At 50.5% G+C, this 89125-nt stretch carries 82 protein-coding genes and 5 pseudogenes; 71 read left to right on the top strand and 16 right to left on the bottom strand.

The features are described 5' to 3' along the window. A pseudogene (locus B5F07_RS22860) lies at positions 1-356 on the top strand (PD-(D/E)XK nuclease family transposase); the annotation flags it as partial. 113 nt (positions 357-469) lie between these two features. On the opposite strand, the gene B5F07_RS14640 reads toward B5F07_RS22860, so the two are convergent. Then, entirely contained in the window at positions 470-922 is a 453-nt protein-coding gene (locus tag B5F07_RS14640; protein ID WP_087162024.1) for a helix-turn-helix domain-containing protein, read from the bottom strand. Between the two features lie 169 nt (positions 923-1091). Then, positions 1092-1541: a CYTH domain-containing protein gene (locus B5F07_RS14635; RefSeq protein ID WP_087162023.1), complete on the bottom strand. Its 450-nt coding sequence runs from the start codon at positions 1539-1541 to the stop codon at positions 1092-1094. Between the two features lie 183 nt (positions 1542-1724). Between B5F07_RS14635 and B5F07_RS14630 the strand changes: the two genes are divergently transcribed. The 14 genes from B5F07_RS14630 (at position 1725) to putP (ending at position 16721) form a co-directional block, all read left to right on the top strand. After that, a complete protein-coding gene (locus B5F07_RS14630) occupies positions 1725-2285 on the top strand; it encodes a DJ-1 family glyoxalase III (protein WP_087162022.1) in 561 nt (186 codons plus the stop codon). An 87-nt stretch (positions 2286-2372) separates the two neighbouring features. Then, on the top strand, positions 2373-3662 hold the full coding sequence (gene tig / locus B5F07_RS14625; protein WP_087162021.1) for a trigger factor: 1290 nt from the start codon (positions 2373-2375) through the stop codon (positions 3660-3662). A 71-nt stretch (positions 3663-3733) separates the two neighbouring features. Beyond that, positions 3734-4315: an ATP-dependent Clp endopeptidase proteolytic subunit ClpP gene (gene clpP / locus B5F07_RS14620; RefSeq protein WP_087162020.1), complete on the top strand. Its 582-nt coding sequence runs from the start codon at positions 3734-3736 to the stop codon at positions 4313-4315. A gap of 26 nt (positions 4316-4341) precedes the next feature. Next, positions 4342-5613: an ATP-dependent Clp protease ATP-binding subunit ClpX gene (gene clpX, locus B5F07_RS14615; RefSeq protein WP_087162019.1), complete on the top strand. Its 1272-nt coding sequence runs from the start codon at positions 4342-4344 to the stop codon at positions 5611-5613. Between the two features lie 158 nt (positions 5614-5771). Continuing rightward, on the top strand, positions 5772-8111 hold the full coding sequence (gene lon, locus B5F07_RS14610; RefSeq protein WP_087162018.1) for an endopeptidase La: 2340 nt from the start codon (positions 5772-5774) through the stop codon (positions 8109-8111). 11 nt (positions 8112-8122) lie between these two features. Further along, the gene (yihA, locus tag B5F07_RS14605) at positions 8123-8725 is read left to right on the top strand and encodes a ribosome biogenesis GTP-binding protein YihA/YsxC (RefSeq protein ID WP_087162017.1); all 603 of its coding nucleotides are present in this window, start codon (positions 8123-8125) and stop codon (positions 8723-8725) included. Position 8726: 1 nt separating this feature from the next. Continuing rightward, positions 8727-9857, top strand: a complete 1131-nt coding sequence (ytvI, locus tag B5F07_RS14600; RefSeq protein ID WP_087162016.1) for a sporulation integral membrane protein YtvI — start codon at positions 8727-8729, stop codon at positions 9855-9857. Between the two features lie 152 nt (positions 9858-10009). Next, positions 10010-10171 (top strand): rubredoxin, encoded by a 162-nt coding sequence (rd, locus tag B5F07_RS14595; protein ID WP_087162015.1) that lies wholly within the window; start codon positions 10010-10012, stop codon positions 10169-10171. A gap of 98 nt (positions 10172-10269) precedes the next feature. Continuing rightward, the gene (locus tag B5F07_RS14590; protein WP_087162014.1) at positions 10270-11646 is read left to right on the top strand and encodes an NAD(P)/FAD-dependent oxidoreductase; all 1377 of its coding nucleotides are present in this window, start codon (positions 10270-10272) and stop codon (positions 11644-11646) included. Positions 11647-11688: 42 nt separating this feature from the next. Continuing rightward, positions 11689-12774 (top strand): threonine aldolase family protein, encoded by a 1086-nt coding sequence (locus B5F07_RS14585; protein WP_087162031.1) that lies wholly within the window; start codon positions 11689-11691, stop codon positions 12772-12774. Then, a complete protein-coding gene (locus B5F07_RS23405) occupies positions 12771-13781 on the top strand; it encodes a bifunctional adenosylcobinamide kinase/adenosylcobinamide-phosphate guanylyltransferase (protein WP_330397838.1) in 1011 nt (336 codons plus the stop codon). The genes B5F07_RS14585 and B5F07_RS23405 overlap by 4 nt, the downstream gene beginning before the upstream one ends. A 95-nt stretch (positions 13782-13876) precedes the next feature. Next, positions 13877-14539: a precorrin-8X methylmutase gene (locus tag B5F07_RS14575; RefSeq protein ID WP_087162013.1), complete on the top strand. Its 663-nt coding sequence runs from the start codon at positions 13877-13879 to the stop codon at positions 14537-14539. A gap of 4 nt (positions 14540-14543) precedes the next feature. Beyond that, entirely contained in the window at positions 14544-15026 is a 483-nt protein-coding gene (locus B5F07_RS14570) for a precorrin-2 dehydrogenase/sirohydrochlorin ferrochelatase family protein (RefSeq protein ID WP_087162012.1), read from the top strand. Between the two features lie 141 nt (positions 15027-15167). Continuing rightward, positions 15168-16721: a sodium/proline symporter PutP gene (putP, locus tag B5F07_RS14565; RefSeq protein WP_087162011.1), complete on the top strand. Its 1554-nt coding sequence runs from the start codon at positions 15168-15170 to the stop codon at positions 16719-16721. 140 nt (positions 16722-16861) lie between these two features. On the opposite strand, the gene B5F07_RS14560 is transcribed toward putP, so the two are convergent. The 5 genes from B5F07_RS14560 to B5F07_RS14540 are packed head-to-tail and all read right to left on the bottom strand — an operon-like array spanning position 16862 to position 20188. Then, positions 16862-17584 (bottom strand): PHP domain-containing protein, encoded by a 723-nt coding sequence (locus tag B5F07_RS14560; RefSeq protein ID WP_087162010.1) that lies wholly within the window; start codon positions 17582-17584, stop codon positions 16862-16864. Beyond that, entirely contained in the window at positions 17581-17913 is a 333-nt protein-coding gene (locus B5F07_RS14555; protein ID WP_087162009.1) for a DRTGG domain-containing protein, read from the bottom strand. Before B5F07_RS14555 ends, B5F07_RS14560 begins: the two co-directional genes overlap by 4 nt. Then, a complete protein-coding gene (locus tag B5F07_RS14550; RefSeq protein WP_087162008.1) occupies positions 17910-19379 on the bottom strand; it encodes a [Fe-Fe] hydrogenase large subunit C-terminal domain-containing protein in 1470 nt (489 codons plus the stop codon). The genes B5F07_RS14555 and B5F07_RS14550 overlap by 4 nt, the downstream gene beginning before the upstream one ends. A 35-nt stretch (positions 19380-19414) precedes the next feature. Next, positions 19415-19837, bottom strand: a complete 423-nt coding sequence (locus tag B5F07_RS14545) for an ATP-binding protein (protein ID WP_087162007.1) — start codon at positions 19835-19837, stop codon at positions 19415-19417. Positions 19838-19843: 6 nt separating this feature from the next. Continuing rightward, the gene (locus B5F07_RS14540) at positions 19844-20188 is read right to left on the bottom strand and encodes a DRTGG domain-containing protein (protein ID WP_087162006.1); all 345 of its coding nucleotides are present in this window, start codon (positions 20186-20188) and stop codon (positions 19844-19846) included. A gap of 256 nt (positions 20189-20444) precedes the next feature. Between B5F07_RS14540 and B5F07_RS14535 the strand changes: the two genes are divergently transcribed. The 24 genes and pseudogenes from B5F07_RS14535 (at position 20445) to B5F07_RS23710 (ending at position 55533) form a co-directional block, all read left to right on the top strand. Further along, positions 20445-20939, top strand: coding sequence for an NADH-quinone oxidoreductase subunit NuoE family protein (locus B5F07_RS14535; protein ID WP_087162005.1), 495 nt, complete (start codon positions 20445-20447; stop codon positions 20937-20939). Between the two features lie 5 nt (positions 20940-20944). Then, positions 20945-21502: an ATP-binding protein gene (locus B5F07_RS14530; protein ID WP_087162004.1), complete on the top strand. Its 558-nt coding sequence runs from the start codon at positions 20945-20947 to the stop codon at positions 21500-21502. A 90-nt stretch (positions 21503-21592) separates the two neighbouring features. After that, on the top strand, positions 21593-21976 hold the full coding sequence (locus B5F07_RS14525) for a (2Fe-2S) ferredoxin domain-containing protein (protein WP_087162003.1): 384 nt from the start codon (positions 21593-21595) through the stop codon (positions 21974-21976). 19 nt (positions 21977-21995) lie between these two features. Then, the gene (gene nuoF / locus B5F07_RS14520; protein WP_087162002.1) at positions 21996-23783 is read left to right on the top strand and encodes an NADH-quinone oxidoreductase subunit NuoF; all 1788 of its coding nucleotides are present in this window, start codon (positions 21996-21998) and stop codon (positions 23781-23783) included. 15 nt (positions 23784-23798) lie between these two features. Continuing rightward, positions 23799-25541 (top strand): NADH-dependent [FeFe] hydrogenase, group A6, encoded by a 1743-nt coding sequence (locus B5F07_RS14515; RefSeq protein WP_087162001.1) that lies wholly within the window; start codon positions 23799-23801, stop codon positions 25539-25541. Positions 25542-25739: 198 nt separating this feature from the next. Then, a complete protein-coding gene (gene argS, locus B5F07_RS14510) occupies positions 25740-27506 on the top strand; it encodes an arginine--tRNA ligase (protein ID WP_087162000.1) in 1767 nt (588 codons plus the stop codon). A gap of 9 nt (positions 27507-27515) precedes the next feature. Next, a complete protein-coding gene (locus tag B5F07_RS14505) occupies positions 27516-28718 on the top strand; it encodes an alanyl-tRNA editing protein (RefSeq protein WP_087161999.1) in 1203 nt (400 codons plus the stop codon). Then, the gene (locus B5F07_RS14500; protein WP_087161998.1) at positions 28719-29660 is read left to right on the top strand and encodes a CPBP family intramembrane glutamic endopeptidase; all 942 of its coding nucleotides are present in this window, start codon (positions 28719-28721) and stop codon (positions 29658-29660) included. Positions 29661-30012: 352 nt separating this feature from the next. Next, a complete protein-coding gene (gltB, locus tag B5F07_RS14495; RefSeq protein WP_087161997.1) occupies positions 30013-34545 on the top strand; it encodes a glutamate synthase large subunit in 4533 nt (1510 codons plus the stop codon). Between the two features lie 14 nt (positions 34546-34559). Next, positions 34560-36059, top strand: coding sequence for a glutamate synthase subunit beta (locus B5F07_RS14490; protein WP_087161996.1), 1500 nt, complete (start codon positions 34560-34562; stop codon positions 36057-36059). Between the two features lie 392 nt (positions 36060-36451). Continuing rightward, positions 36452-37645 carry a C40 family peptidase gene (locus tag B5F07_RS14485; protein WP_191404261.1) on the top strand — a complete coding sequence of 398 codons (1194 nt, stop codon included), beginning with the start codon at positions 36452-36454 and terminating at the stop codon, positions 37643-37645. Between the two features lie 305 nt (positions 37646-37950). Continuing rightward, positions 37951-38721, top strand: a complete 771-nt coding sequence (gene rpsB, locus B5F07_RS14480; RefSeq protein ID WP_087161995.1) for a 30S ribosomal protein S2 — start codon at positions 37951-37953, stop codon at positions 38719-38721. Positions 38722-38842: 121 nt separating this feature from the next. Continuing rightward, positions 38843-39766 carry a translation elongation factor Ts gene (gene tsf, locus B5F07_RS14475; RefSeq protein WP_087161994.1) on the top strand — a complete coding sequence of 308 codons (924 nt, stop codon included), beginning with the start codon at positions 38843-38845 and terminating at the stop codon, positions 39764-39766. 577 nt (positions 39767-40343) lie between these two features. Next, positions 40344-40580, top strand: coding sequence for a hypothetical protein (locus B5F07_RS22370; protein ID WP_140398029.1), 237 nt, complete (start codon positions 40344-40346; stop codon positions 40578-40580). Positions 40581-40667: 87 nt separating this feature from the next. Then, positions 40668-44561 (top strand): annotated as a pseudogene (locus B5F07_RS14465) (SpaA isopeptide-forming pilin-related protein); the annotation flags it as partial. Between the two features lie 152 nt (positions 44562-44713). Then, a complete protein-coding gene (locus tag B5F07_RS14460) occupies positions 44714-45052 on the top strand; it encodes a hypothetical protein (protein WP_087161991.1) in 339 nt (112 codons plus the stop codon). Positions 45053-45088: 36 nt separating this feature from the next. Beyond that, positions 45089-45298 (top strand): hypothetical protein, encoded by a 210-nt coding sequence (locus B5F07_RS14455; RefSeq protein WP_087161990.1) that lies wholly within the window; start codon positions 45089-45091, stop codon positions 45296-45298. Beyond that, on the top strand, positions 45295-45573 hold the full coding sequence (locus B5F07_RS14450; protein ID WP_087161989.1) for a hypothetical protein: 279 nt from the start codon (positions 45295-45297) through the stop codon (positions 45571-45573). The genes B5F07_RS14455 and B5F07_RS14450 overlap by 4 nt, the downstream gene beginning before the upstream one ends. 789 nt (positions 45574-46362) lie before the next feature. Continuing rightward, positions 46363-46761 (top strand): TnpV protein, encoded by a 399-nt coding sequence (locus tag B5F07_RS22855; RefSeq protein WP_330397837.1) that lies wholly within the window; start codon positions 46363-46365, stop codon positions 46759-46761. Between the two features lie 1442 nt (positions 46762-48203). Then, positions 48204-53051: pseudogene (locus B5F07_RS14440) on the top strand (Eco57I restriction-modification methylase domain-containing protein); the annotation flags it as partial. 130 nt (positions 53052-53181) lie between these two features. Further along, positions 53182-53379: a hypothetical protein gene (locus tag B5F07_RS14435; RefSeq protein WP_087161988.1), complete on the top strand. Its 198-nt coding sequence runs from the start codon at positions 53182-53184 to the stop codon at positions 53377-53379. Positions 53380-53597: 218 nt separating this feature from the next. After that, complete coding sequence (locus B5F07_RS14430; protein ID WP_087161987.1) at positions 53598-53933, top strand: DUF6664 family protein; 336 nt, start codon at positions 53598-53600, stop codon at positions 53931-53933. Between the two features lie 92 nt (positions 53934-54025). Further along, entirely contained in the window at positions 54026-55189 is a 1164-nt protein-coding gene (locus B5F07_RS14425; RefSeq protein WP_162613138.1) for an ImmA/IrrE family metallo-endopeptidase, read from the top strand. Then, a complete protein-coding gene (locus B5F07_RS23710) occupies positions 55183-55533 on the top strand; it encodes a DUF4411 family protein (protein WP_087161985.1) in 351 nt (116 codons plus the stop codon). Before B5F07_RS14425 ends, B5F07_RS23710 begins: the two co-directional genes overlap by 7 nt. Here the strand turns inward: B5F07_RS23710 and B5F07_RS14415 are convergent. From B5F07_RS14415 to B5F07_RS14405, 3 genes are all read right to left on the bottom strand, one after another. Continuing rightward, positions 55415-56062, bottom strand: a complete 648-nt coding sequence (locus B5F07_RS14415) for an ATP-binding cassette domain-containing protein (protein WP_087161984.1) — start codon at positions 56060-56062, stop codon at positions 55415-55417. The genes B5F07_RS23710 and B5F07_RS14415 overlap by 119 nt on opposite strands. A gap of 339 nt (positions 56063-56401) precedes the next feature. Continuing rightward, entirely contained in the window at positions 56402-57688 is a 1287-nt protein-coding gene (locus tag B5F07_RS14410) for a GHKL domain-containing protein (protein ID WP_087161983.1), read from the bottom strand. Continuing rightward, positions 57685-58404, bottom strand: coding sequence for a LytR/AlgR family response regulator transcription factor (locus B5F07_RS14405; protein WP_087162027.1), 720 nt, complete (start codon positions 58402-58404; stop codon positions 57685-57687). Before B5F07_RS14405 ends, B5F07_RS14410 begins: the two co-directional genes overlap by 4 nt. Positions 58405-58621: 217 nt before the next feature. On the opposite strand from B5F07_RS14405, the pseudogene B5F07_RS14400 reads away from it, so the two are divergent. The 5 genes and pseudogenes from B5F07_RS14400 to B5F07_RS14380 form a co-directional block, all read left to right on the top strand. Beyond that, a pseudogene (locus B5F07_RS14400) lies at positions 58622-58951 on the top strand (VirD4-like conjugal transfer protein, CD1115 family); the annotation flags it as partial. Then, the gene (locus tag B5F07_RS14395) at positions 58935-59276 is read left to right on the top strand and encodes a glutamyl-tRNA amidotransferase (protein WP_087161981.1); all 342 of its coding nucleotides are present in this window, start codon (positions 58935-58937) and stop codon (positions 59274-59276) included. The pseudogene B5F07_RS14400 and the gene B5F07_RS14395, both read left to right, overlap by 17 nt. A gap of 5 nt (positions 59277-59281) precedes the next feature. Next, a complete protein-coding gene (locus tag B5F07_RS14390; RefSeq protein WP_087162026.1) occupies positions 59282-59500 on the top strand; it encodes a hypothetical protein in 219 nt (72 codons plus the stop codon). A 69-nt stretch (positions 59501-59569) separates the two neighbouring features. Then, positions 59570-60406 (top strand): hypothetical protein, encoded by an 837-nt coding sequence (locus B5F07_RS14385; protein ID WP_087161980.1) that lies wholly within the window; start codon positions 59570-59572, stop codon positions 60404-60406. Positions 60407-60422: 16 nt separating this feature from the next. Then, entirely contained in the window at positions 60423-60923 is a 501-nt protein-coding gene (locus tag B5F07_RS14380; protein WP_087161979.1) for a hypothetical protein, read from the top strand. A gap of 49 nt (positions 60924-60972) precedes the next feature. Here the strand turns inward: B5F07_RS14380 and B5F07_RS14375 are convergent, their stop codons facing one another. Next, positions 60973-61353: a hypothetical protein gene (locus B5F07_RS14375; protein ID WP_087161978.1), complete on the bottom strand. Its 381-nt coding sequence runs from the start codon at positions 61351-61353 to the stop codon at positions 60973-60975. 171 nt (positions 61354-61524) lie between these two features. Between B5F07_RS14375 and B5F07_RS14370 the strand changes: the two genes are divergently transcribed. The 8 genes from B5F07_RS14370 (at position 61525) to B5F07_RS14335 (ending at position 68868) form a co-directional block, all read left to right on the top strand. Next, complete coding sequence (locus B5F07_RS14370) at positions 61525-61782, top strand: AbrB/MazE/SpoVT family DNA-binding domain-containing protein (protein WP_087161977.1); 258 nt, start codon at positions 61525-61527, stop codon at positions 61780-61782. A 3-nt stretch (positions 61783-61785) separates the two neighbouring features. After that, complete coding sequence (locus B5F07_RS14365) at positions 61786-62184, top strand: putative toxin-antitoxin system toxin component, PIN family (protein ID WP_087161976.1); 399 nt, start codon at positions 61786-61788, stop codon at positions 62182-62184. A gap of 67 nt (positions 62185-62251) precedes the next feature. Then, complete coding sequence (locus B5F07_RS14360; protein WP_087161975.1) at positions 62252-62659, top strand: PrgI family protein; 408 nt, start codon at positions 62252-62254, stop codon at positions 62657-62659. After that, positions 62610-64973, top strand: a complete 2364-nt coding sequence (locus tag B5F07_RS14355) for a VirB4-like conjugal transfer ATPase, CD1110 family (protein ID WP_087161974.1) — start codon at positions 62610-62612, stop codon at positions 64971-64973. Before B5F07_RS14360 ends, B5F07_RS14355 begins: the two co-directional genes overlap by 50 nt. Before the next feature lie 68 nt (positions 64974-65041). Then, complete coding sequence (locus B5F07_RS14350; RefSeq protein WP_087161973.1) at positions 65042-65449, top strand: DUF6075 family protein; 408 nt, start codon at positions 65042-65044, stop codon at positions 65447-65449. A gap of 12 nt (positions 65450-65461) precedes the next feature. Next, positions 65462-66178, top strand: coding sequence for a DUF6674 family protein (locus tag B5F07_RS14345; protein ID WP_087161972.1), 717 nt, complete (start codon positions 65462-65464; stop codon positions 66176-66178). Between the two features lie 78 nt (positions 66179-66256). Continuing rightward, on the top strand, positions 66257-67036 hold the full coding sequence (gene srtB / locus B5F07_RS14340) for a class B sortase (protein WP_087161971.1): 780 nt from the start codon (positions 66257-66259) through the stop codon (positions 67034-67036). A gap of 29 nt (positions 67037-67065) precedes the next feature. Further along, entirely contained in the window at positions 67066-68868 is a 1803-nt protein-coding gene (locus B5F07_RS14335) for a lysozyme family protein (RefSeq protein WP_087161970.1), read from the top strand. A gap of 192 nt (positions 68869-69060) precedes the next feature. Here the strand turns inward: B5F07_RS14335 and B5F07_RS14330 are convergent, their stop codons facing one another. Together B5F07_RS14330 and B5F07_RS14325 are read right to left on the bottom strand one after the other, a co-directional pair. Further along, the gene (locus B5F07_RS14330; protein ID WP_087161969.1) at positions 69061-69483 is read right to left on the bottom strand and encodes a winged helix-turn-helix domain-containing protein; all 423 of its coding nucleotides are present in this window, start codon (positions 69481-69483) and stop codon (positions 69061-69063) included. A gap of 60 nt (positions 69484-69543) precedes the next feature. Continuing rightward, the gene (locus tag B5F07_RS14325; RefSeq protein WP_087161968.1) at positions 69544-70230 is read right to left on the bottom strand and encodes a M15 family metallopeptidase; all 687 of its coding nucleotides are present in this window, start codon (positions 70228-70230) and stop codon (positions 69544-69546) included. Between the two features lie 226 nt (positions 70231-70456). Here B5F07_RS14325 and B5F07_RS23125 point away from each other — a divergent pair, with 226 nt between their 5' ends. The 4 genes from B5F07_RS23125 to B5F07_RS14315 are packed head-to-tail and all read left to right on the top strand — an operon-like array spanning position 70457 to position 72400. Beyond that, positions 70457-70627 carry a hypothetical protein gene (locus B5F07_RS23125; RefSeq protein WP_242972540.1) on the top strand — a complete coding sequence of 57 codons (171 nt, stop codon included), beginning with the start codon at positions 70457-70459 and terminating at the stop codon, positions 70625-70627. Then, positions 70624-71244 carry a Spy0128 family protein gene (locus tag B5F07_RS14320; protein WP_140398027.1) on the top strand — a complete coding sequence of 207 codons (621 nt, stop codon included), beginning with the start codon at positions 70624-70626 and terminating at the stop codon, positions 71242-71244. Before B5F07_RS23125 ends, B5F07_RS14320 begins: the two co-directional genes overlap by 4 nt. A 33-nt stretch (positions 71245-71277) precedes the next feature. Then, positions 71278-71412, top strand: a complete 135-nt coding sequence (locus B5F07_RS23300) for a hypothetical protein (protein ID WP_275533123.1) — start codon at positions 71278-71280, stop codon at positions 71410-71412. A 25-nt stretch (positions 71413-71437) separates the two neighbouring features. Then, on the top strand, positions 71438-72400 hold the full coding sequence (locus B5F07_RS14315; RefSeq protein WP_087161966.1) for a helix-turn-helix domain-containing protein: 963 nt from the start codon (positions 71438-71440) through the stop codon (positions 72398-72400). 117 nt (positions 72401-72517) lie between these two features. Here B5F07_RS14315 and B5F07_RS14310 read toward each other — a convergent pair whose 3' ends face one another. The 3 genes from B5F07_RS14310 to B5F07_RS14300 all read right to left on the bottom strand — a co-directional run bounded on the left by B5F07_RS14310 (position 72518) and on the right by B5F07_RS14300 (position 75319). Beyond that, a complete protein-coding gene (locus tag B5F07_RS14310; protein WP_087161965.1) occupies positions 72518-72967 on the bottom strand; it encodes a hypothetical protein in 450 nt (149 codons plus the stop codon). Positions 72968-72986: 19 nt separating this feature from the next. Next, on the bottom strand, positions 72987-74279 hold the full coding sequence (locus B5F07_RS14305; protein ID WP_242972539.1) for a response regulator transcription factor: 1293 nt from the start codon (positions 74277-74279) through the stop codon (positions 72987-72989). A gap of 437 nt (positions 74280-74716) precedes the next feature. Continuing rightward, on the bottom strand, positions 74717-75319 hold the full coding sequence (locus B5F07_RS14300; protein WP_140398026.1) for a hypothetical protein: 603 nt from the start codon (positions 75317-75319) through the stop codon (positions 74717-74719). A gap of 432 nt (positions 75320-75751) precedes the next feature. Here B5F07_RS14300 and B5F07_RS14295 point away from each other — a divergent pair, with 432 nt between their 5' ends. The 15 genes and pseudogenes from B5F07_RS14295 to B5F07_RS14230 all read left to right on the top strand — a co-directional run. Then, entirely contained in the window at positions 75752-76261 is a 510-nt protein-coding gene (locus B5F07_RS14295) for a hypothetical protein (protein WP_087161963.1), read from the top strand. A gap of 184 nt (positions 76262-76445) precedes the next feature. Continuing rightward, a complete protein-coding gene (locus B5F07_RS14290; protein WP_007048424.1) occupies positions 76446-76985 on the top strand; it encodes an FHA domain-containing protein in 540 nt (179 codons plus the stop codon). Positions 76986-76988: 3 nt separating this feature from the next. Beyond that, positions 76989-77921, top strand: a complete 933-nt coding sequence (locus tag B5F07_RS14285) for a PP2C family protein-serine/threonine phosphatase (protein WP_087161962.1) — start codon at positions 76989-76991, stop codon at positions 77919-77921. A 71-nt stretch (positions 77922-77992) separates the two neighbouring features. Then, positions 77993-79246: a trypsin-like peptidase domain-containing protein gene (locus tag B5F07_RS14280; RefSeq protein ID WP_162613137.1), complete on the top strand. Its 1254-nt coding sequence runs from the start codon at positions 77993-77995 to the stop codon at positions 79244-79246. Positions 79247-79252: 6 nt separating this feature from the next. Then, positions 79253-79579: a hypothetical protein gene (locus B5F07_RS14275; RefSeq protein ID WP_007048427.1), complete on the top strand. Its 327-nt coding sequence runs from the start codon at positions 79253-79255 to the stop codon at positions 79577-79579. Positions 79580-79605: 26 nt separating this feature from the next. Beyond that, positions 79606-80091: a hypothetical protein gene (locus B5F07_RS14270; protein WP_140398025.1), complete on the top strand. Its 486-nt coding sequence runs from the start codon at positions 79606-79608 to the stop codon at positions 80089-80091. 64 nt (positions 80092-80155) lie between these two features. Then, positions 80156-82417, top strand: a complete 2262-nt coding sequence (locus B5F07_RS14265; protein WP_087161959.1) for a serine/threonine protein kinase — start codon at positions 80156-80158, stop codon at positions 82415-82417. 5 nt (positions 82418-82422) lie between these two features. Then, positions 82423-83055, top strand: coding sequence for a hypothetical protein (locus tag B5F07_RS14260; RefSeq protein ID WP_087161958.1), 633 nt, complete (start codon positions 82423-82425; stop codon positions 83053-83055). Then, positions 83052-83495 (top strand): DUF3592 domain-containing protein, encoded by a 444-nt coding sequence (locus B5F07_RS14255; RefSeq protein WP_087161957.1) that lies wholly within the window; start codon positions 83052-83054, stop codon positions 83493-83495. The genes B5F07_RS14260 and B5F07_RS14255 overlap by 4 nt, the downstream gene beginning before the upstream one ends. 77 nt (positions 83496-83572) lie before the next feature. Beyond that, the gene (locus B5F07_RS23295) at positions 83573-83707 is read left to right on the top strand and encodes a hypothetical protein (protein ID WP_007048431.1); all 135 of its coding nucleotides are present in this window, start codon (positions 83573-83575) and stop codon (positions 83705-83707) included. Then, positions 83704-85866 carry a serine/threonine protein kinase gene (locus tag B5F07_RS14250; RefSeq protein WP_087161956.1) on the top strand — a complete coding sequence of 721 codons (2163 nt, stop codon included), beginning with the start codon at positions 83704-83706 and terminating at the stop codon, positions 85864-85866. The genes B5F07_RS23295 and B5F07_RS14250 overlap by 4 nt, the downstream gene beginning before the upstream one ends. Positions 85867-85901: 35 nt before the next feature. Beyond that, positions 85902-86213, top strand: coding sequence for a hypothetical protein (locus B5F07_RS14245; RefSeq protein ID WP_087161955.1), 312 nt, complete (start codon positions 85902-85904; stop codon positions 86211-86213). 13 nt (positions 86214-86226) lie between these two features. Next, a complete protein-coding gene (locus B5F07_RS14240; RefSeq protein WP_087161954.1) occupies positions 86227-86844 on the top strand; it encodes a zinc ribbon domain-containing protein in 618 nt (205 codons plus the stop codon). Between the two features lie 68 nt (positions 86845-86912). Beyond that, positions 86913-88088 (top strand): hypothetical protein, encoded by a 1176-nt coding sequence (locus tag B5F07_RS14235; protein ID WP_140398024.1) that lies wholly within the window; start codon positions 86913-86915, stop codon positions 88086-88088. Positions 88089-88113: 25 nt separating this feature from the next. Then, positions 88114-89125, top strand: a pseudogene (locus B5F07_RS14230) (hypothetical protein); the annotation flags it as partial.

Below are 89125 nucleotides of genomic sequence, written 5' to 3'. Positions count from 1 at the left end.
CATGGCTTGCTTTCCTCAGTGTGGACGAACCGGAAGTGATTGTAAAGCTGATCGGGGAGTATCCGCAGTTTAAGAAATATTATGAGGAAATCTATACACTGTGCCGGAACATGGAGAAGGTGATGAATATGTTTTCCAAGGAACTGCAGGAACTGGACCGGAATACTGTACAGTATATGATCGATGAGATGCAGGATGAGATTGATGCAAAGGATGCTCTTATCTCGGAAAAGAACAATGCATTGGCGGAGAAGGATGCAGCACTTTCGGATAAGGACGCAGCCCTCTCCGAAAAGGACAGGGAGATCGCGGAATTAAAAGCGCAGCTTGCCAGGCTTTCATCTGACCGCAATTAGTTCACTTGAATGGCAAAGGTTCCCATTCATTCTTAAAAGAAAAAATCATATCCCGCAGAATACCGTGCTTTCCAGCAACAGATTTCTGCGGGATATGATTTTTTCCTATTTATCTACTTTTTAATAACTTCGTTTTTCGGTTTTTTCTTCTTCTGCCTGCTGCTGTTTCCGGAATCAGCGGGAGTTTCCTCCGGAAGCCCGAGCACTTTCTTGACAAGCCTCCTGTCGTCCTGGGAGGCACTGCGGTAGTGGGTCAGAAGCTCCGTCTCTTCCCGCGACAGGTAAATCGTATCGGCGCTCTCGATAACCATACCCGGATAATATGGCCCGTGGCTTTCGTTGATGACGCCTTTCCCGGATAAGGGCTGCAGGATGAGCTGGTCTAACGTTACATGGTAGAAATCAGCGAGAAGGATGACCGTACAGAGGTCGGGAACCCGTAACCCCGTTTCGTAGTTGGAGTATGCCTGCCGGGAGATATTCAGTTTTTTGCTGAGCTGCTGCTGTGTAAGATTGCTGTCTGCACGAAGCCTGCGAAGATTTTCAATCAGTTGGATGTTGGACACCGGTGCACCTCCAAGTACAGGAATGACAAAAAGTTTCCAATATTATATCAATTTTTCCTGTAGTTGGAGTCTTATGCAACAATTTGAAAATTTACATAAAAATGCAACGAAACGTGGCACACAGACTGATCCTCTTTAACCGGAAGGCGGAAAGGGGAGTCGGCTACATCTACATCCGGCTCAGTACGCTGTTGTGGTAGAGTGATGAGAATGTCACGTCCTCGCCGAACCATTCGGGAGGAAGAAAAGCATCCGCACTTTTCCTGTCCGGAAATTCCACCTCTCCGAGAACAAGAGGCGCAAGATCGCCCTCGAAGATATCAAGTTCCAGGTTCAGTCCGTCTTCCAGAGGAATGACATACCGCTTCTTTGTGATCAGCCTGCCGTCGATCTTTTCCCGGAGATGATGATAGGCGCTTTCGGTTAGGGGAAGATTATATTCTTCCCGCACCATAAGCCCCTGGGACTTATAGGTGAGGTAATAACTGTCATTGTCCCTGCGAACTCGCACGACCGGATCCGTGCACAGATACCCCTGCTCAATCAACCTGCAGGGATAATCTTCCTTATCAAAAGGAAGATTATCCAGTTCTATAAGAAATTTACGCTCAATTTCCATTTATCCTGCCTCCTTTATATTCTGTGTCTGTTGTTTTTTCGCACCGAAAAACGGGCACAGGTGAAAAAACACCCACATCCACTATAATATACGAAGAAAAAATTGTAAACCATTGCATTTGCGAACCTGGTCTGCTAAACTTGTTACTGGGTGAAAAATCATGAACGGCAAGGAGGTATTTTCATGAAGAAAGCATGTGTTTTTCTGGCGGACGGCTTTGAGGAGATCGAAGGTCTGACAGTTGTGGATATTTTAAGGCGTGCAGGCGTGGAGACACAGACTGTCTCCGTGATGGGCAGGAAAGAGATCGCCGGTTCCCATGAGATTCCGGTTACGGCGGATCTTCTGTTTGAGGATCTTACAGAAGAGGATGCTTCTTCGGCGGATCTTCTTGTGCTTCCGGGCGGCATGCCGGGGACGTTGAACCTGAAGGCTCACGAGGGGCTGACAAAGCTTCTCCGGGAGTTTGATGAGAAGAAAAAGTATATCGCCGCAATCTGCGCGGCGCCAAGCATTTTAAGCGAACTTGGCATGTTAAAGGGCAGAAAGGCATGCGCATACCCCTCTTTTGAGGAAGCACTGGACTGCGGAGAGGTGCTTCAGGTCCCGGTGGTGACGGAGGGACATATCACAACGGGAAGAGGAATGGGGGCTGCGATCCCCTTTGCACTGCGTCTGACAGAGCTGCTCTGCGGGGCAGAGAAAGCAGAAGAGGTAAGAAAGTCCATCGTATATGAGGTTTAGGTGAAAAAACACTGGAAATATGGGGGCTTGTGTGCTATACTGTCTTAATGACTGCAAAGATAATTTGCGTAATCAAGGAGGAAGAAAATGAGTTTACAGGTAGAAAAATTAGAACATAATATGGCAAAGCTGACGATCGAGGTGTCAGCAGAGGATGTGGAGAAGGCACTTCAGGCAGCATATCTGAAAGAGCGCGGAAAGATCAGTCTTCCGGGATTCCGTAAAGGAAAAGTGCCGCGCCAGCTTATCGAGAAGATGTACGGACCGGAAGTGTTCTATGATGAGGCAGCCAATCATATGATTTCAGAGGCATATGGAAAAGCTTACGACGAGTGCGAACTGGAGATTACATCACAGCCGAAGATCGATGTGGTACAGCTTGAGAAGGGCAAACCGTTTATCTTCACAGCGGAAGTTGCCGTAAAACCGGAAGTGACACTCGGTGAATATAAAGGACTGAAAGTGGACAAAGTTTCCACAGAGGTGACACAGGAAGAAGTTGACGCTGAGATCGACAGAGAGCGCGAGCGCAACGGAAGAACCATCGATGTGACAGACAGGGCAGTTCAGGACAAGGATCAGATCACTCTGGACTTCGAGGGATCTGTAGACGGCGAGCCGTTTGAGGGCGGCAAGGCAGAGGATTACCCGCTGACCATCGGAAGCGGCGCATTCATCCCGGGATTTGAGGATCAGCTGATCGGCGCTGAGATCGGAAAAGAGATGGAAGTCAATGTGACATTCCCGGAAGAGTATCAGGCAAAAGAGCTTGCAGGAAAAGCTGCAGTGTTCAAATGCACAGTCAAGTCCATCAAGGCAAAAGAGCTTCCGGAGCTGGATGACGAATTCGTATCCGACGTATCCGAGAAGAGCGAGACAGTAGATGAGTACAAAGCAGAGGTAGAGGCTAAGCTGAAGGAACGCAAGGAGCGCGAGGCAAAGCAGAAGAAAGAGGATCAGGCTGTAGAGAAGGCTGTGGAGAACGCACAGATTGATATTCCGGAGCCGATGATCGATCTTCAGACAAGACAGATGGCGGATGATTTTGCACGCCGGATTATGCAGCAGGGCCTGACCGTTGAGCAGTACTATCAGTTCACAGGGCTCTCTGAAGAAAAGATGATGGAAGAGATGAAACCGCAGGCAGAGAAGAGAATCCGTACAAGACTGGTTCTCGAGGCTGTAGCGGCTGCAGAGAACATTGAGGTTTCCGACGAGCGTCTGGAAGAAGAACTCAAGAAGATGGCTGACTCCTATCAGATGGAGGTTGACAAACTGAAAGAGTTCATGGGCGAGAATGAGAAGAAGCAGATGAAGGAGGATATCGCAGTTCAGGATGCGGTTACTTTCATCACGGATGCAGCAGTAGAAGAGTAAGAGACATTTTTTTCGAAAGGTGCGCCGTACTGGTGCACCTTTTGTCAGACATCAGGAAGGAAGGATAGAACATGAGTTTAGTACCTTATGTCATTGAACAGACGAGCCGCGGTGAGCGGTCCTATGATATTTATTCAAGACTGTTGAAGGAGAGGATCATTTTCCTCGGTGAAGAGGTAAATGACGTGTCTGCCAGCGTGATCGTGGCGCAGCTCCTTTTCCTGGAAGCGGATGATCCGGATAAGGATATCCAGCTCTATATCAACAGCCCGGGAGGTTCTGTTACGGCAGGACTTGCCATCTATGACACGATGCAGTATATTAAGTGTGACGTGTCTACCGTATGTATCGGTATGGCGGCGAGCATGGGGGCATTCCTGCTCTCAGGCGGAAAGAAGGGAAAGAGATTTGCCCTTCCGAATGCGGAGATCATGATCCATCAGCCGTCCGGCGGTGCTCAGGGCCAGGCCACGGAGATCCAGATCGCAGCAGAGCATATCCTGCGCACAAAGCAGAAATTGAATGAGATTCTGGCTGCAAATACCGGACAGAGCCTGGAGAAGATCAAAGCCGATACAGAGCGTGATAATTTTATGTCCGCTGAAGAGGCGAAGGCATACGGTCTGATCGACGAAGTAATAGTAAGCCACTGATTTAGTGGTGGTATGAGGTGACATATATGGCAGGAAAAATGACAGATGACATCGTAAGATGCTCGTTCTGCAATAAAAGTCAGGCACAGGTGCGCAAGCTGATCGCAGGACCTAACGGCACCTATATCTGCGATGAATGTATCGCCATCTGCTCGGAGATCATCGAGGAAGAGCTTGATTACAACGACAGAGGCGCGCTCGATGAGATCAATCTTCTGACGCCGGAGGAGATGAAGGCGTTTCTGGATGATTATGTGATCGGGCAGGATGAGGCGAAAAAGGTTCTCGCCGTTGCAGTATATAACCATTATAAAAGGATTCTGGCTGAGCAGGATCTGGGCGTGGAGCTTCAGAAGAGCAATATTCTGATGCTCGGACCGACCGGTTGCGGAAAGACGCTTCTGGCACAGACTCTTGCGAAAGTACTGAATGTCCCGTTTGCCATTGCGGATGCGACAGCACTGACGGAGGCGGGATATGTGGGAGAGGATGTGGAGAACATTCTTCTCAAGGTAATACAGGCCGCGGACGGGGATATTGAGCGTGCGGAGCACGGCATCATCTATATCGATGAGATCGACAAGATCACGAGAAAATCGGAGAATCCGTCCATTACCCGCGATGTATCCGGAGAGGGTGTTCAGCAGGCTCTCCTGAAGATCATAGAGGGAACGGTGGCGTCTGTTCCGCCTCAGGGAGGCAGGAAGCATCCCCATCAGGAGCTGATTCAGATCGATACGACGAATATTCTGTTTATCTGCGGAGGAGCATTTGAAGGAATCGACAAGATTATCGAGACCCGGCTGGACAGAAAATCGATTGGTTTTAATGCGGAGATTGCCTCAAAGCATGAATATGATATCGATGTGCTTCTTCACGAGGTACTGCCTCAGGATCTTGTGAAATATGGTCTGATTCCGGAGCTTGTAGGAAGGCTTCCGGTCACGGTATCCCTGGATATGCTTGACGAGGAGGCGCTGATCCGTATTCTGACAGAGCCAAAGAGCGCGATTGTCAAACAGTATCAGAAGCTTCTGGAGTTGGATGGCGTGAAGCTGGAATTTGACCGGGATGCAATGGTGGCGATCGCCGAGACATCACTGGCGAGAAAGACAGGTGCGAGAGGTCTGCGTGCGATCATGGAGAAGATCATGATGGATACGATGTTTACCGTTCCGTCGGACGATACCATCAAGGAATGCCGGATTACGAAGAATACCGTGCTCGGCACAGAAGGACCGAGGTATCTGCGCGACGGCGAGGAGCGAAGGTCATTTCTGACTTCGGAAAGTGCATAGAGAGCGGATCAGGATCCGCTTTGTACAGGGCGGGTGCAATGGATTTCCCATATGTGCCCGCCCTGTGTTTCCATATAAGCAGAGAAGGATGCGGATAATCCGGAGCAGAGAAAGGAAACTTTCTGCAGCGTATTCCGCAGAAATTCAGGAGGAGACAGATGGACAATGAGATAAAGAGCCTGCCCATGGTGGCGCTGCGCGGGATGACAATTCTGCCGGAAATGGTCGTTCACTTTGATGTGAGCCGGGAGAAGTCCATTGCAGCTGTGCAGGAAGCCATGGTGGAGGAACAGAAAATATTCCTTGTGGCCCAGAGAACTGTCAATACGGAGGATCCGGGGCAGAAGGACGTTTACGAGGTCGGCACGGTCGCTTCGGTCAGGCAGATTATCAAGCTGCCAAAGCATATCGTGCGCGTCCTTGTGGCCGGAGAGAGCAGGGCGGTACTCAGGGAGATTGAATTCTCGGCACCGTATCTGCGGGCAAAAGTGGAAGTTGTAGAGGAACCGGAGGAAGAGAATTCCGGGGACGAGGAAAGCCTTCACGAGGATACCGGCACGGAGGCTATGGAACGGAGCCTGAAGGATATGTTCGTTGACTACGCCGCGAGAAACGGCAAGATATCCAAGGAGACAGTGGCGGGAATCCTGGAGATCAGGGGACTGCGCAGGCTGGTGGATGAGATTGCCGCATCAATCCCCCTGCACTATACTGACCAGCAGGAGATCTTAAATGAGATCGATCTGCAGAAACGCTATGAGAAACTTGCGTTTAAGCTGGTGAATGAAGTGCAGATCATGAACATCAAGGAAGAGATCCAGAGAAAAGTGAAGGAGAGGGTGGACAAGCACCAGAGGGAATATATCCTGAGGGAACAGCTCCGGCTGATCCGCGAGGAACTGGGAGAGGAGTCTACCATATCCGACGCCGAAGAGTTCGAACAGGCTGTGCGGAAGCTGAAGGCGCCAAAGGAAGTCAAGGAGAAACTGCAGAAGGAGATCAACCGTTTCAAGAGCTCACTGAACTCCCCGGCGGAGAACGGGGTGATCCGCACGTATATTGAGACTCTCCTGGAGATGCCCTGGAATAAAGCTTCCCAGGACAACAACGATATCGCCTATGCAAAGCAGGTGCTGGATGAGGATCATTACGGACTGGCGCAGGTGAAGGAGCGTATTCTGGAATTCCTGGCTGTGCGGACGCTGACGAAGAAAGGGGAGAGCCCGATTCTCTGTCTGGTGGGACCGCCGGGAACAGGAAAGACTTCCATTGCCAGATCACTTGCCCGCGCAATGAAGAAGAAATATGTCCGGATTTCCCTGGGAGGCGTCCGGGATGAGGCGGAGATCCGCGGACACAGGAAAACCTATGTGGGGGCGATGCCGGGGCGTATCGCCAACGGGATTCGGGCAGCCGGTGTGAAGAACCCGGTAATGCTTCTGGATGAAATCGACAAAGTCAGTACAGACTACAAGGGAGATACGTTTTCCGCTCTCCTGGAGGTACTTGACAGCGAGCAGAACAGCCGGTTCCGGGATCATTATCTGGAAGTGCCCCTGGATCTCTCCGAGGTTCTGTTCATCACCACGGCAAATACGCTTCAGACCATACCCCGTCCGCTTCTGGACCGTATGGAGGTGATTGAGATCAGCAGCTATACGGAGAACGAGAAGCTCCACATTGCGGAGGAGCATCTCATACCAAAGCAGCTGAAGCTCCACGGACTTACGGAGGAACAGCTGACCTTCAGCCGGCATGCGATCTGGAAGATGGCGCGCAATTATACGAAGGAAGCCGGTGTAAGACAGCTGGAGCGGGAGATCGGAAATGTGTGCCGGAAGGCGGCAAAGGAGATCCTGACAGAGGGAAGAAAGAAAGTGGCTGTGACAGACCGCAACATTCACCGGTTCCTCGGAAAGGAGAAATTCACCTATCAGATGGCAAATCCGGCGCCGGAGGTGGGAATTGTAAGAGGCCTTGCCTGGACAAGCGTAGGAGGGGATACCCTGCAGATCGAGGTGAACGTCATGCCGGGAACCGGGGATATCATGCTGACCGGTCAGCTCGGCGACGTGATGAAAGAGTCCGCGCAGACCGGAATCAGCTATATCCGTTCTGTGAGCGGGCGGTACGGGATCGCGGAAGATTTCTTTGCCAAACATGATATCCATGTACATATTCCGGAGGGAGCCGTGCCGAAAGACGGACCGTCTGCCGGGATCACCATGGCGACAGCCATGCTTTCCGCCATCACGGAGAAGAAAGTCCGCGCCGACCTTGCCATGACCGGTGAGGTTACGCTGCGGGGGAGAGTCCTTCCCATCGGAGGCCTCAAGGAGAAACTTCTTGCGGCGAAGAATGCGGGAATCCGCACGGTCCTTGTACCGAAGGAAAACAAGGCGGATGTGGACGAGCTGGCTTCCGAGATTACAAAGGGGCTGGAGATCATTCCGGTTGAGAATATGAACGAAGTGCTGGAAAAGGCACTGGTTGAATAAAGGAGCAGGATATGGTAATTAAAAATGTAAGTCTGGAGACTGTATGCGGGATTACAAGCGTACTGCCGGAGAATGACAAGCCGGAGATTGCATTTGCGGGAAAATCCAATGTGGGAAAATCATCACTGATAAACGCGCTGATGAACCGGAAGTCGCTTGCCCGGATCTCGTCTACGCCGGGCAAGACCCAGACGATCAACTTCTATAATATCAACGATGTGATGTATCTGGTAGATCTCCCGGGATACGGGTATGCAAAAGTGTCGGAAAAGGAGAAAATCCAGTGGGGAAAGCTGATCGAGAAATATCTTCACGGCTCCGCGCAGCTTCGGGCGGTTTTCCTTCTCATCGACATCCGGCATGAGCCGTCGGAGAACGACCGGATCATGTACCGGTGGATTCTGGACCAGGGATTCGAGCCGATTATAATTGCCACGAAGCTGGACAAAATAAAGCGCAGCCAGGTTCAGAAGCATGTGAAAATGTTAAAGGACGGGCTTGCCCTTGTGCCCGGGACGAAGGTCATCCCCTTTTCGTCGCTCACGAAACAGGGGCGGGATGAGATATGGGAACTGGTAGAAACAGAGTATCTGGAGACAGACGGGGAGGAGTAGGATGAAACGGAGACGTCCTTACTGGCAGGTCGCGGTCAGACTGCTGTTCAGTGTCCTTGCAACGGCGGCCTTTATCGTTGCAGGAATCTGGCTGATCGGATTCCTGGCGCCTTTTGTGATCGGGTGGATTATCGCCTCGATTGCGGCGCCCCTTGTAAACTGGCTGGAAAAGAGACTGAAAATAGTAAAGAAACTGGGGTCGGCGCTGATTGTAATCCTCGTTCTGGGCGTGATTGTGCTGGTGATTTACTTTGCAGTCAGCAGACTTGTCGTGGAGATCAGCGGGCTGATCCAGAATTTCCCGGAGATCTATGCGCAGCTTGAGGCAGGGCTGCGGCAGATCGGAGATACGCTGTCCGGCCTGTTTGAGAGGCTGCCGGAAGGTGTGCAGGAAGGATGGAACACGGCGGCGGAAAATCTGGATCACTATATGGGAAATCTGGTTTCGAATATCAGCGAGCCCACTGTGACTGCGGCGGGGAATATCGCCAAGAGCGTGCCGTACTATCTGATCTCTTTCCTTGTCGCCATCCTTTCCGCCTACTTTTTTACCGTGCAGAGAGAGGAAGTCCTTCAGTGGTTTAAGAAGGTATTCCCTGCGGCGGTGACAAAAAGGATGACCCTTGTGGCAGACAACCTGAAATATGCGGTGGGAGGATATTTCAAGGCGCAGTTCAAGATCATGGGAGTTGTGTTCCTGATTCTGCTGGTAGGACTGGGACTCCTGGGGACGGGATATTTTGTCCTGGTGGCTTTCCTGATCGCCTTCCTTGATTTCCTGCCGTTTTTCGGTACGGGAACCGCCATGATTCCCTGGGCGGTCTATACGTTTTTCATGGGAGACTATAAGCTGACGGTGGCGCTGATGGTGATCTATGTAATCACTCAGGCGGTGCATCAGCTCCTTCAGCCGAAACTTGTGGGGGACAGCGTGGGGCTCAATCCCCTTGTGACCCTGCTGCTTCTCTATATCGGCTACCGGATCGGCGGCATTCTTGCCATGATCCTGGCGGTTCCGATCGGGATGGTGCTTATCAATATGTGCCAGTCCGGGGCGTTTGACTATATTTTTGATGATGTAAAAATCCTGATTGACGGAATCCTGGGACTGCGGTCCGATGAAGAAGAGTGACATCCGTGCCGGTATACAATTATTGCCGGCAACTGTTTTGGGCTTGCAATCGTATATGCAGCTGTGATATTATGTGTAATGGAAAAGCAATATCCCGTCCGGGTATAAAACGGAGGGGAAAATAGAACAATAACAGACAGGAGGAAATAAAGATGAAGAAATATGTTTGTGACGTATGTGGATACATTTACGACGAGGAGACTGGCGATCCGGAAAACGGAATCGAACCGGGAACAAAATGGGAAGATGTGCCGGAAGACTTTGTCTGCCCGCTGTGCGGAGTAGGAAAAGATCAGTTTTCTGAAGTAGAGTGATCTTAATTAAGATGCGCCTGGGGACAGCTTTGAGGAGTTGTCCCCGTTTTTATTTTGCAGGGAGATCCTGAAAAAATCGGGAAAGAAGGAAGATGAGAATGAGTAGATATGATGTGATTATAATCGGAGCCGGTCCGGGAGGAATCTTTGCGGCATATGAGCTGACAAAGAAGGCGCCCGGGTTGAAAATAGCGGTGTTTGAGGCAGGAAATCCTCTGGAAAAGAGGAAATGTCCGATTGACGGGAAAAAGATAAAAAGCTGCATTAACTGCCGGACCTGCGCGATCATGAGCGGATTTGGCGGAGCGGGCGCATTTTCAGACGGCAAGTACAATATCACCAACAATTTCGGCGGAACACTCTATGAGTATATTGGCAAGGAAACAGCCACGGAGCTGATGCACTATGTGGATGAGATCAATGTGTCCCACGGCGGGGAGGGGACGAAGATGTATTCCACTTCCGGCACGAAATTCAAGAAGCTCTGTATGCAGCACAAGCTGAACCTTCTGGATGCATCCGTGCGCCACCTCGGGACGGATATTAACTATGTGGTTCTGGAAAATCTTTTTGCGGAGCTCAAAGACAAGGTGGAGTTCCGGTTTAACTGTCATGTGGACAGCCTGGAGCGCACCGGCGACGGGTACTGTGTGATCTGCGGGGAGCAGAGGGACGAGTGTACGGACTGTATCGTTTCCGTGGGGCGAAGCGGAAGCAAATGGATGGAGAAAGTCTGCGGGGAACTGGATATACCCACCAAGTCGAACCGGGTGGACATCGGTGTGCGCGTAGAGCTTCCGGCTGTGATTTTCTCCCATCTGACAGATGAACTCTACGAGAGCAAGATCGTCTACCGCACGGAGAAATTTGAGGATAAGGTGCGGACTTTCTGCATGAACCCGAACGGGATTGTGGTGAATGAGAACACCAACGGAATCGTGACGGTCAACGGACACAGCTACGAGGATCCGGCAAAACAGACAGAGAATACGAATTTTGCCCTGCTGGTGGAGAAACATTTCTCCGAGCCTTTCAAGGACAGCAACGGATACGGTGAGAGTATTGCCCGGCTGTCCAATATGCTGGGCGGGGGAGTGCTGGTTCAGAGATTCGGCGATCTGATCCGGGGGAGAAGAAGCACCCGGGAGAGAATCGAGGAAAGTTTTGTTCGGCCGACCCTTTCGGCGGCGCCCGGCGATTTAAGCCTCGTGCTTCCGAAGAGGATCCTGGACGGGATTATCGAGATGGTCTACGCTCTTGACAAGATTGCGCCGGGAACTGCCAACGACGACACCCTGCTCTATGGCGTTGAAGTCAAGTTCTATAACATGGAAGTTAAGCTTGATGAGAATCTTGAGACGAAATACAAAGGGCTCTATGTGATCGGCGACGGCAGCGGTGTGACTCACTCTCTGTCCCATGCGTCTGCCAGCGGCGTCTACGTGGCGCGCAGGATTGCGGGAAATCACGGATAATACAAAGAAGAAAAACAGATGACTTTGGAGGAACAGACAGCAATGATTTCTTTCGAAAACGACTATATCCAGGGGGCGCACCCGGATGTCCTGAAGCGCCTTCTGGAGACGAATATGGAGCCTCTTTCCGGGTACGGGAGCGATCCGTACTGCGAGAGCGCCAGGGAAAAGATCCGGCGCGCCTGCGGATGCGTGGAGGCAGATGTATTTTTCCTGGTAGGAGGAACACAGACGAACGCCGTGGTGATCGACGGGATGCTTGGAGGCTATGAGGGTGTTGTGGCGGCAGAGACAGGACATGTGGCGGTACACGAGGCGGGCGCCGTGGAGTTTACCGGACACAAGGTACTGACCGTGCCCGGACATAACGGGAAGATCGACGGAGGAGAACTGGCGGAATTCCTGGAAGGCTTTTATCAGGATGAAAACCATGAGCATATGGTGTTCCCGGGCATGGTCTATATCTCCCATCCCACAGAGTATGGAACTCTTTATACGAACGAGGAATTCCGGCAGATATCCGGAATCTGCCGGCGGTACGGAATACCGCTCTTTCTGGACGGCGCGCGTCTCGGTTACGGGCTGATGAGCCGGGGGACGGATGTGACTCTGGAGGATATTGCCGGGTTCTGCGACGTGTTTTACATCGGTGGGACCAAGGTGGGAGCTCTTTGCGGAGAGGCAGTGGTTTTTCCGAAAAAGGCACCGCGGCATTTCCTGACCACCGTGAAACAGCACGGGGCGCTTCTGGCAAAAGGGCGGCTTCTCGGTGTGCAGTTTGACGCGCTTTTTACGGACGATCTGTATTTCCGAATCAGCAGACATGCCGTGGAGATGGCGGATGAACTTCGCAGAGTCCTGGAAAAAAGCGGGCTTACATATGCCTGGGAGTCTCCGACGAACCAGCAGTTTGTCATCATGGAGGATGAACAGGTCAGATACCTGAAGGACAAAGTGGGATTCAGTTTCTGGGAGAAGGCAGATGAGACGCATACGGTTGTCCGGTTTGCTGTAAGCTGGGGAACAGCACCAGAAGAAATCCGGGAACTGGAGCGGCTGCTCGGGGAGATGGATGCAGCGGAGCCGGAAGGCCGGAATGACAGCCGGGAGGCGGAAAAAGAACAGTGAAAAAGAAAATGGAACTGGTGATCGGCGGTAGCGGCAGCGGAAAATCTGCCTATGCGGAGTCGGTGATCTGCCGGGCTTACTGCGAAGCAGCAGAGAACCCGGCAAATTTTCTGCCGAAGCCGGAGTTGTACTATATTGCAGACATGATGCCCTACGGCGCGGAGACAGAGAAAAAGATAGAGAACCACCGGAAGATGAGGGACGGAAAAGGTTTTTCTACTCTGGAGTGGTATCTTGACCTGCCGGGAAAGATCGCTGCCCTGCCGGTGTCCGGAGGCGGCGGGAAAGCGCCATGTCTGGAAGGGGCTTTCGTCCTTCTGGAATGTGTCTCCAATCTGACGGCAAACGAGATGTTTGAGCCGCAGGGGGCAGGAGAGAATACTGTGGAGTCGGTCGTGCGGGGAATCCGTATGCTCCGGGAAAAGTGCAGAGGTCTTGTAGTCGTGACCAATGACGTCTTCGGGGAAACCGGGACAGATTCTCCGGAAATGAGGCTTTACAGGGCGAATCTGGCAGAGATCAACCGGAAACTGGCGGAGATGGCAGATCAGGTGACAGAAGTTGTCTGCGGGGTTCCGGTGCAGGTAAAGCCGGGGAAAGACGAACGGGGAGGACAGACGATGGAAGAAGGAATCCGTCTTGTGACAGGCGGCGCATATCAGGGGAAAAGCAGGTATGCAGAAAAGTTATATCCGGGGATAGAATGGGCTGACGGTGCGACATGTCCTCTGTCGGAGGCGGAACACTGCAGGGGAATGAAGAATTTTCATCTCTTCATAAGACGCTGGCTTCTCTCGGGAGACACGAAAGAAAGACTTCTCGCGATTCTCCTGGAGAAAAACGGAAATCTTGCAGTAGTGTTTGACGAGATCGGATGCGGTCTTGTGCCCGTGGATGCCTTCGAGAGAGAGTACCGGGAAGCGGCAGGCAGAATCTGTACCGGCCTTGCACGGAGTGCGGTGCGGGTAGACCGTGTGGTCTGCGGAATCGGAAGCAGAATCAGATAGCGGACGGACAGCCTGCGGAGCCGGAAAGAGAATCAGATAGCGGACGGGAAGGCCCGCAGAAACGGAAAGAGAATCAGATAAAGGAGAAGACAAGAATGCTGACAGAACTTGAGCAGGTGCTCCCTGCTGACATCGAGAAGAGAAGTTTTGAGATCATCACAGAAGAACTGGGGGACAAACCGCTGATTCCGGGAACAGAACCGATTGTCAAGCGGTGTATCCACACGAGCGCGGATTTCGATTATGCAGACAACCTGTTTTTTTCGGAGGATGTTGTGAAGAAGGCCATCCGGGCAATCCGGGAGGGGGCGTGTATCGTCACGGACACTCAGATGGGAAAGGCCGGAATTAACAAGAAAAGACTGGCGCGTTATGGCGGGGAAGTATTCTGCTTCATGTCCGATGAGGATGTGGCGCGCTCGGCAAAGGAAAACGGCACCACGCGGGCGGCGGCGAGTATGGATAAAGCTGCGGCTCTTGTGCGGGAGGCGGAGAAGAACGGGGAAGCAAAGAAGCTGATATTTGCCATCGGGAATGCCCCGACTGCCCTGGTGCGCCTCCATGAGCTGATTGAAGAGGGAGCTTTGAAACCGGAGCTGATCATCGCCGTTCCCGTGGGCTTTGTCAATGTAGTTCAGTCGAAGGAGATGATCCTGGATCTGAAAGATACGCCGTATATTGTTGCAAGAGGAAGAAAAGGCGGGAGCAACATTGCCGCCTGCATCTGTAATGCCCTGCTCTACATGATGGAGGAATGAGAAAATGGAGAAGCCATATTTTCCCATGTTCATCGATCTTTCCGGAAAGAAGATTCTGATGGTGGGGGGCGGCAGCATTGCCCTGCGCAGAGTACGCACCCTGCTGAAGTTCCGGGTGGACATTCTCGTAGTCGCTCCGGAACTGTGCGGCGGACTTGCAAAGCTTGCACAGGAAGGAAAAATCCGGGCGGAACACCGGGAATACCGGGACAGCGATACTGAGGAAACGGATATCGTGCTTGCCGCTACAGACAGCAGTGAAGTAAACCGCCATGTTTGGGAAGTATGCAGAAAAGCGGGAATTCCGGTGAATGTGGCGGATGACCGGAACCTGTGTGATTTCTATTTCCCTTCTGTGGTCATGAATGAGGAGGTTGTCATCGGCATCAATTCCGGGGGCAGCGACCCGGGGAAGGTGAAAGAGACAAGACAGAAGATTGAGAAGCTTTTTTCCGTATCATCGCCGGGAAAAGTTTTTCCTGCATAATTATTAAGAAAACATTGCCAAAACTGTATATTTTCGGTATAATATTTTTCATGTCATTTTGCCGGAGGAATCTGATATACGGCGGGGACAAAATACAGTGCCGTCTGGTCACGGCATGGAGTACAGAAAGGATTATTTGGAATGGGAGACACAATACAGATACTTGTCGCCATGGTGATTTATATGGCGGCGGTAATCATTCTGGGCGTTACATTTGCGAGAAAAGCCAATGCGAGCTCCGATGCATATTTTCTCGGAGGGAGAAGCCTGGGACCGTGGGTGACAGCGATGAGTGCCGAGGCTTCGGATATGTCCGGATGGCTGCTCATGGGACTGCCGGGCGTGGCTTACTGGTGCGGAATCGCGGACGCGGCATGGACTGCCATCGGTCTTGCCGTGGGAACTTACATTAACTGGCTGATCGTCTCAAAGAGGCTGCGCCGTTACAGCGAGAAAGCGGGAAATGCAATTACGCTTCCGGAATATTTTTCCAACCGGTTTCATGAGCAGAAGAAAGTGATCATGACGATCTCGGCAGTGTTTATTCTTGTTTTCTTTACTGTCTATGCGGCGAGCTGCCTCGTGACATGTGGAAAACTGTTTTCTACTTTGTTTGATATGCCCTACATACCGATGATGATTGTAGGAGCAGTGTTCGTACTGATCTACACGATCATCGGAGGATTCCTTGCAGAGAGTGCATCGGACTTCATGCAGGCCATTGTGATGATCGTGGCGCTGATCGTGATTGTGACGGTGGGGACTGTCTCGGCAGGCGGTCTCGGGGCAGTGCTTGACAATGCGCGGGATATTCCCGGATTTCTGGAGTTCTTCGGAATTGCCACACCCCAGACGGTGGAAGGAGTACAGCAGGCCGCTGACGGAGTTCCGCTCTTTGGAGAAGCGGCGAACTACGGACTGCTCTCGGTTGTCTCCACCATGGCGTGGGGACTGGGATATTTTGGAGTGCCCCAGGTGCTTCTGCGCTTCATGGCAATCCGTGATGAGAGAGAGCTTACACGTTCCCGCCGGATCGCTACGGTGTGGGTGGTGATTTCCCTTACGATTGCCGTATTTATCGGACTGGTGGGAAGAAGCCTTTTCCCAACGGCGCTGACTACATCCGCGGATGCGGAGAATGTGTTTATCCTTCTGGCTACGAATCTTCTGCCGCCTCTTCTGGCAGGATTCGTCATGGCGGGTATTCTTGCGGCGACAATCAGCTCCTCGGATTCTTATCTGCTGATTGCAGCTTCTGCATTTGCAAAGAATATTTACCAGGGGCTGTTCCGCAAAAAGGCTTCCGACAGGGAGGTGCTGAATATCTCCAGGCTGACGCTGCTTTTGATCGCTGTTGTGGCGATTGTCATTGCTCTGGACGAGAACAGTGTTATCTTTACCATCGTAAGCTTTGCCTGGGCAGGATTCGGCGCTACGTTCGGACCGCTGATGCTCTTCAGCCTGTTCTGGAAACGGACTACAAGAGCGGGAGCTGTCGCCGGAATGTTAGGCGGCGCGGGAATGGTGTTCGTATGGAACCTGCTTGTGCGTCCGCTGGGCGGCGTGTGGGATATCTATGAACTGCTTCCGGCATTCATCTTCTCCTGCATCTGCATTGTTGTGGTGTCGCTGCTGACGCCGGAACCGTCGAAAGAGATTCAGAGAGAGTTTGACGAAGTGAAAAAGGGAATATAACAGCAACACAGAGAAAGAAAGGCGCATCCTGTGCCCCGTCTTTGGCGGCGGGTACAGGATGCGTCTTTCTTCTTATGCTGTTCCGGTCAGACCCCGCCGGCAGGCAACGCGGATCCCATCGGCAGAGTCCCGCGAAGGGTTCAGGGCTCTCTCCGGCGGAGTGCTTCCAGAATATCCGGGATCTGGCCGGAGGCGGAATAAATTTGATATTCCGGTTCGTGGATATCTTCCAGATAATGGGCATCGGAGCAGCAGATTACGTTGCACTGCTCAAAGTAGGGGTGTTCCCTGCGGAGCCGGTGCAGGTTCTTAAAATCATGAAACTCGGCGCAGGTGAATGTACTTCCCGGCGGCACAAATCCCAGATTGGAGATCAGGCTTGTGGAAGATTTATCCACATGGGCGGGGTAGGCGATGCCGTGAAATTCTTCCACAAGGGAAAATACTTCATCGAATGAGATGGAAGTCGCGTTGATGAGCAGATATTCTACGGTGCCGGTGACCTCGTCCTTTTCGTTCATGATCTGCTGCTTCCCGAAAATGTCCTCGCGGTTTGGAACGGGCATCAGCTTCCCGTACACAAAAGCGTCAAACGCCATGGCGTCCTCCAGAGAGGAAAAGAGGCAGATTACATGGACCTCCTCTGCCGTGGTCAGTTCCATCCCCGGAAGGACGGTCACGCCGTACCGGGCTCCGTGATACAGGGCAGCGGGGCAGTTTTTGCAGCTGTTGTGGTCTGTCAGGGCGATCACGTCCAGCCCTTTGACCGCAGCCATTCCCACCAGATTGGCGGGTGTCATATCATCATCCCCGCATGGGGAAAGGCAGGAATGGATATGGAAGTCGTAGAAGAGGGGAATCATGCGAATCCTTCCTGATAAATCTTCAGCGCCATGTCAAAGACCGGAAGATCTGTGGCGAGGATGGCGATCCCTTCTTCTTCTGCTTTCCCCAGTGTATCCTCGTCCAGGGTTACTCCCTCCGCCAGTACGATGCACGCCGTCTCGGTCAGGGAAGCGACGGCGAGAGTGTTCCTGTTCCCCATTACCGTGACCCATACGCCGTCTGCAGGAGCACGGCTCATGGCAATGCTCAGAAGATCACAGCAGAAGATTTTCGAGATCTCGCGGTCCGGCTGCCCTTCCACGAGAATGCGGCAGCAGGGCAGGGCAAGAATCTGCTTTAATTTCATGATCGGTTCACCTCATTTCCTGTATGTTTTCCCTCCGGTTCCCCATGGGGACGGAGATGCTCCGGGACGCCGAAAGAGGCCAGCTCCCCGGTCAGTTCCTGAATATACTGCTTCAGGAGAGCCTGGTCCTCCCCGGAGAGCGTCTCTTTGGAAGATGCAGACGGATTCCCGGAGCCTTTCGGCTGCATCAGATGCCGGATCTTCTCGGAGAGATCCGCGATATTGGAGCGAAGCACATAGATGCAGTCGTTTGGCGTGGCGTCGCCCCGGACGATATCCTCTGCCAGAGTCTGGCAGGTGGGAGCGCCGCAGGAACCGCAGTCCAGTCCTGGAAAACGTGCGGTGAGCTTCTCCACCTCGCCCATCATCTGCAGACTTTCCTTGAAGGTATTGCCAAGACGGAAGACCGGTTCGTACTCCACATTGTCCGCCCAGTAAATATTGCCGAGTTCCGGATTGTCTTCCAGATGATTTCTGGAGACCGGCTGGTATTTGACCAGACGTTTCGTCTTGGTTGTGGCAATGTATGCGTTTTCCACAGTGAGGGTTCCGCCCACGCAGCCGCCGTTGCAGGCGTTCAGCTCCACAAAGGTGAGCCCGTGCAGCTTTTCGTCCTCCAGTTCTTCCAGAACCCGCAGAATATTGACGATTCCGTCCGCCGCCAGGTAATTGTCCACAAGGAGACCGCCCACTTCACCCCCTGCGTTGCTCCAGCCGATCCCGATCCTGCCGGAATTGGAAAGGGGGAGAAGCTGGCTGTCGTCGTGCTTCATGTGGGGCAGGAGAAGAGGATAGACGTCTTTGATCGCCACCACGTTGTCGATGTTGCTCTTCTCGATGCCCAGAGGCGCCCGGGCGTAGGAAACTTTTGAGGGACAGGGGGAGATGAAGATGATTCCGATCTCCTCCGGCTTCAGTCCCGTCTTTTTCATGGCTTTTGCCCGTGCCAGCTCCGCGGCTACCTCAACCGGCGCTTTGATGGGAAGCAGACGGGAGATAAGGGAAGGAAACTTCACCCGGATCAGCCGTACTACCGAAGGACAGGCTGAACTGATAAACGGGGCTTCCTCCGCGTGTTCTTTTATGTATTCCCTGGATGCTTCCGATACCAGTTCCGCCGCGGCGCTCACCTCGTAGACATCGTCGAAGCCAAGTTTTAACAGGGCGTTCAGGACGATGTCCACATTGGTCAGGTTGTTGTACTGGGCGTAGAGCGACGGGGCGGGAAGCGCTACCGTGTATTTGAAATTGTTGATCACGGACAGGGGATCATAGACCGCAACCTTTGCATGATGGGGGCAGTAGCGGATGCACCGCCCGCAGTCGATGCAGAACTTGTCGATGATATGTGCCTTCCCGTTATGGACCCGGATGGCCTGGGTGGGGCAGTATTTGATACAGTTGATGCACCCCTGGCAGGCGGATTCCCGCAGGCGCACAGAGCGCATGAATTTGTTCGTGTTCATAAGCCGGCATAACCTCCTTGTCTGCCGCGGTCCGGTCAGATATATACTTTCATGGTAATCGTAGTGCCTTCTCCGATCACGGTGTCGATTTTCATCTCATCCGTGTATCGTTTCATGTTCGGCAGTCCCATGCCGGCGCCAAAGCCCAGGGAGCGGACTTCCGGGCGTGCTGTGGAGAATCCCTCCTGCATGGCCTGGTCCACATCCGGGATCCCCGGACCTCTGTCCGCGAGGATCATGGTGATATCGCTGTCCGAGACGGACACGGTGATTTCTCCGCCGTCGGCGTGGATGACCATATTAATCTCTCCCTCATACATGGCGATGGCTACCTTGCGGATCACATCACTGTCGAGTCCCAGCTGCTTGAGCTTGTTTTTCACGGAGCTGCTGGCCTCACCGGCGCGGGTGAAGTCGTCTCCGTCGATGGTATAGCGAAAAGTCAGAGTGTCATTCATCTTGTGTCACGCACCTCCCCGCAATCCGTGTTCGTAGAGCATGCCGCATGTGGTGAACATATAGTGGTCTGTCGCAAGAACGGCGATCCCTTTTCCCACCGCCAGCGCAAGCATGTTTTCATCCGGCATCTTTCCGCGCACGAAAATGATACAGACAATGTCAAGCATCTCCGCGGTACGCACGACCTGCGGGTTGCAAAGGCCGGTGATGAGGACAGAACATTTGCTGCCGTAGGCGAGGACATCGCTCATCATGTCTGCGGAAAAAACGAACTGTACGTCCAGGTCGGCAAGTTCTTCTCCGTACAGAAACCTGGCGTCCAGGACTTCCTGCATTTCTTTGATCTTCATAGGCTCCTCCGTTAAAAATGAAAATTCATACTGAATAAAAAGTGATGTGTTTAGTATATCATTTACAAATTCAAAAAGCAACGGAGTGGAATTTTCGTGCGCTTTCTTCCGCAAAATAAGAAAAAGAAACGGAAAAACAGAAAAGCGACAAAAAGTATACAAAAAATTAATAATAAACAAGTGGAATTTTGTGTAATCCTATGATATCATATACAGTAATGAGCACAAATTCATCATAAGAAATGGAGGTTGAAGAATGGCAGCTAAGAAAGGAACAGTTCCATTTTCAGGGACAAAAGAACAGGAAGAGGCACTTATGAAGGTTATCGCTGAGCTCAAAGATGAAAAAGGTGCCCTTATGCCGATTCTGCAGAAGGCACAGGATATATATGGATACCTTCCCATAGAAGTCCAGAAAATGATTTCGGATGAGACAGGGATCCCGTTGGAAAAGATTTACGGTGTCGCCACATTTTATTCCCAGTTTACGCTGAGCCCGAAAGGAAAATACAAGATTTCCGTCTGTCTTGGCACGGCGTGCTATGTAAAAGGCTCCGGAGATATCTACAATGCGCTGATGGAAAAGCTTGGCATTGTGGGAGGAGAGTGTACGCCGGACGGTAAGTTTTCTCTGGATGCATGCCGCTGCGTCGGTGCATGCGGGCTTGCACCTGTCATGATGATCAATGACGAAGTCTACGGCCGTCTTACAGTCGATGACATAGACGGCATCCTGGCAAAATACGAGTAAGTCTTATGATGCCGGAAATTTCACTGAACATTCTGGATGTGGCGGAGAATTCCGTGAGGGCAGATGCTACGCTGATCGAGATCACCGTCTCGGTGCAGCCTTCGGAGGATACGCTGAGTGTGACGGTAAAGGACAATGGCTGCGGGATGACGCCGGAACAGGTGGCACGGGTGCAGGATCCGTTTTTTACCACAAGGACGACACGGAAAGTGGGACTCGGTGTTCCTTTTTTCAGACAGGCGGCGGAAAGCACGGGGGGCAGCTTTCAGATTGATTCGGTAAAAGGAAAAGGGACAGAGGTCAGGGCAGTGTTCGGGCTGTCTCACATTGACAGGATGCCCCTTGGCGATATCAGTTCCACCATCCATACACTGGTTGTGTTTAACGGAAACATCGATTTCCGCTATACATATATTTACGGTGAGAAGAGCTTTGTACTGGATACCCGGGAGATGAGGGAGATGCTGGGAGATATTTCCTTTGCGGAGAAAGAAGTGTCGGATTTCATCCGGGATTACCTGGAGACTAACAAGGCGGAGACGGACGGCGGGGCTGACATATAGATGTTGCCGCAGAAACAGAAAAAAGCTCTGACCTGCTGAAGGGCAGCAGGAATCAGAAGGACAGAATATGGAAAGAAATGGAGGAGCTATATGAAATCTCTTGAAGAATTACGTGCGATCAGGGAAAAGATGCAGGGCAGAGTAGGTGTCCGCGCGGAGAATGAAAATCAGATCCGCGTGGTTGTCGGCATGGCGACCTGTGGAATCGCAAGCGGGGCAAGGCCGGTGCTTACGGCGCTCTCGGATGCGGTTCAGGAACAGAACCTGAGCGATAAGATCAACGTGACGCAGACCGGATGCATCGGACTGTGCCAGTATGAACCGATCGTGGAAGTGATGGAACCGGGCAAGGAGAAAGTGACCTACGTAAAGATGACTCCTGAGAAGGCACTGGAGGTGCTGCGCCTTCATCTGCTGGGCGGTCAGGTTGTTACGAAATATACACTGGGCGCTGCGCAGAATACTTTAAACTAGGAAAAGGAGGCGGAAGAATATGTATCGTTCACATGTACTTGTCTGCGGCGGAACCGGATGTACCTCCTCCGGCAGTCAGAGAATTATCGAGAGACTGGAGAAGGAGATCGCCGCAAACGGACTGTCCGAGGAAGTCGGAGTCGTAAAAACAGGATGTTTCGGTCTCTGTGCACTGGGACCGGTTATGATTGTGTACCCGGAAGGAACTTTTTATTCCATGGTTCAGGAGGATGATATTCCGGAGATCGTATCCGAGCATCTTCTGAAGGGAAGAGTTGTCACCCGTCTGCTCTATGACGAGACGACAAAGACTGATAAGATCGTTCCTCTCAATGAGACGAATTTCTATAAAAAGCAGCACCGTGTTGCCCTCAGAAACTGCGGTGTGATCAATCCGGAGAACATCGATGAATATATCGGAACCGGCGGGTATGAGGCGCTTGGAATCGTGCTGACACAGAAGACGCCGGAGGAAGTGATCCAGATCCTTCTGGACAGCGGTCTTCGCGGGCGCGGCGGCGCGGGATTCCCCACAGGACAGAAATGGAAGTTCGCAGCGGCAAACAAAGCAGACCAGAAATATGTCTGCTGCAACGCCGACGAGGGAGACCCGGGAGCATTCATGGACCGTTCCATCCTGGAAGGTGATCCCCATGCAGTGCTTGAGGCCATGGCGATTGCGGGATATGCCATCGGTGCATCCCAGGGGTATATCTATGTGCGCGCGGAGTACCCCATTGCGGTAAAGCGTCTGGAGATCGCCATCGGACAGGCGAGAGAGTACGGCCTGCTCGGTGAAAATATTTTTGACAGCGGATTTAATTTCGATATAGAACTGAGACTCGGTGCAGGAGCATTTGTATGCGGCGAGGAGACGGCTCTCATGACATCCATCGAAGGCAACAGGGGAGAGCCGAGACCTCGCCCGCCGTTCCCGGCACTCAAAGGTCTGTTCCAGAAACCGACCATATTGAACAACGTGGAGACCTACGCGAACATTCCCCAGATCATTGTAAACGGTCCGGAGTGGTTCGCCTCCATGGGAACGGAGAAGTCCAAGGGTACGAAAGTGTTCGCCCTGGGCGGCAAGATTAACAATACCGGTCTGGTGGAGATCCCCATGGGAACAACGCTCCGCGAGATCGTGGAAGAGATTGGCGGCGGCGTGCCCAACGGCAAGAAGTTCAAGGCTGCCCAGACCGGAGGTCCGTCCGGCGGATGTATCCCGGCGGAGCACCTGGACGTCCCCATCGACTATGACAACCTGATCGCCATCGGATCCATGATGGGGTCCGGCGGACTGATTATTATGGATGAAGACACCTGTATGGTGGATATCGCCAAGTTCTTCCTGGAGTTTACGGTAGACGAATCCTGCGGAAAATGTACGCCATGCCGGATCGGCACGCGGCGTATGCTGGAGATCCTGGAGAAGATCACCAAGGGGCAGGCTACCATGGAAGACCTGGATAAACTGGAGGAGCTGTGCTACCATCTGCAGTCCAACTCTCTGTGCGCTCTGGGACAGACGGCTCCGAACCCGGTGCTCTCCACCCTGAGATACTTCAGAGATGAGTATATTGCGCATATTGTCGACAAGAAATGTCCGGCAGGAGTCTGCAAGGATCTTCTGCAGTATAAGATCGATCCGGATAAGTGTAAAGGATGTACGCTGTGTGCGAGAACCTGTCCGGCGGATGCGATCATCGGAAAGGTGAAAGAGCCTCACATGATCAATCCGGAGAAGTGCTTAAAGTGCGGCGCATGTATGGAAAAATGCCGGTTCGGCGCGATTTACAAAGAATAACGGAGGGTAGAGAAGATGGAAAATGTCAATTTAAAGATCAACGGCTTAAATGTTACTGCACCGGCAGGCTCTACAATCCTGGAGGCGGCTCAGGCGGCAGGGATCCGCATTCCCACGCTGTGCTATCTCAAAGATATCAACGAGATCGGCGCCTGCCGTATGTGTGTGGTGGAAGTAAAAGGAGCGAGAAATCTGGTTGCCGCCTGTATGTATCCGGTATCCGAGGGCATGGAAGTGCAGACGAATACCCAGAGGCTGCTTGATTCCAGAAGAAGAACCCTGGAGCTGCTCCTTTCTGTCCATGATAAAAAATGTCTTTCCTGCGTGAGAAGCGGCCACTGCGAGCTGCAGGAACTCTGCCAGGAGCTGGGCGTGACGGATGAAGATCATTTCGCGGGCGAGATGCCTCACTATGAACTGGATGAGAGCGCGGTTCACATGGTCCGCGACAACAATAAATGTATCCTTTGCCGCCGCTGTTCTGCGGTGTGCGAGAAGGTCCAGAGCGTGGGCGTGATCGGTCCGAATAACAGGGGCTTCGCAACATTTATCGGCTCCGCATTTGAGATGGGACTGGGAGATACAAGCTGTGTGGGGTGCGGTCAGTGTATCGCTGCCTGTCCGACCGGCGCGCTCTACGAGAAGAGCAATATCGACGATGTGCTTGCGGCGATCGCCGATGAGACGAAACATGTGGTTGTCCAGACAGCTCCGTCTGTCCGTGCAGCTCTCGGCGAAGAGTTTGGCTATCCCATGGGAACCGACGTGGAAGGAAAGATGGCGGCTGCCCTCAGGAGAATCGGATTCGACAAGGTGTTTGACACTGATTTCGGAGCGGACCTTACGATTATGGAAGAGGCGCATGAATTCATCGACCGCGTGCAGAACGGCGGAGTTCTTCCCATGATGACCTCCTGTTCACCGGGGTGGGTGAAGTACTGTGAACATTATTATCCGGATCAGATCGACCATCTGTCGAGCTGCAAGTCGCCCCAGCAGATGTTCGGCGCGGTGACAAAGACCTATTACGCAGAGAAGATGGGCATTGCCCCGGAAGATATTGTATGTGTCAGCATCATGCCCTGTACGGCGAAGAAATTCGAGCTTCAGAGAGATGACCAGTATGCGGCAGGTGTGCCGGATGTGGATATCTCCCTGACAACAAGAGAACTTGCCCGTCTGATCCGCAAGGTCGGTATCAATTTCCGGACCCTGCCGGATGAAGGCTTCGACGATCCGCTGGGAGAGTCCACAGGTGCAGGCGTGATCTTTGGCGCCACAGGCGGCGTTATGGAGGCGGCGCTCCGCACGGCGGTCGAGACACTGACGGGACAGGAGCTTGAGAAAGTGGAGTTCTCGGAGGTCCGCGGAACCGAAGGCATCAAGGAGGCTACTTACAATGTGGCCGGAATGGATGTGAAGGTTGCGGTGGCTTCGGGCTTAAGCAACGCAAAGATGATCATGGATAAGATCCGTGCCGGCGAGGCGGATTACCACTTCGTGGAGATCATGTGCTGCCCGGGCGGATGCGTAAACGGCGGCGGACAGCCCCAGGTGCATGCGGATGTGAGAAACTTTGAGGACGTCCGTGCGATCCGGGCGAAAGCGCTGTATGACAACGATGCGGCGAAGTCGGTCCGCAAGTCCCACGAGAACCCGTCCATCAAGAAACTGTATGACGAGTATCTGGGACATCCGGGAAGCGAGAAGGCACATCATATCCTGCATACCACATATGTGAAGAGGACTGTGAATTAGGCTCTTCCGCGTGACAGACCGATACGGAAACAAATAAGATATATCTGTACCCTGCTTTTAAAGCGTTTGCATGATTTTTCACACGTTTTTAAGGCAGGGTACAAATTTTACATTGCCGCCGCAAACCATGCATGTTATACTTATTAAGATAGCGTCCGTATACACAGGACGCTCCAGACAAAGGAGAGTGAATGAAATTTGAAGACATTACTGGATCTGATCAGCATAGAGATGAGAGAGGCCTTCCGCAGCGCGGGATATGATGAGGAGCTTGCGAAGGTGACATTGTCCAACCGTCCGGATCTGTGCGAGTACCAGTGCAATGGTGCGATGGCGGGGGCGAAGAAGTATAAGAAAGCTCCGTTTATGATTGCGGAGGAAGTTGTGGCGGGACTGAAAGACAGTGCCTGCTTTGAGTCGGCGGAGGTAGTGAAACCGGGATTTATCAATCTGAAACTGGCGCCGGAATATGTAGCACGCTATCTGAATGACATGGCGAAAGAAGAAAAACTCGGTGTGGAGGAAGAGGAGAATCCCCGCACTGTTATCATTGATTACGGCGGACCGAATGTGGCGAAGCCGCTCCATGTCGGACATCTGCGCTCGGCGATCATCGGAGAGAGCGTCAAGCGCATCATGAGATATAAGGGCAATAAAGTGATCGGAGATATTCACCTGGGAGACTGGGGATACCAGATGGGGCTGATTATCACCGAGCTGAAAAAGCGCAGGCCGGACCTGCCCTATTTTGACGAGAGTTTTGAAGGTGAGTATCCGAAGGAGGCTCCGTTTACGATCAGCGAGCTGGAAGAGATCTATCCCACGGCAAGTGCCTACGCGAAAGAACACGAAGATTACAGAGAGGAAGCATTGCATGCTACCTATCTTCTGCAGAATGGATACCGGGGATACCGGGCGATCTGGAACCATATTATGAATGTATCGGTGACAGACCTGAAGAAAAACTATGAGAAGCTGAACGTGGAGTTCGATCTCTGGAAAGGGGAGGCGGACGCCCAGCAGTACATCCGGGATATGGTGGAACGTCTGAAGAGCGAAGGCTATGCGCGCTACGATGAGGGCGCTCTGGTGGTTGACGTCCAGGAAGAGACGGACAATAAGGAAGTGCCTCCCTGCATGATCCTCAAGTCAGACGGCGCGGCACTGTATGATACAACCGATCTGGCGACTCTTGTGGAACGGGAGCAGGACTATCATCCGGACGAGGTGATCTATGTAGTGGACAAGCGGCAGGAGCTCCATTTCATCCAGGTGTTCCGCTGCGCGAAGAAGACGGGGATTGTCCGCCCGGAGACAGAGCTGAAATTCCTCGGATTCGGAACCATGAACGGGAAAGACGGAAAGCCCTTCAAGACGAGAGAGGGCGGGGTAATGCGTCTGGAGAACCTGATCCGGGAGATCGATGAGGAGATGTACAAGAAGATCATCGACAACCGGACCGTGGAGGAAGAGGATGCGAAGAAGACCGCGGAGACTGTCGGTCTTGCAGCTATCAAGTACGGGGATCTGTCGAACCAGGCTTCCAAGGACTATATTTTCGATGTGGACCGGTTTACATCCTTTGAGGGAAATACAGGACCGTATATTCTGTATACGATTGTCCGGATCAAGTCGATCCTGAATAAATATACGGAAAACGGCGGAAGCCTGGAAAATATCTGCATTACTCCGGCAGCAGATGCATACGAAAAATCATTGATGCTGCAGGTACTCAAGTTCAACGATGTGATTAACACGGTGTATTCCGAGACAGCGCCCCACAAGATCTGCGCCTATATTTACGAACTGGCGAATGAGTTCAACAAGTTCTATCACGAGACAAAGATCCTCTCCGAGGAAGATGAGGAGAAGAAGGCAGGGTATATCGCTCTTCTTGTTCTCGCAAAGCGCGTGCTTGAGACATGTATTGACCTGCTTGGATTCGAAGCTCCGGAAAGGATGTAGAAGAAAGAAATGACAGAAAAATTATTTTACCGGGACAGTCATCTGCGTGAATTTACGGCGGCGGTGACTGCCTGCCGTCCCTGCGGAAAGGACGACGGCCGGGAAAAGGCAGAGAGCGGGGATGCCGGGAAGTACGAGGTGGAGCTGGACCGCACGGCTTTCTTTCCGGAAGGAGGCGGACAGTATTCCGACAAAGGTGTGCTCGGCGGCGCCCGTGTACTGGATGTCCGGGAGAAAGACGGACATATCTTCCATATTACAGATGCTCCTCTGGAAATGGGAGAACAGGTGACAGGGAAGATTGACTGGGAAGAGCGTTTTATGAAGATGCAGCAGCATACCGGAGAGCATATCGTCTCCGGACTGGTGCATGGGAAATATGGCTATAATAATGTAGGGTTCCATCTTGGAAGTGAAGACTGCACCATGGATTTCAACGGAGAACTGACGGAGAAAGATCTGCTCGGGATTGAGCGGGAGGCGAACCGGGCGGTCTGGGAAAATCTGGAAGTGCAGGTGCTTTATCCCACGGAGGAAGAGCTGGAGAAGATGGAATACCGGAGCAAGATCGAGATCGAAGGACAGGTCAGGATCGTTGTGATTCCGGGGTACGATGTCTGCGCCTGCTGTGCGCCCCATGTGAAGTACACCGGTGAGATCGGCGTGATCAAGCTGACAAATGTGCAGAGGTACAAGGGCGGCGTCCGTGTTACCATGCTCTGCGGTATCCGGGCTCTTCTGGATTATGAAAAGAAGCAGCAGGAGGCAGGAAAGATCTCTGCCATGCTCTGCGCAAAGGAAAATGAGATTGCCGGGGCGGTTTCTCATCTGAGGGAAGAATGTTCTGCCCTGAAATATGAACTGGGGGAAAAGGAGAAAAAAATAGTCCTGATGAAAGCGCAGAATATCTCGGATGATGCGGCGGTTGTCTGTGAGTTCGTGGAAGAGGGAAACATGGATTCCATGCGGCTTCTGATGAACTCCGTGCTTGAAAAGGACCGGGTGCTGTGCGCTGTATTCGGCGGAAACGATGAGGATGGCTACCGCTATGTTATCGGAAGCAGAAAGGCGGATGTGCGGGCTCTGGCGAAGGAGTTCAATGCTGCGTTTGACGGAAAAGGCGGAGGCAGGCCGGAGATGGTCCAGGGAACGGCAAATGGAAAGAGCAGTGCTATGAGGGAGTGGATTCTTGAGAAAGCGGGGAATCTGTAGATGAATCAAATTCGCAGAAAAAGTTCATTCTGGTCCCTGGCGGGACCTCTGCTCGGGTACTGGCTGATCCAGATGGCTGTGATTGTGGTGGTGGAGCTTGTGATCGCCGTCCCGACGATGTCGGATATGCTCAGAGAACTGAGTTCGGGCAGTGTCTCTTCACAGAAAGAATTTGCCGAGTTCTATGTATCGGCGATGGAGACGCTGCTGAGGCAGGTGATGAGTTACCAGGCACAGATCACTGCGGCAGCCGCCCTCGGCACTCTGATTATGACGGTGATTCTCTTTCGGAAGGACAGACAGCTGGAAGTCACGTACAACATTCCTCAGTGGAAGAAAGCGCCGGTCTCGAAATACTGGCCGGTGGCGGTTATGGGAATTGTCGGATGCATCGGAGTGACATGCCTGTCGGCAATGGTACAGCTTGTCCTTTATGATCCGCAGTACCAGGACGCGACGGCGGCGGTGTACAGTTCTTCCTTCCCGGTGGAACTGATCTGTCTTGGCATTATTTCGCCGGTTGCGGAGGAAATGATGTTCCGGGGTGTGATGTTCCGCAGGTACAGGGAAAACAGGGGGTTTTTCTACTCGGCGCTCTGGTCTTCGGTGTTCTTTGCACTGATGCATACCAACATGATACAGCTTGTGTACAGCTTCCTTCTGGGAATCCTTCTCTCCTATCTGTATGAGAAGTTCGGCTCGGTGAAAGCACCGGTTTTCCTGCACATCCTGCTGAACAGCGGTTCGGTGGTGTTCACGGAGACCGGCGTGTTCGACTGGCTGGGAGGCGGCGCGGAACGGATGGCGGCAGCGGTGATTGTCAGCGCGTTTATCTGTTCGGCGATGTTTGTCCTGATTCAGAAAATGCGGGACTGGGGGGATCCGAACCCGCCGGAAAAGCCGAAAAAGGAGCAGGACGGCAGTCCTTTCGATTTTATGTGAGCGGTATGCGAATAAACGGATGATACAGCGGATGAAGATGGCATACAGCGGAAACAGAAGAAAAATCAGATTGTACTTATAAAAATACAATTTTAAATTGAGTGCGGCGGAATTAAAAATCCGCCGCTTTTTCTATGCGTGAAAATTGATGTTTTTTCTGGAAATAAAAGGGAAGAGGACAAATATCAGGAAAAATTATTAATGTTTGTTCAGAATTAGAATTATCAGAAAATAAAAAGAAAATTAAAATAAAGTCGAATTATCAGATAATATCAAAGATTTTCCTGTTTACAGGGAAAAGAAAATCATGTATATTTGTAAAAGTAAAAAATGAAAGGAAAGGACAGCGACTATGAAAGATGAGAAGAAAAGTCCGCAGGGACTGTATCGCGAAAGTTTTGAACACGATAACTGTGGGATCGGCGCTATTGTAAATATAAAAGGCGTAAAAAGCCACAGCACTGTCGCGGGCGCTCTCGAGATCGTGGAGCACCTGGAGCACAGGGCAGGAAAAGACGCGGAAGGCAAGACCGGAGACGGTGTGGGAATTCTTCTGCAGGTTTCCCACAGGTTTTTCAAAAAAGTCTGTACCCCTCTCGGCATTGAACTGGGCGGGGAGAGAGACTACGGCGTGGGAATGTTTTTCCTTCCTCAGGATGAGCTGAAGCGCAATCAGGCGAAAAATATTTTCGAAGTGATTGTCAAGAAGGAAGGGTTAAAATTCCTGGGCTGGAGGGAAGTGCCGATTCATCCGGAGATCCTCGGAAAGACCGCAGTGGACTGCATGCCCTGTATTATGCAGGCATTTATCGAGCGGCCGAAGAAGATCGAAAAGGGTCTGCCCTTTGACCGCCGCCTTTATGTGGTAAGACGTGTGTTTGAGCAGAGCAGCGACGATACTTATGTTGTCTCTCTTTCAAGCCGTACGATTGTATATAAGGGAATGTTCCTGGTAGGGCAGCTCCGTCAGTTCTTCGGAGATCTCCAGGATGAGGATTTTGAGTCTGCCATCGCCATGGTACATTCCAGATTCAGTACCAACACGGCACCCAGCTGGCAGAGGGCGCATCCGAACCGTTTCATCGTACATAACGGTGAGATCAACACGATCCGCGGAAATGCGGACAAGATGCGCGCCAGAGAGGAGACCATGGAGGCGGGCTGCTTAAAAGGCGAGCTCCACAAGGTGCTTCCGGCGATCAATACATCCGGTTCCGACTCCGCGATGCTGGACAACGCCCTGGAATTCATGGTGATGAGCGGTATGGAGCTGCCGCTGGCAGTGATGATCGCCATTCCGGAGCCATGGGTAAACAACCGCAGTATGTCCCAGAACAAGAAGGATTTCTATCAGTATTATGCGACCATGATGGAGCCATGGGACGGACCGGCGTCCATCCTGTTCTCCGACGGAGATGTGATGGGAGCGGTTCTGGACAGAAACGGACTCAGACCGTCAAGATACTACATTACAGATGATGACAACCTGATCCTCTCTTCCGAGGTGGGCGTCCTTGACATCGATCCCACGAAGATCCTTGTAAAAGAACGTCTCCATCCGGGCAAGATGCTTCTTGTGGACACTGTCGCAGGAAGAGTGATCGACGATGAGGAACTGAAAGAAAAATATGCAAACGAGGAGCCTTACGGGGAATGGCTGGACCGCAACCTGATCCGCCTGAAAGATCTGAAGATCCCCAACAAGGATATCCCGAAATATACGAAAGAGGAGTGTACCCAGCTTCAGAAAGCTTTCGGATATTCCTATGAGGATGTGAGAGAATCCATCCTTACCATGGCACAGAACGGCGGTGAGGGAATCGCTGCCATGGGAATCGACGCGCCGCTCTCGGTGCTCTCGAGAAAGCGCCAGCCGCTGTTCGGATATTTCAAACAGCTTTTCGCGCAGGTGACAAACCCGCCTATCGACGCGATCCGCGAGGAGATTGTCACATCCACGACGATCTATGTGGGAAAAGACGGAAACCTGCTTGAGAAGAAAGAGGAAAATTGTAAGATGCTGCGGGTGGACAACCCGATCCTTACCAATACAGACCTTCTGAAGATCAAAAACATGAAGGTGGACGGATTCAAGGTGGCGGAGATCCCGATTACCTATTATAAGAACACAAGCCTTGAGAAGGCGATCGAGTATCTGTTTATCGAGGTAGACAGAGTGATCCGTGAGGGAGCCAACATCCTGATCCTTACAGACAGGGATATGGATGAATACCATGTGGCGATCCCGTCCCTTCTGGCGGTATCCGGACTTCAGCAGCACCTGGTGCGCACGAAGAAGAGAACTTCTGTTGCCATGATCCTGGAGAGCGGCGAGCCCAGAGAGGTACACCACTTTGCCACGCTGCTCGGCTACGGCGCATGTGCGATCAACCCCTATCTGGCGCATGAGTCAATCCGTCAGCTGATCGAGGCGAGACTTCTGCACAAGGATTACTATGCAGCAGTAGACGATTACAACAACGCGGTGATTCACGGAATCATCAAGATTGCCTCAAAGATGGGAATCTCTACGATCCAGTCCTACCAGGGCGCGAAGATCTTCGAGGCGATCGGACTGAAAGAAGACTTTATCAGCCGTTACTTTACTGATACGGTGAGCCGTGTGGGCGGAATCGGCATCGAGGAGATCGCCGAGGACTACACCGCATTCCACACAGAGGCATTTGATCCGCTCGGACTGGGCGTTGATATGACGCTGGACAGTGTGGGACAGCACAAATACAAGAGCGGCGGGGAGGAGCATCTCTACAATCCCCAGACCATTCACATGCTGCAGCAGTCCACGAGGCGCGGCGATTACGAGATGTTTAAAGAGTATACCAGGATGGTGGATGAGGAAGGCGAGAAGATCAACTTAAGAGGACAGCTCGACTTCAACTATCCGAAGAAAGGAGTGCCTCTGGAGGAAGTGGAGAGCGTGGATTCCATTGTTACCCGTTTCAAGACGGGAGCCATGTCCTACGGTTCCATTTCCAAGGAAGCCCACGAGACGCTGGCTATTGCCATGAACCGTCTCCATGGAAAGTCCAACTCCGGTGAGGGCGGGGAGGACATTGAACGCCTTGACACAGACCGCTGTTCTGCCATCAAGCAGGTGGCTTCCGGACGTTTCGGCGTGACCAGCAGATATCTGGTGAGCGCCCAGGAGATCCAGATCAAGATGGCCCAGGGAGCAAAACCGGGCGAGGGCGGACACCTTCCGGGAGGAAAGGTATATCCGTGGATTGCAAAGACCCGTCACTCCACGCCGGGTGTGAGCCTGATCTCACCGCCGCCGCACCACGATATCTACTCCATCGAGGACCTGGCACAGCTCATTTACGACTGCAAGAACGCCAATAAAAATGCAAGAATTTCCGTAAAACTTGTGTCCGAGGCAGGCGTGGGAACGGTTGCTGCCGGCGTTGCCAAGGCGGGAGCGGGAGTCATCCTGATCTCCGGATACGACGGAGGAACCGGAGCGGCACCGAGAAGTTCCATCCAGAATGCGGGACTTCCCTGGGAGCTTGGACTTGCGGAGACACACCAGACACTGATTCAGAACGGTCTGCGCGAGCGCGTGCGTATCGAGACGGACGGCAAGCTGATGAGCGGACGCGACGTGGCCATCGCTGCCCTGCTCGGAGCAGAAGAGTTCGGATTTGCCACAGCACCGCTTGTGACCATGGGCTGCGTGATGATGCGTGTCTGCAACCTGGATACCTGTCCGGTGGGCGTAGCCACCCAGAATCCGGAACTGCGGAAACGTTTCACCGGAAAACCGGAATACGTGATAAACTTCATGCGCTTCATCGCGGAAGAATTAAGAGAATATATGGCGAAACTGGGCGTGCGCACGGTGGATGAACTGGTTGGAAGAACCGATCTTCTGAAAGTGAAGGATACTCCGACTTCCAGCCGCGCGGCATCCCTGGATCTGACCAGCGTGCTCTACAATCCGTATGCGGAAGAGAAGAAAGGCATGATTTTCAACCCGAAGAAAGTATATGACTTTGAACTGAACAAGACTCTGGATGAAAGAGTTCTTGTAAAACAGCTCCTTCCGGCTCTGGAGAAAGGACAGAAGAGAAGCCTGGAGGTGGACGTGACCAATACGGACCGTACCTTCGGAACGATCTTCGGTTCAGAGATTACGAGGAGATATCCGGACGGACTGCCGGAGGACAGCTTCGTCATCAAGTGTAAGGGAGCAGGCGGACAGAGCTTCGGCGCATTCATTCCGAAGGGACTGACTCTGGAACTTACCGGCGACAGCAACGATTACTTCGGAAAAGGCCTCTCCGGCGGAAAACTGGTAGTATGCCCGCCGAGCGGAATCAAATTCAAGTCTGATGAGAATATTATAATAGGAAACGTTGCGTTCTACGGAGCGACAAGCGGCAAGGCCTTTATCGGCGGTGTTGCGGGAGAGCGTTTCTGTGTGAGAAATTCCGGTGTCCGCGCAGTTGTGGAAGGCGTCGGCGACCACGGCTGCGAGTACATGACCGGCGGATGCGTGGTGATTCTGGGACAGACCGGAAAGAACTTCGCGGCCGGAATGAGCGGCGGAATCGCCTATGTACTCGATATGGACAGCACTCTTTACAAGAAGGTCAACAAGGCCATGGTAAATATCGAGCGCGTAACGGACAAGTATGATGTCCAGGAACTGAAAAATATGATCCAGGAGCATGTTGCCTATACAAACTCCGAGATCGGCAAGAAGATCCTCGACAACTTTGCAGAGTACCTGCCGAAATTCAAGAAGATCATTCCGGAGGATTATGAGAAGATGATGGCAGCCATCATCCAGATGGAAGAGAAGGGCTTAAGCAGGGAAAAGGCACAGATTGAAGCATTTAACAAGATTAAGAGCGGAAAGTAAGGAGGCGGCCGAAAATGGGAAAACCAACAGGATTTATGGATTATGCAAGACAGGACAAGACGGCGGAGCAGCCTCTTGAGAGGATAAAGCACTTCAATGAGTTTTACACTCCGCTTTCCAAGGAAGAACAGGAGATCCAGGGGGCACGGTGCATGGCGTGCGGCGTGCCGTTCTGCCAGTCCGGCCAGAACCTGATGGGGATGGCCAGCGGGTGTCCGCTGCACAACCTGGTGCCGGAGTGGAACGACCTGATCTATAACGGAAACTGGGAGGAGGCGTATTACCGCCTCGCAAAGACAAACAATTTCCCGGAGTTTACCGCACGGGTATGCCCGGCACTGTGCGAGAATGCATGTACCTGCGGACTGAACGAGGACCCGGTAGCGACGAAGAGCAATGAGTATGCGATCATTGAGAATGCATACGAGACGGGATATGCAAAAGCGCGTCCGCCGAAAGTCCGCACGGGAAAGAAGATCGCGGTGATCGGTTCCGGTCCGGCAGGACTGACTGTGGCAGATATGCTCAACAGCAGAGGACATTCCGTGACTGTTTTCGAGCGGGAGGACAAGCCGGGCGGACTGCTCCGCTACGGTATCCCCAACATGAAGCTGGAGAAACAGTATATTGACCGGAAGATCAAGATCATGGAAGAAGAAGGAATTGAGTTCCGCGTCAGCTGCAATGTGGGAAAAGATGTAAAGCCGGCACAGCTTCTCAAGGACTATGACAGAGTTGTACTTGCCTGCGGCGCATCCAATCCGAGAGACATCAAGGCTCCGGGGCGTGAGGCAGAGGGAATTTACTTTGCCGTGGATTTCCTGAAGTCCACGACGAAAGCTCTCTGGTCAAACAATATGGAGCTGAAAGACGGCGATTACATTTCTGCAAAAGGAAAACACGTCATCGTCATCGGCGGTGGAGACACCGGCAATGACTGCGTGGGAACATCCATCCGCCACGGAGCAAAATCCGTGCTGCAGCTGGAGATGATGCCGAAAGCGCCGGATGAGAGAGCGGAGAACAACCCCTGGCCGGAGTGGCCCAGGATCTGCAAGACGGATTACGGCCAGCAGGAGGCAATCGCGGTGTTCGGCAAGGATCCGAGAGTCTACACAACTACAGTGAAGGAATTTGTCAAGGACAAAAAAGGAAAACTCTGCAAGGCTGTCCTCGTAAAGCTTGAGCCGAAGAAGGACGAGAAGACGGGAAGGACGGTTATGACAGAGATCGCGGGCAGCGAGTATACCGTTCCCGCAGATCTGGTGCTGATTGCGGCAGGTTTCCTGGGAAGCGAGGATTATGTCACGAAAGCTTTCGGCGTGGAAGTGGACGGACGTACAAATGTAAAGACAGCTTCCGGCAAATATTCCACAAATGTAAAGAACGTGTTTACCGCCGGAGATATGCACCGGGGACAGTCCCTTGTAGTGTGGGCAATCCGGGAAGGACGTGAAGCGGCACGCGAGGTGGATGAAAGCCTGATGGGATATACGAACCTGTCTGTTCAGTAAAAGGCATGAAGTTTATTTCCGTGTAAAGCAGATGAAAAACTGTAAGGAATCACATAGAATATAAAATAAGGAAATCACCGGACAGGGGAGTATATCAGGATCCGACCGGTGGTTTCCTTTTTTTCATGGCTCAGGGGGCAATACACAGAGCAGCAGACGGAATCTGGGATTGCCTCAGGAAGAAATTTCCAGATAAAAATATTACAAAAATGTTAAAAATGTGTTGAAATTTCCGCTACTATTTATTATAATTTATTACATATTGAGTTGGAACTTTTTTGTGCCCGAAAAAATGCATTTTTCATGGAATGTTGTTGAAAAAAACTGTCTGATGGTGTATGATTATGCATATATGTGGGGACATAGATATAAAAATAAGGATAGGTGGAAAGATGAAATTAAAAAGAGTAGGCAGTGTATTCCTGGCGACAGCACTTACGTGCTCACTTGCGGTAACACCTGTTTTCGCAGATGAGATCGATGATCTGAAGAATCAGAAAGAGGCGGTCCAGAATGAAGTGAGCAGCCTGCAGTCACAGCTGAACAGTATCATATCAAAGATCACAGAACTGGAGAATCAGCTGATTGAGACGGGTGAGGAGATCTCTCAGACAGAGGAGGATCTCAAGGTTGCACAGGAAGAGGAAGAACAGCAGTATGAAGCGATGAAGCTTCGTATTAAATATATGTATGAGAACGGCAGCGGCACTGCCACTATGGAGAAGGTACTTACTTCAGGTGATATGTCAAGCATGCTGACTCAGGCAGAGTATTCCCAGCAGGTACATGACTATGACAGGGAAAAGCTTGAGGAATATGCAGCTACGGTTCAGAAGGTAGAAGACCTTCAGACTTCTCTGAAAGAGAAGCAGAGTCAGCTTCAGCAGTCCCAGACAGAGTTTGAAGCGCAGCAGGATGAACTGGATGCAACGATCCAGGAGAAGAGCGCTGAGGTTGAGGATCTGGATGCACAGATCGACGAAGCTGTGAGAAAAGCGGCGGAAGAGGCGGCAAGGAAGGCTGAAGAAGAGAGAAAGAGACAGGAAGAAGAGCGAAAGAAACAGGAAGAGGAAGCCCGCCGTCAGCAGGAAGCGCAGCAGAACCATAACAACAGTTCGAACAGCAGCAACGAATCGGCGGGAGAAAGCGGCGGCAACAGCGGCGGAAGCAGCAATAGTAACAGCAACGGCAGTTCCGGCGGAAGCAGTTCCGGTTCTTCTTCCAGCTCCGGCAGCAGTAATTTCGTACCGGACTATAATCAGAGTGCAGGACAGATTATTGTAAGCGCTGCTTATTCACAGATCGGAGTTCCCTATGTGTGGGGCGGCTCCACACCGGGTGTAGGACTTGACTGTTCCGGTCTGGTGCAGTGGTGCTACAGACAGGCAGGCATCTCCATTCCGAGAACAAGCGGTGATATTCGCGCGGCAGGTACTGTGGTGAGCAACCCGCAGCCGGGAGATATCTGTTGGAAACCGGGACATGTTGCTATCTATATAGGAAACGGACAGATGATCGAGGCCCCGAAGCCGGGAATGACCGTAAGAGTTACATCCGTCCGCGTGGTGGATTACATAAGGTTTTAGAAGAATTAAAATTTAAGACAGCACACAGGATTGAGAGAACCTGTGAGTGACGGGACTGCCGCAGAGATGCGGCAGTCCTTTTGCGAGTCGGGAAAAAGCCGGAAAAATATTGGTGAAATGTTGGAAAAATGTGGGGAAATACAGCGAAAAACTGCTTGCAATGCCCGGGGTTCTGTGATATACTACACACGTTGCAAAAAAACACGTATGCGGATTTCCATGACGGTGCCTAAGCCGGCAGCAGCCGGACGGTCTCAGGGAAAATAAAACATGCGGAAGCTTAAAAACCAAATGGAGGAAGAAACATGAGCGTTATTTCAATGAAACAGTTACTGGAAGCCGGTGTTCATTTCGGACATCAGACAAGAAGATGGAACCCGAAAATGGCTCCGTACATCTACACAGAGAGAAATGGTATTTACATCATTGACCTGCAGAAATCTGTAGGAATGGTTGACGATGCATACAAAGCCGTTTCCGACATTGCTGCAGAGGGCGGCACGATCCTTTTCGTAGGAACAAAGAAGCAGGCTCAGGATGCGATCAGAACAGAGGCAGAGCGTTGCGGAATGTTCTATGTAAATGAGAGATGGCTGGGCGGTATGCTCACAAACTTCAAGACCATCCAGAGCCGTATCAAACGTCTCAAAGAGATCGAGGCTATGTCTGAAGACGGAACATTCGACGTACTTCCGAAGAAGGAAGTTATCGCGATCAAGAAAGAGTGGGAGAAGCTCGAGAAGAACCTTGGCGGAATCAAGGAGATGAAGAGACTTCCGGATGCAATCTTCGTTGTTGATCCGAAGAAAGAGAGAATCTGTGTTCAGGAAGCACATACTCTTGGCATTACACTGATCGGTATCTGCGATACAAACTGTGATCCGGAAGAACTGGATTACGTTATCCCGGGAAATGACGATGCAATCAGAGCTGTTAAACTGATCGTTTCCAAGATGGCAGACGCTGTTATCGAGGCTAATCAGGGAGCAACAGCTGAGGAAGAATATTATGATGACAATGCTGCTGAGGAAGTGGAAGCAGCAGAAGAAGTAGCTGAAGAGGCTGTAGAAGAGTAATATCCGGATTGTAATGCTTCAGCCTGTCACAGCAGGTTGGAGCATTTTTTGAGAGAACAGGCAGGACTGATCTGGGGGTATACTGCCTGGAAGATAAATATGAAAATGGAGGAATGTTATCATGGCAATTACAGCAGGAATGGTAAAAGAATTAAGAGAGATGACAGGCGCAGGAATGATGGACTGCAAGAAAGCTCTTTCCGAGACAAACGGAGATATGGATGCCGCAGTTGAGTACCTGAGAAAGAACGGACAGGCAAAGGCTGAGAAGAAGGCAGGAAGAATCGCTGCTGAGGGTATTGTTAAGACCGTTGTTAAAGATGACAAGGTAGCAGCTATCGTGGAAGTAAACTCCGAGACAGACTTCGTTGCAAAGAACGATGAGTTCCAGGGATTTGTTGAGACAGTTGTAAACCAGGTTGTAGATTCCAACCCGGCTGATATGGATGCATTTATGGCTGAGCCATGGGCTGCTGATCCGTCCAAGACTGTGAAGGATGCTCTTGTTGAGAAGATCGCAGTGATCGGAGAGAACCTGAACATCAGAAGATTCGAGAGAGTTACAGCAGACAACGGATGTGTTGTTTCCTACATCCACGGCGGCGGACGTATCGGTGTCCTTGTAGTTGCTGATACAGACGTTGTAAACGACGAGATCAAGGCATGCCTGAAGAATGTGGCTATGCAGGTTGCAGCTATGTCTCCGAAGTATGTATCCCGCGATGAGGTTTCCCAGGAATTCCTTGATCACGAGAAAGAGATTCTTCTTGCTCAGGCTAAGAAAGAGAACCCGGAGAAACCGGACAATATCATCGAGAAGATGATCATCGGACGTCTGAACAAAGAGATGAAAGAGTACTGCCTGCTTGATCAGGTATACGTTCAGGACAGCGACCTGACTGTTGCAAAATATGTGGACAAGGTTGCAAAAGAGAACGGCGCAAATGTGAAAGTTACGAAGTTCGTACGTTTTGAGACAGGCGAAGGAATCGAGAAGAAAGAAGAGAACTTTGCTGAGGAAGTTGCAAAGCAGATGGGAATGTAATTTCCTAAAACCAAAGGTGCGTAAAGCCCTTGAAAATCCCGTAAAATGGGCATTTTCAAGGGCTTTTCTGCGTTCCGGAGCGAATCCGTAAAGTATCATAAATTATTGCTTTTTACGGGCAAATTTGGGGGATTTTTGGGGGAAGAGTTGGGGGAAGGCTATCCCCCAAATGTCATGTGAAACTTCGCCTCTTTCTTCTGAAATGAACAGGAGAAGTTTGCGTGCCATTTCTTTTTGGGGGATAACGCTATCCCCCAAATTTGAACGTGAGTGAGTGTATCTTCCCCCAAATTATCATAAGTTATCAGCAGAAAAAACAGGCAAACGCTGTTTATGAATAAATGAATATGGATAGATTTTGCAAAAGGCCGTTTGTTCTTTGTAGTAGAGAGCAGGCGGCTTTTTTGCGTTCTATAAATATATGGCTTTTGCCAGATTTAAAGAAAGAGAGGAAATGTCAATGAAGAATGATGACAACAAGATCAAAGATGTAAGAAACACTGCAAATCTGATTTCCGGGGCCTATACACTGCCCTTGATCGAAAAACTGTTTTCCAATAGCCAGAAAATCTCGGATATGGACGATATTTATTTTGCCATAGCTGCGTTGGTTGATACCGGCAGAATCAGCGAGGCTTTCCATATGATGAGAGGATTGTTTGGCATTGCCGGAATGGAATGGCCGCAGGAAATCACACAGTTGGAAAAAATGGAAGAGCTACAGGAAGTTTTTGCCTCAGAATTCATTTTTGATTTTTATGATGTGATTGAGGATAAAAGATTAGAAACAGAAGAGGAGGAAATTCCCGTTTAATAATCGGGAATCATACATAGCCATACTATTTTTAGATATAGAGACAATCTGTTTTTAGGAGGTTTTAATGAGAACTTAATTTCAAAATTATGGAAAGAGAAACAGGACGCTGTAAACCTTGCACTTTTGTATGGCGCACAGGGCAGTATGGGCAGTCTGTCCGGCACGGAAGATGAGAAAGTCCTTGCGACACAGATGGTCATCTGGGAGATCGTGACCGGGTGCAGGAATGCCACCGCCCCCTATGCCCAGACAGACGCCAAATTCTATAACAGTCTTTGCGTAGGCGGAGCGAACAGTGGTGTGGCAGCGGCGTATAACCAGATTATTTCCGGCATGGTCAGCCACGGAACCATCCCCAGTTTTGCGTCCGGCAGTACAGACAGCACTCCGCAGGAACTGAAATGGGACGGAAACCAATATGTGCTGAAACTGACAGACACCAATGGAGTCCTGTCGAAATTCAATTTCACATCATCCAACAGTGATGTGAAAGTCAGCACATCCGGAAACACACTGACCATCACATCCAGTAAAGCGATTGCCGGGAACGTGCAGTTGTCCGCAAACAAGAAGATCCCCACAGTGAGCAGCAGCGCAAAGCTGATTGCCTATGGAGATCCGTCTTTACAGGACGTGGTTACAGGCGTGGAGAATACAGCAGCGGTGCAGGCATATCTGAATGTGAAGATTCCTTATGGCCACGTTCAGATTGTGAAAACATCGGAGGACGGTGTGGTGGCCGGATTACAATTCCAGATCACGGGCAACGGGATTGATCAGACCGTGACAACCGGGGAGGATGGAACGATCAAAGTGGAGAACCTTCAGCCGGGAACTTACACGGTAACAGAGCTGACAGAGAACCGATATGAACCGCAGAAAGCGAAGACTGTGGAGGTCAAAGGCGGGGAAACCGCTACCGTGGACTTTTCCAATATCCTCAAGCGTGGAGACTTGAAAGTGACCAAGACTTCTGAGGACGGTCTGGTGGAAGGCATGAAGTTCCATCTCTACGGAACCTCTCTTTCCGGTATCCCGGTGGATGAATATGCGGTTACGGACAGCACAGGTGTTGCTACATTTTCTAATATTCTGATCTCCGGCGATACGCCCTATACGCTGGAGGAAGTGGAGACAGCAGACCGCTATGTGGTTCCGGCGGCCCAGAACGTGACTGTCAACTGGAACGAAGTAACCAATGCCACCGTCCATAACGTACTGAAAAAATTCCGGGTAACGGCCACAAAGACAGACCGGGAGACAGGAATCCCGCAGGGAGACGCTACGCTGGCAGGCGCAGTGTACGGGATTTATGACGGGGATACACTGATTGACACTTACACCACGGACAGCAATGGCAGTTTTACTTCGAAATATTATGTGTGTGGAGATAACTGGACAATCCGGGAGATCAGCCCGTCCGAAGGGTATCTGCTGGACGAGACTTCCTACCATGTGGGAGCAGAGGCAACTCTTTATACCGTGGAGCTGAACGATACTTCCAATGACGTGAATGAGCAGGTCATAAAGGGAAGGATTTCTATCATCAAGCACACGGATGACGGAAGTACGCAGATCGAAACACCGGAGGAAGGTGCAGAGTTCCAGGTGTATTTAAAGAGTGCAGGCAGCTATGACAGGGCAAAGGACAGCGAGCGGGATACGCTGGTGTGTGATGAGAACGGATATGCCGAGACGAAAGACCTGCCTTATGGCATTTATACGGTACACCAGACAAAAGGCTGGGAAGGCCGGGAGATGATCGGAGACTTTGATGTGTATATCAGCAGTGACGGAGAAGTTTACCGCTACCTCATCAACAACCGCCTGTTTGAATCCTATATCAAAGTAGTCAAGAAAGACGCAGAAACGGGAAACACCATCCCCCTTGCGGGAGCCGGGTTCCAGATCTATGACGAATCCGGGAACCTTGTGACCATGCAGTATACCTATCCGGAAGTCACAAAGCTGGATACTTTCTATACCGGAAGTGACGGTTATCTGATTACACCGGAGGTACTGCCTTATGGAAATTACACATTAGTGGAGGTACAGGCTCCTTACGGGTATGTACTGGACAGTACGCCGGTTCCATTCACGGTATCCGAAGAACAGTCCGGGGAGGACAGCGGAGTGACCGTGATCACGGTGGAAAAAGAGGATATGCCGCAGAAAGGCAAGATCCTTGTGACAAAAACCGGCGAGGAGTTCTCCTCTGTGCAGGTGTTTGGAGACGGTGTGGTGGACAAAGACGGGAACCTTGCGGAAGGCGAGAACATCTACACGCCTGTTTATGCAGTAACCGGGCAGGCTGGGGCGGTATATGAAGTGATCGCCGCCGAGGACATTGTGACGCCGGACGGAACTGTGCGGGCAAACGCCGGGGATGTAGTGGATACCATTACCACAGATGAGGAAGGCAAGGCAGAGACAAAAGAATTGTATCTGGGGAAATATCAGATCGTGGAAAAGACAGCGCCGGAAGGTCTGGTGCTGAATACAGAAACCCATGAGGCGGAGCTGACATATGCCGGACAGGAAGTATCTGTAACAGAGGCGGACACCGCTTTCTATAATGAGCGACAGAAAGTGACGGTTGACCTTACAAAGACACTGGAACAGGATGAAATCTTTGGGATCGGAAGTGCAGGAGAGATCCAGAACGTGGCCTTTGGCCTGTATGCTGCAGAGGATCTGACAGCAGCGGACGGTTCCGTGATTCCGGCGGACGGTCTGATCGAGATCGTGTTCTGCAGTACAGAGGGAACCGCCGCATTTCAGACAGACCTGCCTTTTGGCAAGTATTATGTGAAAGAAGTTGCCACTGACCAGCATTATCTTCTGTCAGAAGAAACCTATCCTGTGGACTTTACCTACCAGGGGCAGGATACCGCTGTTGTCCATATTTCCGCAAATGAGGGAAATGCCATTGAGAATGAACTGATCCGGGGAAAGATCTCCGGACGGAAAGTAGACACGGACGGGGAGGCACTGGAAGGCGCAACGATTGGCCTGTTTTCCGCAGGTGCAGAAGAATTTACGGAAGATACTGCCTTAATGGTAACTACTTCTGATGAGGACGGAGCCTTTGCATTTGAGGATGTACCGTTTGGCAGATGGATCGTCCGGGAGATCGCAAGCCCGGAAGGATATGTGCTGAATGAGGCCCTCCACTATGTATCGGTTACGGAAGATGAGGAAGTGATCGAGGTGGAGCTGATCAACAAACTCATTGAGGGCAGTGTCCGTCTGACAAAAGTGGACGCAGAATATCCGGCGAACAAGCTGACGGGCGCTGTATTTGAGTTGTATGCAGATACGGACAAAGACCAGAAACTGACCGAAAAGGATGAACTTGTGGGAGAAATCCCGGAAATCTCAGAGGGCATTTACCAGACGGACGGTCTGCTCTACGGAGGATATTTTGTGAAAGAAAAGACTGCCCCAGAAGGCTTCAAGCTGGATGAGAACGCCTATTACTTTGAGATCAGTGAGGACGGAAAGATCGTAGATGTGGAAAATGAGGCAGGCGTTGGCTTTATCAACCAGCCGATTACCGGAAAACTGGAACTGACCAAGACAGACGTTGCAGACGGGAAACCTCTTCCAAATGCCGGATTCCGCATTAAGGACGAGGATGGGAATATCGTCGCCACAGGTGTAACAGATGAGAACGGGATCGCCATCTTTACTCTGCGGTATGGAAAATACACCTATCAGGAGTATAATGCGCCGGAAGGCTATGAGATTGATGAGTCCGAATACGCCTTTGAGATCAAGGAGGACGGACAGATCGTAAAGGCCACTATGACGAATGAAAAGATCCCGGAGGAACTGATCACGACACCGAAGACCGGAGATGACAGCAGGCCGGGCCTGTGGATCGGGTTATCTGCCCTGTCCGGAGCAGGCGTGGCAGCCTTTGGTATTCTGACAGCAGTGAAAATGAGAAAAAGGAAAGGAGAAGATAAGGCATGAACGCAAAGATATGGATCACGGTCATTTTAGTGGCATTTATCGCAGGAGCCTTGATCTGGCTGAATCTGCGGAACCGGAAGAAATAGACAGAACGTGACAGGAGGCGGCGGTAAGCCGCCTCTTTACATACCGGACGAAAGGAGGAAAAGCCATTGATACAGAAGTTTAATACTGGGATTGCCAGACGGTATGGGATAGCCGCAGCTTTGCTTGCGGAGGCAATCTGGACGGAAATAAAAGAGAATGAATTTCATGGACGCTGCCGGTATGACGGGGAAACCTGGATGTGCTGCAGCCGGAAAATGTTTCTGATCCGTATGCCTCATCTGACAAAACATATGGTCAGCACGGGCCTTGCAAGGCTGAAACGGGCAGGCGTCCTCATAAAAGGCGAGTGGAACAAAGGACAGTCTGACCGGACGGGCTGGTATACGTTTACGCCTTATGGGAGGAAGGTCATGGAAGAAAGCGAGGATGAGGACTATGCGTGAGAAAGAGCAGAAACGGACTGAAAGGAGGTGTGGAAGTTGGCACAGATCAACAATAAGGCTGTCCGCTCCCTCTCAAAGCTGATGGAGGCGGGATTTGACAATGAAAAAGCAGTTTTAAATATGACAATGGATGATATTTTGTCTCTGCCGGGGATCACAGTAGCAGAAATCGGGATGATCAATGAGATCCAGAAAGCAGTAAAAGCCGGAAAGTTCATAACATTTTTGGGAGGCGGGGAGATATGAGCAGTGAAAAAATGATCTGCTTTACGGACAGCCGGGGAAACCCACTTTTTTCTCTTCCGGACAGTTCTTTTCTGCGTCTGGAGTATGACAACGGGGATTGCTCCTGCGCTTTCTGCCGCTATCACAGTGAGGAACAGGTGGAAATAGACGGAAGGTGCAAGAATATTCGCCAGTTTGCAAAGCAGATGGAAAAGAATGGGATTTGTTATCGGCCCATGAGTGAGACAAAACGGAAAGGAGGCAGGGATGTATGGCAAAGAAGAAATATGACTTGATCACAGATCTTTATGTAGAGACTGTAAAAGAAGTAACTGCCAGTCCGGAAAACTGGCTGTCTTTCCTGCGCTCTGCCTGCAGGAACTTCCGGCTGCCTTTTGATGACCAGATTCTAATCTATGCACAGCGCCCGGAGGCGTCCGCAGTGCTGCCTATGAAAGTCTGGAATGAGAAGTTTGGGCGGTGGGTAAAGCGGGATTCCAAAGGAATCGCAGTTTTTGACAAGGACAGCCCGAAACTGAGCTTGAAATACTATTATGACGTTTCAGATACGCAGGAAGGACGTTACCGCCGTCTGCTCCGGCCAGTGCCATTGTGGGAAGTGCCAGAAGAATATCAGCCGGATGTGAGAGAAACCCTTGCCAATGCCTTTAGCGTGGACGAAACAGTGACAGGATTTGCGGAAACCATACTGGAGGCGGCAAAGATTGCGGCAGAAGATAACCTTGCGGATTATCTGCCGGATCTGCTCTCAGGACGAAAGAACAGCTATCTGGAAGAGGTGGACGAGTACAACGTGGAGGTGGAGGCCCGCCAGCTTTTATCGGCCAGTGTTGCTTATATGGTCATGGTACGGTGCGGCGTGGATACCGACCTGTATCTGGATACAGAGGACTTCCGGAATATCACGGACTTTAATACGCCGGAAATGGTCAATCTGTTTGGTGTTGCGGCCAGTGATGTGGCGGAAATGGCATTATCCGAGATTTCCGATACTGTCAATAAGCTGAGAAAGGCAGAGAGAAAGAATAGTCGCACCTTTGCCGGGAAAGAGACAGACCGATATAATGAAAGCGAAAACAGAGAACGGATTACAGAAAGGGGCGTTACACATGAGAGCGATCACATACAGCAGACAGGGCGATTATCTTCTTCCGGATCTGACCGTGCCGGACGAACCGGAAGTACACCGTGGGAAGTACGCTTCCCTCCGTCAAACTTATCTGAAAAATTACCGGTACGGGATGTATCTGAACCTGCTGACAAAAGGAGAACTGAACCGCCATCTGAACGAAGTGCAGCGAGAGGCACAGGAGCGGATGGAAGTCCTGACAGAACAGATGAAAACAGCCTGGGGCGTGACAGAGGAACTGAAAGCGAAAGACCAGATGGCGTGGGTACAGTGGATGAACAACATCCGGCAGGCAGCGGAAGAGATCGTGATGAGAGAACTGATCTACAGTTAACCGGACAAGAACCACAGCCGGAAGAGGAAAGGCAGGAACCGACTGCAGAACCACAGCCAACGGTGGCAGAACAACAGTCATTATTAGAAGAACTGGCAGGAGAGGAATCTCCTGCTTTTTCTATGCCACAGGAAATCATTGACCATACCCTGCAGGCCGGTTCTTCCTTTGAACATGGCAAATACAGAATTTACTCCTATTTTCTGCAAGAACACAGCAATAAGGAAAAAGCAGAATTTTTAAAGCAGGAATATGGTATGGGAGGATCTGTAACTGATTATTTAGGAGAAAGATTTCACCAGAATACAAATGCGAAAGGTTATACCATCCAGTGGAAGAATTATGAGACTACTCTGAAATGGACGGCGGTTGCAAAGAGGATAGATGAGCTGATCGCTGTCGGACGGTATATGACAGAGAAGGAACTGGAGTATATTCCGGAGTATGAAAAAACGATTTTGACAGGTAACATTTACGACTTTTTTTATAATCAGCCGGAAACGTTTTTACGTCCATATCCGTATGGCTCAGATTATCATAGAGCGATAGACCAGATCCGTCCGCAGCTTGATGATCCCAAACAGGTAAAAGAAATCCTTTCCATGATGGAAGAGGTTCTTGCGGGAACTGCAGATTACGATCAACGATACCCGTCCATGCAACAGGTGTATAAAGATCTTACGGATTACCGGGACGGAGTATTCCGTTTGGTTACTCCCATACCAGCCGAAAGAGAAAACACGCAGGCTCCCCCGGAGCCTGTTCCGGCACAGAGCCGGGAGGAGGTTCTGGCAGGACGTCTCAACGCATTTTACCAGGCGTATGACTGGTATGAATACCAGGATACGATTGAGGCAGGAGAGACACAGGAGGATGTTCTGCGTCAGCTGCGGGAACAGTTGGCCGATCCCCAGTCTGTGCAGGAAATTTACAGCTATCTGATCAGTGTCCGGGAAGGGATGGACACGGAGGATGAAAACTATTCCGAAGTGTCTGCACTGATAGCCGGGATTGCGGACTTGCCTGCCATGAAGTCGCCTTATGACCTGCAGGTGGATACGATTGTCACAATAGGCACAAAAGAATATTCCATTGACTTTATCTCCGATGAGATGGTGGTTCTGCGTGACCAGATGTATCCGCTTTTCACAGAGGAAATGCCAAGAGAGGTGTTTGACCGCCGGGTACGGGAAAATCCGGCGAATGATCATCTGAAGGCGGGCAGGAAACCGTCAGAGGAACCAGCCGAAAAAGACAAGGAGGAACCGGCTGCCACACAGGAAATGGCGCAGGAGCAGGAGGACGGATTTACCGGAATAAAACCGGAGGACAATCCTTTTGAAAAGGAACCGGAAGAACTTCTGGAGGATCTGGCCCCGGCATGGACACAGAAGAAACCTGCCGGGAGGGTAAGAGGGTTTGATCCGCACCCGGAGATTCCCCAGGAGAGCCGCAGACAGTATCAGATCACGGATGAGCATTTAGGGGAGGGAACTGAAAAAGAAAAGTTCCGTGCCAACATCATGGCAATCCAGCTATTGAAGAAGTGTGAGGAAGAAAACCGCTTTGCCACGCCCAAGGAACAGGAAATCCTTGCCGGATATGTTGGCTGGGGAGGGTTGTCTGACGCTTTTGATGAGACGAAATCTTCCTGGTCAACGGAATATCTGGAATTAAAGACCGTTCTGACGGAGGAAGAATATACCGCTGCGAGACAGTCTACGCTGACTGCCTTTTATACGCCGCCGGTGGTGGTCAGTGCCATGTATCGGGCTTTGGAGAACATGGGGCTGAAATCCGGAAACATTCTGGAGCCAAGCTGCGGAATAGGAAATTTTATCGGACGAAAGCCGGAGAGTCTGTCTGACTGCAGGGTTTATGGCGTGGAAATTGATAGCATTTCCGCCCGGATTGCACAGCAGCTTTACCAGAAATCCACTATCGTTGCCCAAGGATTTGAGAACGCAGATCTGCCAGACAGTTTTTTTGACGTGGTCATAGGAAATGTACCTTTTGGAAGTTATAAGGTGCTGGACAGGAAATATGATAAGTATAACTTTCTGATCCATGACTATTTTATCGCAAAATCTATCGATAAGACGAGGCCAAAGGGTGTGCTTGCATTGATCACGTCCAACGGGATCAGTGGCGGGACAATGGATAAGCGGGATGACCGGGTGCGGAGATATATCGCCCAGCGGTGCGATCTGTTAGGGGCGATCCGTCTGCCCAATAATGCTTTTCTTGCCAATGCCGGGACAGAGATTAACACGGATATTCTCTTTTTCCAGAAGCGGGAGACACCGAGAGACTTAAATGTGGATCTGCCGGACTGGGTGGAAGTGGAGCGCCTTTATGAAAACGATCATGTAAATGAACAGGGCGAGAGCCGACACCGGGTGGTCAGTATCAATCCCTATTTTCAGCAGCACCCGGAAATGGTACTGGGCGAGCAGGAGATTGTGTCCGGGCCTTATGGCCCCCAGTTGATTTGTAAACCCTATCCGTACAGGGACTTAAATGAACTTCTGGAACAGGCAGTAGAAAACCTTGAGGCGGAGATCACGGATTATGAGGTGGAGGAGCTGGTGGAGGAAGAGGATCATTCGATCCCGGCTGATCCGTCTGTGGCGAATTTTTCCTATACGGTTTATGACGGGAAGATCTATTACCGGGAAAACAGCCGCATGAAACCCGTGGAACTATCCGTGACAGCACAGAACCGTGTGAAAGGTATGATTGCTATCCGGGACTGTACCAGAGAGCTGATCGCCTATCAGACCGAAGGGTATCCGGATGAAGAAATCGAAGAACAGCAGAAAAAGCTGAACCATCTGTATGATCTGTTCCAGAGAAAATATGGCCTGCTGAACTCCAGAGCGAACAGTATGGTGTTTTCTGATGACAGCAGTTATCCCCTTCTCTGTTCCCTTGAGATTGTGGCGGAGGATGGAACGCTGGAGCGGAAAGCGGATATGTTCACAAAGCGAACGATAAAGCCTCACGAAACGGTAACGAGAGTGGATACCGCAAGTGAGGCTTTATCGTTGTCTCTTTCCGAAAAAGCCTGCGTGGATATGGAGTATCTGTGTTCCCTGACAGGGAAAAGCGCCCAAGAAGTGGAACAGGAATTACAGGGCGTGATCTTCCGTCTGCCGGAGTCTGAGGATCTGGAACATCCCCGGTTTGTATCCGAGGACGAATACCTTTCCGGCAACGTGCGCCAGAAACTGCGGGAGGCAAAACGGGCGGCGGAGATCTCCGAGGTGTACCGGAGCAATGTGGAGGCACTGGAAAAAGTACAGCCAAAGGATCTGACCGCTTCTGAGATCAGTGTGCGTCTGGGAGCTACATGGATACCGGAGTCGGATATTGCCGACTTTATGTTTGAACTTTTGCAGACGCCGAACTATTCCCAGTGGAAGATCAAAGTCCATTTCTCCCGGCATACCGGGGAATGGAATATCGAAGGGAAGAGCATTGACCGGGGAAATCCCCGTGCCAATAATACCTATGGCACGAACCGGGTAAACGCCTATAAGATCATAGAGGATACGCTAAATCTGCGGGATACCCGTGTGTTTGATTATGTGGAGGACGAGGAAGGCAAGAGAAAGCCGGTTCTGAATAAAAAGGAAACCGCCATTGCACAGGGAAAACAGGACTTGATTAAGCAGGCATTCCAGGAATGGATCTGGAAAGATCCGGAGCGCAGGCAGAGGCTGACCGCAGATTATAATGAACGATTCAACGCTATCCGGCCACGGGAGTATGACGGGAGCCACCTGCATTTCTATGGCATGAACCCGGAGATTTCTCTGCGGAAACACCAGAAGGACGGAGTGGCCCGGATTATCTATGGCGGGAATACTCTGCTGGCCTATGTGGTAGGGGCGGGAAAAACTTATACAATGGTAGCGGCGGCTATGGAATGTAAACGGCTTGGTCTGTGTAATAAATCTATGGTCGTGGTGCCGAACCACATCATCGAGCAGTTTGCCGCTGAATGGCTGCAGCTCTATCCGGCGGCCAATATTCTGGTGGCAACAAAAAAGGATTTTGAGAAGAAAAACAGGAAAAAGTTCTGTGGGAGAATTGCTATCAGCAATATAGACGCTGTGATCATCGGGCATTCCCAGTTCGAGAAGATCCCATTAAGTGTGGAGCGGCAGGAGCGTATGCTGGAGGAGGAGATTGATGAAATCATGGAGGGGATTGCTGAGGCAAAGAAGATCCAGGGGAGTCGCTTTACGGTCAAGCAGATGGAGCGGACAAAGAAATCACTGGAAACACGTCTGAAAAGGCTCCATGACCAGAGCCGGAAAGACGACATGATTACTTTTGAGGAACTGGGCGTTGACCGTCTGTTTGTAGATGAAGCGGATAATTATAAGAACCTTTATCTGACCACCAAGATGAGAAATGTAGGCGGAATCGCTCAGACCGAGGCGCAGAAATCTTCCGATATGTATATGAAATGCCGCTATCTGGATGAGATTACGGGAGGGAAAGGCGTGATCTTTTCCACTGGAACCCCGGTCAGCAATTCTATGGTGGAACTTTACACTATGCAGCGCTATCTCCAGTATGGCACTTTGGTAGAGAAGAATTTACAGCATTTTGACGCATGGGCGTCCACTTTTGGAGAAACTGTGACCGCACTGGAGATTGCGCCGGAGGGGAATGGATACCGTCTAAAGACACGGTTTGCCCGGTTCTATAACCTGCCGGAACTTCTGCAAATGTTCCAGGAGGTGGCAGATATCCAGACAGCAGATATGCTGAATCTTCCGGTGCCGGAGGCAGAGTACCGGGTAGTAAAGGTGGAGGCTACTGATTTACAGCGGGATATGGTGGAGGAACTGGGAAACCGGGCGGAAAAGGTACGAAACCACCAAGTAAACCCAAGAGAAGATAACATGCTCAAGATTACCAATGACGGAAGGAAACTGGCTCTTGACCAAAGGCTTGCGAATCCGCTTCTGCCGGATGATCCGGGAAGTAAAATCAATGCCTGCGTGGAGGAAATCTATCGTCACTGGGAGGAGGGAAAGGATAAAAAGCTGACGCAGTTGGTATTCTGTGATCAGTCCACACCGAAAACAGACGGTACTTTCAGTGTGTATAACGACATCCGGGATAAGCTGATTGCGAGGGGAATCCCGCCGGAGGAGATTGCCTTTATCCATGACGCCAATACGGATGTGCGGAAGAAAAAACTCTTTTCAAAGGTCAGACGAGGCACTGTCCGTATCCTTATGGGAAGTACGTTTAAGATGGGAGCCGGAACAAACGTGCAGGATCGGATCATAGCCAGTCACGATCTAGACTGCCCGTGGCGTCCTCGGGATCTGGAGCAGAGAGCGGGAAGGACTATCCGGCAGGGAAATCAGAACCCGAAAGTGGAGATCATCCGGTATGTGACAGAGGGAACTTTTGACGCTTATCTCTATCAGACCATTGAGAACAAGCAGAAATATATCAGCCAGATCATGACATCCAAGAACCCGGCCCGGAGCGTGGAGGACATAGATGAAGTGGCTTTGTCCTATGCGGAGATCAAGGCTCTGGCCACAGGAAACCCTTATATTAAGGAAAAGATGGATCTGGATATACAGGTATCCAAGCTGCAGCTTTTAAAGCAGAGCTTTCTGAACCAGAAATATGAGATGGAGGATCAGGTGGCAAAACATCTTCCGGCACGGATCAAAGAACAGGAGACATGGATCACACAGTATGAGGCAGATATTGCCCAGGTTAAAGCACATACGCCGCCGGATCGGGAAACTTTTCCAGTCATGCAGATCGGGGATTACTCTTACACGGAGAAAAAGGAGGCAGGACAGGCAATCATTGACGCCTGTAAAGCCATGAAATCTCCGGAGCCTGTGCCACTGGGGGCTTATCGTGGACTTTCGATGGAGCTGTCCTATTCCTCTGCCAGCAAGGAATTTGTCATTGCTTTACATGGGAAAGGAACCTATAAAGTGCCACTGGGAACGGATATTCATGGAAATATCACAAGACTGGATAACAAGATCAATGAGCTGCCGGACAATCTCTCACGCTGCCGGGAAGTTCTTGAGACCGTAAAATCTCAGTTGGAAACTGCAAAGGTGGAGGCACAAAAGGAGTTCCCGCAGGAAAAGGAACTGGCAGAAAAGGTGGCAAGACTGGGGGAACTGAACGCTCTTCTGGATATGGACAAGAAAGACCACATCGTTATGGAAGAAGAACCGGAAGAAGAGGAAATCGAACCGGAGCGGGAAAAAGCCGCCTGGGTGCGGTAAGAAATGCGGTATCGGGGAACTGATACCGTAATACATAGCCTTAGATACAAATGTGTAAACAATGAAAACGCACAATCGCCAGCGGTCAGAACTTCTGATATAGTGGGCGGGAAGGGAGGAAAAGAAGGCTATGAAGATAGAGAATGTGGATATTTACGATCTACCGATCTGGGCCTGCGCTGTGGTGGACGAGATCAGCGAAACCTGCAAGAATCGGTTGAAGTTGTCTCCGGAATACAGCCGGATTTTAAAAGAGAGTGACGAACTACTATTTAAATATCCGTTTATCTCTAAGTTGATTGACCGGGATAAGATCGAAGAGCGATGAAACTTTCCGTGAAAAAGGCAAAGGCACTGTCAAAATTCCTTGCGCTGGACGCAGACAGGGAAGATTATGAACGAATACAGCTTTATCTTATGGGATGTCAGCATACCATAGAAGTGCTGCAGCTACTGGAACTTTTATAGGAAACAGCGGACTGGATTGTAGAAAGATAGAAAACTGGATATAGTAAGATAAGAAAGCAGATTAGCAGAGCAGAAAGGATGAACAGTTTGGAGAAGACAGACTTTTATGATTTGGTGGAGCGGATTAAAGACAGTTTTATGGAGATCGACAGCGAGATCATGGTGGATTTGAAAAAACAGGATGAAGAGTATGCCGATATGTGCCAGGAACTGGGAGAGATGGAAAGCAGGTATCCGTTTATTCTGGAAGTGACAGAAGGGAGCGGAGCTATCAGCCTTACAGCCAAGGAACATGAGATTGTGAGGCAATACATGAGCAGGATGTTTGAGAAAGAGACGATAGAACGCTGTCAGATTTATTTCCGGGGGCATACGGACGGATATGCGTATCTGAAAGAAATCGGAGTGGTGTAAGGAACTCTGAAAATACCATGAAAAAGTGGTTCACATCTAAAAAAAATTTGCTATAATTACAGTAGAAATATTTGATGGAAGGAGGGTGTACTATGCCGACAGTAAATGTAAATATTCGCCCGGAAATAATAAATTGGGCATTGAGTCAAACTCAGGAAGAAAAGCTTGGCGAAAAGTTAATGAATAATATAAGAAAATGGCTTAACGGTACTAAGACACCGACTTTTAATCAGATAGAAGATTTTAGTAAAAAAAGCAATATCCCGTTAGGATATTTCTTCTTACAAACACCACCAACTGAAGAAATCGGTTTATTAGAATATCGTACAGTAGACAGTATTCAGCTTGCAAATCCTAGCCGCAATTTAATTGATACAGTTCATGAAATGGAAAATATTCAGGACTGGATGAAAGCATACAGGCAGGAAATGGGCTTTGATAAATTGCCTGTAGTAGGGTGTGTAAGCGATAAATTTGATGTAAATCAGATTGCAGATAGAATTCGTACAGATTTAAATATAAGTAAAAATTTGCATGAGAATGTTCAAAATTCGCGGGAGGCATTTGCGTATATTAGAGAACAATTAGAAATATGCGGCGTTGTGGTAATGATGAGTGGTATTGTTGGAAAGAATACGCACCGAGCCTTGGATGTTAATGAATTTAGGGCATTTGCTATGATGGATGAGTGGGCGCCGCTGATATTTATCAATACTGCAGATTCTAATGGTGCAAAATTATTTTCTTTATTACACGAAATAGTTCATATTTGGCTTGGAAAAAGCGATTTGTTTAATGACAGACAAAACCGACTAACAGGCGTGAGTGATACAGAACAGTTATGTAATGCAGTGGCAGGAGAGTTGATTGTATCTAAAGAGATTTTTTTGAAAAAATGGAGTGAACATAAAACTGAGGTATATACAAGGATTTCTGATTTGGCAAAATATTTCCGATGTGGAGAGATTGTTATAGCCAGAAAAGCAATAGATTGTGGCAAAATTAATCAAAAGTCTTATGACCAAGTGGTACAAACAGCTATTGAAAAGTATAAACAAATGAAAGAAAACAAAGATACCAGTGGTGGGAATTATTACAATACAATGGGATCTCGATTAGACGGGTGTTTTGTTAGAGCACTTTGCGAAAGTATTAATATGGGAAGGACTACTTACACAGAGGCTTATCATTTGACTAATACCAGTCGAAAGACATTTTCTGAGATCGCACAGCGTCTTGGAGGTGTAGAATGGTAGAGAAGTTTCTGATTGATTCGAATTCCTTTATGACTCCTTATAGACAGTATTATGCTTTTGATTTAGTTCCTACATTTTGGAAAGAGTTGTCTAAGCGGACGGATTCCGGAAACCTGATTTTACTTGATATGGTAAAAGCAGAAATTGAAAAAGGAAAAGACGAGCTTGCCGACTGGATAAATAATGAGTCAGGGTTCGTGATTTGCAGTCATGTTGCGCCTGAAATCATCGGTAAATATCAAGAAGTTTTACAATATGTTCAAACATGTGGATTATATAAAGAACAGGCATTACAAATATGGGCTGCCAATGATGTGGCAGATACTGCTTATAACCGCCCATAAGCTGGTATAAAAACTCTGTGCTTTGAAAGTCCAGCCCGTTCACGGGTTCGTCCAAAAGCAATAGCTTGGGACGCAGGGCAAACGCTGTGATTAGATAGGCTTTTTTCAGATTTCCGGTGGACAGCTCCTTTAAGAGAACATCGGTATAATCCTCAAAGTGGAAGCCTTTTGCCAGCCCGCTCACATCCGGCAGCGGTACGCCATAAGACGCAGCCACATACGCTAGATATTCCCGGAATGTGAAATACTGAAAAGACCGATCTTCCGCAAAAACAATGTATCGGCTTCGCTTGAATGCCTTATCGCGGAACGCGAACGGCTGACCCTCCCATACTGCGCTGTCCTGATGATAGCCCGGCAGTAAACCGGCAACGGTTTTAATAAATGTTGTCTTACCAGCGCCGTTCAACCCGATCAGCCCGACAACTTCATTTGTCCCCAAATCCAGTGAAAAATCTGAAAGTACGGGATGATTAGCAGTGTACCAGACGCTTAATTTGTTGAGGGAAAGAAGTGTCGTGCTGCTCATATCGCTTACCTCCGATGATCTTTTTCTTTCTTCCAGATGGAATAGGCGGAATACAAAAATACGCCGCCGAGGAAAATATACAGCAGAGCAAACGGAATATTCATAGTGATAAAGCTGTAAATCATACAACAGATAAAAACGATGCCGAGGATCAAACGAAAATAAAAGTGACGCATACAAACAACCTCCTATATTTCTGTATGTCATTGGGTTTCTTGTTTACAATGCAAGCATACACCCAAAGCCCCCTGTGTGCGGGAATGTCCACGAATGGTAGGTTTTTGACCGCGAAAAAAAGGCAGGCAGCTTTTGGCCGCCTACCATTTGTCGAAGCAGGGGTTATGCTGTTTTGACCGGCTGGAAAGACAGGGTGACAACGGATTGGAACACATGGTCTTTGTAATCGGTGCGAATGGTTCCATCGTAGCGATCCGCCGCTGTCTGGACACTTTTCAGTCCCCATCCATGAAAGGCTTTGTCCTTTTTAGAAGTCAGCAGCTTTCCGTTTTCCTGTACGGGCGTGTCACCATATCCATTTTCTACTTTGATAATGAGCATGGCGTTAATCCGCCGGATCGTCAGATTAAGAAAGCGTAAGCCCTCCGGGGCTGTTTTGGCTGCCTCCAAAGCGTTGTCCAGCAGATTTCCTAAAATAGTTGTCAAGTCCACGCTGCGGATATTGGTATTATGGGGATATTCGATATTGACCTTTGTTTTGATCTGCTCTTGCCCGGCCAACGCCATTTTACTGCTGATGAGATAATCAAGGGCTTTGTCACCCGTCCAAACAGTTTGTGAAATTTGCCGGACAGGGGTACGCAAGTCCTCGCAATACCGTACTGCTTCCTTGGTATCACCTTGTATAAGGCACTGGTAAATAGCCTCAATATGATTATGCAAATCGTGATACAGTTTGGCGTTGTCCGCATAAGTACGGCGCAACGCCTGATAATCCCGCTCTACGATTTCCGCCTGCTCCTGTTTTAGTTTTGCAATTTCCGCCTCCATTTCACGCTGCTGGTTGACACGGTAGAACAGGATTGCAAACAGCAATATGATAGACAGAATAATCCATGTGCCTACCTGATCTTCGTTCAGTGGCAGGATGGTTTGCTCTGACAGGGTTACAGCACCAAACATTCCCAAAATGACAAGAACAGACAAAGCCCGAAGTGTCCCTGCGTTTGGATGTTCTTGCTTTACCAGAGTGATCGCCCCAATGAGCATTAAAAGGCGTACCAGCCAGATACCGGCAAGGTATTCCATAGCATTGGGATTGATAAAATTTTCCGAACGGAACATAATGCCTAATCCCGCTTGCAGCAGGAAATCCCATAGCCCTACACCGACTTCATAAAAGAAAATCAGGAACAGGCAAAGGTTTAATTTGTCCCCCAGGCAATACCATGTAACCGCAGTGATTATCAGCAATTCGACAGTCAAAACACCAATCGTCGGCAATCCTGCCATTTGCAGAGCTGTTACCAGAACACCGCCAGCCGCGGACAAAAGCAGTAACATTTTTTTTGGCAGGAAGTTCATCACCTTTGCGACAAGGAAAAGCCCCAAAAACAGGCGCACTTCATTGGTGAAAAAGTAAGAAATCGCTGAAATATACTCCATCATATATGCGCCCCCCAAAACTGATTGATTTTCTGCTTGACCTCCTGTAAGTGGGAACGACTGATGGGTAACTGCTCGCCATTCTTTAGTACAACCATCCCATCGCTGATTTTCATAATCTGAATGATGTTGACAATACAGCCTCGGTCAATAAAGATAAACTCCGGCGTATTCAACTCGTCAAAAACCTGCTGCAAGCTCTTTCGTACCTTTGCAAGCCCGACACTGGACGTAATACTGGCGTTTTTTCCGTCCCGCTGAATATAGAAAATATCTTTATATGGTATCTTTTCCATGCGGCTTGCCGTTTGGATTGTGTACTCTTGACCGGCCTCCAATTCAATCAGCCTGGCGGCATCGGTCACGGCGGCTGCCAGTTTCACTTCCAGATTGTTTTTCGGTACATAACGGAAGATGGACAGTTCAAAGGCATCAATCGCATATTCTGTGTGCGAGGTCACAAAGATAATTTTAACATTCGGAAGAAAGCCTTTAAGCTGCTGCGGGATTTCCATTCCGCTGATCCCCGGCATTTCAATATCTAGCAAAATCAAGTCATAGAAAAATCCATCATCGGTTATGTCATAAAGCAGGTTGCGACTTTGGGTATAGGTTGTTATTTCATAGCCGATACCTTGCGACTGTAAACAGGCTTTAACGATCCTTTCGTGCAGGGCGACGGCTTTTTCTTCATCGTCACATATTGCTATTTTTATCACATTCATCACCACATTTCTTCCTGTGCCAATCTGCTAATGTTTCTGTATTTGTTGGGAACAGCCAAATACTGCCTATATTCATACTTCCGATAACATTTTTTATTATATTTCATTCGCTCAAAGAACACAAGGCAGGAAATGTGAATAGATGTTGAATACGCTGCTATCGAAGAAGGATTTCTTTGATAGCTTTTTTTAATTCATCACTTGACATTGTGGCAAAGAACTGATGACACCGGATGAAGTGCGTATGCTGGACAACCGCTACGCACTTCTTTTTATCCGGGGAGAGCGCCCGGTTATGGACGAGAAATTTGATATTTTAAAACACCCGAACATTGCTCTGACCACGGACGGGAAGGGAAAACCCTACCTGCACGGAGAAGTGACGCAGGCAGTGGCGAGCATTACGTTGGGAGACAGTCTGGAGGGCGAGATCACGGAGGCCCCGCCAGACACAGAAGGCTATGAACTCTTATCCGATGAGGATTTAGAGGAAATATTCAGTAAGAATGAGGAGGACTCAGACAATGAAACAGAGAGATGAGAAAAAAGAAACCCGGAAACTTCCCATGAGCCGCAGAGGAAAGCGGTTCATGGTCATCTATGCGGCGCTGGTACTGATGATGACAGTGGGAGCCACAACTGCATTTGCGGCGGATGATCCTTTGACCGTAATCAATAATCTATCCGAATTTATCTTTGGACTGATCCGTGCCATTGGAATGATCCTGCTGGGATTTGGTATTGTGCAGATCGGCCTGTCATTAAAATCCCATGATCCTTCACAGAGAGCGAATGGATTTTTGACACTGGCTGGAGGTGTGATCATCACGTTTGCAAGGGAAATCTTAACACTGATTACGGGGTAATGAAAATGAAAACGTGTGAATGCTATATCCATTCATTGAAAACAGACGGGAAAAACGTGCTTGCGGAGGCAGCCATTCTGGAACGTCTGGGGGAGAATGATTATCTGGCGGAGTACAACGGTGTGAAATGCCATGCGATATTCAACCCTATTGTGGGAAGATATTATGTGGATGATGTTTACGGTGTAATCCGAAACAAACCGCCGGAACGGGACAGCAGATAATCAGAAACCGGGCAGAGGGGCAGGCCGGAAACGGTCTGTCCTGTTTCTGCCGGAAAGGAGGAATGTGTTTTGAGTGATAACTGGGTGGTTCAGAACCTTCAGAACGCCCTGGACACATGGAACAGCAAACTAGCGGAAATCTGGCAGATCATTACCCAGTCTCCGGAAAATTTCAAAGGGGGAGACATCTGGAACGTGATCGTCAGTATCCACGGTGCGCTGCAGGCAATCGGATACGCCCTTCTGGTTTTGTTTTTCGTAGTAGGCGTAGTAAAGACTTGCGGAAGTTTTACGGAAGTGAAAAAGCCGGAACACGCACTGAAACTGTTCATCCGGTTTGCGTTGGCGAAAGGCGTGGTCACTTACGGGCTAGAACTGATGATGGCACTGTTTCAGATTGTGCAAGGCATAGTCAGCACCATCATGGACGCTGCCGGATTTGGGAGCGCACAGGAGACGGTACTGCCACAGGAGATTATTACCGCAGTGGAGGACTGCGGATTTTTTGAGAGTATTCCTTTGTGGGCGGTCACACTGATCGGAGGCCTGTTTGTCACGGTCTTGAGTTTTATTATGATCATGAGTGTGTACGGGCGGTTTTTCCGGCTGTATCTCTATACCGCAATAGCTCCGGTTCCCCTGTCTACCTTTGCCGGGGAGCCAACACAGAACGTGGGAAAGAGCTTTTTAAAATCCTATGCGGCAGTGTGTCTGGAGGGAGCCATTATCGTACTGGCCTGCATTATCTTCTCCGTGTTTGCGTCATCCCCGCCAGTGGTTGATCCGGAGGCAGCGGCAGTCACAATGGTGTGGAGCTATATAGCGGAACTGATCTTTAACATGCTAGTTCTGGTAGGCGCTGTGAAGATGGCAGACCGTGTAGTACGGGAGATGATGGGGCTGTAAGAAAGGAGGAGAGCCGATGACAGTCAACAGAGAAAAAATATGGCGGGCAGCTAACCGTGCTTTGAAACGGGAAGAGTTCTACCAGGAAAACAGGGAGTGGGGAGAGACAGATAATTATGATCTGATGTATGTACTTGCAAAAGGAAAGCACCCGAATCCAGATCAGATTATTGCGGTTGCGGGTATGCAATGTATTTGTTATCAGTTTTATCCCTATACACGAGATGAGCCCTGTGAGCTTTGGGGCTTTAATTACGAACGGGATCTGTTTAAACTTTTGGAATCCGGCTATGAAATCGTTGGCATGAGTATGGATTGTCATTTTGATGTGTGGAGTACCATTGAAGCATGGCAGGATGAAATCGAGACAGAGAAAGGTATGCAGAAATATCTGAAATATTGCAGGCAGAACCGTATAACGAAAGAAAAGATCGAAACAGAGACAGGGCTTTCCGGTATGATGGATGTAATGACTCTCTATCATCCGGAACGGGTGCCGAAAGAGCCGGAGAGATGAAATCCGGCTGCGGCTGGAGGATAAGAAAAAGACACGGAGCCCCGTGTCTTTAGTTTACTACCTCATTGGTATCTTTGTATCGCATGTTCCCGGTACTGTCGAAGTATACGGTGTCCATAGCGATTCCGTTGTTTCTGGCCCGTCTGACTTGCCAGCTCATATCTTCTCCCAGCGCTTTATAATATCTCCGGTCACGGATGGTGTTTCTTAAGGAAAACAGCCAGCTTATAACAGAGAGGGCGAGCAGTCCATAAAGGATTGCAAATGCAAGCGTCTCATGGGCGGCGGCCCACGGATTCAGAACCGTAGCGGTCAGAAGGAAATAAAGCAGTGGCAGAGTCAGCCTTAATTTTCCCGCTAGACGGAAGATCAGAGATAAAAAGAGCAGGATAGCAGAGATACCAAGAGAGATAAAAACAGTGTATGGCATATCGAAGCCCCCTTTGCAGTTTTTCTTTGAGTATAACAGGAAGAGCAGGGGGAGACAAATGTGCGAATGGCCTATATTTTTCTTGAAATGCTCTTGTAAAAATGGCAGAAAGAGCATATACTATAAGCAAAGGTAAAGAAAGTAAAGAAAACCAAGAAAGGAGTGTGCGCTATGGAGATTGCTAAAATTTCAAGCAAAGGCCAGATCACGATCCCCGTATCTGTTAGGAATCGTCTGCACTTAAATACAGGAGACAAGGTGTTGATTTTAGAAGAAAACGGAAGATTTTATATTGAAAATGCGGCGAATGTAGCTTTTCAGCACGTTGAGGAAGGTTTTCGTGGCGCTGCTGCAGAGGCGGGCTTTAACAGTGAGGATGAAATGCAGGATTATATGAAAGAAATCCGGGAAGAACTCAGGAGGAAATAACCAATGAGAGTTATGCTGGATACAAATATTCTGGTTTCCCTTATCTTTTTCCCATCTGCGGTTACCCGTGATTTTGCACGGAGAGTAGGCTTTGGAAACCGGATCGTACTCTGTGATTATGTGGTGGAAGAACTTCGATTGGTAGTGGAAAGAAAATTTCCGAACCGAAAGAAGATTTTGGAACAGTTCTTCTATGAATTACCCTTTGAGCTGGTCTATACGCCAAAAGAGTTAAATGCGGAAGAATTTCCTTCTGTGAGGGATACCAAGGATTTCCCCATCCTTGCCACAGCGATCATGGAGAATGTAGATGTATTGGTAACTGGGGATAAAGATTTAAGGGTTGTAGAAATTGAATATCCGGAAATCATGACAATGAGCGAGTTCATTGAAAAATATTGATCCGGGAAGAAAATGGGCAATCGGAGACGGTTGCTCTTTTTTATGCTTTTTTGAAGGAGGTCATCATTTGGAGATTAAGATCAACCGGGAAATCCGGGAATATACGGAGGCCATGTATTTTGGCCTGTCACTCCGCCAGTTTATCTGTGCGGTTCTGGCCTGCGGCGTTGCTGTGGGCCTTTATTTTTTGCTCCGCTCGCATATGGGAATGGAAACAGTCAGTTGGGTGTGCATGTTGGGAGCGGCGCCCTTTGCGGCTATCGGTTTTATCAAATACCACGGAATGACCGCAGAGAAATTTTTGTGGGTGTGGATCAAGAGCGAAATCCTCATGCCGAAATATCTGGTATTCCATCCGGAAAATTTGTATTACGAACTGGCAAAGGACGAGATTAGAAAGCAGGAAAAGGAGGCGATGGGAAAGCATGTTAAGAACACTAAAAACCGTCATGCGGCAGGACAAGGAGAAGTTTAAAATCCCGAAGAGCGTACAGCAGGCAATTCCGATCCAGACCATCTGGAAAGACGGGATCTTTCTGGTAGGGAAAAACAAGTATGCGAAGACGTATCGGTTTACGGACATCAACTTTGAGGTGGCGTCCGAGGAAGATAAGAAATCCATGTTTCTGGATTACACAAGTATTCTGAACTTTTTCGACTGCGGGGCTACGACCAAGCTGACGATCATTATCCGCAGACTGAATAAGGAGGAACTGAAAGAGGCGGTCTTTATCCCCATGCAGGAGGACGGGCTGGACAAGTACCGGAAGGAAGTCAATGACATGCTCATGGAAAAGACCGTGGGAGCCAATGGCATGATCCGGGAATTGTATGTGACGATTTCCGTGTACCGGAGGAACGTGGAGGACGCAAGGAACTATTTTCTGCGTACCGGAAACGGGCTGATTTCTCATTTCAGCAACCTGGGTTCTAAGTGCGAGGAACTGGACGCACAGGAAAAACTTCATGTGCTGCACAGTTTCTACCGGGCCGGAGAGGAAAGTCATTTCTCTTTTGATATGAAAACATCAGCAAAACTGGGACACAGCTTTAAAGACCATATCTGCCCGGACACAATGGAATTTGAAAAAGATTATTTTAAAGTAGGGGAGCGATATGGCCGGGTGCTGTATCTGAAGGATTACGCTTCTTATATCTCAGACACTATGGTATCGGAGTTTGCCGACATCAACCAGAACATGATGATCAGCATTGATATTATCCCGATCCCTACAGACGAGGCGGTCAATGAGGCTCAGAACCGTCTGTTGGGTGTGGAGACGAATATCACGAACTGGCAGAGGCGGCAGAACGCCAATCAGAACTTTTCCGCCACAGTTCCCTATGATATGGAATTGCAGAAGGAGGAGAGCCGGGAATTTCTGCGGGATCTGACAACAAGGGATCAGCGGATGATGGTGGCTGTCGTGACTTTAATGCACATGGCCGGGGATAAGAAACAGTTGGACGCAGATACCAGCACGATCCTGTCCGTGGCCAGAAATAAGATGTGCCAGATGGCGGTGCTGAAATTTCAGCAGATGGACGGAATGAATACTGCGCTTCCGATAGGTGTGAGGAAGATCGACAGCATGAGGACGCTGACCACAGAAAGCCTTGGCAGTCTGATCCCCTTCCGGACACAGGAAGTCATGGACAAAGGCGGGATCTACTGCGGAATCAATGCGATCTCCCACAATCTGATCTTGGTAAACCGTGGACTTTTGCTCAATCCGTCCGCTTTTATCTTAGGCGTACCCGGAAGCGGCAAATCCATGTTGACAAAATTATTTGTGTTGTTAATTATTCTCACAACGTCAAAAGATCAGGTGCTGATCTACGATCCGGAAGGGGAATATGAACCTCTGGTGCAGGCGCTGGGCGGCGTGAGCCTGCCGATCTGTGCCGGAAGTGATATTCACTTAAATGCTATGGATATGGTAAAAGGCTATGGCGATAAAAACCCGATTGTGGATAAATCCCAGTTCGTCCTCTCCCTGTATGAACGGATCACGGATGACCGCTATATTATCGGGCCGAAAGAAAAGAGTATCCTTGACCGCTGCGTGGAGCGTGTGTATTCCAGAAAACGCCAGTACGAAATCCCGACCTTTTTCACACTGCGCCGGGTACTGCAGGAGCAGGATGAGCCGGAGGCAAAAGATCTGGCGCTGATGTTGGAACTGTTCACGGACGGTACGCTGAACAACTTTTCCCATCCCACCAACATTGAGACGGAAAACCGTCTGATCAGCTTTAATACACGGGGCATGGTGGAAGATATGAAAGACCTGGGGCAGCTTGTGATCACTGACCATATGATCAACCGGGTATCCCAGAACTGGGAGAACGGTGTGAGAACCCATATCTTTCTGGACGAGTTCCACACGTTGTTGCAGCATAAGTACAGCGCAAATTTTTTCGACAGTGCTTACCGGCGGTTCCGTAAGAGAAACGCATGGACGACCAGTCTGACGCAGAACGTGGAGTATGTGCTGGATTCACTGACCGCAAGGACAATGCTCTCCAACTCGGAATTTATTGTCATGCTGAATCAGTCTGCTTCTGACCGGGAACAGTTGGCAGAACTTCTCCATATTTCCGGGGAACAGATGAAGTATATTACAAATGCCAGAGCCGGAAATGGCCTTGCGAGGATCGGCAGCGCCCTGGTTCCGTTCTATAATCAGATGAGTAAAAATTCTGAGATCTACAAGCTGATGTCCACAAAACCAGAGGATTTTGAGAAAACGTGGGGCAGTCCGGGAGACGGTATTCCAGAGTCATAATACAATCATTTTTAGCAGTCTGTGAGGAAAGAAATTTCCCGCAGGCTGTTTGTATATGGAGGGATCATATGAAAACAATTCGATTTGAATCAAAGGAACACGAAAATTTCTTTTATTCCATGCTCAAGAGAACCGGGAACACAGACAGTTATCATCAGGCGTTTTTCTATTGCGTGGGGATTTCCGATACCACCAGAAGAAACGTGGAGCGGATTTTTGACTTTAAACAGGGGCATATCAAACCAGCGGGCCTGCATGAAGGATGGCAGACAGGCGGTTCCATCCGTCTGACAAGGCTTGCCTTCAATCTCTGGAACGGCTACACAGAGAAGGGAGACGAGCAGATGTCTACTCCGTATGAGATTTTTGACTGCGGGTATGCACCTTACTTTTTTGAGGCGATCCGGCTGAAATATCCGGATTACTGCCGGGAACTGCCTGCCATGAAACCGCAGAACGCACAGAGAGAACGATAGGAGGGAGCGCAGATGGAGACAGCAAGACAGACGGCTTTGATGGAACAGCCGGAGATCGTGGAACTGTTCCGGGTATTGGAAGGAAATGGGCTTAAAAAAGAGCAGAAAGAAGTGGAATCCCTTGTAAAGTATCTGGATGGAATGGAATCCCAGTTTGGACAGGTGCTTGAGGAATTGCGGGATGTGAAGGAACAGTTATCCCAGATCCAGGACGGAGGCGTGAAAGCGTCCGTCCTGCGGATCGCTGAACAGGCACAGGGTAAAGTGCAGGAAGTTGGAGGACAGTTCTATACGGTGCGGAAAAATCTAATCCAGTCCGCAAAAAGTGTTTTGCAGACGTTTAAAGAGAAAGGAAAGGACGCTCTGCAAAAAGCAGTATCAGCTATGAAGATCCCGTCCGTTCTTGCCCGGATACAGGAAAAACTTCACGGAGCGATGGAGAGTATGAACCGGCAGGCGGATAAAATGGAAGTCTTAAGCGGGGAACTCCACGCTGCAGGCGGCCATATCAAAAACGTGGGCAGGATTTTCCGAGGGAAAGAACGGGAGAAAGTAGAACCACAGGCCACAGACAGGGGGATTACAGCAAAGATCCGCAAGTCATTTTTGACGATCAGCGGCAGGCTTTCCAGCATGGAGCAGACCACGGGCAATGTGAGGAAACGTCTGGAACAGTTCGTGCAGAAGGAGGACAAGAAACCATCCGTGAAAGGGGAATTGAAAAATTGAAAGAGGAGAAGAAAATGGTTCCACAGTTGCCGGTTCCGGTCAAACAGCAGGCAAGAGAATAAGGAGGAGAATTGCAGAATGAAACATCAGAAGATCAAAGGGAAATGGTATCTGGCAGGACTGGCGGTATGCGTCCTGCTTTTTGGTGTGTCGCTGTTTCAAGTGATCAGCCATTATGCGGGCGCACAGAAAGCGGAGAATGAATTTACCGAACTGGCACAGATCGTGGAGCAGACAGAGGATACGCCGGAGGAAGAACCGGCAGGAGAGGAGCAGGAAGTCGTCTCTCCTTTAGAGCGGTATGCCGAGCTGTTTGCCATGAATAATGATATGGCCGGATGGATCAGGATTGAGGATACGCAGATTAACTATCCGGTCATGTATACGCCGGACAACCCGGACTATTATCTGAAACACAATTTTTACAAGGAGTCCAGCGCCTATGGTGTTCCCTATATCGCAGAGCATTGTGATCCGATGGAACCCAGCGACAACGTGATCATCTACGGACACCACATGAACAACGGTTCCATGTTCGCCGGACTGATGAACTATGAGGGCCGGGATTTCTATGAGCAGCATAAAATTGTCCATTTTGATACACTGACGGAAACTGCCGAATACGAAGTGATCGCAGTATTCAAGACCACGGTATATGATGATACCGGATTCAAGTTCTATCTCTTTTCTCATGCAGAGACGGAGAAAGAGTTCACGGACTATGTGGAGCAGTGCAGGGAGCTTGCCCTTTATGATACGGGAGTGACCGCCACATATGGAGACAAGCTGCTTACTCTGTCCACCTGCGAATATTCCAATACCAATGGAAGGCTTGTGGTTGTGGCTAAGAAGATCTGAAAATCCCATATCCGAAAGGAGGGCAGGCGATGGGAAGAACGATCAAAACCCGCCACGTCCAGAAGGATATTAAAGTATTGGATAAAACAGTGACAGCGGCGGAGCATATGAAAGGGGCCTATATCCGGACAAGAGACAGCGCAGAACAGACACAGGTCAAGGAACAGGGAAATCCCGTAGGTTATGCCGAAGATCAGGTCATGGAAAAAGGGGAGAGAGCCGCCCGTGGAACGGTTCAACAGGCGGAAAAACAGGGGAAGAAAGTAATCCATGCTGTCCGGGAAAAGGGCAGGGCAGAAAAAGAGGCAGAGGCTTTCCAGGAGAAAAACGGAAATCCTTCCGCCTCTTCTTTTTCGTATGGTACAGAAAAGACTTACCAGCCGAAAGAACAGATGAAAAAACGGACAGGAGCGCAGACCGGGGGAACAGCCGGAAGGCAGGCCGCCGGAGGAAGGGGGGCAGGAAAGAAAGGAGAGCAGATCCGGGAACTTCCAAAGCAGATGGTCAAGACGATTGACCGGGGAGAGAAAACAATCAAAACAGCTCATGCTTCTATAAAAACTTCCGGGAAAGCCGCAGTGAAAGGCACAGGCAGGACGATCAAAACAGCACAGAGAACAGGATACACTGCAATCCGAACTACGGAGGTTACTGCCAGAGCTGCAGGCCAGGGAGCAAGAGCAGCGGTTCTGACTACACAGAGGACAGCAGTCACAGCAAGACAGGCGGCGATTGCCGCAGCGCAGGCCGCAAAAGCAGCAGCGAAAGCTGTGTCAGTCGCTGTGAAAGCTGTCATTGCGTCAACAAAGGCGCTTGTTTCCGCTATCCTTGCGGGCGGCTGGATTGTGGTGCTGATCCTGCTGATCGTCATTCTGTTTGGTGCATTGTTCAGCATGGTGGGAGGAAGTAATTCCAGTACCGTTACACCTGTCAGCGCAGAGGTGGAGGCATATGAGCCACTGATCCGGCAGTATGCCAGACAGTATGGAATTGAGGAATATGTAGAACTGATCAAAGCGGTTATGATGCAGGAGAGCGGCGGACAGGGAACTGATCCCATGCAGGCGTCCGAGTGCGGGTATAATACCCGTTATCCCAATACGCCAAACGGGATCACAGATCCGGAGTATTCCATTGATGTTGGTATCCAGAACCTTGCGGCCTGTCTTCGGGAGGCAGGCGTGGAAAGTCCGGTGGATATGAACAATATTAAACTGGCACTGCAGGGATATAATTATGGAAACGGGTATATCTCATGGGCGAAAGAGAATTATGGAGGATACACCTATGCCAATGCGGTGGAGTTTTCTAAAATGATGGCAGAACGGAACGGGTGGAGCGGTTACGGGGATACGGAGTATGTATCTCATGTACTGCGATACTATGTGTTTGGGCGTATCCCCGCGGGAACCGGAAGCCAGGCAATCGTGCAGGTGGCGTTGACGCAGGAAGGAAATGGAGGCGATACCTACTGGAGCTGGTACGGATTTACAAAACGGGAGGAATGGTGTGCCTGTTTTGTAAGCTGGTGTGCTGACCAGTGTGGATACATTGAGGCGGGAGTTATCCCTAAATTTTCTCTGTGTTCTGCAGGCATGGAATGGTTTGAGAGCCGTGGTCAGTTCATGGACGGCAGCTATGTTCCCACATCTGGAGATCTTGTTTTCTTTGACTGGGGAAATGACGGGAGTGTTGATCACGTAGGGATTGTGGAGAGTGTGGTAGACGGAACCGTTTATACAATAGAAGGAAACAGCGGGGATAAAGTGGCCAGACGGAGTTATCCGATAGGATATGCGAAGATCGTGGGATATGGAGTGCCGGCATATTGATTGAACGGCAAAAGAAAAGTGGGAGATTTTCTGCTATTTCTTTTGCCATACATAATGGCTTTAAGATGTGTCTACATATTATTTATATTGAATGTTGATCATTCTTTCATTATTTGGATATTTTAGAATTTTTTTAATTTGAAAAATTAGAGAAGAAAGAACAGCAGCCTGAGTGGATCAGACTGCTGACTCTTATTTCTCTGCTTGTATTTCAAAGCAATATCCGACTTCCCGGACGGATCGGATGGTAAAAGGGGCATTGGGAGTTGCCTCATACAGCTTCTCCCGTAGATTGCAGATGTGAAAGCCGATGGTGTTGTTTTCACTACCAGACGGGTAATTTCCCCAAACTTTCTCATAAATCTGATTGTAAGTAAGCACATACCCCTTATGAGTTACGAGTAGCAACAGGATTTCATACTCTTTTGTCGTGAGCTGAATTTCCTGGCGGTCACGAAAAACCTTCCGCTTGCTCGGATAAATCTCCAGACCTGGGAGGGATAGTATCGGCTCCTTGGCTAGCTCGAATTTTTCTATTTCCGGATGGCATTGGAGAATGGAAACGATCTCCTCAAATGCTTTAGAGTCTTGCTCTTGCAACTCCAAAATGATCATTCTCCCAATAATATCACCACCTTATTTAATGTTTTTTTCTAAAAGACTTATTACCCCAGGCTATTCCAATGTTTCAATGTATTCCTCTAAACAAATATTTTGAGAAAAGATTTCAAATGCAGCATCATTTCCGACATACCGATAATGCCAAGGTTCGTAAATTGTATGGGTAATATCCGTTTTATCCTCCGGGTATCGTTGTATAAATCCATACTTATACGCATTTTTGGAGAGCCACTCATAAACTTCTTCACTGGTACTTTGAGATTTATCTGCATTGATGTCAACAGCCAGTCCTAATTGATGTTCACTCGTTCCGGGAACAGCAACCCATTCCTTGGCTTTCTTCTCAGCTTCTTCGCTAGAATAACCTTCGTTTTTGTATGCCTCTATTTTTCCTTCCAAAATCTGCTGTTGTGTTTCTGCGGTACGATAACCATCAGCTACAAAAAGTCCAAGACCTTCTGCTCTGGCAGCATCGAACATCTCTTGGAGAGAAGGATAGATTCTGGAATCAACTTTCTGGCCATTTGACAATTCTGTCAGTTCCACTGTATAGTCATCTGGGATGTAATTATCTCTATTGACCAGAATTAAGTTCCAACCATATTCTCCGCTGGCAACATGATGATACTGAAAAACATCTCCCAAATTGGGTAATATGTTTCTAAATCCAACGATGCCGAGCAGTAGCAGTGAAAGTAATACAATAAGACGTTTTGTTCGTTTTTTCCTTCGTACTCTCATTTATTTAATTTGTGTCCTCCGATATACAATAAATAGAATCGGAAAGATTAGGCAGAACAAAATCAGGTACAAAGGAATAATGACAGATACGCTACCAAGTATATTTCCGCCAATATGATATAGACTGAAATCCTCCAGATTTTTATTGATGGACAATAACTGATCTGGGAACAAAGTCATAACACGCGCAAATGCCTCAAGCCGTCCCACAAAAGGCGGGATACAAGTGATTATAAACGGAATCGTAATTGCAAATACCGTAGAATGCGTTTTAGCGGAAGACCCGCAGGTGCTGGTGTTGACTACTTGTTCTTCGGAGTTTACCGACGCAAGAACTGTGATCCTGGCTTTCATGGAACCGAGTACAGTAAGGGAAGATGTGAGGAATATAAAATGAAGAAGAAACGATTCGGAGTCATCGGAATCGCACTGGCTATACTGTTTCTATTGGGAGCAGCCCCGTCGGTTTTAGCTGCCGGCCTGCCATCTGTTGCCATACCGGTCAAGGTGGAGGTGGAAGGAGCGGCGCCATCGGTTCCGGAGGAATTTGTGGTTCAAATGGAGGCGGAGGATCCTTCCTATCCAATGCCGGAGGGAAGTGTGGATGGAATCTTTGAAATGGTAATTTCGGGAAATTCTTTTATGTCTTTTCCCTCCATGTCCTACACGGAGCCGGGCATTTATACTTATACCATCGAGCAGATAGCGGGTTTGAATCCATTATGCGCCTATGACCCATCGGTTTATCATCTGAAAGTATCGGTGACAAATGCGCAGGACGGTTCAGGACTGACGGCGATGGTTGCGCTCCGTTCGGAGGATGCGGACGAAAAACTGGCGGAGGCAATGTTTACAAACCGATACGGCACATCGCCCGTTCCACGCGATTCCAACCCGCCCAAGACTGGTGATGAATCCAATATATTGCTGTATGGGTATTTGGCGCTTGTAAGTATCGCCGGCCTTGTGGTGAGCGTCGTCATACAGAAAAGGGGAAAACGGCGCTCAAGCTGATATTGGGCGCGTTGGCGCAGGAAGGTATACGGCGTGATACTTGCGCTGTTTGCCCGAAAACTGGATTATGCTATGGAACAGCGCCTTGTGATGCTTATTACAGGGCGCTGTTTTGTATGGGCGGCGATGCGTATGCATACCTCAATACAAGGAAAAGAGAAGACGTGAGACATAGGGTTATGGGAGAGTTACTATGGAGTTCAAAGACGTTCTAAACCGATATATGGAGCGGACCGGATGCTCCGCCAGGGATCTGGCGGAACGCTCCGGCCTGTCCACAGCTACAATTAGCCGATATCGCTCTGGAGACCGTGTGCCGGAAGCAGATTCCAGGCAATTGGAGAATTTAGCCAAGGGGATTGCGGCGATAGCAGCCGAAAAGAAAATTCGGGAGATGGAAGAGGAAGCGGTTCGGCAGGCGCTCTCCGAGCAGGCACAGGGGCCTGGTATCGAGATAGAAAAACTCAGATTGAATTTTGATACCCTGCTGAAGACATTGTCCGTCAGCGTATCCGATCTTGCGCGTTTTTTGAGCTACGATCCTTCGTACCTGTCCCGTATCCGAAAGGGGCAGCGCAAGCTGTCCGATCCTCAAAAATTTACGGCGGATGCCTTTTTAAAGCTTGATGCAAAAACAGAAGGTACAAGGCGGTCAATCCTGTCATCCCTGCCGCTCTACACGGCCGACGATGAGCTTGTCTTTCAGGTTTTGAGGGACAATCGTGTTTCGGAGAAAAACCAGATCAGGATCATGGAACATATTGCTTTTCAAAGGGAATTGACGGAAGAAATTCTATCCCACGACTCCATCTTTGAAGCGTATCCCAACTTTTCAAAAGATGAGTTTGCCCAATACCCCATGACGCTATCCTTGGCTGGCGCTTTTTATGAAGAGGATATCGTCTACACCTATGAGCAATATCGGGAACATCTGGAGATGATGAAGCGCTTTTCTCAGATGCATAAAAACTACCATATTGAGGAAAACAAATCTCCTGCGTTCCGCCATATCCAAATTCTTATCCATGAGGGAAGCTGGGCGATCGTGTCCAAGGAAAAAACGCCGGCGATTCATTTTGTTATCCGGCACCCCAAAATGCGAGAAGCCATGGAAAACATCACAATGCCCATTGTGGAAGGGGAAGAGTATAAATGAGGCTAAATCCGAGTCCCTTGCGTTTGAAAAATGGGTATAAATAAACCAGGCATTCCCTGCTTGCACAGCCTTAGCTGGATACAAGTAAGGAATGCCTGGTTTTGCGATGTGCCTTTTTTACTCCATCGCTTCCCTGTACTCTGGATATGTTTCTTGGATTTTCCGCGCCAGATCCCAAATCTCCTCGTCGCCGGAAAGCACATAGGATGTTCCGCCGGCGCCATGGAACCGGTTTTCATCAAACCAGAAGAGGCAGGTATCCCCATCCGCTGTCTCAAACTCCAGGATCCGGCGGTCTGTAGAGCCGCTGAAAGCTTTGGATACAATGGTCGTTTCCCGTAATGCCTGCAGGATTTCGGAGATGATTTCTTCATCCGTCGTTTCGTAGCGTCCCAGGATGTTATCGTTGTGATGATAGGTAAGCGCGACCGGCAGCTCTTCCAGCGACTGATCCAGAAATTCCTGCTGGCTTTCGGTGCAATAGGCCCGAAGCGATGTGTCTTTTGGGGAACACCCCGCCAGTACGCACAATAAAATCAGCAAAACAGCAATTTTAATCCTCTTCATCCGAACCCCTTTCTGGCTGTCATGGCCTGCGCTGTTTTTCTATGTAGAGCTGGTACAATCCCATGCGTGATTTTACACCTGCTTTCTCATAGATCGCCGCGATATGCCGCTGACAGGTTCGCCGGGATAGATACAGTCCATCTGCAATCTCCTGAATACTTTCCTCTGAATTGACCAGCTTGTCAAATACTTCGGTTTCCTTGGGCGTAAGGATAAACAGCTCCGACAAGAGACGGAACGCTTCCTGAGGGTCCAGGTCTGTCGGGATATCCTTGGGGGTGCCGGATGAAACCGGCATCCAGGCTGTATAAAGATAGATGACTACGCTGACGGCCACAAACAGGACCAGTGCCAGAATGATGGATGCCATGCCATTGCTGTCAGAAACAAGCAACGCTACAGAGGCGTTGGTAAGCAAAGCGGCGCTCACGTTATTCATGGCGCGCCCCATACCGGCCCACAGCGCTGGCGTGGGCATATGGCGGGCAAAATCCAGAAAGCTGGTGGTGAAGAATACCACAAAAAATCCAGCCGAAAGATAAAATACGATCAGGCCGATCAAAAACGGGCCGCCCAGCTTGAGTACTACCACACAGATGACGGACATCAGCATGACGCAGTACATCATCATGGCCATAAATTTCCGCTTTCGGATATCAAAAAGAAAGCCGGCAGAAAGGCCGCTTACCGCCAGCAAAAGCCGCGGCCATTGCCCGATGTCAGTGCCTGCTGCATGATGCATGGTGACCGCGTTGTCCAGCGTACTGAAGATACATGCCATCAGGATGACAAGCAGTGCAAGGAGTCCGCCGGCGGCGATCTTCTTTCGGGTTCCCTTCCCATCATCCTCTATGGCGGGGGACTGGAGTTCTTCCGCTTCTGCGTTTTCCTGGCGGCAAAGCCTTTCTGCCTTCAGCAACAGCGCTAACGCTACAAGGGCAAAGAGTGAAAGTATCAAGGCTTCCGCAGTTTCCAGATCCACAAGATTGTTATTTAGAAACTGCAGGAAGATCCCAAGGGCATAGGAGACACCAACCATACGCGCCAGATGGGTGCGATCCCTCGCCAGTTTGAAAAACAGGTAGTGGGCCGCGCTTCCCAATATCCCCAGAAACAGGAACAATGCCATTCCGGAGAGCAGAGTGGACGAATAAGAAACATGTTTTTGAACCAAAAAAGTGCATACTGCCGCTGCTAGTGCAAGGATAAAAAGTCCAACGATTTGTACCCGCCTTTTCAAAAGGCGATGAAACAGCGGATAGAGCAAAAAACCGACAGCGCTTATTCCTAACGCGTAGTTTTGCGTAATCACCGTTTTTTCTTCCCCTGCCGTAAGCGAGATCATGTTTACATATAGGTACTCGGCTCCAAGAAATAGAAAAGTAAAAACACTAAGCAGCAGAATCGCATAAATGGATTTTGGATTTGTGAAGCTTTTCTTTATACTATACGTCCCATTCCACCCCCTTTCTCCGCAATGGTACAATTATAAACCATTATACTATAAACGGCATGGATTTTCAACGATTTCGGTCGGTTAGAGACTTTTCTTCGCTGACGTTTTTGCGGAATATACAATCCTTCCTGTTTGACCTAAACCAGGGATTCTCCTGGATAAAACCGTATATTTTTGGAGCTGCGTTCCGCATCCGGGAACTACCGGTTTTTTGCGCCCGCACATGCCATTTTACCGCAGCCACACGGTGCAGCCGCGGTAAACAAGGAAATATCCTGAATGAGAGAAGCTGTCTAGTAGGTGATATTGTGGACGTAAAAATAAATCAGCAGGCCACCCAGCCCAGCGCCGCTTATCAGGCTTGCCCACGTCCAGAATAAAGACAGCAGAAGCCCCAGGAAAATAAACACGCAGAACACCACGACAAAAGCGTCTCTCTGGAAGAGCATGATGAATTTGATACAGGCGATCACAACCCCTGCCATCATAACGAGAGCCCCAAGAAGAGCCAGAACAAAAACGTACACCCCCGCCATCTGGAGAATTGAGATCAGGACATTAAAACCAAGACCTATCCCCGCGATCAGGCTGCCTACTTTGATGAGACTGTCACGGGAAGCGCTGAACGCGCCAAAGAAATAAGTTGCGATTAACCCGTTGGAGCCAATGAGCAGCATGTTTACAATAATGACCCATTCCGCGCTTATGTAGTACGATGTGGAAACTGCCAAGCTGATAATAGCGGTGAGAACAGTGAGGAACCCCCCGATGGCGCCAATGAGATGGTACGGCCTTAACCTTGCATACATACGATATATCCCCTTTCTGATCCTGCGTTCCGAAAAGGCCAGCTGAAGCTTTTTGGACATTCTGTGTCTTGGCCGACCTTCCATCATGCGAACTTTTCGTTTTTTATCATAGCAGGAAGCCGGTGTTTTTGATAGGCCGCTTTAGCGCCAAACTAAAAAAACACTGTGGCGCACCTGCGCCATTTTGAGAAACGAAGCTTTGGAGCCGGAAAATCGAGGCCATCCACCCTGTATAGAGTGTAACACTTCTTAAGTTTACAGGATGTAACAGGCCGCTGTCATGATCGGCAATCCCTTTTGCACAATCAAGGTGTTTTTGAATTTTCACACAAAAAATAGATTGGCGCAGGTGCGCCATGCGTTTTTTGATAAATTGGCGCGAAAGCGGCCTGCACAGATCCTTAAAAAAACGATACAGTAAAACCATAAAAGGACAAAAAAGAGTTTGGATCGCCTTTGGCGTTACAGGCCGAGCAGCAAAGCGATTCATGAGACCAGGACAGAAGAAAGGAGGCACGAATGAAAAAAAGAGGGGCAGCGGCACTTCTGGCAGCCATCTGTTTGCTGGCGGGGTGTGTAGCATCAGATCCTGCGCTTCCGGCAGAGACTCCGACCCCGACAGAGACTTCGTCCCCGGCATACCAAGGGGACTCCCTTTTTGCTTACTGTACCGAAAGGCAGCGGGAGCTTTTGGAGCTGCCCCATGAGGAACTGCCGGTGGAACTGATCTTTCACCATTGGACGGAGACGGCGGCGGACTACGAGACAAGGGACGAAACGGTGATCGCCGGGGTCTTGCAGGCGCTGCGGGATGTGTCGGTGGAATCCGAGTCACCCATCGTCTCTACAGATAACCGGGGGCTTACATTTGTGACGGCGCAAGGGGATACCTACAGTTTCTGGTTTGATAAACGCCGGTTCGAAGGGGTGGATGGCAGGTGCTATGTCCTTTCCGAAGATGAAAAGCTTTGGGAATTGGTGTGGGGGATTCGGGCGGCAGACCCAGACTATCAGGATCTGATGAGATAAGCGGTATTTCCCCATGATTTCTGCGAAAAATGCGGATTGGCGCAGGTGCGCCACATAATTTTTGGGAAATTGGCGCTAAAGCGACCTGCACAAATCCCGAAAAAGGCGCTACAGTAAGAACAGCAAAAAACCAGGGATGGTTTTGGATAATCCTTAAGATTTCTTTATCAGGAGGAAAACAATTATGAGACAGTGTGACAATGGCCATTTTTACGATGAATCCAGATTCGATAGCTGCCCCTACTGCCAGGAGGGCGCCGGGGTCGGCAAGACGGTTGCGGCCGGAACGGTAGGGAAGACCGTGGCTGCTGTGCCGGGCGGCGCTGCGCCGGAAGCAGACAGAGGCAAGACGGTGGGCATTATTAAAAAGAAGATCGGTATTGATCCTGCAGTAGGATTCTTGGTCTGTGTTTCCGGTCCCCATCGCGGCGCAGATTATAAGCTGGTAGCAGGCAGAAACTTCATAGGAAGGGCGGCGGCGATGGACGTGGCCCTGGCGGATGACGATACTGTATCCAGAGAAAGCCATGCATTGGTTACATATGACGCCAAGCATAACAGCTTTTCCCTTTCTCCCGGCCAGGGCAGGGGCATCACTTACTGCAACGACGAGCAGGTGGAAATGGTACGCCCCTTAAAAGCCTACGATGTGATCGAGGTGGGAAAGAGCCAGCTTCTCTTCCTGCCCCTGTGCGGCGAGCAATTCCAGTGGAATGAGGAGTAAAGGATGGAGCGTGTACTTTCATGGTTAAACCAGCCGCTGTTTCCGGATACCGTCATCCGCGTCTGGATGGCGGTTGCGGCGGGCGCAGCGCTTCTATTGGCGCTGATTCTCGCCTTTTTCCTGATACGGCGGAAGAAGAAAAAGAAGCGGGGTGATCAGGCGGTGGAAGAACCGATTACGGAACGTCCGGAACCGCTGCCGGAACTGGAGCTTGCCAACCTACAGGGCGTTGGCAGCCGGGAAGAACAGCAGGACGCTTTCGGCATCTCCCGCATGGATCGTTATGAGGAAGACGGGCTGCTTGCTGTGCTGTGCGACGGCATGGGCGGTATGGCGGAGGGCGGCATGATCGCTGCGGAAACCGCCTCCCAGCTGGTGGGAATCTTTCCCTGGACAGATGACAGCGATGTGCCCGGCTGGGTATACCAGCGAAGCGCCAGAGTCTATCAGCAGTTTCGCGGGCACGGGGGAACTACCCTGGTGGCTGCCCTGCTCAAAGAGAATCGCCTCTCTTTCTGGTGCGTAGGCGACAGCGATTTGTTCCTGCTCAGGGAAAACAAACTCTATGGGTTAAATGCCCGGCAGGAATTTAAGAACGATTTGATTTTGAGGGCACTGGACGGGGCGTTCCCCGTGGAGGAAGCGTTTCAAGATCCTCAGGCGGGAGCCCTTTCGGAGTACATAGGAAAAGAAGAAGTAACATGCGACTATACCCGTATGCCCTTTCTTCTCCAGCCGGAGGACGCGCTGCTGCTCTGCTCGGACGGCGTCAGCGATACACTGACCTTGAAGCAGATTCGGGAAGCCATGGCGCTCTCTTCCCAGGCGTGCTGCGACAAGCTGGAGGAGGAAATCCTGGCCGCCGGAAAGCCGGGCCAGGATAACTATACGGCAATCGCATTGAAATACCATGGGAAAAATGAGGAGGAATCATAATGGAAGCGAAAAAGTCATCGAGCAAGCAGGTTGTTGCCATCCTGCTGCTGGTTATTGGCCTGGCCGCCGGCGTGTTCGGCGTATTGGGCTTGGTAGGCGGGGGCGGTACGGACCCCTATGAGGCGCGCAAGAGCGTCGTCATGGTGTACTCCTATCTCCAGCTTACCGATGGTCAGTCCGCCGGTGCCATGGGCACTGGTTTTGCCATCGGGAAACCCGGCGAACCGGTGGAATATATTGTGACCAACGGCCATGTGGTGGAATACGGCTATATGGGTCCCAAAGTATATGCGGAGCAAGTATCTTCGGCAGGCGTGCAGGTATACTTCTCTGCAGCGGAAAATGATTATGTTACAGCGGAGGTGGTCTATTATTCTGCTTCCAATGAGAAGGATATTGCGATTATCAGATTGCCGTCAAAGACGGATGAACGAGAAGCCATTCCCATCAGGGACGCAGATGATGTTGCTGTCGGCGACACCGCTTTCGCGCTGGGGTATCCGGGCGTGGCAAGCCAAAGCCAGCAATTCAACACCTACGACGAGGATGACATTACACTGACCAAGGGGATCATCAGCAAGCGCACTAAGCCGGCATGGAGCAGCTACGACGCGTTTCAGATGGATGTATATATCAATCACGGCAATTCCGGCGGCCCGTTGGTAGATGAACGGGGAAATTTGATTGGAATCAACGCTTCCGGCGCAGTGGATGAGCAGGGCAAGAGCGAAGGCGTAAACTTTGCCATTACCTCTGCGGAATTAATCAAAGCTCTGGACAGCGAAAGAATCGAATACACCATGGCAGGCGGCGGACTCTCCTGGACCCAGCCCTGGTTTGCCTATGTGTTCCTGCCCATCGGCGTGCTGGCGCTCATCGGCGGCATCATCCTGCTGGTAACGTCCCAGAAGGGCGTACAGGGGGCTCCGGCACCTGCCGGCGCTGCCGCAGGTATGGGATCTGGAAAAGCGCCTGCAAGAGGCGGCCGCGGCCCTGTGGAAAAACGGGCTGTGCTGCGCGGCGTGACAGGAAAATACTCTGGCCAGAGCTTTGACCTGTTAAAGGGCAAGGTGGTCATCGGCCGAGACCCGGCAACCTGTAACATCGTATTCGATAAAAACACGCCGGGTATCAGCGGGCGGCACTGCCAGGTAGTCTACGACCCGAATGAAGACTGCTTTATCATCACCGATCTGGGATCGTCCTACGGCACGTTCCTGGGCAACGGCAAAAAGCTGACGGCGAATGTGGCGGAAAAATTGTCGATCGGGGACACCTTCTACCTGTGCGACAACGCCAACCGGTTTGTGGTGAGCAAGGAGTAACCCGTTATGGCAGGGTATTGTTTAAAAAACGGAAGAATCCAGGAAGCGTGGGGAGAGGACGCCGCCGGCCGGGAACTGGCGGCTGTCTTCCACCTGACTGCAGACGGTGAAATGAAAGAACTCCACGAGTTCCCGGCGCTGTCGGAAGGTGAAGGGGCGCTGGCGTATGCAGGTGAGTTCTACATTGAACCCCTGGAAGTACAGATTGAATTTCTAAAAGCGGCCAATGCAGAAAAATGGCTGGAGGCGCTGCTCTTGCGGCATGTCGACCGGGTGCGGCAGGTATCGGAGGAACTCTTTGTCATAGCTGAGATAAAATCGTTTGGAGCATGAATGCAACGGACGCGATGGGGGATATTATGTTCTTTGGAGTATGTTTGTTTCTCTTCGGAATCATTTTGGCATTCTGTCGGACTGTACGGTCAAAGCGTCGCTGCCGGAGAAGAGTGAACGCCGTCATCTGCGATGTGGCCGTCAGCTGGACAGACGACGATTTCACCGATTTCTTCATTACCAACTATAAATACCATCCGGTCTACCAGTACACATTGGATGGACAGGAGTATCGGGTAGTATCCCGGGTAGAGTATTCCAAAAAGGACGAAATCAAAGTCGGTAGTTATGAGGTGCTCTTTGTGGATGAAAAGAATCCCCGGTACTTTTCCTGCCCCTCTGAGAATAGGGAACGTGTAATCAGCGCCCTTATCTGGTCTGTGCTGGGAGTTGCCTTTGCACTTTTTCCTTTAGTGGGCTGGGGCGGGTGGATCGGGCTTCTGGTGGCGCTGGGATTGCTCCTGCTGGGTGATCTGTGTTACGATGCCTGGTCCAAAAATCGGAAGGAGTGACTGTATTTTGCTATCAAAATACATCGTTTTATACTTAAAATACATTGCTTGAGGAGGTGGGAGAATGAATCCGGAACGTGTTTGTTATGGCTGTTTCGCGGAAAAAGAACCGGGGATTCCATGCCCCCGATGCGGATTTAATGAGAACGACGAGCAGCCCTATCTTGCGCTGCCCCTGGGTACGATCCTAAACGGGAGATATCTGGTAGGAAAGGTGCTTGGCATTGGCGGGTTCGGTATCACCTATCTGGGATACGACCTGACACTGGAGATCAAGGTTGCGATTAAAGAATATATGCCCTCCGCCCTGGCCACAAGGCATCCGGACCACTATAGTGTGGCGCTGACCGGACGGGTGGAGGAGGATTACCAGTACGGTATGGAGCGCTTTTTGGATGAAGCGAAGATCCTTGCCAAGCTGCAAAACACCCCGCATATCGTATCGGTGCAGAACTATTTCAAAGAGAACGGCACCGCATACTTTGTGATGGAGTACATAGACGGTATGAGCCTGAAAGCCTACCTGGCAAAAAACGGGGATAAGATCCCCTATAACCAGGCGATTGCCATTCTGCAGCCGATCATGGAAGCGCTGGTTCAGGTGCATGCGCTGAACCTCCTGCACCGGGACATCAGCCCGGACAATATCTATATCACATCCAAAGGCGAAAGCCGTCTGCTGGATTTCGGCGCGGCGCGGTTCGCACTGGGGGACGGCAAGAGCGTGTCGGTCATCTTAAAACATGGCTACGCGCCGGAGGAACAGTATTCCAGCCACGGCAATCAGGGACCGTGGACGGATGTTTACGCCATGGGCGCTACCCTGTACCGCTGCATTACCGGGCAGCTTCCGCCAGATTCGGTGGAACGGATCCATGGGGATACCATGAAAAGGCCGTCGGAGCTGGGATTCCGCATTCCGGCTCATGTGGAAAACGCCATCATGAAAGCCCTGTCGGTAAGGACCGAGGATCGTTTCCCCAACATGGAGGCATTTATCGGGGCGCTGAACGGGCGCGTTTCCGTACAGGATCAGGTGGCGGCCAGCATTAGCCAGCGCACCCAGGCCACCGCTTACGGGCAGGGGGCTTATGGGCAGACCGCCTATCAGTCGACCTCCTATAGCGTAGATGGCGCCGCGGAGGGAAAGCCATCCGCATTCTCCCGGTTCCTTTCCTATATGAAAGCCAATCCGGTGGTTGCCTGGGTTTCCGGCGGCGGGCTGCTGGCGGTGATCGCCCTTTGTATTATCCTTCCTATCACGCTTTCCGGCGGAGGGGAAAAAAGGCCGACAGGAGGGGGCGGCGGTGGGAATACGCCTGTCATCAGCCAACCGCAGACGAGTAATCCGGAACCGACAACAGACCCAGAGCCTACTACAGAACCTCCAGCGGAAATGGTGGCGCAGGATCTTGGCATCCTCAACGCTACGATTGAGATCCCGTCGGATTATACGAGGGTTGAGGAGCAGACGATTTTTATCAATGAGGCTAAAGGCTGCGGTATGATGATGGATTATCTTTGGAACATTGACGGACCCATCTACTCCCTTGCCGATGTGGAATCCCAGAGAGAAGCTATTGCCGCCAACCTGATGCAGAACCTGTTTGAAGTTTCGGATTATCAGATCCTTGCTGCCGGACCCGATCAGGTGGGAAGCGCAGGCGCCTATCAAATCTATCTTGAAGGCACCGACAGCGAAGGCGTCTCCAACGAAGTGGTCATTATGGCGGTGGAGGGGTATGATTTCGGCTGTTATTTCATCATCACGAGCTATCCCAAGGGGGATGAGGTTGCCGAAGCGGAAATCCATTCCATCATCCAGTCCTTTGAGAGCAACGGTGCGCCGGAAGTAAGTTACGAGATGTGGTGTGCAAAGCGAGCCGGTGTAAAGGTCATCGTAGATACGTCTCTTGCCCAGGGCGGCGGTGTGGATTTGGAAGCTACGCTGAATGTGAATGGTATCGGAACCGTCTATGAGATGTACCTGTATCCTACTCAGGCAGACAGAGACGCCCCGCTCGGAGAAGGCTTTGGCGTGGAGGTTGGAAGGGCTTCCGAATTTAACATAAGCACCCCGGAACAAGTGGTGCAATACCAAAAGGATTTAAGCGGCACCAATAACGAAACTTATACCTTCCGCTCCGGCGGCGTGGAATGGCTGGCCTATGATTTTACGATGGCCGGCAAGAACTTCAGTTATGCGGGGGCTATGATCGACGGCGAGTGTTATTTTGTGGGCTGCATGTTCAATGATTCCAACAAGGACACGATCACAGCGCTGTATAATCAGGCGATGGCCTCCGTCCGGCCTTATAGCGGGTGATTTGCATGGAAGATCTTATTCCAATTCTCGTTCTGAGCGGCATCGGCCTTGTCACGCTTCTGGTTTCCGTCTGGCTGTTCTACAGGAAGAAAAGGAAAACGGCGGAGAAAAAGAGCGCCTGCACGGCGGAATGCCGGGCGGCCATTGTGGACGCAGTAAACTATCATGTCAAGAGCAAGTATCGTCTGGCAAAGGCCGCGGGGGCTGTTTCCGTGGCTCATCTTCTCAGCGGTGCAGGCGGCTCCGTTGGGAAAACGGCTTCCCTGGGGGTGAAAACGGCGATGCTGGGACTCTATTATTATCCCGTGTACCGGTATACCTATCGGGGAGAGACCTATGAACAGATCGGTGATGTCCCGGCAATGGAGGAACAGGCCCGGAAAAAAGGTGGGAACGGAGCTTACACTTTTTATCGATCCGGTCAAACCTACCAGCTTTTACTGCCTGGAGGAGGAAGAGGGTTACTTTCAGCAGCGCCTTGCCTACCTGATCGTCGCTCTTCTCGTCATTGCGGTTTTGATTATGATTGGAGTCATGTGGCTAACAATATAGCTTCAGTGCCTGCCGCAGCGAAACCTGCGGCAGGCGGTTTCCCTAAAAAAGATTGGTGCGGGCGGAAAGGAAGGCGGCACGTATGAATTTTGCAGAGGATATTGCGTGGATTCTGATTGTATGCGCGATAACATATCCGCTTTACGCGTTATTTTTCGTGCTTGCCCACTTTTACAAGAAAAAGACGCAGAGAGGGAGCGGCTGCACGGTGTTTCTAAAAGCGACCGTCATCGAACCGCTGAGGATTCGGATCAAGCATTCCTACCATTATTTTATGATATACCAATACGAGTATATGGACTGCGTCTATCAAAAAAACACCGGCATCGATTTGGCCTATCATCAGGCGCAGAAGAAGATCGGAACTGAGGTGGAGATTTACATTGACCCATCTGATCCGGAAAAATACTTCTGTCCCGCCGATGTCAAGATGTATCGGATGACTCAGATCTGCCTTCTGTGCGTCGGGTGGCTTTTTATTGTGGGAACGCCCATCGCCTGTTTTTTATTAGAGTATTTTTATTAGAGTTATAGATTGCGACGATCCAAGACGCTGGGGCCGTATTCTGTTCGGTTTGTCTGGAGGAAAGGGAGAAACAGCCCTTGATTGAGGAGATGATGAAGGTCTTTCCGTTCATTCTGGAAGAGCTGGGTATGATCGCGTTGATGGAAGTGGTTTTTCTGCTGTTGCGGGTGAAAGGCCGGGGCGCAAGTACAAAGAAGAGGAGTGAAACATGAACTTGGAACATATCTGCTATGGCTGCTTTCAGGAAAAGCCGGACGATTCCCCTGTCTGCCCCCACTGCGGGTTTAATGCGGAGGAGGAGCAGCCGTTTTTGGCGCTGCCCATGGGAACGCTGCTGAACGGCCGCTACATGACCGGAAAGGTTCTGGGCGTGGGCGGGTTCGGCATCACCTATCTGGGCTATGACCTGACGCTGGAGATTAAGGTAGCCGTCAAGGAATATATGCCCTCCGGTCTTGCTACCCGGCATTCCGATAAGTACAGCGTGGCACTGACCGGACGGGGCCAGGAGGATTATCAAAACGGCATGGAGCGCTTTTTAGAGGAAGCGCGGATCCTTGCCAAACTGCAGAATACGCCGAACATCGTGTCGGTGCAGAATTATTTTAAGGAAAACAACACGGCCTATTTCGTGATGGAATATATCGACGGCATGAGCCTGAAGGCATACGTTGCATCCCAGGGCGGGAAGATTCCCTATGACCAGGCGCTGACCATCCTGATGCCGGTGATGCAGGCGTTGACGCAGGTTCATGCCCTGAATCTGACCCACCGGGATATCAGCCCGGACAACATCTCCATTACCTCCAAGGGGGAGAGCAAGCTGCTGGATTTCGGCGCGGCCCGGTTTTCTATTGGGGATGAAAAAAGCGTGTCGGTCATCCTGAAACATGGCTACGCGCCGGAGGAGCAGTATTCCAGTAAGGGGAACCAGGGGCCGTGGACGGATGTATACGCCATGGGCGCCACCCTGTACCGCTGCGTGACCGGGGAGCTGCCGCCGGATTCCATCATGCGGGTCCATAACGATACGCTGAAAAAGCCCTCGGAGCTGGGCGTTCCCCTGCCTCCGCAGGTGGAACAGGCGATCATGAAGGCGCTCGCGGTAAAAGCGGAGGATCGTTTCTCCACCATGGAGGCCTTTATTGAAGGGATTACCGGGAAAACCCCGGCGTCTTTCCATCACCGTACCATGGCTGTGCCATCCGGTCAAACGGCTGCAGGTTCCGATGGAAAGCCGGGGCTTTGGACTAGATTCCGGCGGAGCCATATCGGGGTACAGATCACGGCGCTGGTGCTGTGCGTTGCTGTGCTGGGTCTGGGCGTCTGGGGAGCAGTAGCGGGGATCGGTGCGCTGACCAGCGGGAAAGCAGAGCCGGGTTCTTCTGACGGGCCATCCGGCACTCCTTTCGATATAACAGTGCAGGAACCCGAGGGCGTAGACGATGTCGCCTTGCAGGACTACGCCCAGGAGTATCTGAATATCACCATGGGGATCCCCCAGGGGTATGCAGAAACAGAGTCCGGCAGCGGAGCTTTTGCTTCATCGGATGGGAGCGCTACCCTGCAGGTGGGATTTTACGATAAGGCCGCCGGTTTTCCGGTGTATACCCTTTCTGATGTGGAGGAGAACGCGGAGAAATATGTCCAGTATTATATCGGACTGCTGAAGAGCACCAATATCACAAAGCATGAGATCCTCAGCCGGGGTTACCGGGAGGGCAGTTCTTTGGACACCTACTTGATCCAGTTTTCTGCTACCGAAAGCGGAGGCACAACCATGGAATTTTTGGCGGCGTTCATCGAATGCCAGAATGGGTTTGGCTGCTACAATCTTATCGGCTCCTATCCTCAGGGGGATGAGAAGGCGCAGGCGGAAATATTCGCAGCAATGGATTCCTTCCAAAGCAGCGGTCCCGCAGGCACCAACAGTCAGCGGTTTTATGATGAACGGCTTCCGTTCCAATTTATCTACTGGGAGAGCGACGGAGAGATTACCTTCAACGTGGTCAATGAAAACCTGCTGCGCATGGTCAACGAGGCAGGCAACGTGCAGGTAGAAATACAGTGCAGACCATCGAGTGATCAATTTAATAAGGAAGTCTGGCTGGACGGCATAGCAGAAGTGATGGTGAACCAGCCCGGCCTCAAACGTGAGGAGGGCCGCTGGGAACATGAAACTGGCGGAATCGATTGGATTGTTGACAGATATACCTATACTTTAGATGGTCAGACGGCCTATACGGAGGTTTACGCCGGAGAAATCGACGGATATGTGTTTGCGATTACGGCATCCGCATATACTGAGGAGGCTCTTATCACCAATGGAATGATATTGGACACGACCAATACGATTCGACCTGTGAAATAGATGACAGACCCGTTTCCGGGGGAAAGGAGAAAAAAGTGCTGAGTCTAAAAAGAAATGTCAACTGTCCCCGCCGCATGGCTGTGTACGCCGTCTTTGACGTGCTGGACCGGATGGGCTGCCAATACGAGCAGGCGCTGGTCGGCGATATCAAGGCGGAGGCGAAGGTGCTGGGGCATACCAGTGAGTACGCCTTTGCCGTGACGGAACAGACCATCAACACATCGATCCTCCATGTTTCCATGCTCCGTCCGGCAAGCGGCCTGAGCGAGGAGGAAAAACAGCTGGCAGTACGTTATCTGGCAGACAGCGTACTGCAGCATATCGATGAGGTACAGGCTTTAGAATGAGGAGGAAGACGAGATGGCAAATGAATCGAGAGTATTCCGGCTGCCTGCCGGCATGAGTACCCAGGTGGTGGCAAACGCGGTAGAGGCGTTCCTTTCATCCACTAAGGGGATGGAGGTACAGAGTGCCGAAACCACAGAAGGCTATGTGGTGCAGGGCCGTCAGGAAAAAGACGGCTGGAAGACCATTGCCGGCATGAGGATGGCTACGACGGTGCAGATGATCCGAATGGATGACAACTTAAACGTCACCGTGGGTCAGGGCGAATGGTCGGATAAGATCGGCGCTGGCGTGCTGGGATGGTTTATCGCATGGCCGCTGGCGGTGACTGCCGGTGTGGGCGCCTACAAGCAGAAAAAGCTGCCGGAAGAGATTTTCCAGGTGATTGAGCAGTGCATCGTCTCCGGCGGCCGCTCGGTGGTGGTGCGAAACGCCGGGGCGGAACTGAACGCGGGTATGGTGGTTTGCCCCGCCTGCAAAACCCAGTGTGCGGCCGGCGCCAAATTCTGCAACAACTGCGGGGCGAAGCTGGAAAACAAATGCCCCCAGTGCGGGGCGGAGATACCGCCCGGAAGCCGCTTCTGCGGAGCATGCGGAGCACCGCTTTCCTCGCAGGGCGCTCCGGTGCGATAAAGGGAGGAGATTGCGTATGCGCAGGGAAAAAACCGCCGGGGCGGCAAAAAGGCGCATGGCTTTTCAGTATGCTGCTGGCGGTATGCCTGATGATCGCGGCCCTTCCCCTGTCTGTTTCGGCGGCGGGGGAATATGTGCCAGGGAACCCCCGCTGGTCGGGCTACCAAAACCAGGTGCAGTGGGACCGGCCGGCAGGAGCGGCCTCCGGCGATAGCTTTGAATACGAGGCACAGCTGCTGCTGGGCGACGATGTGGTCGAGTCCAAGGCAGTGGAAATCGACACCTATTTGTTTTTCACAAACGATGTGGTGACGCGGCCGCAGGAGGAGTACACCATACGGGTGCGTGCCAGATGGATCATGATCGTGGGCGACCCGGACGGCCAGTATATGGTGGCGGACGTCGGAGAAGCCGAACCGTCCCATGAGCACAGCTATACCCAAAAGCACGACGCGGCACAGCACTGGCAGGCGTGCTCCTGCGGCGACAAAAAGGATGCGGCGGATCACAGCTTCGGCGCATGGACGGCGGATGGCAATACAGAGAGCCGCATCTGCACCGTCTGCGGCTACGCCGAGACAAGGGACGCCGCGCAGACGTCAGCCACCGGGGAAACCACGGATAACGGGCAGGATTCCGGCGGCGAAGGCATCGCGGAGCTGACCGATGAAAATACCGGCGTTTCCGTCTCCCTGTCCGAAGCGGTTCCGGAGGGTGTGGAGCTGTACGCCGGCGTCATGGAGGCGGAGAGCCTGCTTGAAGAGAAGCCGGAGCTGAAAGAAGCGCTGGACGGCCTGCTGTCGGTGTATGAGATCAGCATCCGCCAGAACGGGGAGCCGGTGGAAATCAAAGACAGCGCCATGACGGTGCGCATCCCGATGAACAGCCATCTGGAGGGCTACGCCCATTACCAGGCGGTGCGGGTGGACGGCGAGCCGGAGCGCATAGAGGCAAAGGCCGAAGACGGCAGCCTGGTCTTTGAAGCCGGCGGCCCGGGCCGGTATGCCGTACTCGGTTCCGATACCCCCTTCTCCGTTTCTGCAATCATCCAACCCGACCCGTTGCCGGGAGACGAAAAGGATGGAAACGCCGTCTACATTGTTCTGTTGGCCGCGATACCGGCGGCTGTCCTGCTGGCGCTGCTGCTTGTATTCTTATACAGGAAAAAGCGGAAGGCACAGGATAACCCGCCAGCCGGAGGAAAGGATCCGTCCGAACCGGACGGCGGAAATACCAAAAACTGATTCTATTTGTAAAGGAGGAATGAAGATGCTTCGAAAAAAGAGTTTGCTCGCGCTGCTGCTGTTCTTATGCATGGTGGTAGGAATACTGCCGGCGACAGTGTTGGCGGCGGGGCAATATGTGCCGGAAAATCCCCGCTGGTCGGGATATGGAAACCAGGTAATGTGGGATAAACCTGCCAACGCATCAGGCAGCACGTATCTTGAGTATGAGGCGCAGCTGGTACTGAACGGCCAGGTACTCCAGACAGAAAGCGTTGAGATAGACAGGTGGGTATTTTTCGATTCGAAGAATATCACTCAGTCGAAGGATGCGTATACGCTTAAAGTACGGGCCAGACAGATTTACCTTACCGGCGATCCGGACGGCTCTTATACCGTATGGAAGAGAGACGCCTGGGGCGACTGGGCAATCGGCGGCAATACCGGCGGCGGAGAGGGGCCTACTCCCCCCCATGAACACAGCTTCGGCGGCTGGAAGAATGATGGCACCAATCACTGGAAGGAGTGCAGCTGTGGAGAGGAAACTGAAAAGAGCCCCCATAACTTCGGCGAATGGGAGCTGATCTATTATGATGTAAATACGAAGTATGACGTATGTAAAAGGCGGTGCCTTACCTGCGGCTATGAGCAGATTGATAGATACAGGGAACACCAACATTACTATACCGACGACTGGAGTAGCGGTTCGACTACACACTGGAAGGTATGCTACTACTGCAAAGAAGTTAATCAAGATACTGTAGCCGACCATACTTTCGGTGATTGGACGATAACAAAGGAGCCTACCACAACCGAAACAGGTTCCAGAGAACGTACCTGCTCCATCTGCAAATATACGCAGGAAGAGACGATTCCGGTTCATGGGCACAGCTACGGCGACTGGCAGAAGGATGAAACCCAGCACTGGAAGGAATGCTCCTGCGGCGATAAAACTGAAGTGGGCAACCATACTTTCGATGATTGGACGATAACAAAGGAGCCTACCACAACCGAAACAGGTTCCAGAGAACGTACCTGCTCCATCTGCAAATATACGC

Origin of the sequence: Lachnoclostridium sp. An169 (assembly GCF_002160525.1) — a bacterium.
In the GTDB taxonomy this organism is placed as follows: Bacteria; Bacillota; Clostridia; order Lachnospirales; family Lachnospiraceae; genus Mediterraneibacter; species Mediterraneibacter cottocaccae.
Note: the sequence above shows the minus strand (reverse complement) of the source record. Positions and strands in the feature narration are given on the sequence as shown.

Bases quoted from the DNA above. Each gene is read 5' to 3' on its own strand.
- B5F07_RS14635 (WP_087162023.1), bottom strand. From the start codon at position 1,541: ATGGAAATTGAGCGTAAATTTCTTATAGAACTGGATAATCTTCCTTTT.
- B5F07_RS14630 (WP_087162022.1), top strand. From the start codon at position 1,725: ATGAAGAAAGCATGTGTTTTTCTGGCGGACGGCTTTGAGGAGATCGAA.
- tig (WP_087162021.1), top strand. From the start codon at position 2,373: ATGAGTTTACAGGTAGAAAAATTAGAACATAATATGGCAAAGCTGACG.
- clpP (WP_087162020.1), top strand. From the start codon at position 3,734: ATGAGTTTAGTACCTTATGTCATTGAACAGACGAGCCGCGGTGAGCGG.
- clpX (WP_087162019.1), top strand. From the start codon at position 4,342: ATGGCAGGAAAAATGACAGATGACATCGTAAGATGCTCGTTCTGCAAT.
- lon (WP_087162018.1), top strand. From the start codon at position 5,772: ATGGACAATGAGATAAAGAGCCTGCCCATGGTGGCGCTGCGCGGGATG.
- yihA (WP_087162017.1), top strand. From the start codon at position 8,123: ATGGTAATTAAAAATGTAAGTCTGGAGACTGTATGCGGGATTACAAGC.
- ytvI (WP_087162016.1), top strand. From the start codon at position 8,727: ATGAAACGGAGACGTCCTTACTGGCAGGTCGCGGTCAGACTGCTGTTC.
- rd (WP_087162015.1), top strand. From the start codon at position 10,010: ATGAAGAAATATGTTTGTGACGTATGTGGATACATTTACGACGAGGAG.
- B5F07_RS14590 (WP_087162014.1), top strand. From the start codon at position 10,270: ATGAGTAGATATGATGTGATTATAATCGGAGCCGGTCCGGGAGGAATC.
- B5F07_RS14585 (WP_087162031.1), top strand. From the start codon at position 11,689: ATGATTTCTTTCGAAAACGACTATATCCAGGGGGCGCACCCGGATGTC.
- B5F07_RS14575 (WP_087162013.1), top strand. From the start codon at position 13,877: ATGCTGACAGAACTTGAGCAGGTGCTCCCTGCTGACATCGAGAAGAGA.
- B5F07_RS14570 (WP_087162012.1), top strand. From the start codon at position 14,544: ATGGAGAAGCCATATTTTCCCATGTTCATCGATCTTTCCGGAAAGAAG.
- putP (WP_087162011.1), top strand. From the start codon at position 15,168: ATGGGAGACACAATACAGATACTTGTCGCCATGGTGATTTATATGGCG.
- B5F07_RS14560 (WP_087162010.1), bottom strand. From the start codon at position 17,584: ATGATTCCCCTCTTCTACGACTTCCATATCCATTCCTGCCTTTCCCCA.
- B5F07_RS14555 (WP_087162009.1), bottom strand. From the start codon at position 17,913: ATGAAATTAAAGCAGATTCTTGCCCTGCCCTGCTGCCGCATTCTCGTG.
- B5F07_RS14550 (WP_087162008.1), bottom strand. From the start codon at position 19,379: ATGAACACGAACAAATTCATGCGCTCTGTGCGCCTGCGGGAATCCGCC.
- B5F07_RS14545 (WP_087162007.1), bottom strand. From the start codon at position 19,837: ATGAATGACACTCTGACTTTTCGCTATACCATCGACGGAGACGACTTC.
- B5F07_RS14540 (WP_087162006.1), bottom strand. From the start codon at position 20,188: ATGAAGATCAAAGAAATGCAGGAAGTCCTGGACGCCAGGTTTCTGTAC.
- B5F07_RS14535 (WP_087162005.1), top strand. From the start codon at position 20,445: ATGGCAGCTAAGAAAGGAACAGTTCCATTTTCAGGGACAAAAGAACAG.
- B5F07_RS14530 (WP_087162004.1), top strand. From the start codon at position 20,945: ATGATGCCGGAAATTTCACTGAACATTCTGGATGTGGCGGAGAATTCC.
- B5F07_RS14525 (WP_087162003.1), top strand. From the start codon at position 21,593: ATGAAATCTCTTGAAGAATTACGTGCGATCAGGGAAAAGATGCAGGGC.
- nuoF (WP_087162002.1), top strand. From the start codon at position 21,996: ATGTATCGTTCACATGTACTTGTCTGCGGCGGAACCGGATGTACCTCC.
- B5F07_RS14515 (WP_087162001.1), top strand. From the start codon at position 23,799: ATGGAAAATGTCAATTTAAAGATCAACGGCTTAAATGTTACTGCACCG.
- B5F07_RS14505 (WP_087161999.1), top strand. From the start codon at position 27,516: ATGACAGAAAAATTATTTTACCGGGACAGTCATCTGCGTGAATTTACG.
- B5F07_RS14500 (WP_087161998.1), top strand. From the start codon at position 28,719: ATGAATCAAATTCGCAGAAAAAGTTCATTCTGGTCCCTGGCGGGACCT.
- gltB (WP_087161997.1), top strand. From the start codon at position 30,013: ATGAAAGATGAGAAGAAAAGTCCGCAGGGACTGTATCGCGAAAGTTTT.
- B5F07_RS14490 (WP_087161996.1), top strand. From the start codon at position 34,560: ATGGGAAAACCAACAGGATTTATGGATTATGCAAGACAGGACAAGACG.
- B5F07_RS14485 (WP_191404261.1), top strand. From the start codon at position 36,452: ATGAAATTAAAAAGAGTAGGCAGTGTATTCCTGGCGACAGCACTTACG.
- rpsB (WP_087161995.1), top strand. From the start codon at position 37,951: ATGAGCGTTATTTCAATGAAACAGTTACTGGAAGCCGGTGTTCATTTC.
- tsf (WP_087161994.1), top strand. From the start codon at position 38,843: ATGGCAATTACAGCAGGAATGGTAAAAGAATTAAGAGAGATGACAGGC.
- B5F07_RS22370 (WP_140398029.1), top strand. From the start codon at position 40,344: ATGGACGATATTTATTTTGCCATAGCTGCGTTGGTTGATACCGGCAGA.
- B5F07_RS14450 (WP_087161989.1), top strand. From the start codon at position 45,295: ATGAGCAGTGAAAAAATGATCTGCTTTACGGACAGCCGGGGAAACCCA.
- B5F07_RS22855 (WP_330397837.1), top strand. From the start codon at position 46,363: ATGAAAGCGAAAACAGAGAACGGATTACAGAAAGGGGCGTTACACATG.
- B5F07_RS14435 (WP_087161988.1), top strand. From the start codon at position 53,182: ATGAAGATAGAGAATGTGGATATTTACGATCTACCGATCTGGGCCTGC.
- B5F07_RS14430 (WP_087161987.1), top strand. From the start codon at position 53,598: ATGAACAGTTTGGAGAAGACAGACTTTTATGATTTGGTGGAGCGGATT.
- B5F07_RS14425 (WP_162613138.1), top strand. From the start codon at position 54,026: ATGCCGACAGTAAATGTAAATATTCGCCCGGAAATAATAAATTGGGCA.
- B5F07_RS23710 (WP_087161985.1), top strand. From the start codon at position 55,183: ATGGTAGAGAAGTTTCTGATTGATTCGAATTCCTTTATGACTCCTTAT.
- B5F07_RS14415 (WP_087161984.1), bottom strand. From the start codon at position 56,062: ATGAGCAGCACGACACTTCTTTCCCTCAACAAATTAAGCGTCTGGTAC.
- B5F07_RS14410 (WP_087161983.1), bottom strand. From the start codon at position 57,688: ATGATGGAGTATATTTCAGCGATTTCTTACTTTTTCACCAATGAAGTG.
- B5F07_RS14395 (WP_087161981.1), top strand. From the start codon at position 58,935: ATGAAACAGAGAGATGAGAAAAAAGAAACCCGGAAACTTCCCATGAGC.
- B5F07_RS14390 (WP_087162026.1), top strand. From the start codon at position 59,282: ATGAAAACGTGTGAATGCTATATCCATTCATTGAAAACAGACGGGAAA.
- B5F07_RS14380 (WP_087161979.1), top strand. From the start codon at position 60,423: ATGACAGTCAACAGAGAAAAAATATGGCGGGCAGCTAACCGTGCTTTG.
- B5F07_RS14375 (WP_087161978.1), bottom strand. From the start codon at position 61,353: ATGCCATACACTGTTTTTATCTCTCTTGGTATCTCTGCTATCCTGCTC.
- B5F07_RS14370 (WP_087161977.1), top strand. From the start codon at position 61,525: ATGGAGATTGCTAAAATTTCAAGCAAAGGCCAGATCACGATCCCCGTA.
- B5F07_RS14365 (WP_087161976.1), top strand. From the start codon at position 61,786: ATGAGAGTTATGCTGGATACAAATATTCTGGTTTCCCTTATCTTTTTC.
- B5F07_RS14355 (WP_087161974.1), top strand. From the start codon at position 62,610: ATGTTAAGAACACTAAAAACCGTCATGCGGCAGGACAAGGAGAAGTTT.
- B5F07_RS14350 (WP_087161973.1), top strand. From the start codon at position 65,042: ATGAAAACAATTCGATTTGAATCAAAGGAACACGAAAATTTCTTTTAT.
- B5F07_RS14345 (WP_087161972.1), top strand. From the start codon at position 65,462: ATGGAGACAGCAAGACAGACGGCTTTGATGGAACAGCCGGAGATCGTG.
- srtB (WP_087161971.1), top strand. From the start codon at position 66,257: ATGAAACATCAGAAGATCAAAGGGAAATGGTATCTGGCAGGACTGGCG.
- B5F07_RS14335 (WP_087161970.1), top strand. From the start codon at position 67,066: ATGGGAAGAACGATCAAAACCCGCCACGTCCAGAAGGATATTAAAGTA.
- B5F07_RS14330 (WP_087161969.1), bottom strand. From the start codon at position 69,483: ATGATCATTTTGGAGTTGCAAGAGCAAGACTCTAAAGCATTTGAGGAG.
- B5F07_RS14325 (WP_087161968.1), bottom strand. From the start codon at position 70,230: ATGAGAGTACGAAGGAAAAAACGAACAAAACGTCTTATTGTATTACTT.
- B5F07_RS14320 (WP_140398027.1), top strand. From the start codon at position 70,624: ATGAAGAAGAAACGATTCGGAGTCATCGGAATCGCACTGGCTATACTG.
- B5F07_RS14315 (WP_087161966.1), top strand. From the start codon at position 71,438: ATGGAGTTCAAAGACGTTCTAAACCGATATATGGAGCGGACCGGATGC.
- B5F07_RS14310 (WP_087161965.1), bottom strand. From the start codon at position 72,967: ATGAAGAGGATTAAAATTGCTGTTTTGCTGATTTTATTGTGCGTACTG.
- B5F07_RS14300 (WP_140398026.1), bottom strand. From the start codon at position 75,319: ATGATGGAAGGTCGGCCAAGACACAGAATGTCCAAAAAGCTTCAGCTG.
- B5F07_RS14295 (WP_087161963.1), top strand. From the start codon at position 75,752: ATGAAAAAAAGAGGGGCAGCGGCACTTCTGGCAGCCATCTGTTTGCTG.
- B5F07_RS14290 (WP_007048424.1), top strand. From the start codon at position 76,446: ATGAGACAGTGTGACAATGGCCATTTTTACGATGAATCCAGATTCGAT.
- B5F07_RS14285 (WP_087161962.1), top strand. From the start codon at position 76,989: ATGGAGCGTGTACTTTCATGGTTAAACCAGCCGCTGTTTCCGGATACC.
- B5F07_RS14275 (WP_007048427.1), top strand. From the start codon at position 79,253: ATGGCAGGGTATTGTTTAAAAAACGGAAGAATCCAGGAAGCGTGGGGA.
- B5F07_RS14270 (WP_140398025.1), top strand. From the start codon at position 79,606: ATGTTCTTTGGAGTATGTTTGTTTCTCTTCGGAATCATTTTGGCATTC.
- B5F07_RS14265 (WP_087161959.1), top strand. From the start codon at position 80,156: ATGAATCCGGAACGTGTTTGTTATGGCTGTTTCGCGGAAAAAGAACCG.
- B5F07_RS14260 (WP_087161958.1), top strand. From the start codon at position 82,423: ATGGAAGATCTTATTCCAATTCTCGTTCTGAGCGGCATCGGCCTTGTC.
- B5F07_RS14255 (WP_087161957.1), top strand. From the start codon at position 83,052: ATGAATTTTGCAGAGGATATTGCGTGGATTCTGATTGTATGCGCGATA.
- B5F07_RS14250 (WP_087161956.1), top strand. From the start codon at position 83,704: ATGAACTTGGAACATATCTGCTATGGCTGCTTTCAGGAAAAGCCGGAC.
- B5F07_RS14240 (WP_087161954.1), top strand. From the start codon at position 86,227: ATGGCAAATGAATCGAGAGTATTCCGGCTGCCTGCCGGCATGAGTACC.
- B5F07_RS14235 (WP_140398024.1), top strand. From the start codon at position 86,913: ATGCTGCTGGCGGTATGCCTGATGATCGCGGCCCTTCCCCTGTCTGTT.